Origin of the sequence: Microcoleus sp. N9_B4 (assembly GCF_036701635.1) — a bacterium.
In the GTDB taxonomy this organism is placed as follows: Bacteria; Cyanobacteriota; Cyanobacteriia; order Cyanobacteriales; family Microcoleaceae; genus Microcoleus.
Genome location: NZ_JAUBRC010000014.1, coordinates 1 through 115343, shown reverse-complemented (window position 1 = coordinate 115343; position 115343 = coordinate 1). Strand labels below are relative to the sequence as shown.

86 protein-coding genes and 1 pseudogene (1 of these 87 running past the window's edge) are annotated in these 115343 nt (G+C 46.6%); 40 read left to right on the top strand and 47 right to left on the bottom strand.

The window, feature by feature from the left end:
• The 5 genes from QUA43_RS12005 to QUA43_RS11985 form a co-directional block, all read left to right on the top strand.
• Window positions 1–1201, top strand: the 3' portion of a protein-coding gene (locus tag QUA43_RS12005; RefSeq protein WP_333374127.1) for a pentapeptide repeat-containing protein. 239 nt of this gene lie to the left of the window's left edge; 1201 of the gene's 1440 nt are visible here — the last part of the coding sequence; the start codon falls outside the window, past its left edge; the stop codon is at window positions 1199–1201.
• 98 nt (window positions 1202–1299) lie between these two features.
• Entirely contained in the window at window positions 1300–3033 is a 1734-nt protein-coding gene (locus QUA43_RS12000; RefSeq protein ID WP_333374082.1) for an ATP-binding protein, read from the top strand.
• A gap of 1031 nt (window positions 3034–4064) precedes the next feature.
• The gene (locus QUA43_RS11995) at window positions 4065–5069 is read left to right on the top strand and encodes an RNA polymerase sigma factor, RpoD/SigA family (RefSeq protein ID WP_333216423.1); all 1005 of its coding nucleotides are present in this window, start codon (window positions 4065–4067) and stop codon (window positions 5067–5069) included.
• Between the two features lie 391 nt (window positions 5070–5460).
• Entirely contained in the window at window positions 5461–5958 is a 498-nt protein-coding gene (locus QUA43_RS11990; RefSeq protein ID WP_333374081.1) for a hypothetical protein, read from the top strand.
• A gap of 106 nt (window positions 5959–6064) precedes the next feature.
• The gene (locus tag QUA43_RS11985; RefSeq protein WP_333374080.1) at window positions 6065–8602 is read left to right on the top strand and encodes a CHASE4 domain-containing protein; all 2538 of its coding nucleotides are present in this window, start codon (window positions 6065–6067) and stop codon (window positions 8600–8602) included.
• Window positions 8603–8787: 185 nt separating this feature from the next.
• Here the strand turns inward: QUA43_RS11985 and cobO are convergent, their stop codons facing one another.
• The 4 genes from cobO to QUA43_RS11965 all read right to left on the bottom strand — a co-directional run bounded on the left by cobO (window position 8788) and on the right by QUA43_RS11965 (window position 11527).
• On the bottom strand, window positions 8788–9423 hold the full coding sequence (cobO, locus tag QUA43_RS11980; protein ID WP_333374078.1) for a cob(I)yrinic acid a,c-diamide adenosyltransferase: 636 nt from the start codon (window positions 9421–9423) through the stop codon (window positions 8788–8790).
• A gap of 59 nt (window positions 9424–9482) precedes the next feature.
• A complete protein-coding gene (locus QUA43_RS11975) occupies window positions 9483–10061 on the bottom strand; it encodes a Uma2 family endonuclease (protein ID WP_333374076.1) in 579 nt (192 codons plus the stop codon).
• 105 nt (window positions 10062–10166) lie between these two features.
• Window positions 10167–10745, bottom strand: coding sequence for a Uma2 family endonuclease (locus tag QUA43_RS11970; protein ID WP_333374074.1), 579 nt, complete (start codon window positions 10743–10745; stop codon window positions 10167–10169).
• Between the two features lie 164 nt (window positions 10746–10909).
• Window positions 10910–11527, bottom strand: coding sequence for a hypothetical protein (locus QUA43_RS11965; protein WP_333374072.1), 618 nt, complete (start codon window positions 11525–11527; stop codon window positions 10910–10912).
• Window positions 11528–11642: 115 nt separating this feature from the next.
• Between QUA43_RS11965 and QUA43_RS11960 the strand changes: the two genes are divergently transcribed.
• A complete protein-coding gene (locus QUA43_RS11960; protein ID WP_333374070.1) occupies window positions 11643–12917 on the top strand; it encodes a molybdopterin-binding protein in 1275 nt (424 codons plus the stop codon).
• Between the two features lie 21 nt (window positions 12918–12938).
• Here the strand turns inward: QUA43_RS11960 and QUA43_RS11955 are convergent, their stop codons facing one another.
• On the bottom strand, window positions 12939–13103 hold the full coding sequence (locus QUA43_RS11955) for a hypothetical protein (protein ID WP_333374068.1): 165 nt from the start codon (window positions 13101–13103) through the stop codon (window positions 12939–12941).
• Between the two features lie 25 nt (window positions 13104–13128).
• Here QUA43_RS11955 and QUA43_RS11950 point away from each other — a divergent pair, with 25 nt between their 5' ends.
• On the top strand, window positions 13129–13761 hold the full coding sequence (locus QUA43_RS11950; RefSeq protein ID WP_333127004.1) for a response regulator transcription factor: 633 nt from the start codon (window positions 13129–13131) through the stop codon (window positions 13759–13761).
• A gap of 188 nt (window positions 13762–13949) precedes the next feature.
• Window positions 13950–14591, top strand: coding sequence for a ribosome maturation factor RimM (rimM, locus tag QUA43_RS11945; RefSeq protein WP_333374066.1), 642 nt, complete (start codon window positions 13950–13952; stop codon window positions 14589–14591).
• Between the two features lie 170 nt (window positions 14592–14761).
• Here rimM and QUA43_RS11940 read toward each other — a convergent pair whose 3' ends face one another.
• The 9 genes and pseudogenes from QUA43_RS11940 to QUA43_RS11900 form a co-directional block, all read right to left on the bottom strand.
• The gene (locus QUA43_RS11940; protein ID WP_333374064.1) at window positions 14762–15220 is read right to left on the bottom strand and encodes a phosphate-starvation-inducible PsiE family protein; all 459 of its coding nucleotides are present in this window, start codon (window positions 15218–15220) and stop codon (window positions 14762–14764) included.
• Window positions 15221–15586: 366 nt separating this feature from the next.
• Window positions 15587–15898 (bottom strand): RNA recognition motif domain-containing protein, encoded by a 312-nt coding sequence (locus tag QUA43_RS11935; protein WP_332948676.1) that lies wholly within the window; start codon window positions 15896–15898, stop codon window positions 15587–15589.
• Window positions 15899–16519: 621 nt separating this feature from the next.
• Complete coding sequence (locus QUA43_RS11930; protein ID WP_333374062.1) at window positions 16520–18715, bottom strand: nitrate reductase; 2196 nt, start codon at window positions 18713–18715, stop codon at window positions 16520–16522.
• Window positions 18716–19090: 375 nt separating this feature from the next.
• Window positions 19091–20692 carry a nitrate ABC transporter ATP-binding protein gene (locus tag QUA43_RS11925; RefSeq protein WP_333374061.1) on the bottom strand — a complete coding sequence of 534 codons (1602 nt, stop codon included), beginning with the start codon at window positions 20690–20692 and terminating at the stop codon, window positions 19091–19093.
• Between the two features lie 104 nt (window positions 20693–20796).
• Entirely contained in the window at window positions 20797–22821 is a 2025-nt protein-coding gene (locus QUA43_RS11920) for a nitrate ABC transporter ATP-binding protein (protein WP_333374059.1), read from the bottom strand.
• A gap of 135 nt (window positions 22822–22956) precedes the next feature.
• Complete coding sequence (gene ntrB, locus QUA43_RS11915) at window positions 22957–23826, bottom strand: nitrate ABC transporter permease (RefSeq protein ID WP_333374057.1); 870 nt, start codon at window positions 23824–23826, stop codon at window positions 22957–22959.
• Window positions 23827–23999: 173 nt separating this feature from the next.
• On the bottom strand, window positions 24000–25319 hold the full coding sequence (locus QUA43_RS11910; RefSeq protein WP_333374126.1) for a CmpA/NrtA family ABC transporter substrate-binding protein: 1320 nt from the start codon (window positions 25317–25319) through the stop codon (window positions 24000–24002).
• 161 nt (window positions 25320–25480) lie between these two features.
• Window positions 25481–25786, bottom strand: coding sequence for a 2Fe-2S iron-sulfur cluster-binding protein (locus QUA43_RS11905; protein WP_333308287.1), 306 nt, complete (start codon window positions 25784–25786; stop codon window positions 25481–25483).
• A 39-nt stretch (window positions 25787–25825) separates the two neighbouring features.
• Window positions 25826–27364: pseudogene (locus tag QUA43_RS11900) on the bottom strand (ferredoxin--nitrite reductase); the annotation flags it as partial.
• Window positions 27365–27975: 611 nt separating this feature from the next.
• On the opposite strand from QUA43_RS11900, the gene QUA43_RS11895 reads away from it, so the two are divergent.
• On the top strand, window positions 27976–28191 hold the full coding sequence (locus tag QUA43_RS11895; RefSeq protein WP_333374055.1) for a hypothetical protein: 216 nt from the start codon (window positions 27976–27978) through the stop codon (window positions 28189–28191).
• A gap of 185 nt (window positions 28192–28376) precedes the next feature.
• Here QUA43_RS11895 and QUA43_RS11890 read toward each other — a convergent pair whose 3' ends face one another.
• Entirely contained in the window at window positions 28377–28535 is a 159-nt protein-coding gene (locus QUA43_RS11890; protein WP_333374054.1) for a hypothetical protein, read from the bottom strand.
• A gap of 549 nt (window positions 28536–29084) precedes the next feature.
• On the opposite strand from QUA43_RS11890, the gene QUA43_RS11885 reads away from it, so the two are divergent.
• The gene (locus QUA43_RS11885) at window positions 29085–29972 is read left to right on the top strand and encodes a PEP-CTERM sorting domain-containing protein (RefSeq protein ID WP_333374052.1); all 888 of its coding nucleotides are present in this window, start codon (window positions 29085–29087) and stop codon (window positions 29970–29972) included.
• A gap of 96 nt (window positions 29973–30068) precedes the next feature.
• Here QUA43_RS11885 and QUA43_RS11880 read toward each other — a convergent pair whose 3' ends face one another.
• The 3 genes from QUA43_RS11880 to QUA43_RS11870 form a co-directional block, all read right to left on the bottom strand.
• Window positions 30069–32723, bottom strand: coding sequence for a C39 family peptidase (locus QUA43_RS11880; RefSeq protein WP_333374051.1), 2655 nt, complete (start codon window positions 32721–32723; stop codon window positions 30069–30071).
• A 645-nt stretch (window positions 32724–33368) separates the two neighbouring features.
• Window positions 33369–33809: a peroxiredoxin gene (locus QUA43_RS11875; RefSeq protein WP_333374049.1), complete on the bottom strand. Its 441-nt coding sequence runs from the start codon at window positions 33807–33809 to the stop codon at window positions 33369–33371.
• A gap of 382 nt (window positions 33810–34191) precedes the next feature.
• The gene (locus tag QUA43_RS11870) at window positions 34192–35682 is read right to left on the bottom strand and encodes a catalase (RefSeq protein ID WP_333374048.1); all 1491 of its coding nucleotides are present in this window, start codon (window positions 35680–35682) and stop codon (window positions 34192–34194) included.
• A 156-nt stretch (window positions 35683–35838) separates the two neighbouring features.
• On the opposite strand from QUA43_RS11870, the gene QUA43_RS11865 reads away from it, so the two are divergent.
• From QUA43_RS11865 to ileS, 6 genes are all read left to right on the top strand, one after another.
• The gene (locus QUA43_RS11865; RefSeq protein ID WP_333374047.1) at window positions 35839–36105 is read left to right on the top strand and encodes a type II toxin-antitoxin system HicB family antitoxin; all 267 of its coding nucleotides are present in this window, start codon (window positions 35839–35841) and stop codon (window positions 36103–36105) included.
• Between the two features lie 383 nt (window positions 36106–36488).
• Window positions 36489–36806: a DUF433 domain-containing protein gene (locus QUA43_RS11860; RefSeq protein WP_333374046.1), complete on the top strand. Its 318-nt coding sequence runs from the start codon at window positions 36489–36491 to the stop codon at window positions 36804–36806.
• On the top strand, window positions 36799–37068 hold the full coding sequence (locus QUA43_RS11855) for a DUF5615 family PIN-like protein (protein WP_333374044.1): 270 nt from the start codon (window positions 36799–36801) through the stop codon (window positions 37066–37068). Before QUA43_RS11860 ends, QUA43_RS11855 begins: the two co-directional genes overlap by 8 nt.
• A gap of 233 nt (window positions 37069–37301) precedes the next feature.
• Window positions 37302–37712 carry an Npun_F0494 family protein gene (locus QUA43_RS11850; protein WP_190732852.1) on the top strand — a complete coding sequence of 137 codons (411 nt, stop codon included), beginning with the start codon at window positions 37302–37304 and terminating at the stop codon, window positions 37710–37712.
• A gap of 711 nt (window positions 37713–38423) precedes the next feature.
• A complete protein-coding gene (locus QUA43_RS11845) occupies window positions 38424–38987 on the top strand; it encodes a Uma2 family endonuclease (protein ID WP_333374042.1) in 564 nt (187 codons plus the stop codon).
• A gap of 263 nt (window positions 38988–39250) precedes the next feature.
• On the top strand, window positions 39251–42838 hold the full coding sequence (ileS, locus tag QUA43_RS11840) for an isoleucine--tRNA ligase (RefSeq protein ID WP_333374040.1): 3588 nt from the start codon (window positions 39251–39253) through the stop codon (window positions 42836–42838).
• Window positions 42839–42921: 83 nt separating this feature from the next.
• Here ileS and QUA43_RS11835 read toward each other — a convergent pair whose 3' ends face one another.
• The 8 genes from QUA43_RS11835 to QUA43_RS11800 all read right to left on the bottom strand — a co-directional run bounded on the left by QUA43_RS11835 (window position 42922) and on the right by QUA43_RS11800 (window position 48748).
• Window positions 42922–43218: a hypothetical protein gene (locus QUA43_RS11835; protein WP_333374038.1), complete on the bottom strand. Its 297-nt coding sequence runs from the start codon at window positions 43216–43218 to the stop codon at window positions 42922–42924.
• Between the two features lie 18 nt (window positions 43219–43236).
• Entirely contained in the window at window positions 43237–43572 is a 336-nt protein-coding gene (locus QUA43_RS11830; RefSeq protein ID WP_333323902.1) for a XisI protein, read from the bottom strand.
• Entirely contained in the window at window positions 43560–43976 is a 417-nt protein-coding gene (locus QUA43_RS11825) for a XisH family protein (protein WP_333323900.1), read from the bottom strand. Before QUA43_RS11825 ends, QUA43_RS11830 begins: the two co-directional genes overlap by 13 nt.
• Before the next feature lie 64 nt (window positions 43977–44040).
• Window positions 44041–44553, bottom strand: coding sequence for a dihydrofolate reductase family protein (locus tag QUA43_RS11820; protein ID WP_333374037.1), 513 nt, complete (start codon window positions 44551–44553; stop codon window positions 44041–44043).
• Between the two features lie 65 nt (window positions 44554–44618).
• Window positions 44619–47783 (bottom strand): leucine-rich repeat domain-containing protein, encoded by a 3165-nt coding sequence (locus QUA43_RS11815; RefSeq protein WP_333374035.1) that lies wholly within the window; start codon window positions 47781–47783, stop codon window positions 44619–44621.
• A gap of 63 nt (window positions 47784–47846) precedes the next feature.
• Complete coding sequence (locus QUA43_RS11810) at window positions 47847–48308, bottom strand: DUF5615 family PIN-like protein (RefSeq protein ID WP_333374033.1); 462 nt, start codon at window positions 48306–48308, stop codon at window positions 47847–47849.
• Window positions 48235–48555 carry a DUF433 domain-containing protein gene (locus QUA43_RS11805; protein ID WP_333374032.1) on the bottom strand — a complete coding sequence of 107 codons (321 nt, stop codon included), beginning with the start codon at window positions 48553–48555 and terminating at the stop codon, window positions 48235–48237. The genes QUA43_RS11810 and QUA43_RS11805 overlap by 74 nt, the downstream gene beginning before the upstream one ends.
• A gap of 37 nt (window positions 48556–48592) precedes the next feature.
• Window positions 48593–48748: a hypothetical protein gene (locus QUA43_RS11800; RefSeq protein ID WP_333374031.1), complete on the bottom strand. Its 156-nt coding sequence runs from the start codon at window positions 48746–48748 to the stop codon at window positions 48593–48595.
• 193 nt (window positions 48749–48941) lie between these two features.
• Between QUA43_RS11800 and QUA43_RS11795 the strand changes: the two genes are divergently transcribed.
• Window positions 48942–49826, top strand: a complete 885-nt coding sequence (locus QUA43_RS11795) for an aspartoacylase (RefSeq protein ID WP_333374029.1) — start codon at window positions 48942–48944, stop codon at window positions 49824–49826.
• A gap of 24 nt (window positions 49827–49850) precedes the next feature.
• Here the strand turns inward: QUA43_RS11795 and QUA43_RS11790 are convergent, their stop codons facing one another.
• Window positions 49851–50564, bottom strand: a complete 714-nt coding sequence (locus QUA43_RS11790; protein ID WP_333374027.1) for a phosphatase PAP2 family protein — start codon at window positions 50562–50564, stop codon at window positions 49851–49853.
• A gap of 160 nt (window positions 50565–50724) precedes the next feature.
• Here QUA43_RS11790 and QUA43_RS11785 point away from each other — a divergent pair, with 160 nt between their 5' ends.
• Window positions 50725–51804, top strand: a complete 1080-nt coding sequence (locus QUA43_RS11785; protein ID WP_333374025.1) for a M23 family metallopeptidase — start codon at window positions 50725–50727, stop codon at window positions 51802–51804.
• A gap of 178 nt (window positions 51805–51982) precedes the next feature.
• Here QUA43_RS11785 and QUA43_RS11780 read toward each other — a convergent pair whose 3' ends face one another.
• The gene (locus tag QUA43_RS11780; RefSeq protein WP_333126507.1) at window positions 51983–52546 is read right to left on the bottom strand and encodes a Uma2 family endonuclease; all 564 of its coding nucleotides are present in this window, start codon (window positions 52544–52546) and stop codon (window positions 51983–51985) included.
• 41 nt (window positions 52547–52587) lie between these two features.
• The gene (locus QUA43_RS11775) at window positions 52588–52827 is read right to left on the bottom strand and encodes a hypothetical protein (RefSeq protein ID WP_333057703.1); all 240 of its coding nucleotides are present in this window, start codon (window positions 52825–52827) and stop codon (window positions 52588–52590) included.
• A gap of 181 nt (window positions 52828–53008) precedes the next feature.
• Between QUA43_RS11775 and QUA43_RS11770 the strand changes: the two genes are divergently transcribed.
• Window positions 53009–55171, top strand: a complete 2163-nt coding sequence (locus QUA43_RS11770; RefSeq protein WP_333374023.1) for a flavin-dependent dehydrogenase — start codon at window positions 53009–53011, stop codon at window positions 55169–55171.
• Window positions 55172–55291: 120 nt separating this feature from the next.
• On the opposite strand, the gene QUA43_RS11765 is transcribed toward QUA43_RS11770, so the two are convergent.
• The 4 genes from QUA43_RS11765 to QUA43_RS11750 all read right to left on the bottom strand — a co-directional run bounded on the left by QUA43_RS11765 (window position 55292) and on the right by QUA43_RS11750 (window position 59181).
• A complete protein-coding gene (locus QUA43_RS11765; protein ID WP_333374021.1) occupies window positions 55292–56383 on the bottom strand; it encodes an RNA-guided endonuclease TnpB family protein in 1092 nt (363 codons plus the stop codon).
• A 210-nt stretch (window positions 56384–56593) separates the two neighbouring features.
• Complete coding sequence (locus QUA43_RS11760) at window positions 56594–57925, bottom strand: hypothetical protein (protein ID WP_333374019.1); 1332 nt, start codon at window positions 57923–57925, stop codon at window positions 56594–56596.
• A 274-nt stretch (window positions 57926–58199) separates the two neighbouring features.
• A complete protein-coding gene (locus QUA43_RS11755) occupies window positions 58200–58862 on the bottom strand; it encodes a (2Fe-2S) ferredoxin domain-containing protein (RefSeq protein WP_333374017.1) in 663 nt (220 codons plus the stop codon).
• A gap of 73 nt (window positions 58863–58935) precedes the next feature.
• Window positions 58936–59181, bottom strand: coding sequence for an Asr1405/Asl0597 family protein (locus QUA43_RS11750; RefSeq protein WP_333374016.1), 246 nt, complete (start codon window positions 59179–59181; stop codon window positions 58936–58938).
• A gap of 355 nt (window positions 59182–59536) precedes the next feature.
• Between QUA43_RS11750 and QUA43_RS11745 the strand changes: the two genes are divergently transcribed.
• Entirely contained in the window at window positions 59537–60079 is a 543-nt protein-coding gene (locus QUA43_RS11745) for a Dps family protein (protein ID WP_333066854.1), read from the top strand.
• Window positions 60080–60204: 125 nt separating this feature from the next.
• Here the strand turns inward: QUA43_RS11745 and chlP are convergent, their stop codons facing one another.
• Window positions 60205–61425 (bottom strand): geranylgeranyl reductase, encoded by a 1221-nt coding sequence (chlP, locus tag QUA43_RS11740; RefSeq protein ID WP_333374014.1) that lies wholly within the window; start codon window positions 61423–61425, stop codon window positions 60205–60207.
• Between the two features lie 451 nt (window positions 61426–61876).
• Here chlP and QUA43_RS11735 point away from each other — a divergent pair, with 451 nt between their 5' ends.
• A complete protein-coding gene (locus QUA43_RS11735) occupies window positions 61877–62269 on the top strand; it encodes a hypothetical protein (protein WP_333203957.1) in 393 nt (130 codons plus the stop codon).
• Between the two features lie 780 nt (window positions 62270–63049).
• On the opposite strand, the gene QUA43_RS30830 is transcribed toward QUA43_RS11735, so the two are convergent.
• Window positions 63050–63154 carry an IS1/IS1595 family N-terminal zinc-binding domain-containing protein gene (locus QUA43_RS30830; RefSeq protein WP_445301964.1) on the bottom strand — a complete coding sequence of 35 codons (105 nt, stop codon included), beginning with the start codon at window positions 63152–63154 and terminating at the stop codon, window positions 63050–63052.
• A gap of 204 nt (window positions 63155–63358) precedes the next feature.
• On the opposite strand from QUA43_RS30830, the gene QUA43_RS11725 reads away from it, so the two are divergent.
• Window positions 63359–68737, top strand: a complete 5379-nt coding sequence (locus tag QUA43_RS11725; protein WP_333374012.1) for an AAA family ATPase — start codon at window positions 63359–63361, stop codon at window positions 68735–68737.
• Window positions 68738–68960: 223 nt separating this feature from the next.
• Window positions 68961–74699 carry an AAA family ATPase gene (locus QUA43_RS11720; protein ID WP_333374011.1) on the top strand — a complete coding sequence of 1913 codons (5739 nt, stop codon included), beginning with the start codon at window positions 68961–68963 and terminating at the stop codon, window positions 74697–74699.
• Here the strand turns inward: QUA43_RS11720 and QUA43_RS11715 are convergent.
• Window positions 74671–74943, bottom strand: a complete 273-nt coding sequence (locus tag QUA43_RS11715; protein WP_333374009.1) for a hypothetical protein — start codon at window positions 74941–74943, stop codon at window positions 74671–74673. The genes QUA43_RS11720 and QUA43_RS11715 overlap by 29 nt on opposite strands.
• A 217-nt stretch (window positions 74944–75160) precedes the next feature.
• Between QUA43_RS11715 and QUA43_RS11710 the strand changes: the two genes are divergently transcribed.
• Window positions 75161–75802, top strand: coding sequence for an alpha-ketoglutarate-dependent dioxygenase AlkB (locus tag QUA43_RS11710; RefSeq protein ID WP_333374007.1), 642 nt, complete (start codon window positions 75161–75163; stop codon window positions 75800–75802).
• A 281-nt stretch (window positions 75803–76083) separates the two neighbouring features.
• On the opposite strand, the gene QUA43_RS11705 is transcribed toward QUA43_RS11710, so the two are convergent.
• Complete coding sequence (locus tag QUA43_RS11705) at window positions 76084–76512, bottom strand: universal stress protein (RefSeq protein ID WP_333374006.1); 429 nt, start codon at window positions 76510–76512, stop codon at window positions 76084–76086.
• Window positions 76513–76833: 321 nt separating this feature from the next.
• Window positions 76834–78147: a histidinol dehydrogenase gene (hisD, locus tag QUA43_RS11700; protein WP_333374004.1), complete on the bottom strand. Its 1314-nt coding sequence runs from the start codon at window positions 78145–78147 to the stop codon at window positions 76834–76836.
• A gap of 893 nt (window positions 78148–79040) precedes the next feature.
• Between hisD and rpsT the strand changes: the two genes are divergently transcribed.
• Genes rpsT through QUA43_RS11685 form a run of 3 tightly spaced genes read left to right on the top strand, consistent with a single transcriptional unit; the run spans window position 79041 to window position 80343 of the window.
• The gene (rpsT, locus tag QUA43_RS11695; protein ID WP_006632886.1) at window positions 79041–79340 is read left to right on the top strand and encodes a 30S ribosomal protein S20; all 300 of its coding nucleotides are present in this window, start codon (window positions 79041–79043) and stop codon (window positions 79338–79340) included.
• 49 nt (window positions 79341–79389) lie between these two features.
• A complete protein-coding gene (locus QUA43_RS11690) occupies window positions 79390–79551 on the top strand; it encodes a hypothetical protein (RefSeq protein ID WP_333374002.1) in 162 nt (53 codons plus the stop codon).
• Window positions 79552–79563: 12 nt separating this feature from the next.
• Window positions 79564–80343, top strand: a complete 780-nt coding sequence (locus QUA43_RS11685; RefSeq protein WP_333107031.1) for a TatD family hydrolase — start codon at window positions 79564–79566, stop codon at window positions 80341–80343.
• A 342-nt stretch (window positions 80344–80685) separates the two neighbouring features.
• Here the strand turns inward: QUA43_RS11685 and QUA43_RS11680 are convergent, their stop codons facing one another.
• A complete protein-coding gene (locus tag QUA43_RS11680; RefSeq protein ID WP_333374000.1) occupies window positions 80686–80829 on the bottom strand; it encodes a hypothetical protein in 144 nt (47 codons plus the stop codon).
• A 102-nt stretch (window positions 80830–80931) separates the two neighbouring features.
• Between QUA43_RS11680 and rpoB the strand changes: the two genes are divergently transcribed.
• The 4 genes from rpoB to QUA43_RS11660 all read left to right on the top strand — a co-directional run bounded on the left by rpoB (window position 80932) and on the right by QUA43_RS11660 (window position 92090).
• On the top strand, window positions 80932–84318 hold the full coding sequence (gene rpoB / locus QUA43_RS11675) for a DNA-directed RNA polymerase subunit beta (protein WP_333373998.1): 3387 nt from the start codon (window positions 80932–80934) through the stop codon (window positions 84316–84318).
• 140 nt (window positions 84319–84458) lie between these two features.
• A complete protein-coding gene (locus QUA43_RS11670) occupies window positions 84459–85547 on the top strand; it encodes an HNH endonuclease (protein ID WP_333373996.1) in 1089 nt (362 codons plus the stop codon).
• A gap of 84 nt (window positions 85548–85631) precedes the next feature.
• Window positions 85632–87506, top strand: coding sequence for a DNA-directed RNA polymerase subunit gamma (locus QUA43_RS11665; RefSeq protein WP_333142354.1), 1875 nt, complete (start codon window positions 85632–85634; stop codon window positions 87504–87506).
• Between the two features lie 453 nt (window positions 87507–87959).
• Window positions 87960–92090 (top strand): DNA-directed RNA polymerase subunit beta'', encoded by a 4131-nt coding sequence (locus tag QUA43_RS11660; protein ID WP_333373994.1) that lies wholly within the window; start codon window positions 87960–87962, stop codon window positions 92088–92090.
• 311 nt (window positions 92091–92401) lie between these two features.
• On the opposite strand, the gene QUA43_RS11655 is transcribed toward QUA43_RS11660, so the two are convergent.
• Window positions 92402–92797, bottom strand: a complete 396-nt coding sequence (locus tag QUA43_RS11655) for a response regulator (protein WP_006632892.1) — start codon at window positions 92795–92797, stop codon at window positions 92402–92404.
• A gap of 1499 nt (window positions 92798–94296) precedes the next feature.
• On the opposite strand from QUA43_RS11655, the gene QUA43_RS11650 reads away from it, so the two are divergent.
• From QUA43_RS11650 to QUA43_RS11640, 3 genes are all read left to right on the top strand, one after another.
• Window positions 94297–96849: a DNA topoisomerase (ATP-hydrolyzing) gene (locus QUA43_RS11650; protein ID WP_333373992.1), complete on the top strand. Its 2553-nt coding sequence runs from the start codon at window positions 94297–94299 to the stop codon at window positions 96847–96849.
• A gap of 239 nt (window positions 96850–97088) precedes the next feature.
• Window positions 97089–98501, top strand: a complete 1413-nt coding sequence (locus QUA43_RS11645) for an ATP-binding cassette domain-containing protein (protein WP_333373990.1) — start codon at window positions 97089–97091, stop codon at window positions 98499–98501.
• A 122-nt stretch (window positions 98502–98623) separates the two neighbouring features.
• On the top strand, window positions 98624–98776 hold the full coding sequence (locus tag QUA43_RS11640) for a high light inducible protein (RefSeq protein ID WP_015179166.1): 153 nt from the start codon (window positions 98624–98626) through the stop codon (window positions 98774–98776).
• A gap of 210 nt (window positions 98777–98986) precedes the next feature.
• Here the strand turns inward: QUA43_RS11640 and rpoD are convergent, their stop codons facing one another.
• The 5 genes from rpoD to trxB all read right to left on the bottom strand — a co-directional run bounded on the left by rpoD (window position 98987) and on the right by trxB (window position 106234).
• Window positions 98987–100153, bottom strand: coding sequence for an RNA polymerase sigma factor RpoD (gene rpoD, locus QUA43_RS11635; RefSeq protein ID WP_190660470.1), 1167 nt, complete (start codon window positions 100151–100153; stop codon window positions 98987–98989).
• A 1644-nt stretch (window positions 100154–101797) separates the two neighbouring features.
• Entirely contained in the window at window positions 101798–102403 is a 606-nt protein-coding gene (locus QUA43_RS11630) for a DUF4276 family protein (protein WP_333373988.1), read from the bottom strand.
• 51 nt (window positions 102404–102454) lie between these two features.
• The gene (locus tag QUA43_RS11625; protein WP_333373986.1) at window positions 102455–103654 is read right to left on the bottom strand and encodes an AAA family ATPase; all 1200 of its coding nucleotides are present in this window, start codon (window positions 103652–103654) and stop codon (window positions 102455–102457) included.
• A 150-nt stretch (window positions 103655–103804) separates the two neighbouring features.
• Window positions 103805–104686: an ABC transporter permease gene (locus QUA43_RS11620; RefSeq protein ID WP_333374124.1), complete on the bottom strand. Its 882-nt coding sequence runs from the start codon at window positions 104684–104686 to the stop codon at window positions 103805–103807.
• Between the two features lie 177 nt (window positions 104687–104863).
• The gene (gene trxB / locus QUA43_RS11615; protein ID WP_333373984.1) at window positions 104864–106234 is read right to left on the bottom strand and encodes a thioredoxin-disulfide reductase; all 1371 of its coding nucleotides are present in this window, start codon (window positions 106232–106234) and stop codon (window positions 104864–104866) included.
• A gap of 583 nt (window positions 106235–106817) precedes the next feature.
• Between trxB and QUA43_RS11610 the strand changes: the two genes are divergently transcribed.
• Both QUA43_RS11610 and QUA43_RS11605 read left to right on the top strand, forming a co-directional pair.
• Window positions 106818–107834, top strand: coding sequence for a methyltransferase domain-containing protein (locus tag QUA43_RS11610; protein ID WP_333373982.1), 1017 nt, complete (start codon window positions 106818–106820; stop codon window positions 107832–107834).
• A gap of 254 nt (window positions 107835–108088) precedes the next feature.
• Window positions 108089–108328, top strand: coding sequence for a helix-turn-helix transcriptional regulator (locus QUA43_RS11605; protein ID WP_333373980.1), 240 nt, complete (start codon window positions 108089–108091; stop codon window positions 108326–108328).
• Between the two features lie 59 nt (window positions 108329–108387).
• Here QUA43_RS11605 and QUA43_RS11600 read toward each other — a convergent pair whose 3' ends face one another.
• Window positions 108388–109497, bottom strand: coding sequence for a diguanylate cyclase domain-containing protein (locus tag QUA43_RS11600; RefSeq protein ID WP_333373978.1), 1110 nt, complete (start codon window positions 109495–109497; stop codon window positions 108388–108390).
• Window positions 109498–109905: 408 nt separating this feature from the next.
• Complete coding sequence (locus QUA43_RS11595; RefSeq protein ID WP_333373976.1) at window positions 109906–110400, bottom strand: DUF427 domain-containing protein; 495 nt, start codon at window positions 110398–110400, stop codon at window positions 109906–109908.
• A 113-nt stretch (window positions 110401–110513) separates the two neighbouring features.
• Here QUA43_RS11595 and QUA43_RS11590 point away from each other — a divergent pair, with 113 nt between their 5' ends.
• From QUA43_RS11590 to QUA43_RS11575, 4 genes are all read left to right on the top strand, one after another.
• Window positions 110514–111794, top strand: coding sequence for a GH25 family lysozyme (locus QUA43_RS11590; RefSeq protein WP_333373974.1), 1281 nt, complete (start codon window positions 110514–110516; stop codon window positions 111792–111794).
• Window positions 111795–112329: 535 nt separating this feature from the next.
• Entirely contained in the window at window positions 112330–114288 is a 1959-nt protein-coding gene (locus QUA43_RS11585) for a cation:proton antiporter domain-containing protein (RefSeq protein WP_333373973.1), read from the top strand.
• Window positions 114254–114496 (top strand): hypothetical protein, encoded by a 243-nt coding sequence (locus QUA43_RS11580; protein WP_333373971.1) that lies wholly within the window; start codon window positions 114254–114256, stop codon window positions 114494–114496. Before QUA43_RS11585 ends, QUA43_RS11580 begins: the two co-directional genes overlap by 35 nt.
• Entirely contained in the window at window positions 114497–115120 is a 624-nt protein-coding gene (locus tag QUA43_RS11575) for a methyltransferase domain-containing protein (RefSeq protein ID WP_333373970.1), read from the top strand.
• Window positions 115121–115343: the final 223 nt, after the last annotated feature.

The window sequence follows — 115343 nt, the reverse complement described above, 5'->3', positions numbered from 1 at the left end:
TAGAGCTGATTTGACTGGTGCTGTCCTCCGAGAAGCTAATCTCGTAGGAGCCGAATTCACCGGCGCCAACCTCAAACAAGCAAGTTTGATCAAGGCTAATTTAGTAGGAGCAAATCTCCACGAAGCCAACTTAACCAGAGCTAACCTTAGCGGGGCGGATTTACGCGGTTCTCAGTTGAGCGGCGCCATTTTAGACAAGGCGGTATACAACAACCGGACTATCTTTCCCGAAGATATTGATCCGGGTGCAATGGGAGCATTTTTGCTAGCTCCCAATGCTTCGCTCCCTGGCTTAAATCTGGCTATGGTAGATTTGACCGAAGCCGATTTAAAAGGAGCCGATTTGCGGCGGACAAACTTATACAAAGCTATTTTATTTGGCGCAAAACTCGATCGGGCAAACTTAGCAGGAGCCAACCTCAGCGGAGCGGACTTGAGGGAAGCCAGTTTGAACGCCACGATTTTAGAAAAAGCTGTTTACAGCAACAATACTTTGTTTTCAGAAGGCATTGACCCCGCTCTGGGCGGAGCTTATTTAATTGCTCCCAATGTATCGCTGCAAGGGGTAAATTTAACCGGAGCCGACTTAAACGGGTCAGATTTAAGCGGAGCTAATTTGAGCGGTTCTAACTTAAGTTCGGTTAATCTCAAAAATGTAGACCTCAGCAGAGCTAGCTTAAAAAAAGCTTACCTCAAAGGTGCAAACTTGGAGGGAACTGATTTAAGAGGAGCCGATTTAAGCGGCGCAATTTTACACCAAGTAAACTTGAGTTCTGCTGACCTCCGGGGTGTAGACTTAACAAGGGCTGACCTCAGCGGCGCTAATTTAAGGGATGCCGATTTGAGGGAGACAGATTTCACGGGAGCTACTTTGCTGTTCGCTAACTTGAGTGGGGCAGACTTGAGAGGTGTAGACTTGACAAAAGCTGACCTCAGCGGCGCTAAGTTAAACGAAGCTGATCTCCGAAAAGCAGATTTGATGAGAGTAAATTTGGAGGGAGCAGATTTAACTGAGGCCGACTTGAGCGATGCTCATTTATTCCGAGTTAATCTCAGAGGTGCTAACCTGAAAGGTACTAACCTCAAAGGCGCAAGTTTAAAAGGGGTATTTTTGACTGACGCTTATTTGAGCGAAACGGATTTGACCGATCTAGATCTGAGTCCGAGTTTTTTTGAATTGCCGCTAGAATCGGAATGGTAATTAGTTGACTGTTAACAATCGAAAATCTAAAATAAAAAATCGCCCATCGAAAATTGCTCGATTATTAACAATCTAAAATCTAAAATCTAAAATCTAAAATGGATCGACCGTTAGGCTCTGTTATTCAAGGCTCCCTGAGCAAGGGATTAGAAGTGCGACTGCACGCCGATGTTTCGGTGGAAGATATGAGGGTGGGGAAATTTCTAGTAGTGCGGGGGGTGCGATCGCACTTTTTCTGTATGCTAACCGACGTGTCTCTCGGAACTTCTAGCGCCCGCATTTTATCGAATCCTCCCAATCCCGACGACGATTTTCTGCTAGCAGTGCTAGCCGGTAGCAGCACCTACGGTACGATCGAACTGTCGCCGATGTTGATGTTGACTGCTGAGAGAGAAAAACAGCAGGCAATTTTCGACCCGACGAAAAACGGCGGAGTTCGCGAGAATAAGCTGGCGTTAGGAAATTTGGCTTCTTTTGAGTCACAAACGGGCGCGGATATTGAGTTGCTGCCGGTTAAAACTATTCCCAGCCACTTTTCCCAGGTGTTTGATGCCAAAGAAAGTGATTTTAGGGCAGTTTTTGGCTGGGAAGATGACCCGTATCGCCGCAATTTTGCGATCGGCAAACCGATTGACATGGACGTTGCTGTGTGCTTGGATTTAGACCGATTTGTGGAACGCAGCAACGGCGTTTTTGGCAAGTCGGGAACGGGAAAATCTTTTCTGACGCGCTTGCTTCTATCGGGAATTATTCGCAAGCAAGCTGCGGTTAATCTAATTTTTGATATGCACTCGGAGTACGGGTGGGAAGCTGTTTCGGAAGGGAAACAGTTCAGCACTGTTAAAGGTTTGCGGCAGTTGTTTCCCGATAAAATGCAGATTTATACCCTCGATCCAGAATCGACCAAACGCCGGGGAGTCCGCGACGCTCAAGAGTTGTTTTTGAGTTTCGATCAAATTGAAGTGGAAGACATCGCGCTAGTGCAGCGCGAGTTAAATTTGTCGGAAGCTAGTATCGAAAATGCGATTATTTTGCGAAATGAGTTGGGGAGTGGTTGGATCAACAAGTTGCTGGAAATGACCAACGAAGATATCCAAATGTTTTGCGAAGAAAAGCGGGGAAATAAGTCTTCGATTATGGCTTTGCAGCGAAAGTTAGAGCGATTAAACGATTTGAAATACATTCGGAAACGCTGTCCAAAAAATTATGTAACTGAAGTTTTGCAGTGTTTAGATGGTGGAAAAAATGTAGTAATTGAGTTCGGTTCCCACTCGGATTTGCTGTCGTATATGTTGGCTGCAAATGTGATTACTCGCCGCATTCACCAAGCTTACGTGCGGAAAGCGGAGAAGTTTTTGCAGAGCAAAAATCCGTGCGATCGCCCGCAGCCGTTGGTGATTACTATTGAGGAGGCTCACCGCTTTCTCGATCCGGCGATCGTGCGATCGACTATTTTCGGTACAATTGCCAGAGAAATGCGAAAATACTTCGTAACCCTGCTGATTGTAGACCAGCGTCCCTCCGGCATCGACGGCGAAGTCATGTCGCAAGTCGGCACCCGCATCACAGCTTTGCTAAACGACGATAAAGACATTGATGCTATTTTTACCGGCGTTTCAGGAGGGCAGAGTTTGCGATCGGTTTTGGCAAAACTCGACTCCAAACAGCAAGCATTAGTTTTGGGGCACGCCGTACCGATGCCCGTCGTCGTGCAAACTCGCGCCTATGACGAGCAATTCTACAGAGAAATTGGGGATATTGACTGGCAAGAAATGCCGGATGAACAAGTATTTGCCGAGGCAGAATCTGCTAAAATGGATTTAGGATTTTAGATTGACAACTGCTAGATTCATTACAGAACTTAGGCAAATGTTACTGTAAATTAGTCTTTGCGAACAATGGGCGATCGCTGGCAATGACAGAAATATCTGATTTTTGCCTCAGTTACAGGGAGCATCTCATATTTGTAAAAACACTTCTTCTGGCTCCTGACTTCTTCCTTCTGACTCTTTTCTCCTGACTCCTGACTCCTGACTCCTAACTCCAATTTCTAGCGGAGGGCTGCTTTCATTGAGATGCTCCCCAGTTACAAACGAAAATATAAACGAAAAAGTGCGATCGAACTTCAAAAAAATTAGGCCCCAGCTTTCAGTCAGAACCTTTTCCCCTTTCACCCCCTCACCCCTCATCCCTGACTACAGAAAATTTGCATAAGCTTAAACATGATGCAGATGATGGAGCCTAGGGGCACAATGAAAGTCAAACAGGGCAACAGCCAGCCTTTATACACCTTGTCGTTACTCGTAGCAGAATTGGATTAGCATATTTCAATAAAAATGTCAATAAATATTTTAAACAGTTACTCGCATCTAATACGGTGATCGGGTTCGGTTATCTCGCATCCCACCATCTAGGCAGCGAGAAAATTTCAAGCGATGATAGAACAGAGAGCAAAACAAAGCCCTCGAATTGCATGAGTCTGTTTGCATGAGTATTGTGAAGTTGAGTGGCAGTTAAAACTAACAGGGAATTCAAAACCTTAAGGAAAAATGTAGAATCTTGACCTTAAGACAGAGGTTTTTACCCTTTACGATCCTCAAAATTGGGAATAATATTGAGAAAACTAAACTCTTGCTTCACTTCGCCTTAAACTAGCCGTTAAAGCTAGCGAGCTACCGAAAATCGACGGCGATTACTGGAAATCAAGCACAAAAGTAATCCCAAACAAAAAGCTTCTACCGATCGTCACCGATAAACAAGAGGGAAAACATCCCCCTTGTCGCAGTCTTTATCCCACTTGTAAAAGTGGGACAGGGTATCACCAACTTTTTATCTGTTGTTACAAGGAGTGCAATACTCACCCATGTCCACCACAACCCCCAAAAACAAAACAGTGAAAGCCGATCGCATGGGCAGCCGGCCATACTCCTCAACGGATACGGTTCGTACCTATCTGCACGAGATCGGTCGCGTACCCCTGCTAACCCGAGAAGAAGAAATTGTTTTCGGGAAGCAGGTGCAGCAAATGATGAAATTAATCGAAGCAAAACAAGCACTTGCTAAAGAATGGCAGCGGGATCTGACGAATCAAGAGTGGGCTGCCGAAATGGAGTTGACCGAACCTGAACTTAGCCGGATCTTACAAATAGGGCGGCGGGCAAAGCAAAAGATGATTGAAGCCAATTTGCGGCTAGTAGTGGCGATCGCCAAAAAATATCAGAAACGCAATATGGAATTCTTGGATTTAATCCAAGAAGGCACCCTCGGTTTAGAACGAGGAGTCGAAAAATTTGACCCGATGCGGGGATACAAATTTTCTACCTATGCCTACTGGTGGATTCGGCAAGCAATTACCCGCGCGATCGCCCAACACGCCCGCACAATCCGATTGCCAATTCACATCACCGAAAAACTCAACAAAATCAAAAAGGTGCAGCGGGAACTTACCCAGCAGTTGGGCCGGTCTCCCTCCCCTGCCGAAATTGCTGCTGCTTTGGAACTGCACCCTTCCCAAATTCGGGAATACCTGCTGATGGCAAGACATCCTGTTTCTTTGGACTTGCGGGTAGGAGACAACCAAGATACCGAACTGCAAGAACTCTTAGAAGACGAAACGGCATCTCCAGACAACTACATTACCTCGGAATTACTGCGGCAAGACCTCAATACTTTGATATCAGAACTTACTCCCCAGCAGCGAGATGTAATAATTCTGCGCTTCGGTTTGGAAGACGGCACAGAAATGTCTCTGGCGAAAGTCGGAGAACGGTTAAATCTCAGCCGGGAACGGGTGCGGCAGCTAGAACATCAAGCCCTTGCCCACCTACGGCGCCGCCAATCTCAAGTCCGAGAATACTTGGCTAGTTAGTCACTAAAAAAGTTGAGATTTTGGAAAATCTCAACTTTTTTTTTCGTGTTGGCACGGCGCTGGGAAGGATACTTTTATACCAGTTAAAAAAAAGAATGCAACTGTAGACCCGTGCTCCAAACCCTTATGGAATAAGTCACGCCAAATTACTCAATTCTTTAATCTAAAATTAAAAATCTAAAATGGTATTATTTGAGGGGTCGATCGCCCGATCGGGGCGGACGCAAAATTCGTCAAAACTAATCTTAGATTTAAGTTCAGGCATCGGGCGGGCGATCGTTCCTTTAAGTTTATAGCGAACATTAAGCCAAATACCCGGTTTCTCTACAATCTTTGTGAAACTGGTACAAGAGGCGCTTGGAACCAGCTATTTTAAATTTTGGGGTCTGGAGTGGTTTTGACTTATTTGATATTGACAGGAAGTTTACAAGCGATCGCGATCGTGCTTGCTCTCTCGCCCGGTAACTTCAGCATCGCATTCCCCGCACGCCGGGCACACAACTCGGACATCAAATCCGGCGTTTTAAGCTCGCAATCTCCGCCAAATCCTGGGCCAGATACAGCTAGCACAGGTTTAGCAGATGGCATTTACCTCTACGGCCAGTCGAGCAAGCCAGAGGAAATTAAACAAGAATATTTTGTATTTGAAATGCGGCAGAGTAAGGTAGTCGGCGCTTTTTACCTGCCTCGGTCTGCTTTTTACTGTTTTTACGGCACAAGCGATCGAACTCAGTTAAATTTAACAGTAGTGGACAGTTACGACGGCAGTCGCTCTCCCTACTCGGTAAACCTGGAACAGTATTACCCAATTTCTACCATCAGCGAGAACGATCGGCGCATCTTGGGTATTTGCAAGGAAGCTCACAAACAGCAGGTGTGGGAAAAGTAGCAGAAGACTGGCCCCCAGGCGCGGCCCCAGCAGTCAGAGCTCAGGAAACAGTAGTAAAATTGCTCCTGAGTTGAGAATTTCGGACGGACACCACACACATGGCAAGATGAAACTGCGTCGGAAAACACTATCGATCATTGGCATTACCATCGCTGGATTGACTGGCATTCTGTATGTCGCCTCCTCAAGCATCCTCTTGGGCAGCCTGATCAAAGCAGAGGAACAAGAAGCCACACAGGTTGTCAAGGGAGTGCTCAGCGTGTTCGGGCAAACCGCTGATGACTTCAACTCGCGCTTTGCCGACTGGTCGGCCTGGGACGACACCTACGATTTTATCCAAAACCGCAACTCAGAATACATTGACTCCAATTTAATTCCAGAAGGGCTCGCTAATATAAGAGTTAATATAGCCATCTTTGTCAATACTTCTGGCAAAATAGTTTACGGTACGGGTTTAGACAGCGAAAAGCTGAAACTAACGCCTGTTCCAGAAGCATTAAAACGGCGCATTTCTCTAAGCGACCCGCTGTTGCAGCACCCCAGCGCCAAAAGCAGCCTCGCTGGTGTCCTGCTGCTACCGTCAGGGCCAATACTGATTACTTCCCGGCCTATTCTCACGACTAAAAACACCGGCCCGATCCGAGGTACGCTGATATTCGGGCGCAATTTGGATGGTGCAGGCATTGCAAAGATTGCTAAAATTACCCGCTTGCCACTAATCGTACACAGCGTTAATGAGGCTCGGTTGCCTGCAGACTTTCAGAAGGCGCGGGAGAAACTGTCGGAAAAAAAACCGATTTTGGTGCGTCCTTTAAGCGAAGAGTCGATCGCGGGTTACACTCTGATCCGGGATATTTACAACCAACCTGCGCTGCTATTGCGGGTGGATATTCCCAGAGAAATATATCGGCAAGGTCAAATTAGTTTGCTGTACCTGCTGGGGTCTGTAGCGTTAGCGGGAGTTGGGTTGGTCGGCTGCACTCTGCTGCTGCTAGAGCGTCTGGTGCTGTCTCGGTTGAGCGGTTTGGCGAAAGCCGTGAACCGCGTCAGCAGCAGCCAAGACCTCTCCGTGCGACTGCCGGTGACGGGCGAAGACGAGTTGTCCGACCTTGCCCATACTATCAACGGAATGTTGAGTGCGATCGCCCAAGCCGAAAGCGAACAACTTGAGGAAAAAGCCCGCTACCGAGCCGTAGTGGAGCAAGCTACAGATTGTATATTCCTGTGGGACGCTCAAACCAAACGCCTTTTGGAAGCCAATACAGCGTTTAGAGACCTGCTCGATTACAGTCTTGATGCGATTTCGCAACTGACTATTTACGATATCATCGCTTACTCTAAAGACCTAATTGACAACAATATCGAGTTGCTGCTGACGGACAAACAATTCAGAATTGGCGAAGTTCTCTACCGCCACCGAGACGGTTCCTGCGTGGATGTAGAAGTGAGCGGGAGCGTGATTTCCTACGGAGGCCGCGAGATTATTTGCACTGTTGTCCGCGACATTACCGAGCGCAAGCAAGCAGAAGCCGAACTGCGAGCCTCCGAAGAACGCTACAGACTTTTGTTTAAAAATAACCCCCATCCGATGTGGGTTTACGATTTAGAAACTGAGGAATTTATAGCCGTCAATCAGGCTGCTGTCGAACACTACGGCTACACTCGTGACGAATTTCTCAACATGACCATTACGGACATTCGTCCCCCTCAAGAGCTGCCAATATTGTTAGGAAATAAATCCCAAGTAGATGTCGGGATTGAGTTTGCAGGTGTGTGGCAGCACCAGAAAAAAGACGGAACAATTATTGATGTAGAAATTACTTCTTATGCCACGCTCTTTGATAGCAGAAATGCTGAATTAGTGCTAGCTCACGACGTGACCGACCGCTTGCAAGCCGAGGCCGAACTCTACAAGGCAAAGGAAGCTGCAGAAGCAGCTAGTTTGGCTAAAAGTCAGTTTTTGGCTAACATGAGTCACGAACTGCGAACTCCTCTGAATGCAATTATCGGTTACAGCGAGATTCTGCAAGAAGAAGCTTTAGACTTGGGCGAAGAAGATTTTATCTCGGATTTGGAGAGAATTCACCATTCAGGTCAGCTTTTACTAACCTTAATTAATGATATTCTCGACTTGTCGAAGATTGAAGCCGGTCACGCGGAACTTGAATTAGAAACTTTTGACGTGTCGGAGGTCGTTCAAGATGTAGCTAGAACTGTTGAACCGCTATTTTTGCGAAACACAAATCGCCTGAATGTGGAGTGTCCTAATAATATTGGCGAATTGTATTCCGATCAAACTAAGCTTACTCAAATTTTGTTTAATTTGCTCAGCAATGCAGCTAAGTTCACTCATCAAGGAACAATTACACTCAGCGTTGAAAGAATTAAAAATGACGAGAATAGTTGGGATTCTGAACAGTTAATTTTTAATTGTACTGATACGGGGATTGGGATGACCCCTGAACAGCTACAAAAGTTATTTCAACCTTTTACGCAAGCTGATGCTTCGACTACCCGCAAGTACGGAGGTACGGGTTTGGGTTTGGCAATAGCGCAGAAATACTCTCAGATGCTGGGGGGAGAAATTAGTGTGAGTAGCGAGTTTGGCAAGGGGTCAACTTTTACCTTAACGTTGCCAGCATAGATGTATCTTAGATTTTAGATTTTAGATTTTAGATTTTAGATTTTAGATTTTAGATTTTAGATTTTAGATTGGGTAAAAAGTCCTGACTAGAAACAACATAAATACGGTTTGTAGTCAGGGCTTCAGTCCACTCCCCATCAGCTTTTAGCTAATTAGGACTAAACTTTTGAATACCAACCACATTATTAATACTCAATACCTGCTTGAGCTTTAATGCCTTGTTCTCGGAATGGATGCTTAACTAAAGTCATTTCTGTCACCAAGTCTGCCCGTTCGATTAGCGCTGGCGGGGCGCCTCTGCCAGTTAAAATAATGTGGGTTTCTTCTGATTTTTGGTCTAACCCGGAAAGCACTTGCTCCACTTGCAAATAACCTAGTTTTAATGCTATATTGACTTCATCTAGAAGAACTAATTTAAATTCGGGATTGCGGATAAAAGTTAGGGATTTTTCCCAGGCTTTTTGAGCTGTTTCGATATCTCGATCGCGGTCTTGGGTGTCCCAGGTAAAACCTTCTCCCATTGCGTGGAATTCTAGCTGTTTTTCCCAGAGTTGAAAAACGGCTTTCTCTGCAGGTTCCCACGCGCCCTTGATAAATTGTACTATAGCGACGCGGTATCCGTGACCGAGCGATCGCACAACCATTCCCAAAGCGGCAGTGGTTTTGCCTTTCCCGTTACCTGTATTGACTATAATTAAACCTTTTTCTTTTGAGGAGTTAGCAATTCGCTGTGATTGCACTTCTTGGCGGCGCTGCATTTTCTGTTTGTGCTGTTGGGCTGTTAAGCCAGTGGTTGCAGTAGTTTCTGTATTGGTTTCCATTAATTTTTTTTTAACCGCAGATGAACGGAAATAAACGCTGATAGATCAAAGATGTCTAGTTATTGCCACAGTGTTTTCAAGTTTAGCACGAAACCGGGCAAAACATCTTCTCCTGAAAGTTCTGTTGGACATTCCAAAACTTCTTTTTCTTGTCCTTGGCGATAGATTTCAACTCTCCGGGTTTTGCGGTTAATTAACCAGCCTAGTTTTACTTGGTTATTCATATATTCTTGCATTTTGTCTTGAGTATCTTTTAAACTGTCGGTTGGCGACATTAACTCTAAGACAAAATCCGGGGCAATAGGAGGAAATTGTTGTTTTTGTTCGGGAGTGAGTGCCTCCCATCTTGATTTTTCAATCCAAGAGACATCGGGAGAACGGTTGGCAGCGCTTGGCAGTTTGAAGCAAGTTGAAGAATCGAAACAAATTCCCAGTTTAGTTTGTCTGTTCCAAATTCCAAAATCAGTAGCTATTTCAAAATTGTAATTTCCGGTTTCTCCTCCTGTGGGTGACATAACGATTATTTCTCCTTCGGCATTGCGTTCAAATTTGACATCGGGGTTTTCGCGGCACAGTTGATAAAACTGGTCGTCGGTTATTTTGGCGATCGAGTTGAAGTTGATGGTAACTGCTATCATGGTATTTTAGAGGCTGCATTTGGAGTATTTTAATTGCACATGAATGCTGATCGATGCAGGTAGTCTGTTCGCCCCGAAAATATTGTTGTCAAAGCCGATTTTGCCTTACGCCCAGACTAGCTGCAAGTTTAGCACGAAACCGGGCAGAACATCCTCTCCCGATAGTTCTGTTGGACATTCCAAAACTTCTTTTTCTTGTCCTTGGCGATAGATTTCAACTCTCCGGTTTTTGCGGTTAATTAACCAGCCTAGTTTTACTTGGTTATTCATATATTCTTGCATTTTGTCTTGAGTATCTTTTAAACTGTCGGTTGGCGACATTAACTCTAAGACAAAATCCGGGGCAATAGGAGGAAATTGTTGTTTTTGTTCGGGAGTGAGTGCCTCCCATCTTGATTTTTCAATCCAAGAGACATCGGGAGAACGGTTGGCACCGCTTGGCAGTTTGAAGCAAGTTGAAGAATCGAAACAAATTCCCAGTTTAGTTTGTCGGTTCCAAATCACAAAATCCGCATTAATTTCTGAGTTGTAATTTCCGGTTTCTCCTCCTGTGGGTGACATAACGATTATTTCTCCTTTGGCGTTGCGTTCAAATTTGACATCGGGGTTTTCGCGGCACAGTTGATAAAATTGGTCGTCGGTTATTTTGGCGATCGAGTTGAAGTTGATGGTAACTGCTAGCATGGTATTTTATCAGGATGCGTTGGACTTTTTAAGCCAGATAATGTATATGAATGCGGCTCAATGCCGAGCAATGCAGATGCTGTAAATATTATTATTGAGGGAGGAGGATTTGAGTTGTAGTTTTGGGGAGGTACTTGTGATATCATTATATCACCAACTTATAACTAGCTCTCAATATTCTTATAAAAAGCTTTGTGCAGGAAACACTTACAGACATACCAATAATAAAATGCAATGTTGATTTCGCTAAACAATTTAGGTACTCCCTCTAGTAAACTAGAGAATATTTTGTTTTTTAAATGCAGGGAATCTACGCCGATCGCAAAAAACAACAAGCCCAAACCAGCTAACAATATTTGGTAGGGAGTTAACTGTAGTTCTCGCCGAAAAAACCATCCGTAGGAAGACAAAACCACGGCGTACAAAAGACTTACTCCTAGCTTAGGAATTCCCACTGCTACCATATATATATGAATTCTGTAAATTTCATTTAGTAAAAATCCACCTGTTAACAAAGCCGAAAACAGAATAAATCGATTTTCTGAAGTGCGCGTTTGAATAGTTTGAGCTAATTTATAGGTGAAAGTACAAACAATGACGGGTACAGAACATAAAATTTGGAAACTCCGAGTTAACAAGGCGACATTGGGATTGGGGGAAAAATAAGGGTAAAAGAATAAATCGCTGACTTTTAATCCGGCAATTTGAGTTATAATTATCAGCAGCGTTACCAGGAATAAGGATAAACAATTTAGTCGGACAACAAAGCGCGAAATAGTCATAAGCAATTAATACCAAAAATTAGGTTGACTGCCCAAATAAAAAAATTATATCACCAATATCTCTGGATATTTTGCTAAACTTAATCAGGAGTGTTATCAAAACAAGGAGACAGTCATGCTGTCAGTGAAAGAAGCAGAATCGATCGTTCTAAATTTGGCGCAACCCCTCGACAGTCAGCGGGATGTAGAAACTGTAGACTTGCTGGCAGCATCGGGGCGCATTTTGGCTGCTGCCGTCACTGGTTCCCTGGATTTTCCTTATTGGGATAATTCAGCAATGGATGGGTACGCGGTGCGCTTTGCGGATGTGGAAAACTGTAGCGCCGAAAAACCAGCGGTACTAGAAGTAGTTGAAGATATTCCAGCCGGATATCAGCCTCAAAATACCGTCCAATCGGGGCAAGCGGCGCGAATTTTTACGGGTGGGGTGATGCCTGCAGGTGCTGATACGGTGGTAATGCAGGAAGAAACAAGGCGTGAGGGCGATCGTATTTTTATCTTAGTTTCTCCTGAAAAACCGCAAGCATTTGTCAGGCACAAAGGCGCTTTTTATCAAGCAGGAACAACTTTGCTAACTCCCGGTACAGTTATCAATGCCCCTGAAATGGCGGTGTTAGCAACTGCCCAGTGCATTCAAGTTCCCGTTTATCGGCGGCTGCGGGTGGCAATTTTTTCTACGGGTGACGAGTTGGTCTCGCCAGACGAACCTCTGGCACCGGGGAAACTGGTAGACTCGAATCAGTATGCTTTGACAGTTTTGTTGGCACAAATGGGATTTGAACCGATTCGATTGGGCATTGTTCCTGATAATGAAGAGGCGTTAAACAAGGCAATATCCCGGGCTGTTGCTACGGCGGATATGGTGCTTTCTACGGGGGGCGTCTCGGTTGGAGACTACGATTATATTGAGAAAATATTGGGGGATTTGGGAGGAAAAGTTCACATTACTTCTGTGGCGATTAAGCCGGGGAAACCTTTAACGGTTGCTGCGTTTAAACGAGGTGAAAAAAATCAGGATTCGCCGAGTTTGAGTTCGGATTGTCTCTATTTTGGTTTGCCGGGAAATCCGGTTTCGGCTTTAGTCTGCTGTTGGCGCTTTGTTGTGCCTGCTTTGAGAAAGATGTCTGGGCTTGGCGCGGATGCTTGGGGGCCGGAGTTTCTCAAAGCTAGGTGTAATGCTGAATTGCGATCGCACGGTCAGCGCGAAACTTATGTTTGGGGTAAACTGCATTTAGTTGCGGGAGTCTGGGAATTTGAACCTGCTAGCGGCAGCCAAAATTCAGCGAATTTAATTAACCTCGCCAATACGAGTGGTTTAGCAGTTTTGCCCCCAGGGGACACCTGGATTGTACCGGGCGAATTCGTGGAGGTTTTAAAAATTAGTCATTAGTTAGTTGTTATTGGTTATTTGTTATTGGTTCGGTATAAGTTCATGTAAAATATTAACAACTAAGTAATCTTCCTTCTTCCTTCTTCCTTCTTCCTTCTTCCTGACATCCGTTACATCCGTTACACAATCCGTTGCCGAACTTCCTTCTTCCTGACATCCGTTACATCCGTTACATCCGTTACACAATCCGTTGCCGAACTTCCTTCGTATTATGAGAATTTTAATTGTTGAAGATGACCCGATGATGCAACTGGGATTAGAGCAAGTTTTAGCCGATTCCCCAGAAATAGAAATAGTAGGACAAGCAGAAGACGGCTATTTAGGCGTAGCAGCCGCACTGAAACTAAAACCTGATATTATTGTAATGGATATCGGTTTGCCACGGCTCGACGGCATAGCAGCGACGCAGCAAATTAAAGCACAATTGCCAGAAGTTCGAGTAGTAATGTTAACTTCTCACACGGCAGAAACTGAAATTATTGCTGCCCTTTCTAGTGGTGCTGATGCTTATTGTATTAAAGGTGCTTCTGTAGACAGGCTGTTAGCAGCGATTGCAGCCGCAGCAGAGGGCGCTACATATCTTGACCCTCAAATTGCCCGGACTGTTATCGAACACCTCAAACCCCCGACACCTGCCTCTACAACTACTTTTGGTCAGTTGTCGCAGCGGGAATTGGAGGTGTTAAAATTAATGGTGGAAGGTAACAGCAATCCAGAGATAGCAGCGGCGCTTTACTTGAGTCCAAATACTATTAAAACTCACGTTCGCGGTATTATGAATAAGTTGGCAGTGGATGACCGCGTGCAAGCAGCAGTTGTAGCGCTGAGAACTGGATTGGTGTAAAGAAGTCAGTAGTCAGTAGTCAGTAGTCAGTAGTCAGTAGTCATTAGTCAGTAGTCATTAGTCAGTAGTCAGTAGTCAGTAGTCAGTAGTTATTTGTTGTTTGCTACCAAGGCTTTTCTGCCCGATGCCCAATTCCCAATTCCCAATTCCCAATTCCTAATTCCCAATTCCTAATTCCCAAAAAGTTTATGTCTGAATGGATAGAAATCGGTAAAATTGTAGCAGCTCAAGGTTTGGACGGGGAAGTGCGAGTCTATCCCGATTCTGATTTCCCGGAAAGGTTTATCGAACCAGGAAAGCGGTGGATTTTGCGCCCTAACAAAAGTGAACCGGAACCGATCGAGTTTTTGGGCGGTCGCTACATTCCGGGCAAAGGGCTGTATGCTGTAGAGGTAGAGGGTGTGGAAGACCGCGATAGTGCTGAGGCGCTGCGGGGCTGTAAGTTGTTTGTTGAAAAGACCGATCGACCTTACCTCGAATCTGATGAGTTTTACGTCCAAGATTTGATCGGTATGGAAGTTTTTAACCAGTTAACCGGGGAAATCCTAGGCAAGGTAAGTGATATTATTCCTGCAGGTAACGACCTTTTAGAAGTAGAAACGAATCTAACGGCGCCGGAAACTGTCCCCGCAGAATTAGAAAAGCCAAAACAGCCTGAAACTCCCCAAGCCAACGCTGACCCCAGAAATACCCGCAAACCACGGAAAATTCGTGTTAAAGAGCCTAAATCAACAAAAATATTGATTCCTTTTGTGGAAGAGATTGTACCAGTTGTTGACTTAGAACAAGGCAGAATTGAAATTGTGCCTCCTCCTGGTTTATTGGAATAATATCATGTCCGGTCGAGCGACCGGATATTATAGAGCAATTCTAAATAACTCGTAAATTTTTTACCCCACCCCAACCCTCCCCTTGGTAAGGGGAGGGAGTAAGAAATTCACAAATGATGCGAGGATTGCTATATTAGTTATTAACAATTCGCAATCCCCAGTTCCCAATATTAATCCTTTCCTCTATTTGTAGACCGCACTATCAAGTAACTGATGGAAAGCGCGAAAATTGCAGTCGCCAAACCAATCAAGTCGGCTGCGGTTTTCTTTTCCAGGTCAAGAATGATGATTTTTCGAGATACTGCTATCAAAGAAGTTACAATAACTAGCTCTACTTGAATTACGTGCTTTTTCAGATAAGCTGTAATATTTTCCAAGATTTCCAGAGCAATTAAAACATTTAAAAATAACCCAAATATGACAAACAACGTGTCTTTTAACAAATTATCAGTGTGGTTTACCAATTCTTTTGCTAAAAAAATCAGCAAATCGCAAACGCTGAGGAGAATTACCCAAATCATCGCCAGTGATAAAATTTTCGATATTACTACTTCTACACTTTCTGTAAAATGCAGAAAATTTTCATCACTGCTTGACTTGGAAATTTGCCTCAATATTTTTTTCAGCATAAAAGTGATTTAGTCTTCATTCTTAATTAATGATTTTGTCATTGTTCGGTACACTTTGCAAGCGCAAAACTCTGTGATTGCCTGGTTTTACGGCATCACCCGGGTACTTGGGAAAAGGCGGCTCTCTTTGCCTGTTATATCTTATAGTTTTTCGTGTCAGCGAGGAATCGATCGCACGCGATGAACTCCTGCTTAATAAATTTTTGCCATAAAAAAACCTCAAACTATTGTCTAGCAATATTTTGAGGCTTTTAAGGCGCGGTGCGACCACTGAACTAACTATCTATTCTCAACAGAGAATGATTGTTGACTCCCAGCTTGCTCCGACGCGCTATAGAAGATAGCTAAAAATTTAGCTCGGGTGGTTTAGTAGCGACGAGAATTGCCACCGCGATCGTTGTTACCCCAGTTACCGCTGTTAGAAGAACCACGTTCTTCGCGGGGTTTTGCCTTATTGACCTTGAGGTCGCGACCCATCCACTCAGCACCGTCAAGAGCCTCAATGGCTGCGGCTTCTTCGGCTTCGGTAGACATTTCTACAAAAGCGAAACCCCGCATCCGACCTGTTTCCCGGTCAGCAGGCAACTGAACGCGCTTTACTGTTCCGTACTCTCCAAAAGTTTGGTTGAGGTGCTCCTGCGTTACTTCGTAGGATAAATTGCCGACATAGATTGACATTGAACATTCTCCAGAATCAGAGTGTGTAGAGATTTAAATCCGGAGGAACGCCGATCGAACGAACTGTACTGCCGAAAATAAAGCCTTGTAAAACAATTGTAGCACCTATGGGTGCAAACTGCAATTGTCTGACTCAATTAATTAAAAATAAGGCAGAAGGCATTCGTCAGAAGGCATTCTCCCCCGGAAAAACCCCCAATCAAGAAGGAACAACTCAGAATACATAAATTTACATAAATTTAATTTTCCTTGTTTCCGGGCTCTGCCGGGGAAACGCAGTTTTTAGGCTGCGTAATGGCATAACGATGTTAGGTTTTAGATCTGGGATTTGGGATTTAAGATTTATGTGTAGAGTATGTCCGGGTTCAAAATTGCTCGATCGAGAGAGGTTGTTACCCTAAAAACGGATACAAGCCCCGGACTCCTGTCGGGAAGAGTGCAAAATTTTAGAGTCTTGTTCAAAATCCCAGATTCATCTGTGGAGTAAATCTTCAATCGTTCGACTGAGCGTGATTGACTGAGCGCTCGCCGAAAGTCAACCACGTTCCTCCCCATGTCGATCGCCCGCGGCTTCCCGCTCCTTCTTCGGTGATTTGTAACATCCCGTAGTTGGGCGGCAGCTCAAGAAGTGACGGCAAGAGTGGATTTTGCCCAATTAAATTCCCCAACTTCTGCGGTAACTTCTGCGACAACTTCTGCCGCAGTTTCTGCCCCAACCAGCACCAACTGCACCGCGCAAGCTTTTAACTCGGGTTGTTTGGAATCTGGACAGCTTGCAGCATGAGTCATGGCATTGGCTTCAGCACCTTCAGCCCACAGAGAACCCCAGTGCATGGGTACAAATAGCGTACCTGGGGCGATCGCCTTTGTGACTTTTGCCGGAAACTGCCCCTTGCCGCGGCGCGATCGAACTTCCAGCAAATCCCCCTCCTTAATCTGCAATTTGGCAGCATCGCGGGGGTGAATTTCCAAAAACGGATCGGGGTGCAATTGATTAATTTTCTCTGTTCTACCCGTCCGCGTCATCGTGTGCCAGTGTCCGTAAACTCTGCCTGTCGTCAACACAAACGGATAGTTCGGATCGGGAGGTTCTGCCAGTCCCCGCGAGTGATAGGCCGAAAATCTCGCCCGCGCGTCAGGAGTGTGAAAACGCCTGTCAGTATACAGCCGTTTCGCTTCGTTCGCTGGATGCACAGGCTCGTTTTCCCGGCAAGGCCACTGCTGCGGCCCTTCTTGGCGGATGTATTCGTGGCTGAGGCCGGTCATGTCGCAAGGCTGACCCCGCGTCAACTGCGCGTACTCTTTAAAAACCTCCGCACTGTTCTCGAAAGCAAAGTGTTGGGCAAAACCCAACCGGCGGCCGACTTCAGCGAAAATGCTCCAGTCGTCGCGGGCTTCCCCGGAGGGAGTGTCGAAACCGGGACAAAAGGTAACGCGGCGTTCGGAATTCGTCATTACTCCAGTTTTTTCGCTCCACTGCGTTGCCGGCAGCAGGATGTGAGCATAGGCCGAGGTTTCAGTGGGATAGTAAGCTTCTTGATAAATAGTAAAGGGCGATCGCAGCAAAGCGGCTTTAGTGCGTTCCAAATCCGGCATACTAACTACCGGATTAGTAGCTGCAATCCACAGCAACTCAACTTCGCCAGTTTCCAAACCGGTAATCATATCCCAAGCTGTGCGGCCTGGATTCGGGGAAATACTTCCCGGTGCGATTCCCCAAAACTCCTCGACTTGGGTTCTGTGTTCAGCATTTTTCACAAATCGGTAGCCTGGGAGCAAGTGAGACAGTCCTCCGGCTTCCCGCCCTCCCATCGCGTTTGGCTGCCCGGTGAGGGAAAACGGGCCGCATCCCGGTTTGCCGATTTGACCTGTCATCAAGTGCAAATTAATCAGCGATCGCACCTTTGCCGTGCCTTCCGACGACTGATTCATTCCCATCGACCACAGCGACAAAACCCGCTGCGACTGTTCCCAGTAGTTTGCCGCCGTTTCTAACTCGCTGACAGTAATGCCGCAGCGCGAGGCTACAAAATCCGGCGTGTAGCTGCTAATAACCTCAGCAAAAGCTGAAAAATTCGCCGTGCATTCTTCAATAAACTCAGAATCTATTGCTTGCCTGCGTAACAGCAAATATGCAATTCCATTAAGCAAATCTATATCCGTACCTGGTTTAATTGCTAAGTGCAAATCCGCCGCTTCAGCAGTCGGAGTCCGCCTTGGATCTACCACAATCATTTTGACATGGGGATGCTTTTTGTGGTATTTGGCTAATCGATTGAATACGATCGGATGGCATTCCGCTGTATTGCTGCCAATAATAAAAGCGCAATCTGTTAATTCTAAATCGTCGTAACAGCAAGGCGGCCCATCCGAGCCAAAGCTTTGAACGTATCCAGAGACTGCTGAAGACATACACAAGCGAGAATTAGCATCAAAATTATTAGTACCCAGACAACCTTTCATTAGTTTCTGGGCAATATAATAATCTTCTGTTGCGAATTGACCCGAACCGTAAACGCACAAAGCATCGGGGCCGCTGGTGCTGCGAATTGTTTGGATGCGGTTAACAATTGCATCGAGAGCTTCGTCCCAACTAGCGCGGCGGAACGGTTGGTCGAGAGTATCTCGCATCATCGGATACAGTAGCCGATCGCTCCGAATGGACTCTGCTACGGTTGCTCCCTTAATACAAACCATGCCCTGACTTGATGGGTGATTGCGATCGCCCCGTACTTTCCAATTTTGTTTTTTGTCGGGAACAACTTCTAGACCGCAACCTACACCGCAGTATGGGCAAAGAGTTTTTATAGTTTCCATCTGGTGATTTTAGATGCTAATTTTTGAAAGCTAATGGGTAATTGGTAATTCGTCATTATAGTCGGAACTGATGGCTCCTGCAAATAATGTTTTAATCATTACTAACTTACCGCAAAAATGCTTCACAGTAACGGACAATACCCTGACTTAAAATAAACCGCTATCTTACTAAAACTCGCGAAACATCTGGTTTGTAGTCAGTGGATCGCTGCTTTTAAATCCCTCTCAAACAGAGGTACTCCAGCCCTAAATCTTGTCACCCCCCACCTAGGGGAGCGAGGAAGTATTTTTGCATGACTCAAATAGCGCGCAGGTACTACTTTTGACCGGGTTGTTAATACCAATCGGAGATTTAGTGTGGGAGTATTATGTCGCCTACTTCTCTGTTTTAACTTCTAATACGCCGCCGTTGCTGGGGCTAAAAGTTACTTGGAATTCAGCAGTTTTTTCAGCGCCTGGTGCGGCACCTGCAGGAGTTTGCAAAACCGGCAGAGGAGTTTCTTTGACGAAATCTTTAGCTGCTTTATTTGTGGGATCGAACTGTAGGATATCCCCGTTTTGTTTGACTTTGACCCGATAAGTCAAGCTTTCGGTAAATGTCGGAGTTGTTCTCCATTTTTGGTCGATTTGTGCATACAACTGCTTCCCGATCGCATCGAGTTCGGCTTGGTCAGAAATCTCTGATGTGGCAGTGGTGGCTGCATTGGGCGCGGTGGCGGTGTTAGCAGCAGCAATGGGTGCAGGACTTCCTGCTGCAATGGGTGCAGGGCTAGCATTCGGTGCGATCGAACTTGCTGCGATTTGCGGGCTGGGGGGAGAACTCACAATCGCCCCGGCAGTCGGCGCCTGCGGTGCAGTTTCTGCTAGTTTCGCTTGCTTTAGCTGGCTGGAAACAACAGACATATTGACGGCAGCTAAAGTAACCATTGCTACGAACCACGAGGCTGCCAGGATGCCGCGTTTGACCGGCGAAGCTTCTGGGGGTTCGGCAGTGTGAGACACAAAAGGTGCAGGTGCGATCGACCTGTCAGCAAGCGCAGGCTTTTTGCTAGCAGGTAATGGCATCGGTAGTGCGACGGCTTCTGTCTCCGAGTCCGTTTCTTCACCTTCTTCGTGGTGGGCGTAGCGAGAAAACAGGAACTCCAAAGCAAAGTTGCGAAGTTCGTAGTATTTCGGGTCTTCCATAATCCGCGCCCGGTTGCGGGGACGGCTGAACGGAACGTGCATATCTTCGCCGATGGAAGCTGCTGGCCCGTTGGTCATCATCACGATGCGATCGGCTAAAAACAAAGCCTCATCAATATCGTGAGTAATCATAATGACGGTAATTTTTTCCTTCCGCCAAATTTTCAGCAATTCTTCCTGCAACTCTTCTCTGGTAATCGGGTCTAGAGCTCCGAAAGGTTCGTCCAAAATCAACAGTTTGGGACGAGTTGCCAGAGCTCTGGCGATCGCCACCCGCTGTTTCATCCCCCCGGACAATTGGCCCGGTCTTTTGTTACAAGCTTCGGTCAGCCCCACTAATTCCAAGTGTTCCTTGACGATCGTATTGTGTTCGTCTGCGGACTTTTCCGGGTAAACATTTTCAACGCCGAGGTGAATATTTTCAGTAGCAGTCAGCCACGGTAGCAGGGAGTAGTTTTGAAACACCACCATGCGATCGGGGCCTGGTTCAGTAATCTGCGAACCTTCCAGGGCTACTTCTCCGTTTGTCGGCCCGTTGAATCCCGCAATCATATTCAGCAAAGTTGATTTGCCGCAGCCCGAGTGACCGATCAAACAAATAAATTCGCCTTCATTAATAGTCAGGTTTACACCGTCGAGAACGACGTAAGGGCCTTTAGGAGTTTCGTAGACTTTCGATACGTCTTTAATAGTAAGAAAGTCTTGCTTGGGCGTTTGAATTTGGGTTGTTTGGGGAGTTTTGAGAGTTTGCATATTTTCAGGATTGGGATTTTGGGTGTGGGAATTAGACATGAGAATTTAGGATTGAGAATTTGAAATTAGGGAGTTAGGAAGCGGGAAATGTGGAGTCTTGTTTCCTGATTTCTGGCTCCTCATTCCCTCTTCCTATTTGCTGGTTATGCTGGCAGTTTGATGGAACACTGACTGCCTATTTGTTCAATTAAGATTTCTTCAATGCGGACGGCGCGTTTGATTTTGACATTCTGAAGATAGTCGATCGGGTCGTCGAGATTAAACACAGTGCCGTCAAATAGCTCGATCGTCCGGCGATCTCTGGCGATATCCGGCAAGCCCAATTCACGCACGGCTTGACCGAAAACATCGGGCCGCAAAACTCGATCGACCACTTCCACCCAGTTTTTCGGGAACGGGATCAGTCCCCAGCGAGCCATCTGCGCCATCACCCACACCATTTCTAGGCGGTCTGGAAAATTGGTTTTGTCAACAGAGAACTGGTTGAAGTTGTAGAGCATTTCTGGTTCTGCCTCCGTACCGGAGTTGTACGGATCGATGAACCCTGGACGGATGTCTTTCGGATCTGCGCCGATGTATTGTTCTTGGCTAATCAATGCTAGGACTTCTTCGCGGTTGCGCCGGTCATCGCAGTATTCGCAGGCTTCCAAAAGCGCTTTGACGAGGGCGAGGTGGGTTTGAGGATATTTCTGAGCCCAATCTTCGCTAACACCGAGAACTTTTTCGATGTGTCCGGGCAGAATATCGAGGGAACGGGCCATGACAAAACCCGTATCACTGTTTACTGCGTGGGAGTTCCAGGGGTCGCCTGAGCAGTAGCCGTCAATGTTGCCTGCTTTTAAATTCGATACCATCTGCGGGGGCGGAATCACGGTCAAGCCCACATCGAGGTCGGGGTCGATGCCGGCGGCGGCCAGCCAGTAGCGGAACAGCAGATTGTGCATGGAGGCGGAGTGTACCATGCCCAAGGTGTGAACTTTATCGGGACTCTTGGCGATCGCAGCTTTGAAATCCTCTAATGTCCGAATGCCTTGTCTGTAAAGGTCTTTGCTGAAAACAATCGAATTGCCGTTGCGAGAGAGCGTCATGGCGCTACAGACGGGTACAGGGGCTTCACCGTCGAGGCCCAACAGCATCCCGATCGGCATTCCTGCGACCATTTGCGCCGCGTCCAGCCGTCCTTCGGAGACTCCTTTGGCGATCGCTTTCCAGCCCGGTTCGCGGCTGAGAGTAACTTCTTCCAAGCCGTGGGCTTTGAAGAATCCTTTTTCTTTAGCTACTACTAAGGGGGCGCAGTCGGTGAGGGGAATAAAGCCGATGTCCAGGTTGATTTTTTCCAGGCCGTTGCGGGCGATGACAGGCGGTTGTTGTTGGGCCCTGCGCTGTTTGACCCGCTTTTGCTGGTTGAGGAAATAAACCATTTCGTTACGCAGCGCGTAGTAACTCGGATGGTTGACAACTTCCATGCGCTTGCGGGGGCGGGGAATGTTCACTTCGAGGATTTGCCCGATTTGGGCTTCCGGGCCGTTGGTGAGCATCACAATGCGATCGCTCAGTAATAAAGCCTCATCCACGTCGTGAGTTACCATCACGCTGGTGACTTTGCTTTCTTCGCAAATTTTCATCAACTGGTCTTGCAAACCGCCGCGAGTTAAGGCATCGAGGGCCCCGAAGGGTTCGTCTAGCAGCAGCAATTTCGGGCGAATCGCTAGGGCGCGGGCGATCGCAACTCTTTGTTTCATCCCCCCAGAAATTTCGCCCGGGCGTTTGTCGGCGGCGTGTCCGAGTCCGACCAATTTAATGTGGTGTTCGATCACCAACTCGCGATCTTCTTGAGAATTGCCGCTGTAAATTTCATTTACTGCTAGGGCGATATTTTCGCGCACTGTCAGCCAAGGTAGCAGCGAGTAATTTTGAAACACCACCATTCTGTCCGGGCCTGGATCGCGGACTTCGCGTCCTTCTAAAGTAATCCCGCCCTGACTTGCTTTGTCGAGACCGGCGATGATATTTAGCAGCGTAGATTTGCCACAGCCCGAGTGCCCAATTAAGGTGATGAATTCTCCTTTTTTAATTTTCAGTTCGATATTTTTAAGAGCGATGTATTGCTCTCCATTGGGCAAGTTAAATACGCGGTCAACGTGGTCTACTTCAACAAATACTGACATGGCTATTTTAGGTTAGTTTGTAATTTGTATGATGCTAATTATTCTTTTTTTGTTATTTGTTACTGGTTATTTGTTATTTGTTGGCTCAAGCAACCACTCACAAATAACAAATAACGAATAACCAATAACCAAATTCTATTTTTGTTCTTCAGGAACAACTTTGGAAGCGATGAAACCAACGATTCTGTCTAAAATCAAACCGACGATTCCTACATAAAGCACTGCTAGAATCACTGCGCTGAGTCTAGAACTGTTGTAAGCGTCCCAGATGAAGAACCCGATGCCGACGCCGCCGACTAACATTTCCGCAGCTACGATCGCCAGCCAAGACAAACCGATGCCAATTCTCAAGCCAGTGAAGATGTAAGGAACAGAAGAGGGAAGCAGGATTTTCCAGAAGTATTTTTGGTTAGGGAGGCGCAAGACGCGGGCGACGTTTCTGTAGTCTTGGGGGATTTGTTGAACCCCTACTGTGGTGTTAATTAGAATCGGCCAAATTGCTGTAATTAAGATTACGAAGAGTGCCGAAACTTCGTTAGCTTTTACCCCCATGCCTTCAAAGGGATTGAACTGTTGAAATACGGCCAGGGCGATCGGCAGCCAAGCCAGGGGCGGGATAGTTCTGAATACTTGAAACAGCGGATCTAAAGCATCGAACATTAGGGAGTTTGTACCGATCAGGATTCCCAAACTGATGCCGAGAACTGCTGCCAAAGTAAAGCCGATCGCCACCCGCTGCAAGCTAGCCAAAATTTGCCAGAATAAGCCTTTGTCTGTACCGCCGTTGTCGAAGAAAGGATTAATAATCAGATTCCAGCTTTCTTGAACAGCTTTGATTGGCCCCGGCAAGCTGGACTCTGGACTGTTGCAGAGGATTTGCCAGATTATGAGCAGAACTGTAATTGCTACCAGCGGGCGGATGATTTTTCTGCGGTTTTTTTGAACTTGATCCAGAACGAAATTTACTGGATTTTTGCTTTTACTAACAGCGAGGTTTGTTGCCATTTTTGTTTTTGCAGTATTGTGAATAATCGATTATTTGTAGATACTTTGAACCGAGTTCAGTAGGTTTGGTTCGTCGAACGCACCCTGCGTTTCACTCTGTCCAACACCATCACTTTTAGGCGTTTGTCAACTGTTAACAGTCAACAGTCAACAGTCAACAGTCAACAAACTAATTATGCTTTTTTGATTACCAGACTCTTCAGATATTCTTCTGGTTTTTCTGGGTCAAACTTCACGCCGTCAAAGAAGGTTTCGACACCGCGAGAAGTGGTAGTAGGAATTTGGGCGGCGGGGACGCCAAGTGTTGTCGCTGCTGCTTTCCAAATATCTTCCCGGTTAACTTTATCAACGGTTGCTTTGATGTCGGTAGTTGCCGGGATATAACCCCAGCGAATATTTTCAGCTAAGAACCAAGCATCGTGACTCTTGTAGGGATACGAAGCATTATCGGCCCAGAATTTCATCGCGACAGGGCTAGCGGCTTCAATGCGGCCGGTACCGTAGTCAATTTGACCTTTAGAGCGACCGATAATATCTGCTACTGGAACTTTTAACCACTTATCTTGAGAGATAATTTGGCACATCTCATCCTGATTTTCTGCCTTGTCGCACCACTGCTGGGCTTCCAGTACGGCCATTGTAATTGCTTTAGCAGCTTTGGGGTTTTTGTCAACCCAATCTCCTCTTAAAGCTAAAGCTTTTTCTGGGTGGTCTTTCCAAAGTTCTCCGGTTACTAAGGCGGTGTATCCTACCTTTTGAGTAACTAACTGAGCATTCCAAGGTTCGCCTACGCAAAAGGCTTCCATGCTGCCAGATTTCATGTTCGCTACCATTTGGGGCGGCGGTATGGGAATCACGGAAACATCTGTATCTGGATTAATACCGCCGGCTGCTAGCCAGTAGCGCATCCACAAGTCGTGCGTACCGCCGGGAAAAGTTATAGCAACAGGAACGTTTTGGCCAAAAGCTGCTTTCAGCGGTGCGCTGTCTGTACCTACTTTTAAATCTAGGTATTTTTTGCTAAGCGAAATTGCCTGACCGTTAGTATTTAACCGGGCGACAAGGTACATGGGCACTGGCTGATTGCCTTTGGTAATAGTGCCTAATGTCATGTGGTAAGGCATCGGAGATAAGATGTGGGCTCCGTCAATGCCACCTTTTTCGGAACCGAGTTCTAAGTTGTCGCGAGTAACTGGCCAAGATGCTTGTTTGGTAACTTGTACGTCTTTCATGCCGTACTTGGCAAATAACCCTTTTTCTTGGGCGATGATTAAGGGTGCTGCGTCGGTGAGGGCGATGAATCCGAGTTTGGCTGCGGTAACTTCTGGGGCGTCGGCGGGGTTGATGTTGACTGCTGGGGTCGCGCTGGGTGTGGCGCCGCCGGGAGTGGCGTTAGATGTGGTGGGACTGGAACTGCAACCGTGGGCTAGGAGGGTGCCGGCTGCTGTTACTCCGGCGGTGATGATGAATTTTCTTCTAGAAAGGTTGCTCATTTGTCTTGAATTGTTGTTGTACTTGGAGATTGTGGAAATGTGAGATGTGATATCAATTCCGGTTGCACCGAAATGATTGTTGACTGTTGACTGTTGACTGTTGACTGTTGACTGTGAAATGGCACAATCTGGTTTTCCCGATCGCATTTCCCAATGTCAGATTAGGCGTCGATCGACACTTTGCCGATCGCCCGCGCGCTGCAAGTTAAAATGAACCCTGGTTCTAAGTCTGCCGCCGCGTCTGGTTTGCTGTCGTAGACTGTTTGGCCTTCTAGGAGTTTCTGCTGGCAAGTGCCACAGCTTCCCGACCGGCAATTGCTGTCAAGTTCGACTCCGGCCCGTTCGGCAACATCGAGAATGAACTCATCTTCGCTGCAAGCAACTTCTTTGCCCGATCGAGCGAAAATGACAGTAGATGTCTGAGGTTTGGCTGCCGAGACTGCTGTTTCGCCCTCCTCAACCGTCAATTGCAGTTGCCGATTCAGCAAAGCTACATCCCCTGTAATCTCTTTGGGAACTGCCCCAAACTGCTCGACTAACAATTGATGCAGCAGCGGTTTGAGGTCTTCGCAAGGGATGCCTTTTTGGACGCAAGCACCCAAATGAGCGTCTTTGCCAACTGTGCCTCCCATGTAAATGTCTACACCTTCGAGGGTTTTGCCGTTCTTGCGAACTTTTGTTCCCATCAAACCAATGTCTGCTACCTGGGGTTGACCACAGGAATTGGGGCAACCTGTCCAGTGAATTCTGACCGGTTTGGGTACTGAAAGTTCGGCTTCGAGTTCCTCAATCATTGCCACGGATCGGCTTTTGGTTTCGATGAGGGCGAAGTTGCAAAACTTAGCGCCGGTGCAGGAAACCAAGGCTCGCGTTAGCGGTGCGGGGTTGATGGAAAAACGCTGCAACAGCGGTTCTTTGACCAGCGATTCAATCCGCGAGTCGGGAACGTTAGGAATAATCACGTTTTCTTCGACGGTGAGCCTGAGCTCGCCGCTGCCGTAAACCTCGGCGATTCTAGCCAAATCGAACAAATCCGATGCCTGCAGGCGTCCAACGGGAACGTGCAGCCCTACATAATTTAGCCCTGATTGTTTTTGGGCGTAGATGCCGATGTGGTCGCGTTTGTCCCAGGTGATTTCATCTTTGGGCGCGGCGGCGGGCAAAGTGCGGCCTAATTCTTGTTCGACTTCGGCTCGGAATTGTTCGATTCCGAGTTCGTCAATCAGCCACATCAGCCTCGATTTTTGGCGGTTTGCTCTTGGGCCTCGATCGCGAAACACAGTTAAAATTGCTTTGCACAAATCTACAACGTCGCTGGGACTTGCCCATGCGTTGAGAGGAATTGCAGCTTCGCAGCGTTTGGCGGAGAAGAAACCGCCGACTAAAACGTTAAAGCCGATGTTGCCGTCTTTGTAAGCGGGTACGAAGGCGATGTCGTTGATTTCTGCGTGGACTGAGTTGTCGCGACAGCCTGCGATCGCAATATTAAACTTTCTCGGCAAATTTGAAAACGCGGGGTTGCCTTCGCCGTTGTTCGTAATCATGTCTTGGACTTGGTTCGCCAGTTCCCGCGTATCTATCAGTTCGTCGGCGTCCAAGCCCGCGACTGGGGAACCCGTGATGTTACGCACGTTGTCCATGCCCGATTGGATGCTGGTCATGCCCGCTTCTTTGAGGCGGCGGAAGATGTCGGGTACGTCTTCGATGCGAATTCCGCGCAATTGCAGGTTTTGTCTGGTGGTGATGTCGGCGCTGCCGTCGTCGCCGTAGCGTTGGACGATTTCTGCTAGGGTTCTGGTTTGATTGCTAGTAATGATGCCGTTGGGCAAGCGCAGCCGCATCATGAATTTGCCGGGAGTTACTGGTCGAAAGAAGATGCCGAGCCATTTGAGGCGGTGCTCGCGATCTGTTTCGTTCATTGCCTCCCAGCCGATTGCTGCGAAGTGGTCTAGTTCGCCTTTTAATGCTAAGCCATCTTTTTCGGCTTTGAGTTTTTCAAACTTGTTCAGGCTCGCTTGGGCTTTGGGTTCTACTGTTTGGGTCATCGGTTTACCCTCGCTGCTGGCTTGTGTGGGGAGGTATTGACTTGGAGCATAAAGTGTGTGTTTCCTGCTAACCTTAGTGAGTGTATGGATTTAAAACTGTATATTTAGTTACTAGATGGAATTTCTTTTAAGCATGGTTAGTCTTCTGTAAACTTGAGTTTGACTGGGCGCTGGCTCGAACGTCGCCAAACTATTTATGGTTATAGTTGCTACCGATGATTCGGTAATCGCTCTGTTTCGATGCACCTTTGTTATGAGCTAATGTAAAGCCCACGATTGTAAATATTCGTAGCTATTTTTACAAAATATTGAGTTTTATGAATATTTCGCATACTGCCGATGCGTTTTATACATGGGAAATGGGTAAAGAGACCCACAAAACCGAAAAATCTCTCTAAATCTTTAGATTTAGGAGGGAAGAGGGGGAAATTGGAATATCTAAGATTAATTTTGTGACTGCGATCGCAGACTTAAAACGAGATCGTCACAACATTAAAGGGGTCGCTGTCACACAGTTTGCCTCAAAACATCACCTTGTGTGCTATGCCAGCGTCACTATTAATTGTCGGAGAACGAGAGATGATATAAGCATCGAATTCAGGGAACGTCTCATGTTTTTAGTTCAACTTCTCCCCGGCGCTATTTCCGAAATGCTTGCCTCTGTTACGGATACGGGTTGTTTGACTTTAGCCGATCGCTACGGCTTGATGGCCGCTGTTTTGGACGACTCTCTCGACGATGAATGCAGACATTCGATCAACCGCCTGCTGCGTTCTGTTCTTAAGGGAAGAGTCAAGATTGTCAACGAACTGTCGGCGATATATTAACAGGATTTAAAAATTTGATTGATTTATGCAGCGCTTCAAGTGCAGAAACCACCGGCCGAGTTAGAAGGAACCCACGATGCCTGCAGCGGATGTAGGGCAGGAAGTTGATTGGGTGTTCTAAAAACGTGCGATCGTTCTTGCCGTATGATTTTTTTTGATTCTCCAATTCTCGCTTTGTGCGGCACTTACAGAAAAAGTGCTGATTTACAGTTTTGACGCTCAATTGAGAGCCTGTTGGGTTGAACGCTGATGGTAAAATGAGTAAAACTGCTGTGCGCGATCGGCAGTTGAGGAGTTTGAGGAATGAAGTCATCCCAACCAACGTAATTATAATTATTAGACATCTCCAGCAAAGCCTGTCTTGAACAGGGAGGATGCCTGTTCCACAATAATTATTGGAGAGGTATATTGAACAGGGCTGGAGATGACAGGCAAGTTATGAAAATTATTAATCAAACAATCGAAATATTAACAGAAGCAGGCATCGGCATCTACAACATCATGCCCCTTTTTGTCAAAATTCATTGGTAATTGATAAAAAATCAATTAAGTCGATCGGCGGGAAAAAACAATAATATCTTGTAGGGGCCGGTAAAGCCTGGATCTTGACTCGCCGGCAGTTTATTGCTGGACTCAACCGCCTAAACCTGGTAGTCCGTTTATTTTTACCTATACAGGACTGACGCAGACAGACTATATACTCTGCATAAGTCCTATATTTAGTTACTGGCATTGGTTGGGTGTTTTAAGCAATCTATTTAACATGATGCAATTGCCCGACCCAACTTTAGCAAAATTTTAAGAAATTCGGCCGGAAGGTATGATTTACTAAAAATTAAGAATAGTCCATCGATCAGACTGAACAATTTAACAATGATTCCCAGGGAGCATTTATGAAATCCATTGCTAAAAACAGCATCCACTGGACTTACTCAGTGGCTATTTTCTGTGCCCTTTTCGCAATACAGCAACAAAAAGCTACAGCAGCAACGCTATCTAACGGGTGGAATTATGCGATCGATTCCTTCAACGACGGCGTGACAGGGCCCCAAATCGGCGGCGGGGAATTTGAATTTTATGGCATCGCCATCAAAGAAACATCAGATACAGCTTTTATCGCCATCAATTCTAATCTAAGTTTAGCAGGATATGCCGACCCACTAGCTCAAAGAGGCAACATCAACTACGGCGATTTATTCTTCAATTTTTCCAGTCAAAACTTTAATACAGCTAACGCAAACGGCAGCTTGTTTGGTATCCGCTTTGCCGAAGGAAATGACTCCAGCGTGGCGACAACAGGCGTTTACAGCAATGTTACAGCGAAAAACGTCAGCCAAACTAACTCTGGCTTTAGCAATTTAAACCAATTCAATACGGTAGTTGCATCTAAAGGCGGAACCCCGTCTATGGGAGATTTCTCTGCCACTGATCCCTACTTTGAACAAACAGGTGACTGGACGGTTCTCAACTCAATTGCTACGGGTACAAAAGTAGGAGAAATCAATTTTTTAACGCCAGCCACTTTGAGCGTGCTCGGTCTTAATTTCGCTCAGTTTAATGCAGTAGGTTCTCAAACAATCGGATTCAGTTTCAATAAATCCTCAATGCCTTCGGGGAACTATATTGCTAACTTTTTTGCCGAGTGCGCTAACGATGCGATCGCCATTCAAGGATCGTTTGAGGCTGTACCCGAACCTTCTACTTGGTTCGGTACTTTAGTAGGATTGAGCTTTTTAGGTATTGGCGCAGCAAAACTCAAAATTAAGCGCAAGATTTCCTAAGTTAGGTAGGGTGTGCATTAAGTACATTACTAATAGCTGTTATACACACCTTACTAATAGGCGTAGTGCCTCACAAATTGCTAACAGTAGAGTAGATTATGGATAGATAAAATGCGCCCAAACATTCCCATCTGGCCCAGCAACTTGATTGACATAACTGTAGGGATACATCAACTTTCTCCCCTCAGTATCGCTGTAACCAGTGAGTGCATTTCCCCAAGGATCTTGCACTATATAACCCTGAGAATTGTAGCCAATTACAGTAAGAATGTGACCGGCCGCAGTAAAATCTCCAGCTAAAACTACTGGTCGCCGATTCAGCAATTCCGATCGCACATCGGCCCATTGGCGAGTCGTACTAAAACTCGTCTTAAACCCGTAGGCCTGAATCAGCGCCGAAAGCACACTGTGATCCGTTTGAGAACCCTGGCCGGCATAGTCGAAACACCACTGCAACAACTCATCCTCCAACTGTCCGCCCCACTCAGAACGAAGGCCATAATAATAAAGCACCATGGCGATCGAAGTTACGTTGCAAGTAGACCAGTTAAAACGCGGATTGTCCCGCTGCGAAAAATACGGCACGTTCAATTCCACATTGTTCGGAACCGGATCGAAAATTTTATCTCCCCGCTTGAACTGAACAAAACTAGGAAAAACATAACCTGTATTGCCAAAATTCGGCAGTTCTTCAGTCAGGGAAACTTTCAGGTGAGATCCTTCCGCACCGTAGCTGTTCACGCCGTAAACTCGACCTAAAGGCAGCGTAGTTTTCTCGCTACTGCTCAGGCTAGCAGAATCTACCGGCCGTTTTTTAAACACAGTTGCTTGCAGGATTGTCATCGTCAAAGCATCCGGGTCAAAGGGAACTTCTTTGCCGTCTTTTTTAATTTTAACGTCCTGCCAATAAATAAATCCGATATTGCCGAAACCGGGAATAGATTCGGCTAGAGTTACTCGGAAATGCCCCAAAATGCAGGCATAACCAGTAATGGCATAGGTAGTCCCTAAAAGTAGGTCAGCAACTTGATTTGCAGGCAGTTTCGATGAATCTTCGGGTTTAGCTTTAATCTGAGTTGTTTGAGTTACCAACAGTTGAGCGCTGACGTTGCTATTCGGTACGTCAGCCAGGTTAAATTTTAGGATTTGAGTACCTTTTGCCAACTGAACGTCGGGTTCATAAAAATAGCCAAAAGTGCCGATCGGCCAAATTGCTGAATCCAGAACCACCTTGAGATGCCCGTCAATAAATCCGTATTTGCTAACGGCCAAAGTCTGGCCTGCTTTGACAAAAACTTTTTGCTGATTGTTGAGCCGGGAAGAATCAAGGGGAGCCACCTTAAACAAAGTGTCAGAAACTATCTTTAAGGTCAAACCTCGTCCGACAGTTAGCGGATCGGAAGTTACGGTAATGTAAATTATTTGGCTGCCAGTAACGTTGCCTTTGCTGTCAGTTGCCCGCAACCTGAGCCACCGAGCTCCCGCTATGCTAAATCCTTTAGACAAATTAACTTGCCAAGTGCTCGCTTCTTGGTTTAGCGTGACGCTTAGGGGAAATGTATCCTCAGCTATCACGTCAATTTTTGCTGCTTGTTGCCGATCAAAAGTACCCCGAAGGACGATCGGCTGATTTACTAAAACTTCTGACGGCCCTTGATAAGTTAAATTCACAGCGGGATTAAAAGATTTGCCACCGCGGCTGAATTGCACAAAATCGGGATAAATGAAACCTGTATTGCCAAATTGCGGCAAATTCTCGGTCAGCGAGACTTTAATGTGGCTTTGTTCGATCAAGAATCCGGCAATTCCGTAAATCATTCCCGCCGGCAAGGTAATTTTTTCTTGGGGTGGCAGGCTAGCGGCATTTATCGGCCGCTTTTTAAACACAGTCGTTTTGATTACAGTCATCGTAACCGCATTTCTATCATACTCAATTCCCCTCCCGTCTCGCAAAATTTGGACGTGCTGCCAGTACAGAAATCCCGAAGTTCCTAAGTTAGGAACTGCCTGAGCAAAAGCGACTCGGAAATGGTTTTCCACGCAAGCGTAGCCGAGAAGATTGAAAGTTTCTCCTGGGTTAAATAGTAATTTCTGAGTTGGGCCTAAAGTTCCCGAATCTGCGGGGGTGAACTTTAACCAGGTCTTTTTGATCACCCACATTAACTGCATTCCAGGCGGCGGGGTCGGCAACTCGGCGCGATCGAATATCAGAATTTTTGCGCCTTTGGTTATGAGTACGTGTTTTTCGTAGAAAAAACCAGAGGTTCCCACCGGAGGAATTGGATTATTTAGTTGAATATTCAGGTGACCGTCTTCTAACTCGTAGTCGATAACTTGATAAATTTTCCCGGCTGGTATGTCCGCTTTTTGCAGGTTGTTGAGATTGCTGGCGGGCAGTGTTCCGGCTTTGAATTTGGTATCGTTGAGAGTAATTAAAGTGAAAAATTGAGCAGGTGACACAGAAGCAGGATTAACTTTGATGTTAATTGTTTGTTGGCCGATAACTTTGCCGGTCTTATCAGTTGCCCTCACCTGCACTGTGCGAGTTCCTGTGCTATCGAATCCTTTTTCTAAACTGATGTTCCAAATGCCTCTAGAGAGATTTATCCCTACATTCAGGGCATTTGAGCCTTCTAATGCTGAAATCGCTGCCACTAGATTTTTGTCAAAAGTGCCAACTAAGACAGCGGCTCTATTGGCCTCAATTTCTCGTGGGCCTAAGTAACTCAAAATAATGTTGTTGGTTGTCATTATATATCCCTCTACCTACTTAGTTATTCAGCTAAAGCAAGGATAACTTCTGATTTTATCAAACACAATGACCTGAACCAGGACAAAATCGCCCCTAGATTTAGCCTACGGGCGGTTAATGCCTTTTCCAGTATAAGTTTTTAATTATTGGCGGAAGTTGCGTCACAAATCTAATACCATTTCTCTAAAATCGTGCAACACTCTTCGACCCCCCCTAGCCGCCCCTTGCTAAGGGGGGGGACAAGAATACTGTTGCATTCTTTTTTAAAATTGGTATAACTTTAGGCGTACAATAAGCACCTTAACCGAATATATGCCTGGTTGAGCGGATTTGTGCAGCAAGTTTTGAGAGAAGGAATTTAGTTCGAGTAGGTTGCTTCCCCCTGTACCCTTGACCCCTCATTTGCTGAGTCAATCGATTTTAGATTTTAGATTTTAGATTTTAGATTTTAGATTAAAGAATTGAAGCATTGACCCCACGGATGAATCCGGCGGCTTGTATCCTGGATGCTTTCGATCAGGAATTACGAAAAAAACCCGGTTCCTAGGAGAATATTGCCTATAACAACGAGGCATCTAGGAAGGAACCGGGTTTTTAGCCGTTTGGTGCGTGCAGGAGTGTTAGTGCGATCGGCTAAACTTCGACTAAACTATGGTGACGAGAATATCTTGAGCGTGAGAGTCAACTTTCAGATTTTCTCCTTCATAAACCTGAATAATTTTGCCGGTACCATCGATGACGAAGGTGACGCGCTTGGCATAATCGCCTTTCTCGACATCATAAGCCTTGGTAATCGTGCCATCAACATCTGCTAATAGCTGGAAAGGCAAACCATATTTTTCTGTGAACTTTTGGTGCGATTCCTCGTTGTCTCGGCTGACACCGAGAACTACTATATCTTTGCCTTTGTATTCTTCATGGGCTGCTTTGAAGCTTTGGGCTTGTCTGGTGCAGCCTGGGGTGTCATCTTTGGGGTAGAAATACAAGATTACGGTTTTACCGGCGAATTCGGAGAGAGAGACGGTGTTGCCGTTGGTGTCTTTGGCGGTAAATTGAGGAGCGGCACAGCCAATTGGTAATGTCATAGTTTGATTTCTCTTGTTTGGTTTTTATTGCAGTTCCTCAAGTTATTTTACTTGGTTCTGTGCCTTTTCAAGAGACAATTGCTAAAAATCGCGTGAAGCGAAGCTATCCCGCTCTTAATCGCCCCCAACTCCATGACGTTAAGCTTTACTGCATTTAACTTGCACCTCAGACGCGGGCTAAGAGTGCCTGTTACACGCATAGTTTCAATACTGAGATCTTGCACCTTTGTCAATAATCCTTTTTTGAACAGGCAAGATGCCTGTTCCACAAAGAGTAGATTTTCTTGTGGAACAGGCATCTTGCCTGTTCAGCGAGAATACTGCAAGATGTGAGAATAGACATCTGCTAAAAAGCAGATGTCTAATTGAATGTTCGCGGGTTCTACACACCAACCGGTTGACCAGCAGCGGGCATCATAGACGGATCGATCGCAATTCCTAAACCTTCTGCAACTTGGCGGCCGTAATTCGGATCGGCGCGGAAGAAATGGCACAATTGGCGCATCTGAATCTCCGGTTTTGCTGCACTCAAACTTTCCACAATGTTAGCGACAAGCCGCTGCTGTGCGTCGGGTTTCATCAAGCGATAGAGGTCTCCTGCTTGGGTGTAATCGTCATTGCCCTTACGGTGATCGTAGCGATCGACTTTGACATTTCCTAAGTCCCAAGCTGGGTCAGCATAGACCGAGTTTTGCTTCGGCGCGTCCTCGTGGCTGTTGGGTTCGTAGTTGGGCCCGCTACCACCGTTGTTACCCGGTGCCATTGCGCCATCCCGTTGATAGTGCATCACCGGACACTTTGGTTGATTGACGGGCAATTGCTGATAGTTTGCACCGAGACGGTAGCGTTGAGCATCTGCATAAGACATGATGCGAGATTGCAGCACTTTGTCGGGAGAGAAGCTAATACCTGGAACGACATTAGAAGGAGAAAATGCCGCCTGTTCTACCTCCGCAAAAAAGTTTTGTGGATTGCGATTGAGTTCAAGAATTCCCACGTCAATTAACGGAAACTCTGAGTGCTTCCACACTTTTGTCAAGTCAAAGGGGTTTTCGCGATACTCTGCGGCTTGGGCCTCGGTCATTACTTGAATGCAAAACCGCCACTTGGGATAATTACCTTGGTCGATCGCCTCAAACAAGTCGCGAGTCGCATGATCGGGGTCTTCGCCTTTGATCTGCGTCGCTTCTTCGGCGGTGAAATTGTCAATACCTTGCATGGTTTTGAAGTGGAATTTGCACCAAACCCGTTCTCCTTGAGCATTGATGAGGCTGAACGTATGGCTGCCAAAACCGTCCATGTGGCGGTGGTTTTTCGGCGTACCGCGATCGGAAAACAGAATAGTTATCTGATGCAAAGCTTCTGGACTCAGGGACCAGAAATCCCACTTCGCGTCAGCATCTTTGAGATGCGTTTGGGGATGGCGCTTTTGCGTGTGGATCAAATCAGGGAATTTGAGCGGATCGCGGATGAAGAAAACAGGCGTGTTGTTGCCTACTAAATCCCAGTTTCCTTCTTCGGTGTAGAACTTCATCGAAAAACCTCTGGGGTCCCGTTCGGCATCCGCTGAACCTTGTTCGCCGCCTACTGTAGAGAAACGGAGGAGAACCTGAGTTTCTTTGCCAACTTCTGAGAATAGCTGAGCTTTGGTGTAGCGAGTAATGTCATGGGTGACGGTGAACGTGCCAAATGCAGCGGCTCCTTTGGCATGGACAACGCGCTCGGGAATGCGTTCCCGGTTGAAGTGAGCCAGTTTTTCCATCAGGTGAAAATCCTGCATGAGGATAGGCCCGCGTTCACCCGCAGTCAAGGAATTCTGGTTATCTGCAACCGGAATTCCGCTAGCGGTTGTCAATGTTTTGTCTTCTGTCATAGTGGGTAGATTGATTGCTCTATCCTAAGTATTCTATAGCTTGCTGGGAAAGAGGTCTATCTGCGGAGGTAATTCTCAGATGGGTGATTTTGTGTTAAATTATTAGTGTGTTTTTAAAATTTGCTGAGTCAATTCAAACTAATTTTTCAATAAAATATGATTGATTTATACACTGTAATTATCAGAAAAAGTGCTGACTATTGGGTTTCTTTGTGTTTAGAAAATGGATTGGTGGGACAAGGCAATACTCCCGAACAATCTATTGATAAACTAAAACAAGCTATAGAGTCATTTTCCGAAGTATATGAATCCGAGTCTGATGTTTATCTCAGTCCTATTTCTATTAATGAATTACACGAGTTTCTGACTTTAGAAGATGCAGCAGCTTCAGACATTTATGAACTTAGGAAAGTTTATACCTAAAAACCTTCCATCTTTAAAACCTAAAGCATTAATTAATATTTAAGAACAAAACGGATGTCAGTTTTACCGAGAGGGGAAAAAATATCATCGTTTGTATGTGCGTGAAATTGAAGGCAGAAAAAGGATTGTTACAATTGATATGGGTGCTGGGAAATGTCACCAGCTTATGTGTTGCGGATTTTCAGACAATTTGGGTTTACCGATCCAGAAATTGAAGGGATGATTAGTTAAGTCCGCATTAATATGCTGCCTGGTTGGCTGTTTCAAAATTTGGAGTAGTCATCTTTGCAACTCAGAAAAGCGATCGCCTAAAATGGTTTTTACAGCCAAACTCGTCTAACCTGTCCTAAAATAGAAGACACATCCTATATTAATTCCCTACCATGTCGATCGCCGTCATTAAAGAACATATCGAAATCACCCCAGGAATCTGTGGCGGAAAACCCCGTATCGCCGGACATCGCATCCGAGTTCAGGATATAGTTGTTTGGCACGAACAGATGGGAATGTCACCAGACGAAATTCTATATCACTATCCGAGTATTACTTTATCTGACATCTATGCAGCTTTAGCCTATTATCACGATCGTCGAGATGAAATTCGCTCGGCAATCGAAGCAGATGCAGAATTTGCCAGCCAATTGCAAGCTCAAACCCCATCGCTATTGCAACAAAAATTAAAAAATCGTCAACATGGCTAAGATAAAATTTCATCTAGACGAAAATATAACTCTTGCCATAGGAAATGGATTGCGAAGACGTGGAATTGATATCACTACAACTCCAGAAGAAGGAATGATCGGGCAATCTGATGAACAACAATTAGCATTTTCCCTGTCTCAAGAGCGAGTAATTTTTACCCAAGATACGGATTTTTTAAGACTGCATCATGCAGGTTTGTCTCACGCGGGTATTGTTTACTGTCCGCAAACCAGTAAATCGATAGGGGAAATTTTGCAATGATTAGTATTAATTTGGGAGGTAGTGAATGCTGAAGAAATGAACAATCATTTGGAGTATTTGTAAAAATAGGCGCTCGCCCAGCGACGATCAGCACTTGCAGCCTGAGTATTAATCATACGCCAGTTGGGACTCTGTTAAGCCTCTATCATAATTTAGGTAAATTTGTGAGAAATCTACTCTCTTGACTATAAATAGGTGATGATAAAAGTAGTAGCTACTCAAAAGTTCTCTCAATGACTTTTATTCCATCCGAAGCGTTTAAATCTATTAGTTATCCCGATCGCACTGTCAAAAGAGCCGATCGCGCCGTTCGCTGTTCCCCTTTTCAATTACACTTCTTCCAGACCATCCGCGATAACAGTGTTTTCCTAACTGCGATCGCCTCAAATTCCGGTGTCGAAAGCGGCTACACGCGATCGCCCGTATCCGAACTCGTAGCTGAAAACTCCCTGCTGTGGCTGATCCAAGTCGGCGTTTTGCGGCGGGAAGTAGACGGACAAGGGATTACCGACAGTTTTCGCCTCACGCCCCTGGGCCGCCAACTCGTGGAAAAATGGGAACAGGAAGGACAGGGAGTGCCGGCCGCGTCATTGTGCGATCGTATGGGAAATGCCGTTAGCCGCGGGTTGGGAGTATTTCTATGAGGGGTTTTCACTTGCCCTAGTCCGACAGTCCGACAGGGAATGAATTCCCTGTCTCATAGCGAAAGTCGGTTAAAACCGACTGCAAGTCTCAATTTAACTTGATGTTGAGTTTCGCATAAAACCGACTGCAAGTCTCAATTCAAATTGAGGTTGAGTGTCGCATTTCACCTTAATCAACCTCCTCAGTCCTCTTGCAGAGGACTTGCGCTATGAGACAGGGATTTCAATCCCTGTCGGACTCGCCGTCAAACGAGTTAGACCGCGATCGCACCATAGCAGTTTTTGAAGATCCGACAGGGAATGAATTCCCTGTCTCATAGCAAAAGTCGGTTAAAACCGACTGCAAGTGTCAATTCAATTCGATGTTGAGTTTCGCATAAAACCGACTGCAAGTCTCAATTTAACTCGATGTTGAGTTTCGCAATGCACGTTAATCAACCTCCTCAGTCCTCTTGCAGAGGACTTGCGCTATGAGACAGGGATTGAAATCCCTGTCGGACTCGCCGTCAAACGAGTTCAACCGCGATCGCACTTGAGTTTCTTAGAAGGACTGGGGTGTGTTTTCTTTCGCGGAGAATCCCACAAGCAAATTTATGCTTTTTTGTGGAACAGGCCGGAAAGCCTGTTCTTAAAAATAGTGCAAGATGTGAGTATAAATTAAATGCACCATCGCTTAACTAATACAAATTCAACTTAAACTGAATAAACACAATGGTTCAAACCCCGGCCAAATCTTTGACTCTCGATGAATTTCTCCAACTGTCGGAAACCAAACCCGCCAGCGAATTCATCGACGGTCAAATTATCCAGAAACCTATGCCCCAAGGAAAACACAGCACAATTCAAAGCGATTTGGGTGCGGACATCAACCGGGTACTCAAACCGCAACGCATCGCCCGCGCTTATCCAGAATTGCGCTGTACCTTTGGCGGTCGATCGACAGTACCCGATCTTGCAGTCTTTACCTGGGAACGCATTCTCCGCGATGAAAACGGCGAAGTAGCCAACTCTTTCGCCATCGCCCCCGACTGGACAATCGAAATTCTTTCCCCCGACCAAAGTCAAACTAAAGTCGTCCGCAACATTCTCTACAGTCTCGGCCACGGAACCGAGATGGGCTGGTTGATTGACCCGGAAGAAGAACTGGTATTTGTCTATTTTGCCGATCGCACCATAGCAGTTTTTGAAGAAGCGGGCGATCGCATCCCTGTTCCAACCTTTGCCCAATCCTTCAATCTGACTGTTGGTCAAATGTTCAGTTGGCTGACTGAGTAGCGCCACCTCGATTTATGAATGATTTAACCGCAGAGGGCGCAGAGGGCGCAGAGGAAGAGAAGAGAGAGCTCTCTACGGATTTGGTTCGATCAAATGTGCGGTCGATCGCCTATACTATAATTTCTGGTTGTCAGCACTTCAAGGACGAGAGAAAACAAAAGTTCTCAGTAGAAACTTAATTATGATTATTTAACCGGACTTGATATCATCTCTCAAATAACCGCTAACTACTAACAACTAACTACATAAAAAGTTTGTCAAAAATGGAAGCTAAATCTTACAAAGACACAGTAAACCTGCCCAAAACCAAGTTTGATATGCGCGCCAACGCCGTCAAACGGGAACCAGAATTGCAACAATTTTGGGCAGATCAAGAAATCTACGATCGCCTTTCGGAAAATAACCCAGGCGATTTGTTCATCCTCCACGACGGGCCCCCCTACGCCAACGGACAACTCCACATCGGCCACGCCCTCAACAAAATCCTTAAAGACTTTATCAACCGCTACCAAATGCTGCGCGGCAAAAAAGTCCGCTACGTTCCCGGTTGGGATTGTCACGGATTGCCGATCGAACTTAAAGTATTGCAGAACATGAAATCGGACGATCGGCTAAATCTTACCCCGATCGAACTCCGCCGCAAAGCCTCCGCCTTCGCGCAGCAAACAATGGAACAGCAGCGCGAATCCTTCCAGCGCTACGGCGTTTGGGGCGACTGGGAACACCCGTATTTAACCATGAAACCCGAATACGAAGCCGCTCAAATCGGCGTTTTCGGTCAAATGGTGCTCAAAGGCTACATCTACCGCGGCTTTAAACCTGTTCACTGGAGTCCGAGCTCGAAAACAGCCCTCGCCGAAGCCGAACTGGAATATCCCGAAGGCCACACGTCGCGCAGCATCTACGTGGGCTTCCATGTGAAAAAATTGTCAAAATCTTTGCAGTCGAAGCTCAAACGCTATATGCCGAGCCTCTGGGCGGCGATTTGGACGACTACCCCCTGGACAATTCCGGCAAACTTGGCGATCGCAGTCAATCCCGAACTGACTTATGCGGTGGTGGAACCGCCGGCAAATTCCCACATCGCGCAACAATTTATGTTAGTAGCTGTCGATGCGGTCGATCGGCTGTCGGCAACTTTTAACACTGAATTAAAAATACTTGCCACCTTCAAAGGCAAAGAATTAGAAGGTTGCATCTACAAACACCCGCTGTTCGATCGCGAAAGTCCGATCGTTGCCGGCGGCGACTACATTACCGCTGATTCCGGGACGGGATTAGTGCACACCGCACCGGGACACGGACAAGAAGACTTTATAGTAGGAAAACGCTGCGGTTTGCCAGTTTTAACACCCGTAGATGAAAACGGAAATTTCACCGCAGAAGCAGGACAGTTCGCAGGTTTAAATGTCCTCGGAAACGGCAATAGCGCGGTGATTGATGCCCTTGCCGAAGCAAATTGTTTGATTAAAGAGGAAAGTTACGCTCACTCTTATCCTTACGATTGGCGCACGAAAAAGCCGACTATTTTTCGGGCGACGGAACAGTGGTTTGCCTCCGTTGAAGGGTTCCGAGATGAAGCCTTAAAAGCGATCGCCGGTGTGAATTGGATTCCCGCCCAAGGGGAAAATCGGATTACTGCAATGGTGGGCGATCGATCCGATTGGTGTATTTCTCGCCAGCGGACTTGGGGCGTTCCGATTCCCGTATTTTACGATGAAGAAACCAACGAACCGCTGTTAAATGAAGAAACGATCGCCCATGTGCAAGCCATCTTTGCCGAGAAGGGTTCCGATGCTTGGTGGGAATTGTCGATCGCCGAATTACTCCCCGAATCTTACCGCAATAACGGCCGCACTTACCGCAAGGGAACCGACACGATGGATGTGTGGTTTGACTCGGGTTCTTCCTGGGCCGCAGTTGCCCAAGGGCGATCGGAATTAAACTATCCTGCTGATATCTATTTGGAAGGTTCAGACCAACACCGCGGCTGGTTTCAATCCAGCTTGCTGACCAGTGTAGCAACTAACGGCGTTGCTCCTTACAAAACAGTTTTGACTCACGGTTTTGTGCTGGATGAAAAAGGCCGGAAGCAGAGCAAATCTGAAGGCAATGTCGTCGATCCGGCAGTCGTAATTAAGGAATATGGAGCCGATGTTTTGCGGTTGTGGGTGTCTTCGGTAGACTATTCAGCCGATGTGCCTTTGGGCAAAAACATTCTCAAACAGCAGTCGGATGTTTACCGCAAGATTCGCAATACAGCTAAGTTTTTGCTGGGCAATTTGCATGACTTCGATCCGGCAAAAGATGCCGTTGCTTACGAGGAATTGCCGGAACTCGACCGCTATATGCTGCATAGAATGGGCGAAGTTTTTGCGGAAGTCCAAGATGCTTTTGACAGCTTCCAATTTTCCCGATTTTTCCAAACTGTGCAGAATTTCTGCACGGTAGATCTATCGAATTTTTACTTGGATATTGCCAAAGACCGACTTTACATCAGCGCGACAGATACCCGTCGCCGCCGCAGTTGTCAGACGGTGATTGCCATTGCTGTGGAGAATTTAGCAAGGGCGATCGCACCTGTTTTGTGTCACATGGCTGAGGATATTTGGCAGTACCTTCCCTATCCGACTCCGTACAAGTCGGTGTTTGAAGCCGGCTGGGTGCAAATTGATGCTTCATGGCACAATCCAGAATTGGCTACTCGCTGGCAGTATTTGCGACAAGTGCGCGGCGAAGTTAACAAGGTTTTGGAACAAGCCAGGATTGAAAAGGCGATCGGTTCTTCTTTGGAAGCTAAGGTTTTATTGTACGTTCCCGATGTCGAAAAAAGACAGCAATTGGAAGCTTTGAATCCCAGCAGCGAAGAATTGGTGGATTATGTGCGATCGCAAAATTCCGTCATCGAGTTAGCAGCAGAGGAGAAAGCAAAAGCAGCACAAGATAAACAGGAAGAACAAGCGGCAAAAGTTGCCAAACTCTTGACAGAAAAGACAATTTATGTAGAGGAGGCAACGATAGAAAAGGGCGATCAACCTTCTCAGATAGTAGAGTATTCTGTCCCTGAACTGTCGGCTTCAGATTCGCAGCCAATCTTAGATCAAGCCGCCGAGTTTGTAGCTAATTTGCCTGAATACGCGGGCAACTTTTTTACAGAATACCAACAAGTTTTGGTAACACTTGGGCTGTTAGCCTCTGTGTTAGTAACGGGCAGAGTAACGCTGGCGATTTTGGATACGATGAATCAGATTCCGATGTTGGGAGGCCTCTTTGAAGTCATCGGCATCTTATTTACAATCTGGTTTGCTTTCCGTCACTTGCTGTTTGCCGCCAACCGTCAACAACTGGCAGAACAAATTGATTTCCTGACAGCAGATGTGGTGGGCCGGAGTACAGCGCTTGTACTTGCAGAAACAAAGGCGATCGTCCTCGCACCGGCATTAGATACAGCGCTTGTGCTTGTAGAAACAGAGGCGATCGCACAAACAGCCCCAGCCGAAAAAGTGTTTGTAGAAACACCCCAAATCCCGCAAGCAGAATTAGTTGCGATCGAACCCAAACCAGAAATTCCTGCTGAAATAGCTGCAGGGCACGATTCTACAATGACCGGCAACGGTGTAGACGAACTGCGGTATTTGTTCATTACTTCGGAAGTGGAACTGGTAGAATCGAATGCAATTCTGCAGGAATTGCCGTACAGTTATCAGTCTCCTGAGTTGGCGATTGGTGTAGTGAAAGCAGACGGGGAAAAGTGCGATCGTTGCTGGAATTACTCGACTCACGTCGGAGAGTCGATCGAACATCCGCTAATTTGCGAACGCTGCGTTTCAGCAGTAGACGGCAAATTCTAACGTAGGCTGCGCTTCGGGAAAAATTCTTGAGTTTGTGGTTGCCACATTCACCCCGAAGCGCACCTTACAATAACTTCATTTGCTTATTTCTGATTAAAAAAACGGCAGACGATTTCACCAGGGTTGTTTTGTCCAAACGCCAAAACAGTTCCATCTTTCTTAACTGTAGTGCGATCGCGGCAATTGTAGACTTCTAGAGGCTGTTTCACTCCATCAACACTCAGAATTACCCTGTATTCCCAATAATTTTTTGCACTGCGTTTGATATCTACAATACAAATCTCGCGCCCTTGATAATTGCGGCATACAGATGCCTCAGCAGGAAGCGCCACCGAGAAAAAAGATATTAATAGCAAAAAGTAGCAAACACATTTCATCATCTGCGATCGCATTTTCCTTTACGCTACTCCGAATCCAGTATGCGGACGCTTGTAAGGTGGATGTAACCCCAACACAATATCCTCCTCAGACACTCCCATCTCTACAAATTCCCGTGCAAGATCCACTTCGGTCATATTGCGCTGAATCCAAATTTTGCTATCCTTAATATCCAAATGAATGAAACAGTTGTATATCCGCTTTAGCCCCTCCCAGCCAACATCTAGTAACTGATAGTGGTCATGTTCCCCATCAAAAACAAGTTGGCATTCAACGTCTGAATTAGGCTTTTCTATCGTTGCTTGTTGAGTGAGCAATTTGCGGATACACTGGCGGTAATGTTCTACTCTTTCCATTCCACAATTACCTCCTTTTGCGGATCGTAAACGACGAGTTTAAGTTGATACACATTGACCGCTTCTTGTATAAATGGCTCTTGAAAAAACGAGTCAAAAGTATCAAAGGGTACTGCTAGATACAGTGTTCTGTCCGGTTCTTTGATTTGTAAGGCAAGCCGATAATTCAAAAATTGACCCAAGGCGAGATGAAAGTCAGTAATTGCAGAGTTCTTGAGGAAGCTTTTAATTTCAACAGCAATTTTTTGCCCTAATTTTTCCGCCGCCAAAATCTTCTCTGCGGCTAAATCAATCTCAAACTTAACACCCTGAATTTTGACGATCAGCGGATCTGCGGTGATTTCCCACTCCTCCTTCTGAAGCGCTTTTTTTACAGCATCGTGAAATAAATCTCTAGCAGCCATTTCTCCCTCATACAGCTTCTATATCTATCTTATAGCGAAAGCGCGCAAGCTGCTGCGAGCGCCCTCAAGTCGCGACATCATAAGATAGCTGAACCATACCAGAACTGTATGTCTGACATCCAGTTAACTGCAAAGCTGTAGTATTTATGGGATTAACAAATAAAGGAATTCCCTCGCCTAAAATAAGCGGATGAACCGAGAGAATCACTTCGTTGACAAAGTTTTGATTCAGGAAATCGCGAATCAGCAGAGCACCTCCCACCAACCAAATATTCTTGCCGTCAAGCAAGCGCAAATCATTGACAAAACTCTCTAAATCTGTTACCACTTCGACATCCGAAGTGGCTTGAAAATCTAGATTTTTCGTAAAAACATAACTCTTTTTTTCCTGGTACGGGTACTCGCCAAAAGTTAGAACTTGTTCGTAAGTCTTTCGACCCATGAGAACCGTATCGATGCTATCTAAGAATTTACTATAACCGTAATTTTGGTCTGTAAACAGCCAGTCAATATCGCCATTCGATCGCGCGATATAACCGTCCAAACTAGATGCAATGAATAGTACAATTTTACGCATGGCACAACCCAGGTTTTTGGAATGATTGGGGCGATGATCCCCCAATTACCTTAATTTTAAATGATTTAGTGTCGTGACGGTAGCTTGAGTTCGATACCCAGCTTTTGACCGACATCGATCGCCGTATTAGCAAAATCAGTCATGCCTGCGATCGGAATTGCGATCGCAGTACCCGCCGCTACAATAGCTGTTAAGCTTTTCTTTAATCTGGTTTTATTCCATTGGCTTTCCGGTTTTTTGATTTCGGCTTCGACATCTTCAATATCAATAATTATCTCATCGCGGATGTCTTCGGGAAACTGATCGGCGGTGTCACGCATCGATGAAATCAGTTTCAAAAGTTCCGTAGTATTGGCGTTATTATTTTGCACTGATTGATTGCCGCCAACTTCGGCGCTGTTCGACGAACCGCCGATATTGCCGGAAAAGTTAGCACCTTGAAAAGCACCTTGAAAGTTGTTGGTTTCAGAAGAATTTTGAGTCATTTTTGCTTCGGCTTTATTAATAATTGGTCTACTAACAGCTAGTTTAGCGATATCTACAAGGTCGTCATATTCTCTTCCGTATTTTTCATCGCCCATTTGGTTTCTGCGCCGACGTTCGATCGACTCATAGCCATCCAGCAACTGCCGCAAATCGAGTTTGAGTTTAAGTTTGCCGACACGCACTGTATTCTCGCCCATATCCTCCAGCCCTAGCAATTCATCATAATCCAGCGGATCGGCATCGGGATAACCGGGAACCGGCACCCATTGACTGATTTCCAGATTGGCAAAAGAATTGTGGATTTTGGTAAACGTATCGCGAATCATACTGAGGAAAGAACGCCGCGTCGATTCCCGCCCGCTAACGGCAATAAAGATTTTCTCATCTTCCGGGTCAGATTTGATCCGGGCGATGTTGTACACCTCAGCGCCTTCGCGGTACTCCAGCATAACCCCCGTCCGCCAGTGGGTGCAGTTGTGGATTTTCTCGTGCATGAGGACGATGAACCGCGAGAGGATGCTGTCGGGGAGGATGCGGTAGTGATATTGAAATTCCAGGGTTTCGCCTTGGAGTTTGGTGTTTTGCGGTTCCTCTTTGGGCAAAATGCCGGGGATGAGGAAAGTCGGCGGGCAATTGCTGACGGGGAAGCAGAGTTCAAATTCCTCCATCAACCCGGTGAGGCAGTGGTAACGCTGGCTGGGATATTTATTTGAGTCCAGGATGCGGCTGAGGTCGGCGTAGGAGAGAATACCTTTGGTTTTGACTTTGAGTGCGTCGTCGCTGAGGAGGGCATAGATGCCTTCTGTCACCCAGTGGGGATTGAGGATGTTGGTGGATTGCAGGATGGGGTGTTCGCGGAAGTTGAGGACAATGCCCAGGTTGTGCAGCAGTCCGATCAGTTGGGTTTGGTCGGTTTCTTCAAAGATGTTTTCTTTGGCGCAGATGGTGGCGTATTCGCTGATGCTGATGATGTCTTTGTCGAGGTTTTCCAGGCGCTGCTTGACTTGGAACCAGCTTAGGGGCAAAAGATCGTAGACTTCTTTGAGTTCGGAGATTTCCGTGTGGATGGCGCTGCGGAGTTCGTCGATGCCGGTTCCCCTTTCGCAGGAGGTTTCGATAATGGCTTTGATGTTGGGATATTTGTCGCGCAAGGCTTTGCGGTTGAGATCCAGGGGTTGTTCGTCGCATTTGTTGCCGACGAGGATGACGGGGGAGGCGTCGCCGAAGCTTTCGATCAGTTTCAGCCAGTATTCGAGGCGGTTTTCGTCTTCGCTGGTGCGGCAGTTGCACACGAGGAGGTAAAGGCTGCGTTTGGTAAGGAAAAATTGGTGGGTGGCGTGGTAGATTTCTTGTCCGCCGAAGTCCCAGACGTTGAGTTTGACTGGTTTGGTGTTGACTGTAATTTTCCAGTCTGTGATGTTTAATCCGTCGGTTTGGGGTTCGTTGGGGTTGTATTGGTTGTGGGTGAGGCGGTTGATCAGGGAGGTTTTGCCGACACTTCCTTGCCCGACGAGGAGGACTTTGGCTTCGTTGAGGGGGAGGACTTCGCCGCTGCGGAGTTGGCGGAGGTAGTTGAAAATGGCGGCGGGAGTACCGGGTTCTTCTCTCAGGTTGGCAGGCCCTAGAACTTCTGGAGAAATGGGCAGGGGATTGCTGCGGAGGTCGAGTTTTTCAAGTTTTGCTAGTGTTTCTAAGCATTCGGGAATCTTTTCAATCTGATTGTTTTTGAGGTCAAGTTGTTTCAGATTGGACAGTTGGGCGATCGCCTCTGGAATTTGAGTAATCTGATTGTTCCAAAGGTAAAGGCGTCTTATATTGGGCAGTTTAACTATCCAATCAGGAATTTGGGTAATTTGATTATTACTGAGGAAAAGCTCTGTTAGATTGGACAGTTGCCCAATCGCATCTGGGATTTGGCTAATATGATTTCCAAACAGGGCAAGCGTTGTCAGATTGGACAGTTGCCCAATCGCATCTGGGATTGGACTAATCTGATTATCACCGAGGAAAAGCCCTCTCAGATTGGATAATTGAGCGATCACTTCGGGGATGGAGGTAATCTGATTGAAATTGAGTTGAAGATATGTCAGATTGGATAATTGAGCGATCGCCTCTGGGATTTGGGTAATCTGATTCCTATGGAGGTTAAGTTCTGTCAGTTTGGAGAGTTGACAGAGTGCATCTGGGATTTGTGTAATCTGATTGCTACTGAGGTCAAGCCTTGTCAGATTTGGCAGTTGGACAAGCGCTTCGTAAAGCTTTGCTAACGCATCTGGAATTTGTGCGATCTGATTGTCACTGAGATTAAGCTTTGTCAGATTAGACAGTTGCCCGATCACCTCTGGGATGGAAGTAATCTGATTGTCACTGAGATTAAGCTTTGTCAGATTACACAGTTGCCCGATCACCTCTGGGATGGAAGTAATCTGATTGTCACTGAGATTAAGCTTTGTCAGATTCGACAATTGCCCGATCGCCTCTGGGATGACCGTAATCTGATTCCTACTGAGGTCAAGTATTTTTAAGTTAGTTAATTGCAGAACAACATCAGGAAACTCAGTTAACTTATTCCCAAGCAATTGTTCTTTCTCATGATCCACCTTCCCCAACACCAACGTCTCAAGCTGGGTACACTTGCCAATCTCCGGCGGCAATTCCTCCAAGTCCAGCCCCGACAAATCGAGTTCCGTCAATTTTTCCTCGGCTGCTTGGTCAATTCGCCGCACTGCTTCCTCTCGCGTCATGCCCTTTGTCTCTCGGTAGGATTCATTTTATTGTGACAGGAATTTTCGCTTGGTGGGGGGGAATTATCGCCCGTACTCTTGAACCACAAAAACCGGATGACTCAACCCAGGCTGATTCTGCTTTTTGATGCGAATCAGGCGATCGAACAGCGAATCAACATCCTGAAGATAGGCATGAAGAATAGTAACTTGTCCCAAGTAATCTCGATCGTCTTTACACACAATAATTCCTGCATGATGTTCACCGCGACGGTGTAGCGCCACAAAATCATCGCGATTGAAGCTAATTACCGCCCGATTTTGTTCAGTAGCAAATCGGAGAACCTCGTCATCAGGAATCCCTTGATTCGCTTGACCAGCATCATAGGAAGTTAAAACATCACAGTCAAGGCTACGCAATTGCTCGACCATTGCGATCGGGAAATTTTCATTAGAATACAGCCTCACCCTTTTAATCATCGGTTTGATGAGAAACAATAATGCGATCGATTTGTTCCCGGTGGCGATCGTAATAACGCCAAGCATTCTCTAAATCGCGATCCGACAAACCTGGATAATTCCGAAGTAACTCAGCCTCATCAGCCCCCTGTTGGTGAAGCGAAACCAGTGTCCAAACAGGAATGCGGGTGTTGCGAATTCGGGCATTTCCTCCACAGACTCCAGGCGTACTCTGAATCGCCCTAGCTGAGAGTTTTTCTTGAAACAGCAAACTCTCTTCAGGTGTCAGCGACTCAATGACTTGAATTAAGGAGTCAACCAACTGAATGTTCATAGCTGGTAATTTACGGAATATACAATAGTGCGATCGCTCAAACTATCATAGCAAATTTCCCCAACACCAACCTCTCAAGCGGAGCGCACTTGCCAATCTGTGGCGGCAATTTCTCCAACCCGGCCAAATCCAATTCTGTCTGGCCTTCATCTGCGGCTTTGTCGATAAACTGCAACAACTCCTTTGGCGTCATATCCTTTATCTCTCGGTAGTCTTCATTTTATTGTGACAGGATCAGATAAACTGGGTTTCCAAGGTCTGGGTGTGATACCTACTTACTTAAACTTTAGCTAATCTAAATATAAACACATAATAAACCTCAATCTGATGTTTTTTACCAACAGATGACAAAGGGTGATAAGCTGGGGATAGAAAGTTATTTGTTTATGAATCAAATTAAACGTGTTGCCATAGTGGGAGGAACCCACGGAAACGAACTCACAGGAATTTACCTCGTGAAGAAATTCGATCGCGCGCCAGAGTTAATTGGGCGATCGACTTTTGAAACAATCACCCTGCTAGCCAATCCCAAAGCTTGCGAAATCGGGACACGCTACATCGATATCGACCTCAACCGCTGCTTTAGAAAGCAAGATTTAGAAAATCCCCATCTCTCCAGCTATGAAGCACAGCGGGCGAAAGAAATCTACGGCATTTTTAGCTCAAAAAATACTCATCAGCCCAACGTAATTATCGATTTGCACAGCACCACCTCCAACATGGGGCTAACATTTATTCTCGCCAGCCATCATCCATTTAACATCCAACTAGCAGCTTATTTAACCTCAGTGTATCCCCACCTCAAGGTACTCGCTTCTACAATCAAGAATCATGATAGTCCTTTGCTGCGATCGCTTTCCGAATTAGGCGGTACGCTCGAAGTGGGTGCAGTCCCGCAAGGCGTATTAGATGCGTCTTTATTTCAGCAAACTGAGCAAGTTTTAGGCACAATATTAGACGGCGTAGAAGCCTACAATCAAGGCACAATGCCTGCTGCAAAGAATCCCCTGACTATTTATCACACCATTGGGGCGATCGACTATCCCAGAAACGAGAACAGAGAAATTCAGGCAATGATTCATCCTCACCTGCAATCCAGAGATTATGAAGCCCTGAATCCCGGCGATCCGATGTTTTTGACCTTTGATGGTGAGTCGGTATTGTATGAAGGTAAATCAACCGTTTATCCCATTTTCATTAACGAGGCTGCTTACTACGAAAAAGAAATTGCCATGTGTTTTACTCAAAAGCAAATAGTTGTTAGTCATTAGTCATTAGTCATTAGTCATTAGTCATTAGTTATTAGTTATTTCTTGAGAGGGTTCTGGTGACAAAAACTCCTCTTTAGAAGCCGTAGTTAAAGAACGCAAGTCCTTCCATACTTCCAAACTGAGAATACAGGCAATCAGCCACACCAAACCAGCCGTATAACCAGCAATAATATCTGTCGGCCAGTGAACTCCTAGGTAAAGCCGGCTCAAACCAATAGCAACAATTAATACAACTGTCAAGCTGTAAATTGACCAGCGCTGCTTGGGAAAGCGTGCACCCAAGAAATATCCTAGCAAACCGTAAATAACCATTGAAATCATTGCGTGTCCGCTAGGAAAACTGTAAAATGTTACATTAACAACGCGCTCCCAAAGTTGAGGTCGATCGCGGGCAAAAAGTTTTTTTAACAGTAAATTTAAACCGATCGCTCCCCCAGCCGCGAGCGCAATAGTTGCAGATTCCGAGCGGTGATTGCGTGCTAGCAAAACAATACCCAAAGTCAGACAAATCACTAGCAGCAACTTCGGCTCGCCCAAAAAAGTAAAGCCCAGCATTATTTGATCGCGCAGCGGAGTGTGCAATTGCCTCAGAGCTAGTAAAATAGAGGTATCGAAAGCGTAACTTTCTTTTTCCAACACCTCTTCGGCAATAGTGGCAAATCCCCACATCGCCAAAGCCGCAACCGCAAGCCCGGCAAGCCGAATTATCGAAATGAGCGATCGAATTTTAGAACCCATTCTTGAACTCATTAAAAATTTAAAATTTCTCACTCAAAATAATACAACAAAGATAGGAAACGAAAACGCCTTACCCATCGTCTAGATTCTTGAGCAACTCTATTCTGAATGATTAATTGATTTTTCACTACCCACCTCAGCTTTTACATCCCATCGGCGAATGACTATACTCTCCACAAAATACATTTCTGCAATTTTGTTGACCTTGGGGTTGACAAGTCTTTCTAGCTGTGCTAACCAAACGGGAGTCAATGCGCCGATCGCCGAAGCCCACACGATCGCCCAGCGTCTCGTTTCTTCCGCAGTCGCCCAAAAGCCCAACAACCCGCAATTCGGTAAGCCGATCGACTGTACCCTAGGCAAAGACTGTTTTGTATTGCTGTATTTCGATCGAGAACCCGGCCCCGCCGCCGTCGATTTTGGCTGCGGGCGTCAAACCTACGACGGGCACGACGGCACAGACTTTGCCATTCCCGACGCCAAAGCAATGGCAAAAGGAGTGCCAGTTATTGCCTCCGCTGCCGGCAAAGTTTTGCGAGCACGAGATGGTGTGGTCGATCGGCGTTTACAGAACGATACAGACAAAGCCAACATCGCAGGCACAGAATGCGGCAACGGCATGGTAATCGACCACGGCGGTGGTTGGGAAGCCCAATACTGTCACCTCCGCAAAGGCAGCGTTGCCGTCAAACCGGGTACGCAGGTACAAAAAGGCACTGTTTTGGGCATGGTGGGAAACTCTGGGATGGCATCTTTCCCCCACGTACACGTAACTTTTCGCTATCAAGGCAAAGCGGTAGATCCGTTTGTCGGGCCCGACGCCAAGGTAGGCTGCAACACCGCCCGCAATCCAATTTGGGACAAGCCTCTAGACTATATTTCCACAGGTTTAATTAGGGCCGGTTTTGCCAATAAGCCACCCGATATCAACGCTGTCTGGGAAGGACAATTTTCCGAGACTCAACTCCCTGCAAACAGTCCAGCTTTGTTGTTTTGGGTGCAAAGTTACGGAGTGCTCAAGGGCGATCGCGAACAATACAAATTAGTTGCACCCAACGGCACAACCATTGCCGATCAGACCAATGAAATTAAAGCCCCCAGCCGCACTTGGTTGGGTTATGTTGGCAAAAGAAACAGTACAAATTCTCCTCTGACTCCCGGAGTTTGGCGGGCCGAATATCGGTTGATGCGGGGCGATCGAGTTTTGGCAGAAGTCAAGCGAGAAGTTGAGTTGCGTTAGTCCGTTGACTGTTGACTGTTGACTGTTGACTGTTGGCAGTATTTAATCCGTGTAGCCGTGTCAAAATCACTCTCTTTCTTCTTCTTTCTTCCCTCTTCCTTCTTCCCTCTTCCTTCTTCCTTCTTCCTTCTTCCCTCTTCCTTCTTCCTTCTTCCCTCTTCCTTCTTCCTTCCGAAGATTATTTCAGCAGCCAGCCAAATAATTCTCCGACACTCAACCGCAGTTCGTTAGCGAAGGACGGCACAGGTAGCAGCATTTCTGGTTCATCAAATACTGCTGTCTGTTGCTGGGGAACATAAACAAAAACGCATTGTTCGTCGGGATCGATCAGCCAGCCCATTTGAGTTTGATGATTTAAGCAGTGCAGAATATTTTTAGTAACTTTAGTTTGACTTTGGTCTGGCGACAAAATCTCAATTGTCCAATCAGGAGCTATGGGAAAGACATTAGCAATTTCGCCGTTATCATCGGCGGGAATTCTGTTCCAGACAAATACTGAAACATCAGGCACTGTTGACCTTCCGCCAAAGGTACACCGGAGTTCTGGAAATGCTCGTGCAACTTTTTTGGGTTTTAATATAGCGTTAATGAAAATAATTAGTTCGCATTGAGTCGCACTGTGTTTCCCCTGTGGCATGGGCTTCTGAATAATTTGATTATCAATGTATTCGCTGGCAGGTTTGGTTTCGGGTAGTTGGAGAAACTCTTCTAAAGTTAAGGATTTTAATCTTGTTTGTACCATTTTAAGTTCACCTCTAATGAAGTAGATCTTTTAGCCGCAGTCTAGTAATCAGGCAAATTGTTCCAAGCTTGAGCCACAATGTCGCTCAGCCATAGCCTCTGAGCAAAATCGAGCAGATTGTCGTCGGCGAGTACCTCAGCCTTCAATTCATCCAAAGACTGAGATCGCGATCGAGCTATTTGAATCACACCCGCGATCGCCGACGCCACCAATTCTTCATTCAGCGGCTGCTGTCGCAAAGCAATCATTTCTTGAGGATTCGTAGGAATGGGATAATTCATAGAAGTGCATACCAAAGGGAGTAGATGTTCAGCCGCTGTGGGGCTTCCGGCGAATCAGCTAAAAATCTGAGAACACTGTAAACTTATTTAAAACTAAATAAGTATTCGGGAGTATAGCCTACTTTGCTCCCTTGTCAACTCCCCCACCTTTATTAATTTATTCAGAATTGAGAGCCTAATCATGCAAGAAATTCTTTATCTACAAGTCCCGACACCGGATACAGCAGCCGTCTGCACTTGGTTGCAGCACGAATTCGATCCCGGAATCGGAGAAAAAATTATTACTGCTGACGGCTTTCGCCTGCTTTCACCAGCCACAACAGCCGAGGTTCTCAAGTCTGGAACTCAAAATGCCAATCCAAAACCCGCCTTGGCTGACACCAATTCAGGAAACCAAAATTGGCGATCGACAGAACTTTCCACCTTTGTCTGGTCACTGCAACGCACCACTTATTTAAAAGTCTTTCGTCTAGAAGAGGCGCCTGCTGGAGAAAGAAAGTTCCTGGAAGCTCTCAATCTTGCTGTGAGAAACAAGTTTCCCGATCGCTACCGGGAGCCCCCTGTCATAGACCTCTCCAAACAGTCAATTTTTGAGGCTCTTGCCCCCTATTACCCCTTGACCGTCAAATACTTCCAAAAAATGCCTCAAGGGGAATACGACCTCAAGCGCGTCTACTGGTGGGAACAGCGTTGGCGTGAAGGCACTCGCAATCCTCAAACGCCAAAACAAGTAGTGTTTTTTAAGGAAGAAGGAAGAGGGAAGAAGGAAGAAGGAAGGGGGAAGAAGGAAGAGGGAACAGGGAAGAAGGAAGAAGAGACGATTTCGGTGTCTGATTCTGGCGATACTTTTTACGACTTAATTTATATTGGTGGGGCCTTGGGAGTGATTCACGCCGCAGTTATGGCGAGATTGGGCTACCGGGTGCTGCTGGTTGAGCGAATGCCTTTCGGGCGAATGAATCGCGAGTGGAATATTTCGCGGGATGAAATTCAAAGCTTAATTGATTTGGGTTTATTTACTGCGGCAGAAATCGAAACTTTGATTGCCAGAGAATACAAAGATGGCTACAACAAGTTTTTTGATGCTAACAACCCGCCCGTGGCTAAAGCGCCAGTTCTGCACACACCAAAGGTACTCAATGTAGCTTTGGACGGCGAAAAATTGCTGAATTTAGCGGGACTTAAGCTAACAGAAGCTGGTGGAGAAATCTGGGACGAAACTGAGTTTCTCAGAGCCGAGGTTGAAGCAGAAAAAGTAGTAGTTCAAGGCCGCCACTTGCTGACAAAAGCCGATCGCACTGCATTAGGACGGCTGCTGGTGGATGCCATGGGTTCGGCTTCTCCCATCGCTTGGCAATTGAACGAAGGGCGGACTTTTGACAGCGTTTGTCCGACAGTGGGAGCAGTCATCGACGGAGGATTTGAGCCGGGAGTATGGGATTCCGAGTACGGGGATGTACTCCACACTCACGGGGACATTTCCCGCGGACGCCAGCTCATTTGGGAGTTGTTTCCCGGCGCCGGCACAGAACTGACAGTTTATCTATTTCACTACCACCAAGTACATCCAGAGAACCCCGGTTCTTTGCTGGAAATGTACGAGGATTTTTTCGCAATTTTACCGGAATACCGCCGCTGCGATGTCGATAAATTGGTGTGGAAAAAACCGACCTTTGGTTATATTCCGGGGCATTTTAGCAGCAACAGCGGCGATCGCTCCGTGGCGATCGATCGCCTAATCTCGATCGGCGACGCAGCATCCTTGCAATCTCCCCTCGTTTTCACCGGCTTCGGCTCCCTTGTCCGCAATCTTTTTCGCTTAACAGACCTTTTGGATACAGCATTAAAGCACAATTTGTTGACGGCAAATCACTTAAACCAAATTCGCGCCTACCAGAGCAATGTTTCAGTAACTTGGCTATTTTCTAAAGGCATGATGGTTCCTACCGGCAGCAGTTTGCCACCCCAAAGAATTAATTCAATGCTCAATACCTTTTTCGGTATTTTGGCAGCACAAAAACTCGCCGTAGCCGAAACTTTTATTAAAGACAGAACCGACTGGCTAACTTTCAATCGACTGGCGATCGAAGCAGCCGGAAAAAATCCTTCTCTCCTCTTGTGGATTTTAGATTTTGTCACCTTGGGGGATATTTGGCGCTGGCTGGGAAGTTACTTGAATTTTACTCTGCTGGCTTTGGCCAGTTTGCTCTTCGGATGGCTTCCCAGCTTCGCCCGCAGGGTACAGCCTTGGTTGGAACCCCGGTATCCGGCTGTTTGGTTGTGGCTGTTGGCTACCAGCTATGCTCTCACCTATGGCATGGGAAAGGGGAGAAAAGAGTGTTGAGTTTTGACTGCTTTGTAAAACTTATCTAAACTTGTCTAAACTAATCTTTAGACACAATCCGAGTTCACTTCCTACGCTGTTGGGTAGACGGCCAATCCCAAGATAAGTAGGCTATCCCCCTCAAGCCGAGGGTTCCCAGTTTAAAATATTTAGACTTGCGTTCCAGTCCCGATCTAAAGATATGCCACAAGCAGGACAGTCAAAAGTCCTAATGCTTAGTGGCATATCTTTTTTGGTGCCACAATTCGAGCAAGTTTTAGTGCTGGGGAACCATTGGTCTACCAGCACTAAAGTTGCTCCATACATTTTGCACTTGTAATCAAGTTCGCGTTTGAATTCGTAAAAACCTAGATCGGATATTGCCCCAGCCAGCTTGTGATTCGCCATCATGCCCTGAACGTTCAAGTTTTCAATCTTGATTAGCTTAAAAGTTTGGGCTAAATAAGTTGTTAGCTTGTGAAGGAAATCTAAACGAATACGAGCTATCCGTGCATGGAGCCGACGGATTTTATGGTAGGTTTTGCGCTGATTTTGGGAGCCTCTTACCTGTTTTGAGGCTTTGCGTTGCAAGGTAGCAAGCTTGGTTTTCGCTTGTTTTAACGGCTTCGGCGCATCAAAGACCTGCTGAGTGGACAGCGTGGCAAAAGAATTAATGCCTACATCGATTCCTACAGAGCTTTCAGATTGTTGAACTGGCAAACGTTCTGCATCAACGCAAAAGGAAACAAACCAACGACTTGCTTCTTTTGAAATCGTAAAAGTTTGAGACACATAACCGCATTCTAGGGCTTCGTAGAGTCGAAAAGTACCCAAGGTAGGAATCTTAATGGTTTTGCCAGCGTTTAGTAAAACTTTGCCGTTAGATGAATCAACTGTAAAAGATTGACCGGATCGGCGGGTAGTAAATTTTGGATGACCTGCCTTTCCAGAGCGATATCTACTAAAAGCATCTTTCAAGTCAATCAAAGCATTTTGATAAACTCGACTAGACAACTGGTTCATCCAGGCAAATTTAGGCTGTTTCTTGACGTGGTTGGTAAGAACTTTTTTAACTTCGTTGATCACCTTCGAGTCTGTGAATTTTCCCTCGCTATACATTTGAGTCCGCAAGCTCAACCCCAAGTTAAATACTACGCGCCGGAATCCTGCGTGTCTTGCCATCAAAGTCGCTTCGTTGTTATTCAGTTTGAGCGCTCGTTTGACAGCAAACACAAAACTTCCTCTCAATGATTAACTATGGAGAATTTTAGTAAACTATTTGGCACTTTAGTCAAGCTCAAAACTAGCAACTCTCATATCAAATCCGTTAGCATCGGAATAGTAAATTCGAGTTCACTGTTCACGGCGTTGACTCTTCACTGTCAACCGTCAACCGTCAACCGTCAACATCATTCCGGTGTAACCGGAAATGATATCAGTTCGCTATCGAAAACTCGGCAATTCAATTTCAGCTAGCGATCGACGTTTTTTAGAAGCCCGCAGCGGACTGGCAATCAAGCTCAGCCAGTCTGGTTGGGCGACTGCTGTAGGTTTTGCCACAGTCGATCGCACTTCTTGAATGCCAAAGGTTTCAACGGAGTTCAAAATTTGAAAAGCCCTGGCTAATTCTTGCGTGTCCACATTGGTAGCAGTTTCGGGTTCAGACTCAGCCATCGGCAGTTCAGGTTCCGCAACCGCAGGGGCCGAGTCAGGTGCCGGCTCATCAGGCTGGTAGGTTTCGGCCTCCTGTAATTGAATGGCGGATACTTGGGCTAATTTGTTGAGTTCTAGAGGGGCTGGCGATTCAGGCTCGATCGCATCGACAACAACCGCTACCTCTGGATACTCTTCGGATTCCGACCAAGGTTGGACAGGGGAAGCGTTGAAGGCTGGCGGCAGGGGAACTTGAGAGCTTTTAACCACCGCCAGCAATGATTCTAATTGCGCGCTGGCGCTATCCTCTGCATTGTCAGGCGACTCGATCCTCGGTGACTTCGCCTGCGGCCTCTCCAAACTTCTTTCCAAGGCAGCTTTGAATTGCAGAGTGTGGCGCTGCTGGCGGTGCAAGCGGGCTCGCAATTCCCTGCAAATATTTTCTGTGGCTACTAACTGGTGTAACTGTTCGTTGTAGCGCTGCACAGTAGACGCACATTCTCGCTCAACAGTCGCTAGCCTGACTTGGCTGGTTGCCAACTGACTTCTTAAACTTTCGACTAAAATTTCTTGACTTTGGAGGGTTTGATGGGAAACTTCCACTTTCCCAAACAGCCGCGTCAATTGTTCTTGAGTATTTGCGAGTTCTGCAGTCCGCTGTTCTAGCAAAGTTTCGCGATTCTGCAAGGTGTTTTGGGACTCTTCGAGAGCTGTTTCTAGCTGGGCGATGCGCTGCAAAAGGTCGCGGTTGCATTCGTGTAGCGCTTGCATGAGGGTGACTGGGGTTGATCCTTTGCCCTTAGCCTGTTCGGCATTCCCAAGCATATTTTTTAGATTGTCTGAAATCGGGGGCGAGCCCGCCTCGGTCGGCTGTGTCTGAGATTGCGAATTTTTTGTTTCAGGTTGTGTGGGAATTGCATCTACGCCGATGGCGTTGGGAAAATCTACTGTTTGCCAGTCTTCTTCTGGCTGTTGGGGAACGGTTGCGGGAGTGTCTGTCGGATGGGGGGCGATCGGCTCAAAACCCCCAGCAGCAGCAAAATTTGACTGCAATGGTTCGGTATCGGATGGAACAGCAGGGTACGATTGGTGCTGATGGGCTCGAAGATCAGCTTCTGACATGGCTTTTTATCCCAATACTCACAGGGTCTCAGATACAGTCTATCCTTAGATATTCTCCAGAAGGAAGTCCCTAAGTGATAGTTGTTGTCATTTTTCCTGTTTTTTCGGACAATCGCCTGTGAATCGATTCGCGCGATCGAACTACAACCCGAACTCCAATTCAGGCGTAAGATGCGCCTGTGAGCACCCTACAGACGTGAGTTTTTTGCCCAGAGTCCTATCAAAATAATTTTTCCCGATGTCTAACGCACTGTTTCGGTATCCGGGCGATCGCCTAAGCTTTAACAACTGCAAAATGTTTGTCAATAATTGCTGGAACTTCTGCCGGTGCAATGCGGGTGTAGCGAGTTTTGTCCGGCATCACAACTATATTTGGGCCTGCTTTACACTGTTTAAGACATCCGGTTCCCTGAACTGTCACTTGGTCTTCTAAGCCACGCGAATTCAAAGCATTTTCTAAAGCTTTACAGACTCCTCCAGCGCCCCGCTTCAGGCAGTCTGATTTTTGACATACTAATATTTTGGTTTGGGTTTTTGGCGGAGATTTTACAGTTTGAGCCGCAGTGGGAGAGGTGACTTGGGTTTTGCCGATCGCGCGATCGTCCGATCTCAATACCGCAACAGGCCCATTGGTGGAGTCAAGGTGTTCGTGCGATCGGTCATTGTGACCCTGAGCCAGCTTGAGGCTGCGAGCTTTAAGTTTTATTTTACCGTTTTTCAAATTGAGTTCTTTCTCACCTACAACTTGAACTTTCAACCCGGGCGTCAAAACAGGTAACAGAAATGACCGCAATTCCTTGCAAAGTTTAACAAGATATTCTACTCCGCGATCGCTACTAATTCGCAAATATTTAAGTTTGCAGCCATCTTCAATAATCAGGCCGAGGATTTCTCCCTCTAAGTTGAATTCGGAAACTTGCTTGCCAGATTTATACATTGTTATAACTCCTTTAAATCCGTTACATCCGTTACATCTTGTACGCTGCTCTTTCCCTAACTTCCTGCTTCCTTTAGCCCCTTTGCCAGCAGCACTCCAGCCACTGCACCAGTTCGCATCGAGGGGCACTGACTTGCCTCAACACGCTCATTAACTGAGCCGCTTGTTTAACAGTATTGACTTTTGCCCGCAAAGGTTGGTCAACCGCACACCAGCAGGGAATTTCTAGTTCTTGCAAGCGTTTGTAAACTTGCCACCTATCTAGCCAACTAACTTGCACAATGTCACAAACTTCTAATTCTGGATCTGCTGGATTCATTTTTTAACAACAGTAATAATTTGCATTAATTTTTACCCTGAATGGTAGCGGGTAGAAGTTAAAAGCCTGATTTCCCAAGAAAATCAAGGATTATCAAAAGCCCTGCCTGAAAAATTTTGCCTTTTCCCTTCTGCCTTCTGCCTTCAGAAGGTTCGCCCCACTTTCAGGAAGCGTTCAGAACGAGCATCTTTTTAAAGCATAACCCAACTGCTAATTATTCTCAATAGGTTTACCAAAAAAATTTCCTACTCTACAAAATCTTCCACTATCGAGGCAGACGCTGCTTGACTGGTAAATCTAGGGTGCTAGACTGATTCTATTGGCAACAAAACTGCCTATTGAGAGGAGAACACACATGGCTGAGACTCAGAGTGCATTAAGACCATTTGGCCACATAGCCGAAAACCCAGTTCTACTGGAACATTCAGTCACAGCACCGATTTGTGAAGGGATGAACGCGCTGCTGGCCAGTTTTCAGGCTCTATACCTGCAATATCAAAAACATCATTTTGTGGTGGAAGGGGCAGAATTCTACTCCTTGCACAAATTCTTTGAAGAAAGCTACGGAGAAGCTCAAGATAGCGTCCACGAGTTGGGCGAACGGTTAAACGGGTTGGGCGGCATACCAGCAGCTAGCTTTAGCAAGTTAGCCGAGTTGTGCTGTTTTGAGCCGGAAGCCGACGGCGTATATTCCTGCCGCCAAATGCTAGAACACGATTTGACTGCGGAACAAGCTATTATAGGTTTGCTGCGCCGTCAAGCAGGACAAGCAGAAAGTTTGGGCGATCGAGCTACCCGCTACCTCTACGAAAAAATCCTGCTAAAAACAGAAGAGCGGGCTTATCACATTTCCCACTTCCTCGCCCCCGATACCTTAGTGCAGTTGAACTTGAACTAACAATTCTTCTTCCTCTTCCTTCGCGCCCTTTGCGCCTTCGCGGTTCGTTATCTTAGATCGAAAAAAAAGCGAGCAGTTTTGTGACTGCCCGCTTTTTTATACAAAGTGCGCTTAACCGTCGGGAATTAAGGCGCTAAAGCATTCCCACGCAACAAGCTACCAATGGTTTTTGCGGTAATCTTCATCTGGATGAAAGGATTAGCCGGCACCACGGTTTTATACAAGTAGCTATCGAATGTGAGTTTCTGCACATCGCGATCGGCACACATTTCCACAAAAGCTTCGCGAGTTGCATCGGAACGATAGAAAACGCGCTGCAAAATGTCCAGAACTTTATAAGTAATGCCGTAGGCTTTATCCCACCGCTTCAGATAAAGCTTGATTTCCTGTTCAGTCGGAATGCGCGCACCTTTATTGGAAATCTCCACAATAGTTTCGGCGCACATCCGGCCAGACTTGGCGGCAAAATAGATACCTTCGCCAGAAGACTTGGTAACATAACCTGCGGCGTCGCCTACGAGAGCAACTCGACCGACAACCCGGCGGGGACGTGGATGTTCCGGGATGGGGTGAGCTTCCACTTTAATAATCTCACCGCCCATCAGTTTTTTGGCAGCGCGGGCGCGGATGCCTGCTTGCAGCTTTTTGATACTGGCTTGATTGACTTTCATCGTGCCGGTGCCGACGGCTACGTGGTCGTATTTGGGGAACACCCAAGCGTAGAAGTCGGTAGATACGTCATCGCCGACGTACATTTCGGCTAAGTCGTGGTAGTAAGCCATTTTATCTTCCGGCAGGCGGATGCGTTCTTGGAAGGCGATCGCATAATTGTAATCGCCAGCGTCGATCGCCTTTGCTACGCGGGAGTTAGCGCCGTCAGCCCCGATTACCAAATCCACTTTCAGAGTTTTCTGAATTCCCATTGCGCTGCCGTCGGAGTGGTCGGCATAGTGGAGAGTGTAGGGGTCTGTATTGTTGCCGGGAATTTCTAATTTGTGAACGGTACCGTTAATCAGTTTTGCACCCAAGGAAGCGGCGCGATCGCGCATGAAGCCATCGAGCACTTCGCGGCGGCACATACCGATGTATTCGTGTGCGTTTTCAATATTGATGTCCACCTCGACGTTGGAGGGGGAGATCATTTTCATTTTTCTGACTTGGCGGTCAATAATACTTTGCGGCAAGTCAAATTCGCTGACCATGCACAGGGGAATCGCCCCACCGCAGGGTTTGGCGTTGTCTAATTTACGCTCGAATAGGTATGTTTCGATGCCTGCTTTTACCAATGTTTCGGCGGCGGAAGAACCCGCAGGGCCTGAACCTACTACTGCAACCCTTAATGTCAAAGCTTTTCTCTCCAGTTTTTTTCTATAGGCATTACTCAGGTGTGATGGTATCACGGACTTTGGATGCGGTGGCGTGAAGCGGGGGAGATTTCAATGAAATGAAACAGAGCTTAACAGTTCGATACGAAAATCGGGTTTCGGGCGATACGTGCGATCGAATATCTTAAATTTTTCAGTGTAGATGAAGGTGGATGGACGGTGATGTGCTCTGGTGTGCGATCGAACATTTTGCACTATTTTCTAAGAACAGGCAAGATGCCTGTTCCACAAAGAGTGAATTTTCTGCTTGTGGGGTGGGCTTCTAGCCCGCCCGGACATGAACAGGCAAGATGCCTGTTCCACAACAGATGAATTTTCTGCTTGTGGGGTGGGCATCTTGCCCGCCCATAAGAGGTTAGAACCAGTCCAATAAGTTACATTAAAGTTACTTGCAGTTATATCTAAAATTCTTATGCTCGGTAATTTTCAACAAAGCAACCTGCGGATTGAGCTTGAAGCTTCCGAAACAGCGATTAGAGACAGCTTGTTGCGTCCGAGTCAATTGCAGCAGTGGCTGTGGCCGCAGCAGTTGTCTAGCGGTTTGCCGGAAGAATTTGCTCAAGGTTTGACCTTTACAAGTTGGCTGGGCCCGGTGGCAGTTCAGCATCACGTTGATATTGTTGAGCACAATTGTCTGCGGCTGTTGTTGAGTCAGGGAATTGACGGATTTCACGAGTGGTATTGGGGCGACGGTTGGGTGCAGTCTCGGTTGGAGGGAGTGTCGCTGCTGCCGCTGAATTTGGGGCAAACCGCTAGTTTACTGCGGCTGCGGGAGTTTGTTGCGGGGAAGGGTAAGGGGAAGTAGATAAATGACTCTCCAAAATCATCAGAACAAAGTCTGGTAGTTCTGCATAGCAACGAAAAATTCTTAATCCTTTTAGGGATAAAGAAGCGTTGTAATGTTGAATAAAATACCACAAAGCTCCCACACGATTGGAGAGCTTTTTAGATTAGGAAAGACTCTTTCTTACAACAATAGCGAGATATCTTGTACATCAGGGAGTTCTTGCATCTTTCGATATCAGAAGTTTTGCCCGTATCTTTCCCGACAGATTTGTGTCGCTGGCGAGGCAAAACTTTTTTATATGCGACCAAAAAATCTGTATAATAGACGGCACATTGTCTGTAAAATGCTGGGAGGGAATCCCAAAAACCTTTAGCACCAATTTCAACTCGACTTCCTATATAGCAATCCTCGCATCATTTGTGAATTTCTTACTCCCTCCCCGCGACTTCGGGGAGGGTTGGGGTGGGGTAAAAAATTTACGACTCCTGCAAGGATTGCTATAAAACCATATAATTTCTTTGGTTAAGGCATCAATTGGCAGCTCTTTCCACTGCTTGTTAGCCTTATTGCCTACAAACGACTACATTTCATCACCTTGGATCGTTAGCTTGCCTTTGTTTATTGACTTTACTTGAACTTTCCGGGGGACTGATGCTAATTGTTGAAAAAAACATAGTATTGGAACCAGCGGGGGGACACCCTCGTGACTTTGACAATCGCAACTCAAGATATTTTTTCTAATAAAAGCTGATCTCTCAATTTTTGTGTTTCTTCTGAAATCCTTTGATGTCTGGGGTTTTAAACAAACTGCCTGTGACAATCTCTACATTCAAAATTTTGCTTAGCGCTGGGGGTGGGACAATTTTTAACGATGTTTGGAGAACCGAAACGGGGACAATTCATGGAGTTGAGAATTAACAAGGCTTAGATACGTCGCATGATAACTCCTTACCCTTACTATGCCAGACCACCTGAAAGCCACTTCGCTGCCGAAAAACTAAGAGTGTGTTATAAAAACATAATTTGTTCCTTTCTAAAGCGCTATTCTCGATACAACGAACCCGGTGTGTTTTGACTTCGCGTTAATTTTTACCAAAAAAAATAAATATGCTGTCCATTCCAGGCATTGCCGTCCAGAAGCTGCTTTACGAAAGTGCTAACTCTCTGGTTTACCGGGCCCTTCGGGAAGCGGATCGCCAACCGCTCATCCTCAAACTTCTCAAAGAGAGCTACCCGACACCTCAAGAATTGCTACGCTACCGCACCGAATACCGCATCACCCGAGAGCTGAAAGAGGCGGGAGTCGTGCAAGTTTATGACTTGCAAAAATACCAAAACAGCCTCGTGATTTTTGTGGAGGACTTTGGCGGGGAATCCTTGAAAATATGGATGCAGCAGCGACAGTTTAGCCTCAAGGAGTTTCTGCTCCTGGCGATCGCTGCCACTGAAACTTTAGGGCAAATTCATAGCGCCAATATTATACACAAGGATATTAACCCTTCTAATATAGTATTCAATCCAGCGACCGGACAGCTCAAAATTATCGACTTTGGCATTTCCACTCAGCTAACGAGAGAAATGCCAACCCTGAAAAATCCCAACGTTTTAGAAGGAACCCTCGCTTACATCTCGCCGGAACAAACTGGTAGGATGAATCGCTCAATCGATTACCGCACTGACTTTTACTCCCTCGGCGTCACCTTCTACGAATTGCTGACAGGAAAACTGCCTTTTGAGACAGAAGATGCTTTAGAGCTAGTTCACTGCCACATTGCCAGACAACCAGTTTCCCCGCACGAAATTGATCCACAAATTCCCCTAATTATCTCGCAAATTGTCAGCAAGCTGATGGCCAAAAATGCGGAAAATCGCTATCAAACTGCATTGGGTCTTAAGCAGGACTTAGAAATGTGTCTAGTTCAATTACAAGAAACCGATAGCATAGAAGAATTTGACTTGGGAACGCTGGATCTTACAGACCATTTCCTGATTCCTGAAAAGTTATACGGCAGAGAAACTGAAGTTGATAATTTATTAAAAGCCTTTGAAAGAGTTCGTAATGCTAGTGCCGAAATGATGCTAGTAGCTGGCTTTTCGGGGATTGGTAAAACCGCAGTAGTGAACGAAGTACATAAGCCGATCGCCCGACAGCGTGGCTATTTTATCAAAGGCAAATACGACCAATTTCAACGCAATATTCCCTTTAGTGCATTTGTGCAAGCATTTCGGGAATTGATGGGACAATTATTATCAGAAAGTGACGCTCAATTACACAGATGGAAAACCCTGATTCTCACCGCAGTAGGCGAGAGCGGGCAAGTCTTGATTGACGTAATTCCTGAATTAGAACACATCATTGGCGCTCAAAGTCCTGCACTAGAATTGTCGGGGAGTGCCGCCCAAAATCGCTTCAATCTGCTGATGCAGAAATTTGTGCAAGTATTTACGCAAGCAGAACATCCCTTAGTGATGTTTCTGGACGATTTGCAGTGGGCAGATTCAGCATCTTTGAAGTTATTACAACTGTTGATGGAAGATACGGGCCATCTGTTAGTATTGGGTGCTTATCGGGATAATGAGGTATCACCGGCTCATCCGTTTATGTTGACTGTGGATGAGATTGTGAAGTCTGGGGCAGTGGTGAATACTATTACCTTGCAACCGTTGAGTTTAGCAGATCTCAATCAGTTGGTAGCAGATACGCTGATTTGCGATTTATCTTTTGCTCAACCTTTGACAGAATTGGTTTATCAAAAAACCCAAGGTAATCCTTTTTTCTCGACTCAATTCCTCAAGGCATTGTATGAAGATGGTCAAATTATTTTTAACCCCCCTCAATCCCCCCTTACCAAGGGGGGACAGAGGGGGGTACAAGGGGGGTGGCAGTGCGATATTAATCAAGTTAAATTTGCCGACGCCTCGGATGTGGTGGAGTTTATGGCGGCGCAATTGCAGAAGCTGCCTGCCGAAACTCAGGATGTTCTAAAACTGGCGGCTTGCATTGGGGCGCAGTTTGATTTAGAGACATTGGCAATAGTCAGCGAAGAATTACCAGAACAAACGGAATCAGCGCTGTGGAAAGCCTTGCAAGAAGGACTCATTTTAGTGATTTCAGAAGGCTATAACTTCATTCAAGCCGATACTCAATCCCCAAATCAGTCTGTTACTAATCCCACTTATAAGTTCCTGCACGATCGCGTCCAGCAAGCGGCTTATTCATTGATTCCTGACGACCAAAAACAAGCCACTCATCTGAAAATCGGACAGTTACTGCTACAAAGTTCTTCCGAGATAGAAACAGAAGAAAAAATCTTTGATATTGTGGGGCATTTAAATCAAGGAATTGAGTTAATCCATCAATTAAGTGAACGCTCAGCCTTAGCCAAACTCAACTTAGAAGCTGGACGTAAGGCTAGAAATTCTACCGCCTACGCTGCGGCAAATATCTATCTACAAACTGGAATTGAGCTACTGACAGTCAACTGCTGGCAAACTCAATATGAATTGACACTAAATCTATATATTTCTGCTGCTGAAATTGCCTATTTGAATGGTGACTTTGATGGTATGGAACAGATGGCAGCACTGGTTTTGCAAGAAGCCCAAACAATTTTAGATCGAGTTAAAATTTACGAAATTAAAATAGCCGCTCAGACAGCCCAGAGCAAGGTGTTAGAAACGATCGCAGTAGCAAGAGAGGCACTTTTACAATTGGGGATTGAACTCCCTGCCGAACCTGATGAAGCCAAGATTGGCAAAGCGCTACAAGCCCTTGCAGCCCTCCTCGGCGGCAGAAAGATTGAGGAATTGGTTGACCTACCTGTGATGACAAATCCACAGACTCAGGCAGCTATGCAACTGTCTGGTATGTTGTTTCCACCCATTTTCCAGGGAATGCCCGGTTTGCTGCCCCTGCTGAGCTCCACGATGGTGAGTTTATCGCTCTCCTTTGGGAATGCGCCCGCATCGACGGTGGGTTATGCGATGCACGGGATGGTTTTCTGTGCCTTTTTCCAAGAGGTGGAAACGGGCTATGGCTTTGGGCAATTGGCACTTTCATTGCTGGATAGGTTGAATGTACCCGAATTCAAGTCCACAGTTCTACTTTTGTTTGGTGGCTGGATTCAGCATCGCCAAGAATCTCTTTTGGCAACGATACCGACGCTGAAAGAGGGCTATAGGTTTGGTATGGAAACGGGCGACTTTGTAGACGCTGGCTACAACATATATATTTGTTTTTATACTCATTTATTCGCTGGTGTAGAACTAGACACTTGGGAACCAGAAATAGCAAGTTATAGGGCGGTAATGGCGCAGTTGAAACAATATTCTGCGCGGGTTTATTTGGATATGATTCAGCAGACGGTGCAAAACTTGAGGGAAACCCATACTCGGCCGGATTTGTTAATAGGCTCTGCCTACGATGAAACGGTGATGATTCCCAAGCACTATCAGGATAATGAATTTACGGCGATCGCCTGTGCCTGCATCTTCAAACTGCTGCTTGCTTACTGCTATGGCAATTACACGGCTGCCCTAGACCACATTTCCCAAGTCAAACAGTATTTGATGGGAGTATCTGGATCAGCTTTTGTTCCAATTTTTCATTTTTATGCCGCCCTGACGCACCTGGCACTTTTTCCCACACAGCCAGCAATTGAGCAAACTGACATTATTGCCTTAGTGGAAACCCATCAAAGCACGCTGCAACAGTGGGCGCAAAATGCTCCGATGAATTATCTGCATAAATGGTATTTAGTTGAAGCAGAACGGCAACGGGTTTTGGGCAATAAAGCCGAGGCGATTGAAATGTACGATCGCGCAATTTCTGGAGCCAAAGAAAACAAATATGTTAATGACGAAGCCCTGGCCAACGAACTAGCAGCCAAATTCTACGGGGAATGGGGCAAAACTAAAGTTGCTCAAGCCTACATATTTGAGGCGTATTATTGTTATGTTGAATGGGGAGCCACTGCTAAGGTAACGGATTTAGAAACGCGATATCCCCAATTATTCGCGGTAACTCAACCGGGAAGGAAAAACACTCAAACTACCGTAGCAATGACAACAACTGGTTCGGGGAATCACCTAGATATCACCGCAGTTATGAAGGCTTCTCAGGCGATTTCTGGAGAAATTATGCTAGATAAGCTACTGTCTAGCTTGATGAAAATTTTGATGGAAAATGCAGGGGCGCAACGAGGCTATCTGATTTTGTTAAGCCAGGGAAAACTATTCATTGAAGCTGAAGGCACAATCGATGACGAACTCGTCACCGTGTTGCAGTCAATCCCCGTTGAAGCCTGTCAAGAACTTTCCTCCGCAATTGTCAATTATGTGAGCCGCACTCAAGAAAGCGTGGTACTAGATGATGCTGCCCGATCGGGACAATTTACCAACGACGCCCACATCCGAAAGCATCAGCCCAAATCAATTTTATGTGTGCCGCTGATTAACCAATCTCAAATCATTAGTATTGTTTACTTAGAAAATAATCTGACAGCCGGAGCTTTTACCCCTGAAAGAGTGGAACTATTAAAAGTGTTATCTGGACAAGCAGCTATCTCGATTCAAAATTCTAAGCTTTATACAGAAGTACGCCAAAATGAAAGCAGGCTGGCTCAACTCAACAAAGCTTACGAGCGATTTATTCCCCATCAATTCCTCCAGTTTTTAGAGAAATCAAGCATCATTGATGTGGAATTGGGCGACCAAGTGCAGTTAGAAATGTCGGTGTTGTTTTCCGACATTCGCGACTTCACCACGCTTTCGGAAACTATGACGCCGGAGGATAATTTCAAATTTATCAATTCTTATCTTTCTCGCATGGAACCCGTCATTAATGAAAATAAGGGGTTTATCGACAAATATATTGGCGATGCGATTATGGCGCTATTTAGCGGCGAGGCGGATAATGCGGTGAAAGCGGGAATTGCTATGCTGCACCGTCTCGCTGAATACAATGAATACTGCGCTAACGCTGGCTGTGCGCCGATTCAGATTGGGATTGGGATTAATACGGGTTCTTTGATGCTGGGAACTGTGGGAGGACCAAATCGCATGGACGGGACGGTAATCAGCGATGCGGTGAATTTAGCTTCTCGCGTGGAAAGTTTGACGAAAAATTATGGGGTGTCGTTATTAATTACCCAGCCAACTTACTCCCGCCTAAAAAATTTATCCCAGTATGCAATCCGCACCCTCGACACAGTAAAAGTCAAGGGAAAATCCGAAGCAGTAACGGTTTATGAGGTGTTTGATGCTGACCCGCTAGCAATTAAAGAGGGCAAGTTAGCTAAGCTGGAATTGTTTGCAGAAGCTAGGGCACTTTACTCGGGAGGGAAGTTATTTGAAGCGGCGCGGCTTTTTGAAGAGTGTTGGCGTCAGAATCCGGGCGATCGCGTGGCTAAAATTTACTGGGAACGCTGTCAGTCTGCATTGGTGACGCGCACAAAAATTAAAGACAGGCTACACAATTTAAATTAAGCGGTTGCTATACCTGAAAATCAAAGCAAAAGTACGATCGACTGCTGAGACACCCTAACAACTAGGCGAGCGAAATCGGGCCTACCACAAAGTATTTGCAGGCTGCTACCGGAAAAACTCAACATTGGTTACAAAAACAAAAAATTTTCCTTTTTAACGCGCTATTGTGGAAACAAAGCTGGTGCGTTTTGACTCCGCGTAAAATTTTAGCAGAAAAATCAATATGCTCTCCATTCCAGGCATTGCCGTCCAGACGCTGCTCTATGAAAGTGCCAACTCTCTGGTTTACCGGGCCATTCGGGAAGTAGATAACCAACCGATTATCCTCAAACTTCTCAAAGAAAGCTACCCCACACCTCAAGAATTGGTGCGCTACCGCACCGAATACCGCATCACCCAAGAGCTAAAAGAGGCGGGAGTCGTGCGAGTCTATGACTTGCAAAAATACCAAAACAGCCTCGTGATGTTTGTGGAGGACTTTGGCGGCGAATCCTTGAAAATATGGATGCAGCAGCGCTCGTTTACTCTAGAAGAATTTTTACAAATTGCGATCGCCACAACTGAAATTTTAGGGCAAATTTACAGGGCAAACATCATCCACAAAGATATTAACCCTTCTAATATTGTTTACAACCCCCAAACGAAACAATTAAAAATTATTGATTTTGGCATTTCCACTCAGCTAAGCCGAGAAACACCGATACTGAAAAACCCCGGCATTCTGGAAGGAACCCTTGCTTACATCTCACCAGAACAAACTGGCAGGATGAATCGCACTCTCGATTACCGTACTGACTTTTACTCGCTGGGCGTCACCTTGTACGAATTGCTGACAGGAAAATTGCCTTTTGAGACAGAAGATGCTTTAGAGTTAGTTCACTGCCACATTGCCAGACAGCCACTTTCCCCGCACGAAATCAAGCCAGAAATTCCCCTAATTATCTCGAAAATTGTCCGCAAGCTGATGGCTAAAAATGCCGAAAACCGCTATCAAACGGCCGGGGGGCTAAAGCACGATCTAGAAATGTGTCTGCTTCAATTACAAGAAACGGACAGCATAGAAGAATTTGAATTGGGAACACGGGATATTACAGACCGTTTCCTGATTCCCGAAAAGTTATACGGGAGAGAAAGTGAAGTTTCTAATCTATTAGCAGCCTTTGAGCGAGTCAGTACCGATAGCGCCGAAATGATGCTGGTGGCTGGCTTGTCTGGGATTGGTAAAACCGCCGTAGTGAACGAAGTCCACAAGCCGATCGCCAGACAGCGGGGCTATTTTATTAAAGGCAAATACGACCAATTTCAACGCAATATTCCCTTCAGTGCATTTGTGCAAGCATTTCGGGAATTGATGGGGCAATTATTATCAGAAAGTGATACTCAATTGCAAACATGGAAAACGAAAATTATGACAGCCGCAGGCAATAATGGGCAAGTCTTGATTGAGGTGATTCCTGAGTTAGAACGCATCATTGGCGCTCAACCTCCAGCACTAGAACTGTCGGGGAGTGCCGCCCAAAATCGCTTCAATCTGCTGATGCAGAAATTTGTGCAAGTATTTACCCGTGCCGAACATCCATTAGTGATGTTTTTAGATGATTTGCAGTGGGCGGATTCGGCATCCCTGAAGTTGCTGCAACTGTTAATGGAGGATAGGGGGCATCTGTTAGTGTTAGGTGCTTATAGGGATAATGAAGTCTCCCCTGTTCATCCGTTTATGTTGACCTTGGATGAGATTGTTAAGTCTGGGGCAGTGGTGAATACTATTACGCTGCAACCGTTGAGCCAAAGAGAGCTGAATCAGTTGGTGGCAGATACGCTGATTTGTAATTTATCCTTGGCCGGGCCCTTGACAGAGTTGGTTTATCAAAAAACCCAAGGTAATCCCTTTTTCTCGACTCAATTCCTCAAGGCGTTGCATGAAGATGGTCAAATTATTTTTGACTGGAATTTAAGGCATTGGCAGTGCGATATTGCTCAAGTTACATTTGCCCACGCCTCGGATGTGGTGGAGTTTATGGCGGGGCAATTGCAGAAGTTGCCCAAAGAAACTCAGGATGTTCTCAAGTTGGCGGCTTGCATTGGGGCGCAGTTTGATTTAGAGACATTGGCAATAGTCAACCAAGAACTACCAGAACAAACGGCATCAGCACTCTGGAATGCCTTGCAAGAAGGACTCATTTTAGTGATTTCAGAAGGCTATAACTTCATTCAAGCAGATGCTCAATCCCCTCCTGGGTCTGTGGCTAATCCAACTTATGAGTTCTTGCACGATCGCGTCCAGCAAGCGGCTTATTCATTGATTCCCAACGATCAAAAACAAGCCACTCATCTCAAAATAGGACAATTGCTTCTACAAAATTCCTCCGAGAGCGAAACAGAGGAAAAACTCTTTGATATTGTGGGGCATTTGAATTTAGGAATTGAGTTAATCACTAGCTCGAATGAACGCGAAGCCTTAGCCCAACTCAACTTAAAAGCCGGACGTAAGGCAAGAAGTTCTACCGCTTACTCTGCCACAACGGTGTATCTGCAAACAGGGATTGAGCTACTGAGGGCCAACTGCTGGCAAAGTCAGTATGAGTTGACCCTGAATCTCTATATTGCTGCTACCGAAGCCGCCTATGTGAATGCTGACTTTGATGGCATGGAACAGATGGCAGCACAGGTTTTGGAACAAGCCCAAACAATTTTAGACAAAGTTAAAATTTACGAAATTTCAATCGCCGCCCAGACAGCCCAGAATAAGGTATTAGAAGCGATCGCAGTGGGCACAGATGCACTCTTGCAACTGGGGGTTGAACTCCCTACCGAACCTGACGAAGCCAAGATTGGCAAGGCGCTACAAACCGTTGCCAGTCAACTCCAGGGAAGAAGGGTGGAAAAACTGGTTGACTTGCCTGTGATAACTGATGCCAAGGCTCAGGCTGCCATGCCATTATTAGGAACGTTATATGCTTCCATCTTTATAGGAATGCCGAGTTCGATGCCCCTACTTAGCTCCACGATGGTAAGTTTATCGCTCCAGTTTGGGAATGCACCCGCATCAAGCGTGGGATATGCAATTCACGGTATGGTGTTGTGTGCTTTTTTGGGAGAAGTAGAAACTGGTCATGCCTTTGGCAAATTAGCGCTCTCATTGCTCGAACACTTTAATATGCGGGAATTCAAGTCCACCATTTTAGTTATGTTTGGGGGCTTTATTCAGCATTTCCAAGAATCTTTGAGGGCAACGATACCTACGCTAAAAGATGGCTTTACGGCTGGCATGGAAACTGGTGATTTTCTACACGCTGGCTACAACATAAGTCTATACTTTTATGCCAACTTTTTCGGTGGGGTAGAACTAGACAATTGGGAACCAGAAATAGCAGGTTACAGCGCTGTCATGGCGCAGGTAAAGCAATGTTCTGCCCAGACTTATTTGGATATGACGCGGCAGATGATGCAGAACTTAAGGGAAACGATAAGTCGGCCGAACTGCTTAATTGGAACTGCCTACGATGAAACGAGTATGCTTCCTAAGCATTATCAGGACAATGACCTCAATGGTATCGCTATAGCCTACATCTATAAACTGCTACTGGCCTACGTTTTTGGCAATTACCCTGCTGCCCTAAACCACATTGCTCAAGCCAAGCAGTATTTGATGGCAGTATCGGGAATGGTTTTTACTCCTATTTTTCATTTTTATGCAGCACTGACACACCTGGCACTGTTCTCCACACAGCCAGAAATTGAACAAACTGAAATTCTCGTCCAAGTGGAAATTTATCAAACTAATCTGCATCAATGGACACAAAATGCTCCCATGAATCATCTACATAAATGGTATTTGGTTGAGGCAGAACGGTGTCGAGTTTTGGGCAATAAAGCCGAGGCGATTGAAATGTACGATCGCGCCATTGCTGGAGCTAAAGAAAATCAATTCCTCAACGAAGAAGCCCTTGCCAACGAACTCGCAGCCAAATTTTACATAGAATGGGGTAAAGAAAATTTTGCCCAACTCTACATGATTGATGCATATTATTGTTATGTCCAATGGGGAGCCACTGCTAAGGTAACAGATTTAGAAACGCGATATCCTCAGTTATTGAAACCAATTCAACCGGGAAATAAAAACACTAAAACTACCGCAACAGTGACCACCACTGGTTCGGGTAATAACTTAGATATCACCACAGTAATGAAAGCTTCTCAGGCGATGTCTGGGGAAATATTGCTGGATAAGTTAATGTCTAGCTTGATGAAAATTTTGATGGAAAATGCAGGGGCGCAAAGAGGATATCTGATTTTGTCAACTCAGGGAAAACTGTTAATTGAAGCTGAAGGGACAATAAATTCTGAAAAAGTTACCGTGTTGCAGTCAATCTCAGTGGAAAATTGTCAGGAACTTTCCTCCGCAATTGTCAATTATGTGGCTCGCACTCAAGAAAGCGTGGTACTAGATGATGCTGTCCGAGAGGGACAATTTACCAACGACCGCTACATTCAAAAGCATCAGCCCAAATCAGTTTTATGTGTGCCACTGATTAATCAATCTCAAATCGTCAGTATTGTTTACCTAGAAAACAACCTGACAGCCGGAGCTTTTACGCCAGAAAGAGTGGAACTATTAAAAGTGTTATCTGGACAGGCGGCGATCTCGATCCAAAATTCTAAGCTTTATACAGAAGTCCGCGAAAGTGAGAACAGGCTCACTCAATTTTTAGAAGCAATTCCAGTCGGGGTGTCAGTGCTGGATGCTTCTGGCAAACCTTACTATAGTAATCGCGCTGCTATTCAATTATTAGGTAAAGGAGTTATTTCTCAAGTCGCCAGCGAGCAAATACCAGAGATTTATCAAGTCTATAAAGCTGGAACGGAGCAGGAATATCCCTTTGCTGACTTGCCGATTGTGCGGGCGTTGAAGGGCGAAAGTGCCACCGCTGAGGATATGGAAATCCACCAAGGCAACAAGATTATTCCGATCGAGGGTTGGGGTACTCCCATCTATGATGAAAAGGACAACATTGCTTATGCAATTGTAGCCTTTCAAGATATCACGGATCGTAAAAAAGCCGAAACAGAGCGAATCAGATTTACCGCTGAACTGTTTCTACTCAACCAAGCTTACGAGCGCTTCGTTCCCAATCAGTTCCTCCAGTTTTTAGATAAATCAAGCATTATTGATGTTGAATTGGGCGACCAAGTGCAGTTAGAAATGTCGGTGTTGTTTTCCGACATTCGCGATTTTACCACGCTCTCGGAAAGCATGACGCCGGAGGACAATTTCAGATTTATCAATTCCTATCTTTCTCGCATGGAACCAGTTATTAATGAAAACAACGGGTTTATTGATAAATATATTGGCGATGCTATTATGGCGCTGTTTAGCGGCGAGGCGGATCATGCGGTGAAAGCGGGAATTGCTATGCTGCAGAGCCTCGTTGAATATAATCTACACCGCGCTAATTCTGGCTATGGGCCGATTCAAATAGGGATTGGAATTAATACGGGTTCTTTGATGCTGGGAACGGTGGGCGGTCAAAATCGCATGGAGGGCACAGTAATTTCCGATGCGGTGAATTTAGCTTCTCGCGTGGAAAGTTTGACCAAAAATTATGGGGTGTCGCTGTTAATCACCCAGGAAACTTACTCGCGTTTAGAAAATCTATCCCAGTACGCCATCCGCACCCTCGATACGGTAAAGGTTAAGGGAAAATCTGAAGCGGTGACGGTTTATGAGGTATTTGATTGCGATCCGCTAGAAATTAAAGAGGGCAAGTTAGCTACGCTGCAATTGTTTGCAAAAGCGAGGGCAAATTACTTGGAAGGGAAGTTAGCTGAAGCGGCGCGGCTGTTTGCCGAGTGTTGGCGTCAGAATCAGGGCGATGCCGTGGCTAAAATTTATTGGGAACGCTGTCAGTCTACTTTAAGAAATCGCACAAAAATCAATGACAGGCTACACAATTTAGATTAATCATAAAAGTCCAAAGCTCGATCGCTAAATTGTTCGACGGGGAGATCATTTTCCTTTGACGGGGTGACAACCCCCTCAACCTCGGATCGCTATAATCTATGTTACATTCCTGCGATAGGTGAGAATATTCTTCTCGCAGGTATTCTAGTGCGTGATTAATTACCTCATCCTTTTTAGCTTCATCTCCTGGAATTTGGACATAAACTTCATCAAGAACAGATTTAATTATTTGAAAGCAATTCATAGTACATAACTAATTGACACCAACCAAATCTTAAATCACGATTCAGGATTAGGTTTGTTAACACATAAAAACTTATGTATGTTACAAAAACTAATTATCCTTGTCTTGTTAAAATGCTAAAATTAGCTTTACATGATTAATGGTAAAGCTGGGCAGTGCTTGTGTCAACAACTGTATATTTATAAATTTCACTAAAAAGTAATCATCGAGCAGATTTATGTACACTCAACTTTCATTGTGGGAAGAGCCAAAAGCAGAAAGCCAGAAGCATGGTCAGCAATTATCTCTGCCTGATGCCGAAATAATCATGTACCCCGACTTCTTCAATAACCATGAGAGTAACCAGATATTTGCGGAATTGTACAGCACTATTAATTGGAAGCAAGAGGTGGCCCTGCTTTTTGGCAAGCAAGTCGCTATACCGCGACTTAGCGCATGGTACGGAGATGCAGGTAAATCTTACACTTACTCCCAAATAAAAATGGAGCCTAATCTATGGACACCTACACTCATAACAATCAAATCTAAAATAGAAGCAATAGCAGGTACATTGTTTAACAGCGTGTTGCTTAATCTATATCGCGACGGCAAAGATAGTGTAGCTTGGCACAGTGATGATGAATCAGAACTTGGTGAAAACCCAGCGATCGCTTCTGTAAGTTTTGGGGCTACTCGTCGTTTTATGCTCAGGCACAAATACCAAAAAGAAATGAAATTAGAAATTCAATTAACTCCTGGAAGCTTCCTGCTGATGAAAGGAGTAACCCAGCATTTTTGGCAACACCAAATCCCGAAATCAGCCAAAGTTACTGAACCAAGAATCAACCTTACTTTCAGGAAAGTAAGATCAATGAATTAATGGTAATTTGTAAGCAAATCTCATATTACTGAGAAGTGCTATAAATAATCAGCTCGATTTTTGACAAAACCGATTAATTACATATTTCCGAATCACAGGCTGCAACCTAAACAAATGCTTACCCACTTTTGTCTCAATCAGCGATCGCCAACTGGGCGACTCCAAAACATTCATCAATATAGAACTAGATATATCGCCACAATTCGATCTCGTAATATATTAGTGGAATAAGTATGTTGGCTTAGGTAAATGCGATCGACTCTTTCATTTACCGCCCTTACTTACTTCGCCCGCACCACCAACACCGAACAAGGAGCCTCAGCCACTACCTCAGCACTCACCGAACCCTCCAAAATCCGCTTTAAACCAGTTAAACCCCGACAGCCGATCGCAATTAAATCGGCATTATAAATATGAGCCAAACGCAAAATTTCCGCCGCTGGCTCCCCCGAAACAATCTCCAATTCGCTCTGGCAAGGCAACTTTTCCTGATAAGATTGCAGTAACTTTTCCACCTCTCGGTAAGCAATCTCGTCTCCCTGAGCGTGAGGTCGATCGACAACCGCGTCAAAATCCGACGTACCAGAACTGACAACATGAACTAGAATCACCTTTGCCGTCGGTTCTAGCTGAAATTGTCCTACAACTTGCAATACCTGAGTCGCTAACTCTGAATTGTCGATCGCTACCAAAACAGTATTCAATATCATGCACCTTTAAATTTTTCGTTGATTGTCGCCTACTGTCCACAATTTTGCGCTTCCCACCAACATCATTATTACCTACCCATAAACCCGGTTTCTTAACATAATTGCGTCATTTAAGCAAGACTCTTGAAGAAACCGGGTTTCTTAAGCCCGCAGTGCGTAAGTAAGTAGGTGCAAATAAACTGGGCCGCTTGTCACAGAATGTAAACCTACCATAATCGCAAAAGAATTGCTTCCTTTCACTGCATTTCACTGACTTTTGACTACCTATGTATTTTGCCGATCATCTACTTAAATCTCGATCGCCAATCTCAAATCTACCATCTAAAACTCACCCTTTCCCTCATTTTCAGTCCGCAGCCGCACCGAATCAGCGTGAGAAGGAAGCCCTTCAGCTTCGGCTAACACATTAATCGCCCTACCCACCTTCTTAAGTGCAGCAGGCGAATATTGAATCAAACTCGAATGCTTCATAAAAGTCTCGACACCCAGCGGCGACGCATAGCGCGGAGCCCCAGAAGTCGGCAAAGTGTGATTCGGGCCAGCCAAATAATCACCTACAGCTTCCGGCGTCGAGCAGCCCAAGAAAATCGCCCCAGCGTGGCGAATTTGGTCGAGCAAAGCCCAAGGATCTGCAACTTGCAATTCCAAGTGTTCGGGCGCAAACTCGTTAGAGAGTTCCGCCGCCGCTTTGAGCGAGTCAACTACCACGACTAAACCATAGTTGACGATCGCCTTTTCTGTTAAAGTTCGGCGCGGGTGATTTGCCAACTGTCTGTCTACCTCAGCCACCACCTTCCTAGCTAGCACAGAATCCGCCGTCAGCAAAATTGCCGACGCCATTGAATCGTGCTCAGCTTGAGCCAACATATCCGCAGCCACGTGTACAGGATTCGCCGAACCATCCGCAATAATCAACACTTCCGACGGGCCAGCCAGAGAATCGATCCCCACAGTCCCGTAAACCAGTTTTTTAGCCAGGGTGACATAAATATTCCCCGGCCCAGTAATTAAATCCACCTTCGGAATAGTTTCCGTACCGTAGGCTAAAGCCGCGATCGCCTGCGCCCCGCCTACCCGATAAATCTCATCAACTCCCGCTTCCTGAGCCGCTACCAGCACCGCAGGATTCATTTTCTTCTCTTGTCCGGGGGGAGTACACATCACCAGTCTCGGCACCTTGGCGACCTTCGCAGGAACCGCATTCATGATCACCGAGCTTGGATAGGACGCCTGACCGCCAGGAATGTAGATTCCCGCTCGATCGACCGGCGTGTAGCGCTTGCCCAAAACAATCTCGTCATCGCCAAACTGCACCCAAGACTTGGGTACGCGCTGTCGGTGAAACGCTTCTACCTGTTTGCAAGCCAGCCGGATGGCATTTAATAATTCTTTCGACACCTGCTGATAAGCAGCATCCAATTCGGCGCCACTCACCCGTAAATCTTCCACATTTAGGGTCATGCGGTCAAATTCAGCAGTGTAGTGCAGCACAGCCTGATCGCCTCTGCGCCTTACAGCTTGCAGCACCTCCCGCACGGTGGCTTCTTTGTGAACGACAAGTTCGTCATGGGTGCGATCGCAGATCCGTCGCAGTTCAGCTTGTGCCTCAACCCACTGAGTAATGATTCGCAGCATGGAGATTAGGAATGCCGTCTATAACTTCACTAACATTTGCTTGACAATTGGGGATTTTTGTGGGGATCTCCTAGAGAAGTAGGCCACCACCAGTCCACAAGCTTAGACCGCGAGAGTCGCGGTATTTTCCAAGGCTTCAGTGCAGCGTTTAAATCTCTATCGAAGATTTTGCAACACTGAGGACAAGTCACAACCAACTCTCTTGAATTGCCCGCCAGAGAACCAGGTGCGGAGGGAGAGGGTGGGAACGCAGAGGGGGAGAGTGTCCGACCCCGATAATATCCGAGAGGGAGAGTGTTCGAGCGGGAGAATTTTGATTCTGCCTTCTAGCTTCTACCTTCAGATCCGGCTGTCTTCTACCTTCTACCTTCTACCTTCAGCTTTTTACCTTCTACCTTCGGTAAGTGCTTCTTGCCGAAGCCCAAATAACCCGTATTCTTTGTTATAGCTTAACTTGGATTTTTCAGAGAATTGGATTTTAAGCAAAATAGGTGCTATATTAGTTTTTCCAACACCTGATAATTTTTTTATAAAAAAACGCCAAATTATTGTATACTTGAAAATTGCGCGCAAGAAACCGTGACTTTAACTCGTGACGGTGGAAACACCGCAAAACGCCTCCGTAACACCCGTGTCATACCTGTGGGTATTGTCAGGGGTAAAAAACAGGCAGTTAAATGAGTCAATAAAAAATTATTGCGCGGGCGTCGCCAAAAAGTAGCCACAGACTCAGCTCTATCTGAGCGCATGGAAAGTGGCTGTCTCACTCCGCCATTAAAAATCAAGCTTTTTGCGGATCGATCCCGAAAAGGTTGTCCTTCAAAATCCCCGTGTCTTGAGACTGTCTTGAGACTAGGGTGTATCAATGAATACCTACTTCCAGCAACTGAACTATGGCAAATATTAAGTCCGCCGTCAAACGAGTCAAAATCGCCGAACGTAACCGCTTGTACAACAAATCTTACAAGTCAGCGGTCAAAACTTTGATGAAGAAATATTTCGCTGCCGTAGACAAGTACGCCGCAGCTCCGAGTCCGGAATTAATGCAAGAAGTCCAGCAGCGAATGTCTGAGGCCTACAGCAAAATTGACAAAGCTGTCAAAAAAGGTGTACTCCACCGCAACAACGGCGCTCGCAAAAAGTCCCGCTTGGCAAGAACCCTCAAGCCGCACGAAGTATCGGTAGCATCTTAAGGAAGCAGAAAGTTCGGCAACGAAGCAGTGTACAAGATTGAAGGGATGGATGTTGAGGGAAGAAGTCAAGCGTGAAGAAGTCCAGCGTGAAGCAGGAAGAAGGAAGAAAGAAGACGGAAGATTTTTCCCACTCCCACTCCCACTCCCACTCCCAGACTCTCTCACTCCCCCCTCGCCCTATCCCACCAAGACTCTCCCGTATCACCTCTAATCTGCTTCCCCCATGCAGCTCATCGACACTCACGTTCATATCAACTTTGAAATCTACAAATCTGAGTTAGAAGCCATTCGAGAACGCTGGCGCGAAGCTGGTGTAGTTCGGCTGGTTCATTCTTGTGTAGAGCCAGAAGAGTTTGCCGGCATTCAAGCAATCGCCAACCAGTTTGCAGAAGTGTCCTTTGCGGTTGGACTCCACCCCCTAGATGCGGACAAGTGGAAAGACGAGACTGCGAGCCAGATTAGGGAATTAGCAAGTTCGGACTCTAGGGTAGTGGCGATCGGCGAAACCGGACTGGACTTTTATAAAGCTGACGATCGAGAACACCAGTTTAAAGTGTTTGAGGCACAGCTTTCAATCGCCCAGGAACTTGACAAACCAGTCATTATCCACTGTCGCGACGCCGCCGCCCCAATGGCCGAAATGCTGAGGAACTTTTGGCAAACACGCGGGCCAGTGCGCGGGGTCATGCACTGCTGGGGAGGCACACCCGAAGAAACCCAGTGGTTTTTAGACCTAGGTTTCTACATTAGTTTTAGCGGAACAGTCACCTTTAAAAAAGCCTTGCAAATACAAGAATCAGCTTGTATGGTAAATAGCGATCGCATCCTAGTCGAGACAGATTGCCCTTTTCTCGCCCCCGTACCCCAGCGGGGAAAACGCAACGAACCAGCCTATGTCTACTACGTAGCCGAGCAAGTTGCTAAATTGAGAGGAGTTTCTCTCTTAACTTTGTCCCAGCAGACAACCGAAAATGCCTGTCAGCTATTCGGCTTTTCAGTTTAGTTATAGCAGAACAGAGAAACGAGGAAAACAGATCGATTTAGGCGCCAGCGCTCAGGACAATCCCATTTCTATCCTGCCAGAAAAACCGGATTCATCCTTTATTGGAGATTCTTTTGGCGTTGCCTGTTGCGATCGGATTTGCGTCCTATAATAAAAAGAACCGACCGATCGGGCGTTGGCTTAGTATCCGCGACTGCGATGTCGCCCGGTTCCGGCCAACACAACGCGAGTACGCTAACCTTCGGGATCGGTCACAACTTCACGCAATACCTCAAACTTACACATCAGAAGAAACTTGGAACCTCAGCAATTTGGCAATAGCTGTCAAGTCAATTTTAGGAGTCAAAAGTGTAGGGAATTTACCCTAGGATACCACGAGATCAGAGCTAAAAGCATCTCGATCGAAACTAAAATCCGCACAAAAATACTGCGAGCCACCAGCACAAATAACCGTTGCAGCAGTTGGCAGGCGATCCAAAACATCATATAAATTCTCTCACACAATCCATCAAAAAAACGCAACAAGGTAAAAAAGCCCAGCCTTGGCGCCATGTAAAAAGCTAGAGCCACTGCGGAAAAAGGACCCCCATGACCACTAAAGATTACACAGAATTCGCCTTCACCTTGCCCGATTTGATCGAAATCCAGCGGGCAAGTTTTCGCTGGTTCCTAGAAGCCGGGCTGATCGAAGAACTCGACAGCTTCTCCCCGATTACAGACTACACGGGTAAGCTGGAACTCCACTTCATGGGCAAAGACTTCAAACTCAAGCGCCCCAAATATGATGTGGACGAAGCCAAGCGCAGGGACAGCACCTACTCGGTGCAAATGTACGTCCCCACCCGCCTGATTAACAAAGAAACAGGGGAAATCAAAGAACAAGAAGTCTTCATCGGCGACTTGCCCTTGATGACCGAGCGTGGCACATTCATCATCAACGGCGCAGAACGGGTAATTGTCAACCAAATCGTGCGTTCCCCCGGCGTCTACTACAAATCAGAAACCGACAAAAACGGTCGCCGTTCCTACAACGCCAGTCTGATACCCAACCGCGGCGCTTGGCTGAAATTTGAAACAGACAAAAACGATTTAGTCTGGGTCAGAATCGACAAAACCCGCAAACTATCGGCTCAGGTACTGCTCAAAGCCCTCGGACTCACAGACGGCGAAATCTACGACTCACTCCGCCACCCGGAATACTTCCAAAAGACGATCGAGAAAGAAGGACAATTCGGCGAAGAAGAAGCCTTGATGGAGCTCTACCGCAAACTCCGTCCAGGTGAACCCCCCACCGTAGCGGGCGGCGAACAGCTCCTTAACTCGCGCTTTTTCGACCCCAAACGCTACGATTTGGGCCGAGTCGGCCGCTACAAACTCAACAAAAAATTGCGCTTGACAGTCCCCGATACCATGCGGGTGCTGACATCGCAAGATATCTTGACGGCGATCGACTACTTAATTAACCTCGAATTCGACATCGGGTCCACCGACGACATCGACCACTTAGGCAACCGTCGCGTCCGCAGTGTCGGAGAACTGCTGCAAAACCAAGTCCGAGTCGGCCTCAACCGCTTAGAACGGATCATCCGCGAAAGAATGACCGTCTCGGATGCCGACTCCCTCAGCCCCGCTTCTCTGGTCAACCCCAAACCGCTGGTAGCAGCAATCAAGGAATTCTTCGGTTCCTCCCAGCTATCGCAGTTCATGGATCAAACCAACCCTCTGGCAGAACTGACTCACAAACGTCGGCTTTCCGCCTTGGGCCCAGGAGGTCTGACTCGGGAACGCGCCGGGTTTGCAGTACGGGACATTCACCCCTCCCACTACGGCCGGATTTGCCCGATCGAAACACCAGAAGGCCCCAACGCCGGTCTGATCGGTTCCTTGGCAACCCACGCCCGCGTCAACCCCTACGGCTTCATCGAAACTCCTTTTTATCCAGTAGAAAAAGGACGGGTGCTGCGCGACAAAGCTCCTGTTTACATGACAGCCGACGAAGAAGACGATTTGCGCGTCGCCCCCGGAGACATCAGCCTTGACGAAAACAACAACCTCTTGGGCGAAACCGTAGCCGTCCGCTACCGCCAAGAATTTACTACCACCACTCCAATGCAGGTGGACTACATGGCGATTTCGCCTGTGCAAATCGTCTCCGTCGCGACATCGCTGATTCCGTTCTTGGAACACGACGACGCCAACCGAGCTCTGATGGGCTCGAATATGCAGCGGCAAGCTGTGCCGCTACTGAAACCAGAACGGCCCCTAGTCGGTACGGGCTTGGAAGCTCAGGCGGCGCGAGATTCCGGGATGGTTGTAGTTTCCCGGATTAACGGCGAGGTGATTTACATCGACGCTACCCGGATTATTGTCAAACCCCTGGCGGACGATGCCGAATCTAATTCCAGCGAAGAACATTTCCTGATTCGGGAATACGACGATCTCAAAGTCAAACAGCCCTCGGTTTGGAAGCAAAAATATGCTGGCTGCATCGAACACGAACTGCAAAAATATCAGCGTTCTAACCAGGATACTTGTTTAAACCAGCGTCCGCTGATTTATGAGGGCGATCGAGTCGTAGCAGGTCAAGTGCTCGCCGACGGTTCCTCCACCGAAGGGGCAGAACTCGCTCTGGGTCACAACATCCTCGTAGCTTATATGCCTTGGGAAGGCTACAACTACGAAGACGCGATGCTAATTAGCGAGCGTTTGGTGTACGAAGATGTCTACACTTCGATCCACATTGAAAAATATGAAATCGAAGCCCGCCAAACCAAACTCGGCCCCGAAGAAATCACCCGCGAAATTCCTAACGTCGGCGAAGACGCGCTGCGCCAGCTAGACGAACAGGGGATTATCCGCAAAGGTGCTTGGGTAGAAGCCAGCGACATCCTAGTGGGCAAAGTCACCCCCAAAGGCGAATCCGACCAACCGCCGGAAGAAAAACTGCTGAGGGCAATCTTCGGCGAAAAAGCCCGCGACGTGCGCGACAATTCCCTCCGCGTCCCTAACGGCGAAAAAGGCCGGGTGGTGGACGTGCGGGTGTTTACCCGCGAACAGGGCGACGAACTGCCCCCGGGCGCCAATATGGTCGTCCGCGTCTACGTTGCTCAAAAGCGGAAGATTCAAGTCGGCGACAAAATGGCCGGCCGCCACGGGAATAAGGGGATTGTGTCCCGGATTCTGCCGATGGAGGATATGCCTTATTTGCCCGACGGGACTCCGGTTGACATAGTACTCAATCCCTTGGGCGTACCGTCGCGGATGAACGTGGGTCAGATTTTTGAGTGCTTGCTGGGATGGGCGGGCGAAAATCTGTCGATGCGGTTCAAAATGGTGCCTTTTGATGAAATGCACGGGGCTGAAAAGTCGCGGGAAACCGTACACGGCAAGCTACAGGAGGCACGCGAAAAAACCGGCAAGCCTTGGGTGTTTAACGAAAAGCACCCCGGCAAGACTATTGTCTACGATGGTCGAACTGGGGAACCGTTCGATCGCCCCATCACAGTCGGCATCGCTTATATGCTGAAGCTGGTTCACTTGGTAGACGATAAGATCCACGCCCGTAGCACAGGCCCTTACTCGCTGGTAACGCAGCAGCCTTTGGGCGGCAAAGCGCAGCAGGGGGGTCAGCGGTTCGGAGAAATGGAAGTGTGGGCTCTGGAAGCGTTCGGCGCAGCTTATACTTTGCAAGAGTTGCTGACTGTGAAGTCGGACGATATGCAGGGGCGGAATGAAGCGCTGAATGCGATCGTCAAAGGCAAAGCTATTCCGCGCCCCGGTACGCCGGAATCTTTCAAGGTGCTGATGCGGGAGTTGCAGTCTTTGTGCTTGGATATTGCCGTGCACAAGGTGAATACATCCGACGAGGGCAGCGAGCACGTTGAGGTGGATTTGATGGCGGATGCTGGGGGCAAACGATCGCCCTCCCGGCCTACTTACGAATCGCTTTCTCGTGACGAACTTGACGAGGATTAGGCATTAAAGATTTTAGATTAAAGCTTTTTTGACAGCATTCAATCTAAAATCTTTAATCGACAATCTTAAACAAAAACGCCTCAACAGTGTTTGTACCACTGCTGAGGCGAATCAACGCTCTTAAGAGGAGAGACGCTGACGTGACAATTGTAACAGTTGTCCCAGGAATAGAAGGAGAATTGGACCAGAAGACTGGCTGTATTAACTGGCAAGGGGGCAAGTTTGGCAACGGTTACGGGCGCAAGTGGCTCAATGGCAAAACGGTATTAGTCCACCGATTAGTCCTCGAATCAAAAATAGCAGGATTCCTTGGTTCCGGTTATTTTGCTTGCCACACCTGCGACAATCGAAGCTGCATCAACCCAGCACATCTCGTAGCGGGAACTGCGGCTGAAAATACCGGGCAGATGATTGGGCGTGATCGCAAAACTCCCAGACGGAAAAGTATTCCGGGTATTGGCATATTGTCGATCGAACAACTCCGGGAAATTCAGACTAAATATTTATCTGGAACAGTCAAAAACCACCTAGCAAAAGAGTATGGAGTACAACATGAAACTATTACTAAGATACTTCAGACAAATATTCCCGATAACTTCACTACAGTTTCGCCCGGTTTTTTAGGAGAAATTCAAGACAACGGCTGCATCATTTTTCAAGGCTCAAAGGACGGTCAAGGCTATGGCAGATACTGGAAAAATGGGAAATCGAAATCAGTTACTCGTGCTGTTTTAGCTGAGAAATTAGGATGTGAAATTCCGACTTCGATAGATGCTTGTCATACCTGCGACAATCCCAGTTGTATTAATCCAAAACACCTTTGGGGTGGTACTCGCACTCAAAATTCATTAGATGCTTCTAAGAAAGGACGCACTCAAGGCAAAAGTCATCCCCTTTCCAAGGCAAAATTAGACTGGGAAAAGGTGCGAGAAATTCGGCAAAAACTAGCTGCAGGAGAGAGAGTGAAGGATGTAGCTCAGGAATATGGTGTGGGTCGCAAAACCATACATGATATTAGGTATCACGTCACTTGGAAGGAAGAAGGCCAAGAGATTCCAGTTCCTCGCATGGGTGGATATCTCGATCGGAAATTGACTTTCGAGCAAGCTCTTGAGGTACGAAAAAGGATTAGAGATAGAGAATCAATCTCTAAAATAGCTGATGACTTAAGAGTATCCTCAAGTGTCATCTATGATATTAAAAACAATATCACATATAAAGGAGTATAAGATTGATTTAAGCCGTAAAAAAAGCACAGAAAAAAGATAAACCACCACAAATAATCTACTGCAAATTATCAATTGGAGTCAAGAATGGCTAAAATAGAACAACGCTTTGATTACGTCAAGATCGGGTTAGCTTCACCAGAAAGAATTCGACAATGGGGAGAGAGGACTTTACCCAACGGTCAGATAACTGGAGAAGTGACCAAGCCCGAAACAATAAATTATAGGACTTTGAAACCTGAAATGGATGGCTTGTTTTGCGAGCGCATTTTTGGTCCTGCAAAAGATTGGGAATGTCATTGTGGGAAGTACAAACGAGTTCGCCATAGAGGCATTGTTTGCGAAAGATGCGGTGTAGAAGTTACTGAATCTCGCGTCCGCCGTCACCGGATGGGATTTATCAAATTAGCAGCTCCAGTAGCTCACGTTTGGTATCTCAAAGGCATCCCGAGTTACATGGCTATTCTGTTAGATATGCCGCTGCGAGATGTCGAACAAATCGTCTATTTTAATGCCTACGTTGTCCTCAATGCAGGTAATGCAGAGAAGCTGCAATACAAGCAATTGCTCACGGAAGATGCTTGGCTGGAAATAGAAGACGAACTTTACAGCGAAGATTCCACACTCACAGGTGTAGAAGTAGGTATAGGTGCTGAAGCTTTGCAAGTTTTGCTGCAAAACATTCCGCTAGAAAGTGAAGCGGAAAAGTTGCGGGAAGATATTGCTAATGCCAAAGGTCAAAAACGGGCAAAGTTAATTAAACGCTTGCGGGTAATTGACAACTTCATTGCTACGGGTTCTCAACCAGATTGGATGGTACTCAATGTGATTCCGGTGATTCCCCCCGACTTGCGGCCGATGGTGCAGTTAGACGGCGGGCGTTTTGCAACGAGCGACCTCAACGACCTCTATCGGAGAGTCATCAACCGCAATAACCGCTTGGCGAGACTGCAAGAAATTCTGGCGCCGGAGATTATCATCCGCAACGAAAAGCGGATGCTGCAAGAAGCTGTGGATGCGCTGATTGACAACGGTCGCCGGGGCCGGACAGTGGTGGGGGCAAACAACCGCCCGCTGAAGTCGCTGTCGGACATCATTGAAGGGAAACAAGGTCGCTTCCGGCAAAACTTGCTGGGGAAACGGGTTGACTACTCCGGGCGTTCGGTGATTGTGGTGGGGCCGAAACTGAAAATTCATCAGTGCGGTTTGCCAAGGGAAATGGCGATCGAACTTTTCCAGCCTTTCGTCATCCACCGCCTGATCCGCCAAGGATTGGTCAACAACATCAAAGCTGCCAAAAAACTGATCCAGCGCAACGATCCCAGCGTTTGGGACGTGCTTCAGGAGGTGATTGAAGGACACCCGGTAATGCTAAACCGGGCGCCGACGCTTCACCGTTTGGGGATTCAAGCCTTTGAGCCGATTTTGGTTGACGGGAGGGCAATTCAGCTTCACCCGCTAGTCTGTCCGGCTTTTAACGCTGACTTTGACGGCGACCAAATGGCCGTGCACGTGCCTTTGTCTCTGGAATCTCAGGCGGAAGCACGCTTGCTGATGCTGGCTTCTAACAACATTATGTCGCCGGCAACCGGAAGACCGATCGTTACTCCTTCTCAAGATATGGTGCTCGGTTGCTATTACTTGACAGCCGAAAATCCTGACGCTCAAAAAGGAGCCGGTCACTATTTCTCCAACCTCACCGACGCGGTTGTAGCTTACGAACAAGGAGTCGTTGACTTGCACTCATACGTGTGGGTGAGGTTTCAAGGCGCCATAGAAAATACAGAACCCGAAGGAGAACCGCTGAAGGTGGAACGCTCTACCGACGGTATAGTGACGAAAGAATACAAGTTCCGCCGGGTTCGGGAAGACGGAGAGGGCAAGGTGATTAATCAATTCATTCGCACTACTCCGGGCAGGATTATCTATCACCAAACCATCGAATCGGTAATTAACAATTAGAAATCGGTAAGGGGTAAGAGGTAAGAGGTAACAGGTAACAGGTAATGGGTAGTAACTGACCAAGAATCGCTAACAAATAATAGTGATTGAAGCCGGAAAAATTACCCATTACTACTTACCCATACTTCGGCTACGCGGTTCATGATCGAAGTCGAAGGGCAGTAAAAGTTACCAATTACCAATTAAGTAGGTATGTGAAAATAAACTTTCTTATGGGAAGAGCAGGTGAGTGCATTCATCTCCTAGCTTAGCTCTCTTCCTTATACGCTAAACCCACCCCTACAAAATGCTTGGTGTTTTTTCCCACCGATCTACTTACCAATTACCAATTACCAATTACCAATTACCAATACTTCGGCTACGCGGTTCCTGAACCCTTGGGTTTCGCTCAGGGGAACCGAAGTCGAACGGCAGTAAAAGTTACCAATTACCAATTACCATTACCTCAGAAAAATGACAGAAAATAACGAAATTGTTTTTCGCAATCGAGTTGTTGACAAAGGTCAGCTCAAAAAATTAATTTCTTGGTCATTCATGCACTACGGAACGGCCCGTACAGCGCAAATGGCCGATAAACTCAAAGACTTGGGTTTCCGCTTTGCGACACGAGCGGGAGTTTCGATTAGCGTAGACGATTTGCAAGTGCCCCCGTCAAAAAGATCGCTCCTAGATGCAGCCGAAGAAGAAATCCGCATCACCGAACAAAAATACACCAGAGGCGAAATCACCGAAGTCGAACGCTTTCAAAAAGTAATCGATACCTGGAACAGCACATCAGAAGACCTCAAAGACGAAGTAGTCAAAAACTTCCGAGCCACAGACCCCCTAAACTCGGTCTACATGATGGCATTCTCCGGGGCGCGGGGAAACATTTCTCAAGTGCGGCAGCTAGTGGGAATGCGCGGATTGATGGCTGACCCCCAAGGCGAAATCATCGACTTACCAATTAAAACCAACTTCCGCGAAGGACTCACCGTCACCGAATACATCATCTCTTCTTACGGCGCTCGCAAAGGCTTGGTAGATACAGCGTTGCGGACGGCAGACTCTGGCTATCTTACACGTCGCTTAGTGGATGTGTCCCAAGACGTAATTGTGCGGGAAGTGGACTGCGGCACCCAGCGGGGAATTCGAGTGCGGCCGATGACGGACGGAGCAACAGTGCTGATTCCCCTCAAAGACAGGCTGCTAGGGCGCGTGTTTGCCAGAGATGTGGTGCACCCCAAAACCGGGGAAATCGTGGCTTACGGCAGCGAAAAAGCCGTCCGAAATCAGCCAATTACCGAGGAGTTGGCGGGGGAAATTGGTAATTCTGGGGTGGGAGAGGTGTATTTACGATCGCCCCTGACTTGCGAATCTACCCGATCGGTTTGCCAGCACTGCTATGGCTGGAGTCTCGCCCACTTGAAAATGGTGGACATGGGAGAAGCGATCGGGATTATTGCAGCTCAGTCGATCGGGGAACCGGGAACCCAGCTCACCATGCGTACCTTCCACACCGGTGGCGTATTCACCGGAGAAGTCGCCAAACAAGAACGCGCCCCCTTCCCCGGCGTAGTCAAATTCAAGAACCTGCGTACTCGCTCCTTCCGCACCAGACACGGCGAAGAAGCACTGGTGGCAGAAAACAACGGCAAACTTGTATTTGAGGGCGACGGATTTGAAGAAGGGAAATCCGGCGCCAAAAATCAAAAACTGAAAATCGAATTGGCGATCGTCCAGGGTTCTACTTTGATGGTCAAAGACGGACAGCGCGCCATTCCCGGTCAAGTTTTAGCAGAAGTGCCGATCGTCGGTCGCGCCGCCCGCAAAACTACGGAAAAAGTCACTACAGACGTAGCCTCCGACTTAGCCGGAGAAGCCAAATTTGCTGATTTGGTGCCAGAAGAAAAAACCGACCGCCAAGGGAACACCACCCGCACAGCCAGCAAAGGCGGGCTGATTTGGATTCTCTCAGGAGAAGTCTACAACTTGCCCCCCGGCGCGGAACCAGCCGTGAAAAATGGCGATCGCATCCCGGCCGAAAGCGTGATTGCCGAAACTAAACTCGTCTCCGAACACGGTGGCGTAGTCCGCATCGCTGACCCCAGAGAAATCGAAATTATCACCGCCCAAGTCCTGCTCGACCAAGCAGTCGTGCGGGCTGAAAGTGCAGGCGGCCGCGACCACTACACGATCGAAACATCTTCTAAGCAGCGGTTTTCCCTGAAGACGGCTCCTGGGAGCAAAGTGATTAACGGGGAAGTCGTCGCCGAACTGCTCGACGACAGCTACCGCACAGCTACAGGGGGCATTGTCAAGTACGGCGGGGTGGAAGTCCACAAGCGCGGCAAAGCTAAACTTGGCTACGAAGTCGTGAAGGGGGGGACTCTGCTCTGGATACCAGAAGAGTGCCACGAGGTGAATAAGGATATTTCTCTACTGCTGGTCGAAGATGGCCAGTACGTAGAGGCCGGTACAGAAGTCGTTAAGGATATTTTCTGCCAAACCAGCGGGGCAGTGGAAATCACTCAGAAAAATGACATCCTCCGGGAAATTGTGATCAAACCGGGCACACTCCATGTAGTTGACCGCCCGCCGCTAACATTTGGGGAAGGTCAAATCGTCAACGCAGGTCAAGAGATTTTCCCTGGCTTGATTGCCGAAGAGTTGGGCTATGCAGAGTATATCGAAACTCCCGAAGGCCCGGCTTTGCTGCTGCGGCCTGTGGTTGAGTTTCCGGTGCCTGACAAGCCACCAGTGCCTTCTCAAACGGCGCTGAATGAGTCGATCTCTTTGAAAGCGGTGCAGCGACTTCCTTATAAGGATGGGGAGCGCGTCAAGTCTGTCGAGGGATTGGAACTGCTGCGGACTCAGCTTATTTTGGAAATTGGTTCGGGAGCTCCGCAACTGGCGGCGGATATCGAGCTGCTGCCGGATGAGGATGATGCTATGGCTTTTGGGGCGGACGGTTCGGGCCCGGCTTGGAGTTCGCCTGAAGACGTTAGTGCGTCGCAAGAGTTGGCGATGGCCCTGGCCGATGGGGGCGATCGAGCTTCCAAGACTTTCCGCTTGCAGTTAGTGATATTGGAATCGCTAGTGATTCGGCGGGATGTATCTGCTGACCCCACTCAGGGCAGCACTCACACGCGGCTGTTGGTGGAGGATGGGCAGTCGATCGCACCTGGGGCAGTAGTCGCCCGCACGGAGATTCTCTGCAAAGAAGCGGGTATTGTTCGAGGCATCCGTGAGGGGCTCTTAGAACCAGTGCGCCGACTGTTGGTGATGCGAGATGCGGATTCTATTTCGATAAGCGTGGCGGGTACCCCGGATGTGAGTCCCGGTCAACTGCTGGTGGCTGGTACCGAAATAGCTCCGGGGGTTGTTCTCGAAGAGTCCGGCCAAGTTGTGAAGGTTGTACCGGCGTCTGAGACAGAACCGGCGAAACTCTTGCTCAGGGTGGCTCGTCCTTACCGGGTTTCTGCCGGTGCGGTGCTGCACGTAGACGACGGCGACTTGGTGCAGCGGGGTGACAATTTAGTGATTCTGGTGTTTGAGCGGGCCAAGACTGGGGATATCATTCAAGGTTTGCCACGGATTGAGGAACTTCTTGAAGGGCGGAAGCCGAAGGAAGCTTGTATTTTAGCCAAGCGGCCGGGGACGGCTCGCGTGGTTACGGATGACGATGTTGTGGAACTTGCGGTGATTGAGGATGATGGCCGGATTGAGGAGTATCCTTTGTTGCCCGGTCAAAACCCGATCGTTTCCGACGGACAGCGCGTCGGCGTCGCCGAAGCTTTGACCGACGGGCCCGCTAACCCTCACGAAATTCTGGAGGTGTTCTTCCACGTACTTAAGGAGCGACAGTCTACTTTTGAGGCTGCCTTGGAGAGTTTCCAACAGGTGCAGACGTTTTTGGTGAATGAGGTGCAGTCGGTTTATCAGTCTCAGGGCGTGGATATTTCTGATAAGCACATCGAGGTGATTGTCCGCCAGATGACCAACAAAGTCAGGATGGAAGATGGTGGCGATACTACTATGCTCCCCGGCGAGTTGGTAGAATTGCGGCAGGTTGAGCAGGTGAATGAGGCGATGTCAATTACTGGTGGAGCGCCGGCGGATTATACTCCGGTGTTGCTGGGGATTACTAAGGCTTCGCTGAATACTGATAGCTTTATTTCCGCTGCTTCGTTCCAGGAGACGACGCGGGTGTTGACTGAGGCTGCGATCGAAGGTAAGTCTGACTGGCTGCGGGGGCTGAAGGAAAATGTGATTATCGGCCGCCTGATTCCTGCGGGTACTGGGTTCAATGCCTATGAGGATGCTGGGGTCCAGGATGCGGGTTTTGATGGTGCTGTGTTTGATGACGACATCCACGATTTACAAGAGGATGTGGTACTTGATGACCGATCGGCGCGTCGTGCTTATACGATCGAGAGCGGTTTTGAGATCGGACGCCCGTCTGATCTTGAGGCTGATGAGGATTTTGAGGAAGTTGAGGTGGATGAGGACGATTTTGTCGCTGAGACTGAGGATGATGCCTTGGGACCTGATGTGGACGATGATGATGATATCGGTTTTGACTTCGATGAGGACGAAGACTAATCTCGTGTTTTGAGATTGCATGAATGAGTGAACAGCGTTGCGCGAGGCACGAGGATAATTTGGTTCCACGGGCGCCGCACACTTCGATTTCATGACTTGAAAAATCTCAAATTCTCCTCATTAATTAACAGTCCGAACTCATAGCATTGTGCGATGAGACATCCAAAGGAAGAAGGAAGAAGGAAGATTCAGAGTTTAAGCAAACTTTGTAATTCTAGAGTTTTAATTGTTTGTTGGTTTAAACAAACAATTCTTTCTTCCTTCTTCCTTTTTCCTTCTTCCTTCTTATTCCTTCTGCATATATGGTTCACTCAATCAGGCAGCAAAGCCTTGATTTGATTAACAAACTCTTGATGGTCTACCACAGGTTTAGAGATGTAACCGTCGGCACCGCTTTGATCCAGAAATGTTTCTTTATCACCAGCCATCGCGTGAGCAGTCACCAAAATAATCGGCAGCGAAGCCGTTTGCGGGTCAGCTTTGAGCAGTTGAGTAATCTTAATCCCGTCAACAGATTTACCCTGGTACACGCTGCGCGAAAGAGACACATCCATTAAAATCAAATCAGCTTCGCCGTTGGCAGCAATCTGCATCACCTCTTCAACATTTTCCGTGTGCTTCACGGCTAAGCCCCCCCGCTTAGTCAGAATTTTGGAAAAAACCCGAGCATTAACCAAATCGTCCTCTACAATCAGAACGGTTTTCATAAATAAATATGGGAAGTATAGAAACTTTGTGACTTTAGTCCAAAGAGGAACACGACACGGGGACTACATTCCCCGTCAAAAATGCAGAGTTTTTAGCGCCGTCAGCCGGGAACCTTGCAAAACCCGTATGTATATCCTTGAGCCACTAGCTGTGAGAGGGTTTACAGATGCCTAGAAGCATCCAGTACCATCATTTAGACTACTACACACAGACAGTTTAGTTGTTTTTTATAACTAGACCTGGCACTGGTGAGAGTCTCAAGATTCTCAGGTAGCAGGTTTCTAGTACAATCCTGGACGCATGGACGACGCCTCGCAACGCGGTTTTTGCTCGTTTCGGCGGGCTATAACGAACTATTGCTATGAAAAAACAGGTTTCTGACTACCCGTGCGTCCTGGACTATAGTATCCTCTCTTTCGGTCAAGCCTTCGGCTTCTACCATTTTAGATTTTAGATTTTAGATTTTAGATTTTAGATTTTAGATGGGGAACTGATTGACTGGATATTGGTTTGGAGCACAGGCCTACAGTTGCATTATTTTTTGAACTGGTATTAGATTCGGGAATGTGTGATAATTATTTTCCTTCCTTCTCATTAGAATCAAGCCATGTTTATTCACATACTCCCGTCGCCACAGCATTCGGAGTAGCGAATCTAGCGGGGATTGGCGGGGATTCTTGGAGATTCCTAATTCTCAGTTTTAACCCATCAAAACGGCTTAAAATATCGACGCTTCCGTTCATCAAGCGGATGTCAGACTAGGAGATATCGCCAGGAGAGCTTTTTACTGATGAATTCATCAAGATCGGCATTTTTGACACTCTCAGCGAGTCACGGCCACGATCTATGGTTGAATAAGCCCAAAACCTGGACTTCACTCATAGTCCAGTCGCCTCTACACGATCAGAACAAGTACCAGTACCAGAGGTATTCCAATTCCGCTTACTTTTCTTTTTTAATAGTTTCGGAGTCCATCACGCTTGCCAAAATACGGTAAGCTCGATCTTCTACCATTGCTGCTTGATCCAGGCTACGGCTGTACCGAGACGAGATCAATCTGGGGTTTCTCCTGAATAGAATATTTCTTCGTGTAGATGGTTATTCCTAATTGCAATTAAATTCTATCATGGATTGACGGGGACTCAAGTCCCTCGTGACGCTTTCCTAGGAAGAGCTACAGCCTCACTACGTTCTGAGTTTCTGGCATTCCGTGTTCTCCTGTCTATTTACCTTCTGCCGTGAGAAGGTAAATAGACAGGTAGGCGCAAATGAAGGCAACATAGAGGTTAGGGTAAGAGTGGAGAGTAAGAGGCAAGTGTTGCCCGTCTTCGGGACTCTGATTCTGCTTTCACAAGTTAAGTTTATTTTTATTCTTCAACTGGGCGGTTGGGTCGAACTTTCGGTTCGCCTGCGGCAAAGGCTTTTCAATCGAGACAGGAAACCTCGGCATTATTGACAGAGGCTGTTTTCACTCAGGAATTAACGGACACAAGGACTCATGGCTAAACAACTCAACCTACTTTCCGGGCAAGTAATTTCTACGCCTCTGCACGCCGAGATGCAGCAATCGTACCTCGAATATGCCATGAGTGTGATCGTCGGGCGAGCTTTGCCTGATGTCCGCGACGGTTTAAAACCAGTTCACCGTCGAATTTTATATGCGATGCACGAACTGGGTCTGACGCCAGACCGACCTTACCGTAAGTGCGCCCGGGTAGTTGGAGATGTTTTGGGAAAATATCACCCCCACGGCGACCAATCGGTTTACGACGCTCTGGTACGCATGGTTCAGGAGTTTTCGAGCCGCTATCCTTTACTGGCGGGTCACGGCAATTTCGGTTCGGTGGACAATGATCCGGCGGCTGCTATGCGCTATACGGAAACGAGGCTAGCACCGATCGCCCACGAAGCTATGCTAACCCAAGTCGGCGATGCAACTGTTGATTTTACTGCTAACTTTGATAGTTCGCAGCAGGAACCGACGGCGCTGCCTGCTCAGTTGCCGTTTCTGTTACTCAACGGCTGTACGGGCATTGCTGTGGGGATGGCAACTAATATCCCGCCGCACAATTTGGGAGAGGTGGTAGACGGTTTAATTGCTTTGATTGAAAACCCGGAACTATCCGACGAGAAGTTGATAGAACTGATTCCGGGCCCGGATTTTCCAACCGGAGGGGAAATTGTCGCTACAGAGGGCATTGTTGACGCCTACACTAAGGGTCGAGGCAGCATTGCGGTCAGGGGTGTGGCCGGGGTGGAAGAGGTGCCAGGTAATCGCAAGGTGCGTACTAAAACGGCGATCGTGGTGACGGAGTTTCCGTTTCAGGTAAATAAGGCGGCTTGGATTGAAAAGGTGGCGGAGTTGGTTAATGCTGGCCGCCTCGACGGTATTTCTGATTTGCGTGACGAGAGCGATCGCGAAGGCATTCGAGTGGTGATTGAACTCAAGCGGGAATTTACCCCAGAAGCGGTTCTCGCTCGCCTTTACCAACAAACTGACCTACAAACAAATTTTGGGGCGATTTTGCTGGCAATTGTCAACGGTCAACCGCGACAGTTGACGCTCAGACAATTGTTGCAGGAATTTCTGGATTTCCGGGAAGTGACTCTTACCCGCCGCTACAATTACGAGTTGCAAGCTGCAGAACGCCGCTGTCATATTGTCCAAGGCTTAATGTTGGCTTTGACAAATCTCGATACAGCGATCGACATTCTGAGAAATTCTCCTGACGGCTCTACTGCTAAGCAAACTTTGCAAGTTCGCCTCAATTTGAGCGAAAGTCAAGCTGATGCGATTTTGGCGATGCCTATGCGGAGGCTGACTGGTTTGGAAAGACAAAATTTGCAGTCTGAGTTTGATGAGTTGATGGCTAATATTCAAGAATTACAGCGGTTGTTGAGCGACAGGCGCGAACTTTTGAAGGCTTTAAAGAAGGAATTTCGATCGCTAAAACGCAAGTACGCTGACCCCCGCCGCACTAAATTCGCCAATGGAACTGCACGCGCAGCAAACGCCGAATCACAATTTGCTGGTAAGAAAAATTCTGGGGTGAAGCAGTTGTCGCCGGCAACGATTCAGCCGAACTTATTGCCCGTTCTAGAGCCAGAGGAAACTATTGTTGAATTTTCGCACAAGCAGTACGTGCGACGCTTGCCGACAGGGGAAAAGCCACGCTCGAAAAGTCGCGAAAAATCGGTTTCAGCTTTAGAAAAAAATGAAGATTTTATTGTGACGGCAAATCTGACGAAAACCGATCGCACTTTGGTCGTCTTAACTCCTAACGGCAAAGCTTACCCGCTGAAAGTGGCCGATATTCCTAGTAGTAGCGCCAAAGACCGGGGAACGCCGATCGTTAGTTTGTTGTCGCCGAGTGCTACTAAAGAAAGTGCCGGTCGCGCTTTGTCGGAAATCACAGTTGCACACTTTATTTTGCCGGAAAATTCGGAAGCGGCAGATTTAGTAACTCTGACTCAGCAAGGGAAAATTAAGCGCTTGCCGATGCAGGAATTTGCTGATTTGACTAATCGTGGCGTTACTGTTGTTAAACTCAAGGAGGACGATCGGCTGCGCTGTGCGAGTCTGGGTAAAGTCGGCGAGCAAGTGGCGATCGCAACTTCAGGAGGCCGAGTCCTCCGGTTTGAGATCGATGATGAACAACTGCCACCAATGGGCCGCGCGGCCCAGGGATCTCAAGTAACCAGGTTGCGGAAGCAGGAACAGTTGGTGGGTTGCATCACTCTCTACCCGGACGACAGTCTGGTGCTATTTTCCGAGTTGGGTTGGGCAAAACGAATGCCTGCAGGTTCTGTTAGACTTACTAACCGGGGGGAAATTGGCACTCAAGCTTTTCGTTTCTCAGAGCCTAAAGATGCTTTAGTTGGCTTGCTGCAGGCTGTTCCGGGTACGGATGTCAAACTTTTTACTAATTCTGGTCGCCTGCTGCGATCGACTATGGATGCTATAGCTTTTTGGGGGAAAGATGCTGCGGGCGATCGAGTTTTTGACCTCAATCCAGGTGAAAGAATCATCAAAGTTATCAGCAGTCAATAGTCATTAGTCATGGGGCATGGGGCATGGGGCATGGGGCATTGGGCATGGGGCATGGGGCATTGGGGAATTAATCTGACTTCTGACTTCAACATCCATCCGTTAAATCATTTAAATCCTGTACACTGCTCGTTACCGAACTTCCTCCTTCCTTGAATATCTCAATTACCAATGCCCCATGCCCCATGCCCAATGCCCCATGCCCAATCTAAAATCTAAAATATAAAATCTAAAATTGTTTAATGGCGCAAGTTGTATTAGAAAATATCTACAAAAGTTTTCCGCTCCGCCAAGGAGAACAGGAAAAAGAAGCAAACACCGTCGCAGAAAATGTCTCGCCTATAGCCGATCGCCCTTCGTCTAACAGTGTTTTGCGGCGCATTAACCTGACGGTTGAAGACGGGGAATTCATGGTGCTGGTGGGGCCTTCTGGCTGCGGAAAAAGCACTTTGCTGCGATCGATCGCCGGCTTGGAAGTTTTGACGGCCGGTAATATTTGGGTTGGCGATCGGCTGGTTAACGATTTGCCTCCTAAAGACCGAGATATCGCTATGGTATTTCAAAATTATGCTCTCTATCCTCACTTAACAGTTTACGATAATCTCGCCTTTGGATTGCGTCGCTCGGAAAGGGAGAAAGAAGAAGGAAGAAGGAAGAAGGAAGAAGGAAGAAGGAAGAAGGAAGAAGGGATAAGGGGGAAGATACAAGAAGAAGGAAGCATCCTGAAGAGAGAGAAAATCAGGAATAAGGTAGAAGAGGTTATTAATTATTTAGGTTCTAATTCTTTTAAAAATCCTCTAAATTATCCTGTGTTTGAGGACTTTTTAGGAGGAGCGACTCGCAAGTTGCCGCCGGGTTTGCGCTATTTGTCGGAACGGGAAAAGGCTGTAGGACAACGAGTGCGAGAGGTAGCTGAATTATTGCAAATAGAATCTCTTTTAAATCGCTTGCCGAAACAACTTTCGGGAGGGCAAAAGCAGCGGGTAGCTTTGGGTAGGGCGATGGCTAGAAATCCTGAAGTTTTTTTGATGGACGAACCGTTATCGAATCTGGATGCGAAATTGAGGGCGGAAACTCGATCGCAAATTGTGCAGTTGCAGCGACAGTTGGGAACTACAACTATTTATGTAACTCACGACCAAACTGAGGCGATGACTATGGGCGATCGGATTGCTATTATGAAGGTCGGCCAGATTCAGCAAGTAGCTCAACCTCTAGAGCTTTACAACAAGCCGGCTAATCTGTTTGTTGCTGAGTTTATCGGTTCTCCCCCGATGAATTTTTTGGCGGTGGAATTTAGTGCTCCGCTGTTGATTTCTCACCCGCAATTTCGCTTTACTTTACCCGATATTTGGGCAAAAAGTCTACAACAATATGACGGGCGAGGGCTAATTTTGGGCATTCGGCCGGAACATCTGAGCATTAACCCTCCGGCTACCAAAAATCTTTCGGTACAAGTGGAAATTGTAGAGGCTTTGGGACACGAAACTTATTTGGGGGTTTGTTTGACGGATGCTCCGGCGGTGCGGATGCAAGTGCGGGTTCCTCCTGAGCGATCGATCCGAGTTGGCGAGGAGCTTTGGTTGGCCATCGCCCATGACAAGATTCACTTGTTCGATCCTGATACAGAGTTGGCTATTTTTCCTGTTAGGTAAAATCCTCAAGGTCGATCGACCGTTGTGACCGATATCACTGTGCACAAGCTTGCACTTTTTTCAAGTGACTGTTATATTTATTTACATAAGCCTTACACAAGTTAACGAAAGGAGTTCGCACTATGCAAGAACAAAAACGCAACGCTTGGAACTGGGGCTTCAGCGAAGGAGCCGAAAATTGGAACGGTCGTTTGGCGATGATTGGCTTCTCTGCCGCTGTCATCATCGAATTGGTTTCCGGTCAAGGCCTCCTTCACTTTTGGGGCGTGATGTAATTTTCTAGTTAAGACTTTTGTGACACTGCAAAGCTTGGGAGTTCCGTAACGGACTCCCTAAATTTTGGCAGCGGGATTTTGGTGGCAAATAGCCACTTGCTCCGGGCAGTTAGCCACACAAAATTTAACAGCTATAGCTCAAACGGGGGCGGGGGGTCGCCCACCCAAAAGACTGCGAATCACTCTTTTGGGTGATGCTAGCAAATTACTCTAGCGGATATATTCTTTTAAGATGCTGTTCCGGTTGGGATGGCGCAACTTCCGCAGGGCTTTAGCCTCGATTTGGCGAATCCGCTCGCGGGTGACGTTAAAGATTTGACCAATTTCCTCCAAGGTCTTCATCCGTCCGTCATCTAAGCCGTAACGCAGTCGCAGTACATCCCGTTCGCGGGGGCTGAGAGTATCCAAAACGCTTTCCAAGTCTTCCCTGAGCAAGTTTTTCGAGACTTGATCTTCTGGTGTTTCCCCGTCTGATTCAATAAAATCTCCCAGACGTGAGTCTTCCTCTTTGCCGATCGGAGTTTCTAAAGAGATGGGCAACTGTGCGGACTTAGCAATGAACCGCAACTTCTCGATCGTCATCTCCATGCGGGTAGCAATTTCTTCTTCCGTAGGCTTGCGACCCATTTCCTGAGACAGGAGTTTGGTAGTTTTCTTGATCCGCGAAATGGTTTCGTAAAGGTGAACCGGCAGGCGGATAGTGCGCGATTGGTCGGCGATTGCCCGGGTGATGGCTTGACGTATCCACCAAGTTGCGTAGGTAGAAAACTTGTAACCTTTTTCGTGATCGAATTTTTCAGCAGCCCGGATCAGACCCAAAGAGCCTTCCTGAATCAAATCTTGGAAAGACAAACCGCGATTCATGTATTTTTTGGCGATCGACACCACCAAACGCAGGTTTGATTGCACCATTTTTTCCTTGGCCCGACGGCCGACGTGGAGTCGGTGACGGAATGCAGGAAGTGCCATATCTACAGCATTAGCCCATTCGCTGTCCTTGGGTTCGCGGTTATACTCTTCGAGAAGTTGTTCTCGAACTCGCTCTAATTCCAGCAAATCTGCTATCTTGCGGGCTAGTTCAATCTCTTCGTCAGCTCGCAGCAGTCGAATCCGACCGATTTCTTGCAGGTAAAGACGAATAGAGTCTTCAGTATAATGCTTTTTCTTTGCCTGTGCCCGACGGCGGGCTTTGGCGCCTTTGCCAGATTTAGGGTCTTCCTCAGATTGAGAGTCTAAGAATTCTTCTCGATCATCTTCTTCGTCGATAAAGAGTTCTAACTCGCTCTCAGGTAGAACGCTTTCGGCGCTGCGAAGCAACTCGATTGTTTCCATTTCCGGTGTAATTGTGGTTTCGAGTACGGTGTTAGCTGGGATCATGCCGTCTTCCTCATGCTCCTGAATTAAAGAATAAATAACAGTGGAATAGTGTCTGTTTGTAGTTTAGACAAGTTAGCCAGGATTGACATTCCCGCAGGAAGAAATAGTGGGATTTTTGGTCTGCTAGCTGAATTTGTTACCGAAACTGCACCTGTTTTATGAGTCACGGTTCGAGTTCTGGTTTGAAGCAGTCAGCGCATTCAATTGATCGCAGATTTTAACATCGCGACCTTAAATTGAGCTAGCGGCTTTTTCTTTCGGAGCGAGTTACCACATCATCTGCAATACCTTGCCCAGAGAAGCAAACCATGAAGTGCGGTAAATCGCACTTCCAAAAATACTGGCTTTTTTACTCGGTACTTCGAGCTTTTAGCCGTACAAGTTTTCCCGCACGGAGCCCTCTAACTTTTGTATTCGAGGTGTCGAACTTTTGATTCGCCTTGCTTTCACTCTGGTTGTCAGACATGACAGTTGCACGGCAAATTTTCGCCACATTGGATGCCGGTCTGCTGGCTCAAATGCAACAGCAGAGGGTTGAAGCACCAAAAGGGGAGAATCGGATCTTGCAAAGACCTTCCCGATTGTAGCCTTTCTCACAAAAAATGGAAGTTGTTTTCCATTGTTGGTCAAGAACTAGGAAAACTCTGTCAGCTTAGCTTGACAATACTAACTCATGTCCGGCTCTGCTAAATCCTGAGAACGACCCGCAAAAACTTTGGCACGATCAAACGGCCCTGTTTTCTGCGTATATCTGGGTGAACGGCTGCGGCGTAGTTGGCCAGACAGTTAGCAGACAATTTTTGAGTTGCCCAAATTGGAACCAATACAATCCGTGTAGATACACCCATCATTACCCTGTTTCCCTGAATTGAATCATACGCAATCTGCGATTGAATAAAGCTCGTAGCTTTAGTTTTAAGCCGGTCACTCTGGATTAGAGACCGACTCTGACCCCAAATGAAGCGTTGCGGGTTGAGTAGTGCAACAGGGGCTTTCATTGTTAAGTTAGCTCAAATCTCAGAAATTGGGTTTAATTTTGACGTTAAATCACATTAAGTTCTTAACGTCACATTCTTATTTAAGCAGTTCGACATGAGTTTGTCGCGTCAGTGGCAAAAACCACCAGGATAAATTCTACTGAGAGTTAACCCGCCGCGCAACTCTCGGCTGCGGACTTCTCTAAAATTTTTGGCTTTCGGTTCGCACTTGCGCGATCGTACTCTCTCACAAACAACACAATTCGCCATCCCCCGGAAGTATAACTTCACAATTCCTTTAAATATATCGTGACAGTGTAAATATTCGATAAAGCCCTTCCATCAATTTTAGGTAGCATTCCCAAATTGTCTGGATAATTTCAAGCAGACGGAACAACATCCACAGCCGACGTGGATGCAACCAGATGATAACTCCGCCAGGGAAGAAAAATGTATCCAGTTAGCGATGTGCTTGCTATGGTTAGAGAGGGCATAAACTGCAGGAGGCTTAAACAAGGGAAGAGTAGGACGCTGGTGCGATCGTTAAAAGTTTTGTTACATTTATTTACAGCGTGTCCTCCGAAAGCGCGGATCTAGGTTTGATCTCTAAATCATTCATCGCTCCTAGCTCAGCAATGACGAGAGCGAAAATTGTCTATAAAGTTGATTATACCTGCTTACTATTGATGATTTCTAATAAACTTTCATAAAAAACTTTAAAGCTTTTAGAGCGATTTGATTCAGGATTCATATATTTAGAAATTTCGCTAGAGGCTTTATATTTTTCTAGTCCTCCCTGATGGTATCCAGCGTTCCGTAATACTCTTTCTAAAGCCTCCCAGGTACCTCCTTTGATAGCATCAGGCTCTCGATATTTTTTTTGAGTAGCTAAATTGGGAGAGACTTTAGGGTAAGCTTGGCAAATTGCTTCAACATCGCCGAAAAACCACGCTTCTAATTCTTCAACTACAATTCGATTTAAGACTTGGAATGATTTATCTTTTTGACAGGAAGATTTAGTGATTAATCCCGATGATATTGCCATTATTTCTAGTTGTTGTTTTAATTTGAGACAATCTTCTCGATCTTCATCTATTAAAATAACAATTTTCCAATCAGGCGGAAGCCATGCTTGATAACCTTTCAAACGGTTAGGCAATTTAGCCAGTAAATCTGTTTTCCCTCGAAAAGCATGAATTTTATAGGTAACAGTCGATGGCAAAATTTTGGGCAAAAGCTGGGTTAAAGCTGATTCTAGTGATGCTTCTTCCACTAAAAACTCAAGATGCAAAATGCTCACCTCCTCTTAATTTTAAGTTTAAAATCATTGCGGTGCACCCGCATTTTTGAGGGGATTTCCCACATCAAAGAAATCTTCCATCCACAGCGATCCGAGTAACGAACCGTTTTCTATGAAGTGTTTGATTCCAGGCATATCTGCGGTTCTTTTGGCTTGAGTAAAACCTTTTTCATCTCTATATAATACCCATAATTCCTCGGGTCTTAAACGATCCACAAAAAAGGGAGAATGGGTTGTTATCATTAATTGAGTATTCGCCGAAGCCGAACGACATTCTTCTGCAAGCTGAGGTAATAATTGCGGATGCAAATGATTTTCTGGTTCTTCTATTCCCACTAATTGTGGGGGATTTGGATCGAATAAAACTGTCAAATAAGCTAAGAGTTTTAACGTACCATCGGACGCATATTTTGCCAAAATTGGATGAGAAAAAGGAGCATCTTTAATTTCCAACAAAAGTCTGCCATCCTGCATGACAAGAGCTTCGACTTTTTCGAGGCGTGGAATACGAGCAGAAAGGGTTTTTAGTATTTCTTCTAACCGTTGGGGATGTTGTTCTTTTAGGTATTGGATAACATTAGGTAAATTGTCACCAGTGGGGGACAATCTTTCCTGTGCACCTGCTTCGGGAAGGCTGCGGGTATTATCTGCGGTTAAATAGGATAAATACCAACCTGTAATAAAGCGTCTTAATGCGCTGACGCGAGGATGTTTGGCAAATTGTCCTAATGTATTTACTGCTAATAATTCAGATGATGCTAGTTGTTCGGTAATCCTTTCGCCTTCTTCATCAGGAGTTGCGCCACTAATGACTTGTCCTTCGCCTTTTTTGAAATCTAAAAAGCGAAAAGGTTTACCTTGACCTCCTCGTCTCCACTGTAACCATTCTTCGGCGATAAAAGGACGATTATTTTCTTCATCTATGGCAAGATGATAGGTGATTAACGGTGATTTTGATGTCTCTCGATATTTTAATTCAATGATGATACAGTCTGTACTATCTCTGGTGCGTAATTCTCGAAATCTGCCTCGTCTATCCCATGCTTTTCTGAGGCTTTCTGTGAAACATTCGGACAGGAAAGCGAAAACATCAAAAATAGTTGATTTTCCGCTACCATTAGGCCCTAAAAGGACAGTTAAAGGGGTAATGTTTTTAAGTTCTAGATTATATAAAGCTCGGTAATTTTGAACTTTGAGATATTCTATACGTGGAACATTTTTCATAATTTAACCTCCTTAACTATACTGGGTATTTCTTGGATAACTAGGTCGTTTTCATTAAACCTAAAACGCTTTTTCGTTAGATTCCCGACTTCTCAAAGAAGTCCGGAATCTGGGTGTTTGGTTTTTTGAGATTGTGCTACAGAAAAATGATTACTGATTCCGCAGGCGAGGATTAACAAACTCGTTTAATCCTTCCCCCACCAAAGACAGTCCCACCACCATTAAAGTCATCGCCAAACCGGGAAACAAAGCTGTCCACCAAATGCCAGTAGGTAGCGCATCTAAAGCTAAACGCAAGTCGTGTCCCCATTCGGGAGTTGCTTCGGGAAGTCCTAATCCGAGAAATCCCAAACCTCCTAATGTTAAAATGGCATCTGCAGCGTTGAGCGCAAACAGCACAGGTACGCTCTGAATCACATTCAGAAATAGGTAGCGCGAAAGCACTGTCCAAGTGTCAGCACCCATTGCTCGCGCGGCTTCGACAAACAATTCGGTTTTGACGCTGACGGTGTGATTCCTGACGACGCGGTAGTATTGAGGGATGTAGGAAATGCTCAGGGCGATCGCAGCATTCAAAACTCCTTTTCCCACTACAAACGCTAGCGTCAAAGACAGCAGCAGCCCCGGCAAAGTATAAATTGTATCCATTAAAAATAACAACACTCGATCGAGCTTACCGCCCAAATAACCGCTAACCAAACCCAGCGGCACACCGATAAACAAACTCAAAGCAGTAGCTAAAATTACCACTTGCCAAGCCGCCCGAGAAGCAAACAGCGTGCGGGAAAACACATCGTAACCGCTGCGGCTAGTACCAAACCAATAATTCGCCGACGGCGGTTCGTGGATGGGGTTAATCAAAGCCTCGGTAGGATTTTGCAGCCATCCCCAAGCTTGCATAGCTGGAGACAAAGTGGCTACCAATACAAACACGGCTGTTATTGTCAAACCTGCCCACATCATTTTCATTGACAGGCTTGAGGGCGAGGCACTGTTGAGAAATCGCGGTAGTCGGAGGCGGCTTTGAGCCATAATTGATAATTCGTGCGTCAGATTTGTTTTCATCAGCATATCAATATTTACCGAAAACCATAGGAAGACTTTTTAACCGCAGATGAACGCAGATACACGCAGATGTAATCTTATCTGCGTTTATCTGTGTTCATCCGCTGATATCTGCGGTTAAAAAGTCTTCGCTAATTTGCATTTCTACAAATTACTGGCAATTAACTCGCGGTACTGGCTTTTCGGCTTAACTCCTTTGAGCTCAGCGACCAAATCTTTGTCTTTGAAATACTGAATCGTCGGCGTACCAATCACGCCAGCATTTTCAGCAATTTCTGGATCTTCTTCGATGTCAATTTCTACGTAGTGGATTTTGCCCTCGAACTCATCTACTACTTTGCTCAAAATCGGCTTGAGGCTGTGGCAAGGGCCGCAACTCGGAGCAGCATATTTGACCACAATCAGTCGATCGCTATCGTGGAACAACTTCCGCAAAGCATAACCTCCTTCGTGGCGCGTGTCTTTGATATCAAAGTTCGCGCTGGTTTTGCGTACTTTTTGAGCTTCCGGCGCTGCTGTGGGTTGCTCGGATTCTTCGGTTTGATGGAATTCCTGCGTTAAACCCTTGACTGACAGCCAACGTTCTGCCAACATCGCACCCATACAACCGCTACCGGCCGCAGTGATTGCTTGGCGAAACTCGTGGTCTTGCACATCGCCGACGGCGTAAACTCCCTCGACGCTGGTTTCTACCGAACCGTGTTTGGTGGCGATATAGCCTACTTCGTCGAGTTCTAGCTGACCTTGGAACAGTTGAGTGTTGGGAGTGTGACCGATCGCATAAAACAATCCTTTCACCAGCAAATCGCTCTCGGCGCCGGTCTCGATATTTCTAATTCTCACCCCGTCCATTTTGCCGCCCGGTTCGCCCAAAATATCCACTGCTTCAGTGTTCCAGTGCACGGTAATTTTGGGGTTGCTCAGCACTCGGTCTTGCATGGCTTTGCTGGCGCGCATTTGATCGCGCCGCACCAGCATATGTACGTGAGAGCCGTATTTGGTCAAATAAATAGATTCTTCCGCTGCTGTGTCGCCCGCGCCGATTACAGCTAAATCTACTCCTTTAAAAAGTGGGGTAGCGCCGTCGCAAATCGCACAGGCCGAAATGCCGTGACTCCAAAATATGTGTTCGCTAGGCAGCCCCAGCCTTTTAGCCGTCGCGCCTGTAGCGATTACTATCGTGTGGGTTTTGATTTCTCGGTCTTCCGATCGCACTGTAAACGGACGCTGGGTCAAATCCACCGAAATTACATCTTCTGTGTATAATTCGGCACCCCAGCGCACTGCTTGAGCTTTCATCCGATCCATGAGTTCCGGCCCGGTGATGCCTTCGGGAAAGCCGGGGAAGTTTTCGACTTCTGTAGTGGTCATCAGTTGACCGCCGGGGATGCCTCCCATTTGATAGCCTTCAAAGACTACGGGTTTCAGGTTTGCCCGACCTGCGTAGATTGCTGCTGTGTAGCCTGCTGGGCCTGAGCCGATAATCACTAAGTTTTCTACGGTTTGTTCGGTCATAGCTTTTAGTCAAACTCATAACGACTTCGTTTTACTAATTCTAGCAGAGTTCGATCGAGTTTGGTTGGATGCCATTGGGCGATCGAGCATCTGTATCTATTGTTGAGGGTCGATCGGTCTTCGGGGCAATTCCAGTTACTTTAATAAGCAAAAACAATCTAAAAGTCGATTTAGTTTTAAATGTTCGATCTATTTTGACGGCTGAAATCTTAAGAAAATCTAAAGATGACCAAAATTATTGACTTCATTCTCAATTATTTTACCTATTTACTTGCTTTGAGGCTTGTGGTACGATTTTCACAATCCAGGGGCATTATGACTAATTTTACTTTTTGACGCTGAAAGCTTTTAAAATCGTAAAATTAACGAATTCGCAAATGTAATAAGTACAATTTTTTATGCAAAATCAGCATTTTATGGTTTAAGAATTGTAACGGAGATTTTGCCAAGTTTGACGAAATACAGTATTTGTGGTATGTAAGGTGCGATCGGGGGGAAATTAGAAGGAAATTTTTAACCGCTTCCGAAGCACAGGCGGGACGCCCGTGCCACGATTAACATAGAATTTTGTAATTGTGTCTGAATGGATAAAATCAAGATATTGTTTGTGTGCAGTCAGAATAAGTGGAGAAGTTTGACTGCCGAGAAGATATGCGAGAATGTTAGCGGCTACAGTGTACGATCGGCGGGAACGGAAAAAGGTGCAAGAATTAGAGTAACTGAGGGTCTTGTCGGTTGGGCAGATTGGATATTTGTGATGGAGAAGAAGCATGGCGATCGACTTCGCAGCAAATTTCCCGAAAGTCTCGAAGGCAAGAAAGTTATTTGCCTGCAAATCCCGGACAATTACGAATATATGGAACCGGAGTTAGTCGAGCTTTTGCAGGCGAAACTGAACCCCTATATGGAAATGCCAGAAAACGAGATAAATTTTATGCAGCGAGTTTTGGAACCGGAAGTGATGGATTCCTTGGAAGAGGCGATCGAATACGATTCGATGGACTTTACTGAGGTTAATGCTGCTTTTGCTCAGAGTGCAGCGACTTTGGGGCCGGTTTTTGGAAACGTTTTGGATGCGGGGACGGGTACGGCGAGAATTCCGATCGCACTTTCTCAAATGCGGCCAGCATGGAAATTGACTTGCATTGATTTGTCGGCAAATATGCTGAAAGTCGGGGCCCAAAATGTGGAAAAGGCGGGCGTGCGATCGCAAATTAGTCTCGAATTAGTCGATGCTAAAGCCATGCCTTACCCTGACAATTATTTTGACATGGTGATTTCCAACAGCATTATCCACCATTTGCCCGATCCGCTGCCGTTTTTGCAGGAAGTCAAGCGGGTGTTGAAGCCGCAGGGAGCAATTTTTTTGCGGGATTTACTGCGGCCGGAAAAAGCGGAAATCAGGGATAATTTAGTCAATCTGTATGCGGGAGATTGCAACGCGCATCAGAAACAGTTATTCAGCGATTCGTTGCAAGCAGCATTTACGCTGGATGAAGTTGAGGAGATGATCCAAAATGCCGGGTTGGATGGGTTGAGGATTTATGAATCTTCAGACAGACATTGGACGGCAGAACGTGCTTGGTGCGAGTCTTTGTAGGCACGGGACGATCGCCCAATAACATTTCAAATGAGAATAGGAGCGATCGCGCCTTTCCAGCTATGCGCCTTACCGTTGCACCATCTGTTTGTTGTTTAATTACTGTTTTCGGGTCGGAAAAATTAGTATGATTGAACCGCGAAGACGCGAAAAACGCGAAGGAAGAGTCAGGAAGAATCAGAGGTAGATAATCTTCTCCGAGGAAGGAAGTAAGATGTTTAAGCATCTTATAGAAAAAATGTGCGATCGAGGTTATGCCGAAAAAGCCCGTTCCGCGACCTGAAAATGAAGAGTCGCATTTGAAGAAGCTTAGGGAAGAACTGGAGATGAGCCAGGAAGATTTGGCGCGAGAGCTTGGCGTTTCGTCGCAAACAATCAGTCGTTGGGAGTTGGGGAAGAATGTGCCGACGTTCACCGTCAAGCAGATGAAAGCTTTGGATAAATTGCTGGCTAGCATCGGCAGGTCGATCGGCGATTTGCCCGACAATCTGTGATCGAAACCATTAAACAAGCCCACGGATAAATCCGTGGATCACTTTTTCCAATCTAAAATCTAAAATCTAAAATCTAAAATTACTCGATCGCGCCCTCGGTCTTTAGCTTGATAAAGCGAACGGTCTGCCGCTGCAAGCAGGTTTTCCTGGGAAGTTTCGGGCTGAGGAAACGTGCTCGCTACCCCCAAACTCAGCGTCACGAAAGAACACACCGCTGAATTAAGGTGTTCGATTTCTAGTTCTTTTACGCAAACTCGAATTTCCTCTGCAATCCAAACAGCTATTTCAGGTGAAGTGCGGGGTAAAATTACCGCAAATTCTTCACCTCCGTAACGAGCTACCAGAGTCTCCCCTGAAACTTCGCCTGCTGAGTAATGTACAGCCTCAACAATAGTTTTGGCTACCTGCTGCAAGCAAGCATCTCCCGCCTGATGTCCATAAGTATCGTTGTATTTCTTAAAAAAGTCAACATCGCATAATATTAAAGATATTTCTGCGGCAGCTTCTCCCAATTCTTGCCATTGTTTCTGTAAGTATTCGTTAAAACAGTGGCGGTTGGCAATCTGAGTTAAGCCATCTAAGTTGGCAAGGCGATACAATTCGGAATTAGCTGCTTTTAATTGAGAATTAGCTGCTTCTAACTCGGATTGCGTGAGCGATAAATTGTAATAAAGTTCGCTCATAGACCAAGTAGCTTGTTGGTGAATTTGGGATAAAGCTACCCAGAGTTGATGCACGTCTAAAAGTCGGTAAACTTGAGGTTCTAACTGCACTACAATCGGCTCGTAAAGCAGTTCCGGCGGTCGCTGCACGGAGCGCTGAGCTGCCATGACAATTAAGGCTACTCCTGGTAAAATCAAACTATCGGTTTGAGCTATTTGATACAAGGCTATAATCGGTCTGCAAGCAAATATATCTACTCCGTAAGGGCGGCTCATGCGTTCCATAAATCGCCGACGCGATATCATCCCTAAAAATTCCCCATTTACGGTTAAGATAACTCCCGGAAGCAGCGGGTGAGCTTGAAAAAACCGAGCTACTTCTTTGGCGAGATATGAGGAGTCAACCTGAAAATTGAAGAGAGCCAGATCTTTAAGAGTAGACTCTAAAGATAAATTTTTGAGTGAGTTTTCTGGCGAGTTGGACGGCTCAATAAATTCAACAGACACAGCGCAGATCCGAATAAATAAATAATAAAGAAGCAACAAAGCTAGTGTCAGATATTAACTTATACTAACATTTATTTATGAGCAGTCACTGTATTCTTGACTACACTGTTTATTTCAAGGGATAAGCTGCTGCCTTAGCTTCGGCTTTGCCTGCATTCCATTACATGGATTCATCCTCACTCAATTAGAGAGCTATTGAATTATTATTCATTTTTTTACTGTTGGCTTTTTGCGTCGTCAGAAAAAGATTTCAGAGCAATTCCTTAACTCATTCACGGCGCTCACACACTCAAGAAACCTGGTTTTTATTTAAACCTGGGTCAAAGCTGTAACGATGTTTAAATAAAAAAACGTGGTTTCTGTCGCTGTTCTCAACTCAAAACTCAAAACTCAAAACTCAACCTTCCCTCACCACCCCCACGTTCCTGACCCTCCCTTAAACGGGCCGACAATATCTTTGGTAATCCAGCCGCCGTAAAAATCCCCTGGTTGAGATTGCACTAATTCCCCGTCCACATAACAGGCATCCATCTTGCTCGGATAAAAAGCCACATAATCTTTAATAGCTGCAAAAACCTGATTAGGATTGGGATAAAACCAAGCAGCATTTACTAATTCTTTCGACTCTACCGTCACAGTGTAATAACCGGCTTGTCCCTTCCACTCGCACCAAGAACCTCGTGAAGTTTTGTGCAAATATTCCATTTTGATGTCCTCGGGGCAGATATAGTAGGCAGGAGGGTGACTGGTCTCCAATACCCGCTGAGGACGGCGCGTGTCGGCGATCGTCACTCCATTAAAAATTATCTGTACGTGTTTGGTCGATTCCTCAAGCCGAGGGGGACGTGGGTAATCCCAAACAGACTCTTGACCAGGGCCGGGCTCTATTCGATCGAAGTTCATTCGCAAAATCTCCACTGCAAAAAAAACACTTAGCGACTTAGCATTACAATTTAATGTACCCTTAATCGAGTCGCTGCTTCAGAGCAAACCAGCTTTTCTCAACTCTTGGTAATATGAGTATTCGCGGTATAGATGTTTCCGACTACCAGCCCAATGTCAATTGGCCAGCAGTTGCCCGGGATGGTATTGCCTTTGCTTTTGTCAAATCGACCGAGGGTGCAACGTTCGTTGCCCAAACTTTCGCTCGCAATTGGGCGGCGATGAAAGCGGCCGGGATTCAACGCGGTGCTTACCACTTTTTTCAACCTGCAAGCAGCATTCAAGGGCAAATAGATTTGTTCTTGAAAACTGTAAAACTCGAAGCGGGGGATTTGCCACCAGTCTTGGATTTGGAAACTACAGGCGGTTTGACTGTGGATCAATTTTGCGATCGAGCCGCAATTTGGTTAGAAGCAGTCGAAAAAGCCACGTTGATGCGGCCAATTATCTACACTTACCCCGGTTTCTGGGACAACCTCGGGACAACACGGTTTGCCGATTACCCACTGTGGATTGCTCACTATACCACTGCTGAAGAACCTTGGGTTCCCGGCGGCTGGAAAACTTGGACTTTTTGGCAATACAGCGACAGTGGCAGCGTGTCGGGCGTATCGGGCAATGTAGACACCAATATTTTTGAAAGCGTCCGAGAAGGCGCCGTAAGTTACAAAGTTGCAGACATCCAGAGGGAATTAAGAATTAAAGGTTTCTATCAAGGCGCGATGGACGGCAAATTTGGAGCTACCACCACAGCGGCGCTCATCTCGTTTCAGAAATTTCAAGGTCTCAATCCAGACGGTATTGCCAGCCTCAAAACCTGGGCCGCTTTGATGCGAAAATCTCCCAAAGTAATTGTTCCCCCTCCAGCCCCGACACCCACTCCGCAGCCGACTCCTTCTCCGACTCCCACTCCCATATCAGACGTGCGGCTGACTCAGGTATTCTCGTCTTATCAAGCTAAGGCTAGCCAAGATACAGCCTTAATTTGGCTGCAAAGTCAAGTTTCTACCTCTGTTTTAGGGGAATTTGCTCAAAAATGGCGGGCAACTACCTTACCTCAAGACAGTAATTTGCGATTGATAGATGTGGGCAAATTTTATCGCGGTTTAGCACAACAAGACCAAGCTTTAGATTGGCTGCAAAAACAACTTTCTCCGGCTATTATTAACGAGTTTGCACAAAAATGGCGCTCTCAATCTATTGTCACTAATTCTCCGATTCGGCTGATAGATGCGTGCAAATTTTATCGGGCCGCACCCCAGCAAAACCAGGCTTTAGATTGGCTGGAGGGGCGAGTTTCACCGGCCATTCTATCGGAGTTTTTTCGCAGGTGGCAGAATGCCAGTCGATTATAAATTTTAGATGGGAGATTTTAGATGGGAGATTGACTCCACAGATAAATTTGGGGGTTTGATCCCTCTGTAATTGGAAAGCCGACAACTCTTGCTATTTGAGATTTGAGATTTGAGATTGACAAGCGAATTTCAAAGGTGGTACCCGCCACGTGATTTATCCGTGGAATCAATCCAAAATCTAAAATCTAAAATCCTCAAGCCTCCGAATTTATCCGTGGGGTCAATCCAAAATCTAAAATCTAAAATCGAATGACTCTCCATCAAAACTCGTCAAATCCTCTCCCTCTGTGCCCGCATCCCCGTCCAACTCTCTAACATAACAGACAATCTCTCGCTTCGCTACAGCTTACTCCCATCTTTGACGCCAAGAGAATTATCTGATAAAGTTATAGCGACTATCAAGTTTTTTTAATCTTATTGGGAAAAATCCAGGGCCGTGCCGAGTTTGTAAGCTGCGCCGAAAATAGCGCCTGCACTCCAATTACCCGCGATCGAACATTTAAAACTAAGCGGGCAGCCTGTAAAAATTATATCTATGGAAATCTCCTTTAACATCACCCTGTTGATGGTCATGACCGTCATCTGTGGCATCAGCGCTCAAGTTCTCGCCGCTTATCTGAAAGTTCCGGCGATCGTCTTTTTGCTGTTGTTTGGCATTTTAGCCGGCCCAGACTGCTTGGGAGTGCTGCACCCGAATCTGCTGGGCAGCGGTTTGGAAGTTATGGTATCCCTTTGCGTAGCTTTAATTCTGTTTGAAGGCGGCTTGAATTTGGAATTGCGAGATTTGGGAAAACTTTCCGGCAGCATCCGCAATTTAGTTACAGTAGGCACTTTAATTACGCTAATTGGCGGGGGAATGGCCGCACACTGGTTGGGGGAATTTCCCTGGCCGATCGCATTTTTGTATGCTTCTCTAGTAGTCGTCACCGGCCCGACAGTAATCGGCCCTTTGCTCAAACAAGTATCCGTTGACAAAAAAGTTGCCGCCTTGCTAGAAGCAGAAGGCGTTTTAATCGATCCTGTCGGAGCAATTCTGGCAGTATTGGTGCTGAATATTATTTTGAACGGCAATGCTGATTTGCTGGTTTTGTTCCGAGATTTAATCGTGCGACTATTAGTTGGCGCAGTCATCGGAGTTGCGGGAGGTTGGCTGCTGGGATTCATTCTCAAGCGATCGCAATTTCTCTCCGAAGACCTCAAAAACTTAGTAGTTTTAGCCGGTTTGTGGGGATTCTTCGGCTTAGCAGAAGAAATCCGCAGCGAATCGGGACTGATGGCAACAGTCCTATCCGGCATCGTCCTCAGAGCCGCTGCTGTGCCGGAAGAAAGGCTGCTGAGGAGGTTTAAAGGTCAACTGACAGTCCTGGCTATTTCCATGCTGTTCGTGCTGCTGGCGGCCGATTTATCCCTCGCTAGTGTGGTCGCCCTCGGTTGGGGAAGTTTGTTTACAGTTTTAGCTTTAATGTGGGTAGTGCGGCCGATCAATGTTTGGTTGTGTACTTGGAACAGCGGACTAAATTGGCGGCAGAAATTATTTGTTTGTTGGGTAGCGCCGAGGGGAATTGTCTCAGCGTCGATCGCATCTTTATTTGCAATTTTGCTCACCCAGCGGGGAATCAACGGCGGCGACTCGATTAAAGCCTTAGTTTTCCTAACAATTATTATGACAGTTTTCGTCCAGGGACTAACGGCAGGACGGATCGCTCAACTGTTGGGCATCACCTCAAAATCGGCAACCGGTGCAGCAATTGTGGGGTCAAATCCTTTGAGCAGATTAATTGCTCGCTTGTTTCAAGAACGCGGAGAATCGGTGGCAATTATCGACACCAACCCGGAAGCTTGTGCACAAGCAGAACGAGAAGGTTTGCGGGTGTTTTTGAGCAGTGCTCTGGATCACAGCGTGTTAGAAGAAGCCGGACTGGAGTCGATGGGAACTTTTTTGGCAATGACTAACAATGGCGAGGTAAACTTAGTGTTAGCTCAGCGAGCAGCCGAAGAGTTTGCACCGCCGAGAGTTTTGGCAATATTCCCCAAAGATCCACAAGCAAATACGCCTGCAAATCCGACTAAAATCAATCAAGCTTTTGTCTCCGATTTGTCGCTGAAGGATTGGAACGAATATTTGATCGACGGCGAAGTGAAATTGGGGGAAACTGAGTTAAAAAGTGAGGGATTGCAGTTTCAGATTGCTCACTTGCAAGCTTTGGTTCAAGCCGGGGAGTTAGCGCCGCTGCTGCTGGAAAGGCAGGGGTACTTGCAAGTAGTGTCGGCGACCCAGATTTGGCAAGCAGGCGATCGAATTATTTATTTGCTGTACGATCCGACACCGAAATTGTTGAAAAGATTGTCGGGTGCATCGCAGTCTCGCTTGACTTTGGAAAAGCATCAGGTAGTTGAGAAAGTGCCGATTCCTTCTCCGGTTTTAGAGGAGGTTTTGGAGTCAGCGGAAATAGCCAAGGATGCTGAAGTTTTGCCGCCGCCAGTTGCGCGGTAAGAGGAATGATTTTATGGTAGGAGAAGGTTCGTATCAAGCAAACACGTACAATCTGGAATTTGAGGAAGAAATTCAGCGGTTAAAAGCTCAAGTTCTCCTCAGTTGGGAAAAGGAAGCGCGCACTTTAAAGTGGTTCGGTTTAGCCGACGGGATGAATGTTTTGGAAGCGGGTAGCGGGCCGGGATTTTTTACCGAAAAACTGTTATAATTGCTGCCAAACAGTTCGGTAACAGCGGTAGAAATTGACCCGGTACTGCACGAAAAAGCAGTAGCATATTTACAGGACAAAGGGGGCGATCGAGTAAATCACGTCCAAGCGTCGGTTGCGGATACTGGTTTGGCGGCTAACACTTTCGATTTTGCGATCGCCCGTTTGCTGTTCGTTCACCTTCCCGAGCCCGTCGCAGCAGCTAGAGAAATATTTCGCATCTTGAAGCCTGGGGGAAAACTGGTGATTATCGATAGCGATGCGGATCTGTTTTGGCTGACAAATCCACCGTTGTCAGTCGATATTGTCCGGGAAAAATTCAAGCAGGTAATGGCATCGCGGGGCGGCGATTTATGCGTCGGGCGAAATCTGTGCCGCATTCTCAAAGAAGCTGGGTTTGTTAGCGTTGATTTAGAAGCCGTTGTCAGCCACAGCGATATCATCGGAATTAAGGCGTTTCAACCTTTGCTTGACTCCGGGCCCATTTTACAAATGGTCAAACAAGGGCTGATTTCAGAGTCGGAAATAGCCAGCTATCTGGTTTCGCGGGATGAGTTTGTCGCTGCGGGCGATCGATCGATGATGAGTTTTTGGTTGATGGCTTGCGGGGAAAAAAATCAATAAATTTAAGACACATATTTCACACTATATTGATGTCCCGTCGCAGCACAACCTCTAGCACTCTCCCTAAATTCCCAGCTCACAAAGCCAACTTATCTAACAGTAAAACCAGAAAAACTTCCCAATAAATTCTCCCCTCAGCATTAGGTTACAGCACTTCCGGGTGTTATGAGGTACAATAAGAATAGATTAAAAAAATACACCAATGAAAGCATATTCAGTAGAT

Bases quoted from the DNA above. Each gene is read 5' to 3' on its own strand.
- QUA43_RS12000 (WP_333374082.1), top strand. From the start codon at position 1,300: ATGGATCGACCGTTAGGCTCTGTTATTCAAGGCTCCCTGAGCAAGGGA.
- QUA43_RS11995 (WP_333216423.1), top strand. From the start codon at position 4,065: ATGTCCACCACAACCCCCAAAAACAAAACAGTGAAAGCCGATCGCATG.
- QUA43_RS11985 (WP_333374080.1), top strand. From the start codon at position 6,065: ATGAAACTGCGTCGGAAAACACTATCGATCATTGGCATTACCATCGCT.
- cobO (WP_333374078.1), bottom strand. From the start codon at position 9,423: ATGGAAACCAATACAGAAACTACTGCAACCACTGGCTTAACAGCCCAA.
- QUA43_RS11975 (WP_333374076.1), bottom strand. From the start codon at position 10,061: ATGATAGCAGTTACCATCAACTTCAACTCGATCGCCAAAATAACCGAC.
- QUA43_RS11970 (WP_333374074.1), bottom strand. From the start codon at position 10,745: ATGCTAGCAGTTACCATCAACTTCAACTCGATCGCCAAAATAACCGAC.
- QUA43_RS11965 (WP_333374072.1), bottom strand. From the start codon at position 11,527: ATGACTATTTCGCGCTTTGTTGTCCGACTAAATTGTTTATCCTTATTC.
- QUA43_RS11960 (WP_333374070.1), top strand. From the start codon at position 11,643: ATGCTGTCAGTGAAAGAAGCAGAATCGATCGTTCTAAATTTGGCGCAA.
- QUA43_RS11950 (WP_333127004.1), top strand. From the start codon at position 13,129: ATGAGAATTTTAATTGTTGAAGATGACCCGATGATGCAACTGGGATTA.
- rimM (WP_333374066.1), top strand. From the start codon at position 13,950: ATGTCTGAATGGATAGAAATCGGTAAAATTGTAGCAGCTCAAGGTTTG.
- QUA43_RS11940 (WP_333374064.1), bottom strand. From the start codon at position 15,220: ATGCTGAAAAAAATATTGAGGCAAATTTCCAAGTCAAGCAGTGATGAA.
- QUA43_RS11935 (WP_332948676.1), bottom strand. From the start codon at position 15,898: ATGTCAATCTATGTCGGCAATTTATCCTACGAAGTAACGCAGGAGCAC.
- QUA43_RS11930 (WP_333374062.1), bottom strand. From the start codon at position 18,715: ATGGAAACTATAAAAACTCTTTGCCCATACTGCGGTGTAGGTTGCGGT.
- QUA43_RS11925 (WP_333374061.1), bottom strand. From the start codon at position 20,692: ATGTCTAATTCCCACACCCAAAATCCCAATCCTGAAAATATGCAAACT.
- QUA43_RS11920 (WP_333374059.1), bottom strand. From the start codon at position 22,821: ATGTCAGTATTTGTTGAAGTAGACCACGTTGACCGCGTATTTAACTTG.
- ntrB (WP_333374057.1), bottom strand. From the start codon at position 23,826: ATGGCAACAAACCTCGCTGTTAGTAAAAGCAAAAATCCAGTAAATTTC.
- QUA43_RS11910 (WP_333374126.1), bottom strand. From the start codon at position 25,319: ATGAGCAACCTTTCTAGAAGAAAATTCATCATCACCGCCGGAGTAACA.
- QUA43_RS11895 (WP_333374055.1), top strand. From the start codon at position 27,976: ATGTTTTTAGTTCAACTTCTCCCCGGCGCTATTTCCGAAATGCTTGCC.
- QUA43_RS11890 (WP_333374054.1), bottom strand. From the start codon at position 28,535: ATGTCTAATAATTATAATTACGTTGGTTGGGATGACTTCATTCCTCAA.
- QUA43_RS11885 (WP_333374052.1), top strand. From the start codon at position 29,085: ATGAAATCCATTGCTAAAAACAGCATCCACTGGACTTACTCAGTGGCT.
- QUA43_RS11880 (WP_333374051.1), bottom strand. From the start codon at position 32,723: ATGACAACCAACAACATTATTTTGAGTTACTTAGGCCCACGAGAAATT.
- QUA43_RS11875 (WP_333374049.1), bottom strand. From the start codon at position 33,809: ATGACATTACCAATTGGCTGTGCCGCTCCTCAATTTACCGCCAAAGAC.
- QUA43_RS11870 (WP_333374048.1), bottom strand. From the start codon at position 35,682: ATGACAGAAGACAAAACATTGACAACCGCTAGCGGAATTCCGGTTGCA.
- QUA43_RS11865 (WP_333374047.1), top strand. From the start codon at position 35,839: ATGATTGATTTATACACTGTAATTATCAGAAAAAGTGCTGACTATTGG.
- QUA43_RS11860 (WP_333374046.1), top strand. From the start codon at position 36,489: ATGTCGATCGCCGTCATTAAAGAACATATCGAAATCACCCCAGGAATC.
- QUA43_RS11855 (WP_333374044.1), top strand. From the start codon at position 36,799: ATGGCTAAGATAAAATTTCATCTAGACGAAAATATAACTCTTGCCATA.
- QUA43_RS11850 (WP_190732852.1), top strand. From the start codon at position 37,302: ATGACTTTTATTCCATCCGAAGCGTTTAAATCTATTAGTTATCCCGAT.
- QUA43_RS11845 (WP_333374042.1), top strand. From the start codon at position 38,424: ATGGTTCAAACCCCGGCCAAATCTTTGACTCTCGATGAATTTCTCCAA.
- ileS (WP_333374040.1), top strand. From the start codon at position 39,251: ATGGAAGCTAAATCTTACAAAGACACAGTAAACCTGCCCAAAACCAAG.
- QUA43_RS11835 (WP_333374038.1), bottom strand. From the start codon at position 43,218: ATGATGAAATGTGTTTGCTACTTTTTGCTATTAATATCTTTTTTCTCG.
- QUA43_RS11830 (WP_333323902.1), bottom strand. From the start codon at position 43,572: ATGGAAAGAGTAGAACATTACCGCCAGTGTATCCGCAAATTGCTCACT.
- QUA43_RS11825 (WP_333323900.1), bottom strand. From the start codon at position 43,976: ATGGCTGCTAGAGATTTATTTCACGATGCTGTAAAAAAAGCGCTTCAG.
- QUA43_RS11820 (WP_333374037.1), bottom strand. From the start codon at position 44,553: ATGCGTAAAATTGTACTATTCATTGCATCTAGTTTGGACGGTTATATC.
- QUA43_RS11815 (WP_333374035.1), bottom strand. From the start codon at position 47,783: ATGACGCGAGAGGAAGCAGTGCGGCGAATTGACCAAGCAGCCGAGGAA.
- QUA43_RS11810 (WP_333374033.1), bottom strand. From the start codon at position 48,308: ATGCTTGGCGTTATTACGATCGCCACCGGGAACAAATCGATCGCATTA.
- QUA43_RS11805 (WP_333374032.1), bottom strand. From the start codon at position 48,555: ATGAACATTCAGTTGGTTGACTCCTTAATTCAAGTCATTGAGTCGCTG.
- QUA43_RS11800 (WP_333374031.1), bottom strand. From the start codon at position 48,748: ATGACGCCAAAGGAGTTGTTGCAGTTTATCGACAAAGCCGCAGATGAA.
- QUA43_RS11795 (WP_333374029.1), top strand. From the start codon at position 48,942: ATGAATCAAATTAAACGTGTTGCCATAGTGGGAGGAACCCACGGAAAC.
- QUA43_RS11790 (WP_333374027.1), bottom strand. From the start codon at position 50,564: ATGGGTTCTAAAATTCGATCGCTCATTTCGATAATTCGGCTTGCCGGG.
- QUA43_RS11785 (WP_333374025.1), top strand. From the start codon at position 50,725: ATGACTATACTCTCCACAAAATACATTTCTGCAATTTTGTTGACCTTG.
- QUA43_RS11780 (WP_333126507.1), bottom strand. From the start codon at position 52,546: ATGGTACAAACAAGATTAAAATCCTTAACTTTAGAAGAGTTTCTCCAA.
- QUA43_RS11775 (WP_333057703.1), bottom strand. From the start codon at position 52,827: ATGAATTATCCCATTCCTACGAATCCTCAAGAAATGATTGCTTTGCGA.
- QUA43_RS11770 (WP_333374023.1), top strand. From the start codon at position 53,009: ATGCAAGAAATTCTTTATCTACAAGTCCCGACACCGGATACAGCAGCC.
- QUA43_RS11760 (WP_333374019.1), bottom strand. From the start codon at position 57,925: ATGTCAGAAGCTGATCTTCGAGCCCATCAGCACCAATCGTACCCTGCT.
- QUA43_RS11755 (WP_333374017.1), bottom strand. From the start codon at position 58,862: ATGTATAAATCTGGCAAGCAAGTTTCCGAATTCAACTTAGAGGGAGAA.
- QUA43_RS11750 (WP_333374016.1), bottom strand. From the start codon at position 59,181: ATGAATCCAGCAGATCCAGAATTAGAAGTTTGTGACATTGTGCAAGTT.
- QUA43_RS11745 (WP_333066854.1), top strand. From the start codon at position 59,537: ATGGCTGAGACTCAGAGTGCATTAAGACCATTTGGCCACATAGCCGAA.
- QUA43_RS11735 (WP_333203957.1), top strand. From the start codon at position 61,877: ATGCTCGGTAATTTTCAACAAAGCAACCTGCGGATTGAGCTTGAAGCT.
- QUA43_RS30830 (WP_445301964.1), bottom strand. From the start codon at position 63,154: ATGAATTGTCCCCGTTTCGGTTCTCCAAACATCGTTAAAAATTGTCCC.
- QUA43_RS11725 (WP_333374012.1), top strand. From the start codon at position 63,359: ATGCTGTCCATTCCAGGCATTGCCGTCCAGAAGCTGCTTTACGAAAGT.
- QUA43_RS11720 (WP_333374011.1), top strand. From the start codon at position 68,961: ATGCTCTCCATTCCAGGCATTGCCGTCCAGACGCTGCTCTATGAAAGT.
- QUA43_RS11715 (WP_333374009.1), bottom strand. From the start codon at position 74,943: ATGAATTGCTTTCAAATAATTAAATCTGTTCTTGATGAAGTTTATGTC.
- QUA43_RS11710 (WP_333374007.1), top strand. From the start codon at position 75,161: ATGTACACTCAACTTTCATTGTGGGAAGAGCCAAAAGCAGAAAGCCAG.
- QUA43_RS11705 (WP_333374006.1), bottom strand. From the start codon at position 76,512: ATGATATTGAATACTGTTTTGGTAGCGATCGACAATTCAGAGTTAGCG.
- hisD (WP_333374004.1), bottom strand. From the start codon at position 78,147: ATGCTGCGAATCATTACTCAGTGGGTTGAGGCACAAGCTGAACTGCGA.
- rpsT (WP_006632886.1), top strand. From the start codon at position 79,041: ATGGCAAATATTAAGTCCGCCGTCAAACGAGTCAAAATCGCCGAACGT.
- QUA43_RS11690 (WP_333374002.1), top strand. From the start codon at position 79,390: ATGTTGAGGGAAGAAGTCAAGCGTGAAGAAGTCCAGCGTGAAGCAGGA.
- QUA43_RS11685 (WP_333107031.1), top strand. From the start codon at position 79,564: ATGCAGCTCATCGACACTCACGTTCATATCAACTTTGAAATCTACAAA.
- QUA43_RS11680 (WP_333374000.1), bottom strand. From the start codon at position 80,829: ATGATGTTTTGGATCGCCTGCCAACTGCTGCAACGGTTATTTGTGCTG.
- rpoB (WP_333373998.1), top strand. From the start codon at position 80,932: ATGACCACTAAAGATTACACAGAATTCGCCTTCACCTTGCCCGATTTG.
- QUA43_RS11665 (WP_333142354.1), top strand. From the start codon at position 85,632: ATGGCTAAAATAGAACAACGCTTTGATTACGTCAAGATCGGGTTAGCT.
- QUA43_RS11660 (WP_333373994.1), top strand. From the start codon at position 87,960: ATGACAGAAAATAACGAAATTGTTTTTCGCAATCGAGTTGTTGACAAA.
- QUA43_RS11655 (WP_006632892.1), bottom strand. From the start codon at position 92,797: ATGAAAACCGTTCTGATTGTAGAGGACGATTTGGTTAATGCTCGGGTT.
- QUA43_RS11650 (WP_333373992.1), top strand. From the start codon at position 94,297: ATGGCTAAACAACTCAACCTACTTTCCGGGCAAGTAATTTCTACGCCT.
- QUA43_RS11645 (WP_333373990.1), top strand. From the start codon at position 97,089: ATGGCGCAAGTTGTATTAGAAAATATCTACAAAAGTTTTCCGCTCCGC.
- QUA43_RS11640 (WP_015179166.1), top strand. From the start codon at position 98,624: ATGCAAGAACAAAAACGCAACGCTTGGAACTGGGGCTTCAGCGAAGGA.
- rpoD (WP_190660470.1), bottom strand. From the start codon at position 100,153: ATGATCCCAGCTAACACCGTACTCGAAACCACAATTACACCGGAAATG.
- QUA43_RS11625 (WP_333373986.1), bottom strand. From the start codon at position 103,654: ATGAAAAATGTTCCACGTATAGAATATCTCAAAGTTCAAAATTACCGA.
- QUA43_RS11620 (WP_333374124.1), bottom strand. From the start codon at position 104,686: ATGGCTCAAAGCCGCCTCCGACTACCGCGATTTCTCAACAGTGCCTCG.
- trxB (WP_333373984.1), bottom strand. From the start codon at position 106,234: ATGACCGAACAAACCGTAGAAAACTTAGTGATTATCGGCTCAGGCCCA.
- QUA43_RS11610 (WP_333373982.1), top strand. From the start codon at position 106,818: ATGGATAAAATCAAGATATTGTTTGTGTGCAGTCAGAATAAGTGGAGA.
- QUA43_RS11605 (WP_333373980.1), top strand. From the start codon at position 108,089: ATGCCGAAAAAGCCCGTTCCGCGACCTGAAAATGAAGAGTCGCATTTG.
- QUA43_RS11595 (WP_333373976.1), bottom strand. From the start codon at position 110,400: ATGAACTTCGATCGAATAGAGCCCGGCCCTGGTCAAGAGTCTGTTTGG.
- QUA43_RS11590 (WP_333373974.1), top strand. From the start codon at position 110,514: ATGAGTATTCGCGGTATAGATGTTTCCGACTACCAGCCCAATGTCAAT.
- QUA43_RS11585 (WP_333373973.1), top strand. From the start codon at position 112,330: ATGGAAATCTCCTTTAACATCACCCTGTTGATGGTCATGACCGTCATC.
- QUA43_RS11580 (WP_333373971.1), top strand. From the start codon at position 114,254: ATGCTGAAGTTTTGCCGCCGCCAGTTGCGCGGTAAGAGGAATGATTTT.